This window comes from Micromonospora sp. NPDC005806 (assembly GCF_042871425.1).
GTDB lineage: Bacteria > Actinomycetota > Actinomycetes > Mycobacteriales > Micromonosporaceae > Micromonospora.
Window position 1 is genome coordinate 56,040 of record NZ_JBIAIL010000007.1, and the last position, 114,813, is coordinate 170,852.

Sequence of the window (114,813 nt, forward strand, 5' to 3'; positions counted from 1 at the left end):
GCCCGCGCCACCCCCGACGACGCCACCACTCCCGGCCGCAACCGGATCCACCTGGTCGTCGACGACCTGGACGCCGAGATCGACCGACTCCGGGGCGCGGGCCTGTCATTCCGCGGCGATCCGGTCTCCGGGCCCGGCGGGCGCCAGGTCCTCCTCGCGGACCCCGCCGGCAACCTGATCGAGCTGTTCCAACCCGCCCACTCCTAGGTTTGATCATGGCGCAGGATGGGTCGGGGGTGACGGCGCCTCGCCTGCCTGACCCATCGGCGTGCCGGCTCAGCCCTGGATCTTGACGCAGCAGAAGCCAGGCCGCGGCGCGAGCTCCACACTCAGACCCGTGAGGTCAAGTCCGTCGATGACGCCGCCGATGAGGGCGAGGTTCATGCCGCAGACCAGGTCGAGGTGCTTGGCCGCCAACTTGTCGAACGGGCAGTTCGCAAGGCGGATCTCCCGGTCGGAGATGCGCGGTTCGTAGCCATGACGAGCCAGCACTCGCGCCGCGCGTACCACGTTGTCGGGGTGATCATCACCGGCGCCCGCCGCCGAAGCGGCACCTGGCGCGGCAACCCTGCTGTCGTCTGCAGCCGCTGCGGCGATCCGCCGGCCCTCCTCCGCCGCCGCGTCTCGCACCGCGTCCGCGATCGGTATCGCGTCGCGCGACGACCGGTCGATGGCCGTCGCCAGCACATCGCCGGCCAGGTCATAGCGACGTTCGGGCAGGGACACCGAGAGCTGCAGGGATGATCGCCGATACAGCTTCGACGGGCGACCCGCGCCGGGGCCGGTCCGCCCCGACAGTCGACGGAACTCCACGTCGAGCAGGCCCTCTTCCACCAGCCGGTCGAGGTGGAATTTCACCGAGTGCAACGGCAGGTCAACGGCGGCCGCCGCCTGCTCGCGGCTGACCGCGTCGGGCTGCGCCGCCACGTACAGGTAGAGCGCGCGACGGGCAGGCTCCAACAACGCACCGACCCCGGCGACCTGCTCGGCAAGCTCGTCCGACACGACCAGTCCCTTCTAAAAGAGAGATCTATTGACGCAATCTCGACCCGACTCTAAAGTCGAGACTACTCTCTTTTAGAGCCAGGAGGTCACCATGACCCACACCCGTTCCTCTGCATCATCGTCCGTGACGCCGGTCGTCGCGAACGCCCCGGCCCATCAGGCATTCCTCCTCCTCCGCACGGTCTTCACGGTCGCCCCGATCCTCTTCGGCCTGGACAAGTTCTTCGGGTTGCTCACCGACTGGGAGCAGTACCTCGCTCCCTGGATCAACGACCTCGTGCCCGGTGACGCGCACCAGGCGATGCTCGCGGTGGGAGTCGTGGAGATCCTGGCCGGCATCCTCGTCGCGATCAGACCCGCGATCGGCGGCTACGTGGTCGCCGCCTGGCTGCTGGGCATCATCGTCAACCTCGTCACGATGGGTGACTACTTCGACGTCGCGCTCCGTGACTTCGGTCTGCTCGTCGCCGCGCTGGCGCTGGCGAGGCTGGCCTCGTCCACCACCGTCCCCGTGCGGACCAACGAGGACGCCCGGTGACGTGACCAGCGCGGATCGTCGCCATCCCGCGGGCGGAACCCCCGGGATGGCGGCGACCTCCGCGCGGCTGATCCGCTCACCGGCGGACCTCACGCGCCACGCGCTGCCAATGCGTCCAGGTCCCGCTCGGCGTAGCGCCGGTGCTCCCACTCCTCGTTGAGGATGATCAACAGGCATTCGCGCACCGGGTAGCTGCGGGACTCCGGCCAGCCGCGAGCGTCGACCGGCCGGGTGTGGCCGTCCAGCGACTCGTGGGTCAAGCCCTCGATGACGCGCCGCACGGTGGACATCCGATCGCGGCGCAGCTCGAGTACCGCGTCGAGCGAGGGCCGGGCGTCACGGTCTCGCGGCACGCCCGACAGGTCAGGCATCTCGTCCCACGGCAGGTCCAGGGGATGCCACGGCGACGGGTCGCCGAGCATCGCCCGCCCGATCCAGGAGTCGGTGGCGAACGCCAGGTGCCGCAGCGTCTCGATGAACGACCACTCGCCATCGACCGACTCGTGCAACAGCTCGGGTCGCAGCCGGCCGGCCCGATCGACGGTCTCCTCCCAGAGCCGCTCGAGAATGTCCCACGCCGCACGGAAGCCAGCCGGGTCTGTCGGGCGCATCTTGACCCGGTCCGGATACCGCCGGTCCAGCTCGGCGTTGACCAGGGGCCCGATATCGACGCCATTGATCGTCAGGTTCTCGATCTCGCCGTGGATGTCAACGTCAACCAGCTCCACGCCGTGCATCACGACCCTACCCAGGTGGACACCACGAAACCGGGCGCCGGCGAGGTCGACCGCGCGGAACTGCGCACCCCTGAGGTCGACCCGCTCGAACCGGGAGCCGCGCAGATCGGCAGCAATAAATTCGGGCATGTCAGCACGCTAACCGCAGGCGCCGACAACCGCGCGCCCCAGTAAACCCGGCCGTCGTACGCCATCGGCTTTTTGAGGTATTCAAGAAAAAAGTGGTGCATACTGCGCACTGTGGCCACGACGTCGGACTTCGAGCGCATGCTGCGCGGGGCCGCGCTCCGGGTGACCCGTCCGCGGCTGGCGGTGCTGGCCGCGGTGCACGCGCATCCGCACGCCGACACCGTCTCGCTGTTCGGCGCGGTGCGTAGGGAGCTTCCCGAGGTGTCCCACCAGGCCGTGTACGACGTGCTGCGTGCACTGACCGTCGCGGGGCTGGTGCGGCGCATCGAGCCTGCCGGCTCGGTGGCCCGCTACGAGTCGCGGGTCAGGGACAACCACCACCACGTCGTGTGCCGGTCGTGCGGTGCCATTGCCGACGTCGACTGCGCCGTCGGCGAGACTCCCTGCCTGACCGCGTCCGGCAACCAGGGATTCTTGATCGACGAGGCTGAGGTCACCTACTGGGGCGTCTGCCCCGAGTGTCTCGCGGCACCAGTAACCAGTTGACGGAAACGAGCCATCAAGACAGGAGAAGGACCGACGTGTCTGAGCGCGGCAGCGAGAGTGAAAACCCGGTAATCCCATCCCCCACTCCGACCCCGCACCGGCCCAGGACCAACCAGGACTGGTGGCCGAATCAGCTGAACCTCCAGGTGCTCCACCAGCACTCGCCGCGAGCCAATCCAATGGGCGAGGACTACGACTACGCCGAGGAGCTCGCCACCCTCGACGTCGACGCGCTGAAGCGGGACATCTTCGAGGTGATGACGGCGTCGCAGGACTGGTGGCCGGCCGACTACGGCCACTACGGGCCGCTCTTCATCCGGATGAGCTGGCACGCCGCCGGCACGTACCGCATCGAGGACGGCCGTGGCGGTGCCGGCGATGGCGCGCAGCGCTTCGCGCCCCTCAACAGCTGGCCCGACAACGCGAACCTCGACAAGGCGCGCAGACTGCTCTGGCCGGTCAAGCAGAAGTACGGCCGGAAGATCTCGTGGGCCGACCTCCTGGTCTTCACCGGCAACTGTGCCCTGGAGTCGATGGGCTTCAAGACCTTCGGCTTCGGCTTCGGACGCGAAGACGTCTGGGAGCCCGAGGAGATCTTCTGGGGGCCCGAGGACACCTGGCTCGGAGACGAGCGCTACAGCGGCGACCGGGAGCTCGCAGGTCCGCTCGGCGCCGTGCAGATGGGTCTCATCTACGTGAACCCGGAGGGGCCCAACGGCACCCCGGATCCGCTGGCCGCCGCCCGGGACATCCGCGAGACCTTCCGCCGGATGGCGATGAACGACGAGGAGACCGTCGCGCTCATCGCCGGCGGCCACACGTTCGGCAAGACCCATGGTGCCGCCTCCGCCGAGTACGTCGGTCCCGAGCCCGAGGGTGCTCCCCTCGAGAGCCAGGGCCTTGGCTGGAAGAACACCTTCGGCAGCGGCAAGGGCAAGGACACCATCACCAGCGGGCTCGAGGGTGCGTGGACCCCCACCCCGATCACCTGGGACAACAGCTTCTTCGAGACCCTCTTCGGTTACGAGTGGGAGCTGACCGGGAGCCCGGCCGGCGCCAAGCAGTGGAAGCCGAAGGACGGCGCCGGGGCGGACGCCGTGCCCGATGCGCACGACCCGTCGGTCAGGCACGCCCCGATGATGGCGACGACCGACGTCGCACTGCGGGTGGACCCGATCTACGAGCCGATCTCGCGGCGTTTCCTGGAGAACCCGGACCAGCTCGCGGAGGCGTTCGCCAAGGCGTGGTACAAGCTGCTGCACCGCGACATGGGTCCCGTCACGCGCTACCGCGGCCCGTGGGTTCCCGAGCCGCAGCTTTGGCAGGATCCCGTCCCGGCGGTCGACCACGAACTCATCGGGGACCGGGACATCGCTGCTCTCAAGGGCAGGATCCTGGAATCGGGACTGTCCATCTCCCAACTGGTCCGCGTCGCGTGGGCGTCGGCCGCGAGCTTCCGCGGCACCGACATGCGTGGCGGGGCCAACGGGGCGCGGATCCGCCTTGAGCCGCAGCGGAACTGGGCGGCCAACGACCCGGCCGAACTGGCCGTGGTGCTGCCGGCCCTGGAGCAGATCCAGCAGGACTTCACCAACTCACAGTCCGGCGGGAAGAAGGTCTCGCTCGCTGACCTGATCGTCCTCGGCGGATGCGCGGCCGTCGAGCACGCGGCGAAGAATGCCGGCCACGACATCACGGTGCCGTTCCTGCCGGGCCGTACGGACGCCGCGCAGGAGCAGACCGACGTGGAGTCGTTCACGGTGCTCGAGCCGAAGGCGGACGGGTTCCGCAACTACCTGCGGGCCGGGGCGAAGCTCCCGGCGGAGGTCCGGTTGTTGGACCGGGCCAACCTGTTGACGCTGACCGCTCCCGAGATGACGGTCCTGCTCGGCGGCATGCGGGCGCTGAACGCCAACGTGGGGCAAGTACGACACGGCGTCTTCACCGATCGGCCCGAGACGTTGACGAACGACTTCTTCGTGAACCTGCTCGACGTCGGCACGGAGTGGAAGGTGTCCACCTCGACCGAGAACGTGTTCGAGGGTCGGGATCACGCCACCGGTGAGGTCAAGTGGACCGCCACCGCCGTCGACCTCGTCTTCGGTTCGAACTCCCAGCTCCGCGCCATCGCGGAGGTCTACGCCGGTCGCGACGCGCAGGCGAAGTTCGTGCAGGACTTCGTCGCGGCGTGGGTCAAGGTCATGAACCTGGACCGGTACGACCGCGCCTGATGCGGCGGGGCCCCGGTCACCGAGGACGTGACCGGGGCCCGCCGCGGCGTCAACCGCTGCGGGGATCAGCCACCGTCGGCGCCACTGACCGTCTTCAGGAGCTCGGCACGCGCGGCCTCCAGGGCCACGAACAGCGCCCCGGTGAGGGAGGCCGCCTCACCGAGGGCGCTGGTCTCGATCCGTGGCGGAAACGGCACGTACGCGTTGACGGTCTCCCGAACGGTCGGCAGCAGCAACGGGTTGCGGCCCACGCCCCCGCCGAGGACAACGAGTTCGGGGTCGAAGACGGCAGACGCGCTGGCGATGGTGAGGCCGAGTTGACGGGCTTCCGCCTCCACCAGATCTCGTGCTGCCGGCATGCCCGTAGCAGCCTGGGCGAACAGTTCCTCCACGGAAGTCGGTCGCCTGCCCGGCCACGACGGGCGGGCGTCGAGCGCCGCGAGAACGCCGTACGCGCCGGCCTCGTCGGCCAACTGCTCCCGGCCGCGCCCACGCCGTTGTTCCGGCGGCACCGAGCCGGGCAGCGGCAGGTAGGCCACCTCGCCGGCCGCGCCGTGTGCCCCGCGGACGAGTTCGCCGTTGTGCACCAGCCCCATGCCGATGCCGGCGCCGACGGCCAGGAACGCGAACGTCGTGACGTCGCGTGCGTGTCCCCGCCAGCGCTCGCCGAGCGCCGCGAGGTTGACGTTGTTCTCCAGCACGATAGGCGCGTCAACGCGAGCCTGGAGGGGCGTGAGCAGGTCGAACAGGCCCTCCTCGCCGAGGTTCCGGGCAACCGACATGGTGCGGCCGTCGGCGTGGACGACCCCGGGCGCCGACACGCCGACCCGCCGAAGCGGCCCGAACTCCTCCCCCACCGCCCTGGTCGCGGCGGTGATCATTCGGCCGACCTGCGCGGCCACCCGGCTCGCGCCGGTCGCCTTCGTGGCCTGCCGCTGTTCGTAGCAGAGAGCGCCGCTCATGTCGGCCGCCGCGACTCGAAGATTGTCGCCGCCGACGTCGACCGCCATCACGTAGCCGGCCGTCGGGGACAGCCGGTAGTAGGTGGGCACCCGGCCAGGTCTGCCCCGTCGCACGCCGGCGTCGACGATCAGGCCACTGTCGACGAGCCGGCGTACGACCTCCGAGATGGTCGGTCGCGACAGGCTGGTGCGGCGGGCGAGTTCCGGCCGGGTCATGGGCACGCTGTCGAGCAGTGCGGCCAGCACCGCCCGACCGGACGGATCGACGGAGACCAAGGCGTATCCACTCCTTCGCCTGCGGGTCCGAAAGGCTGCGACGACGGTCTTGACCGGTGATCGCGAACCGAGTACAAGTTTTTGTTAAGCAGCCTACCTAATGCCCAGGGGGGCGATCATGTCAGAGCACATGAGTGAGCTGTCCAGGCGAAGACTTCTCCAACTGTCGGCTGTCACCGGCGCGGGCCTGCTTCTCGCGGCCTGCGACGTCGGCGGCGGCAGCGATACCGGCGCGGGCGCCGGCAGCGGCGCGGCAGGCACCGGCGAAGGGCACATCACCGCCCTGTTCATGAAACAGGCCGGCTACTCCGAGGACGACATCCGCGCGATGACCGCGGAGTTCCAGAAAAAGTATCCGAAGATCACCGTCGAGCCGTCCTTCGTCGCCTACGAGGCGCTGCACGACAAGATCGTCGCGGCGGCCCCGGCCAGCACCTTCGACGTGGTGCTCATCGACGTGATCTGGCCGGCCGAGTTCGGCAGCAAGCGCATCGTGACCGATGTGACCGACCAGTTCCCGGCGCAGTGGAAGAGCGACATGCTCGGTGGGGCGCTGGCGACCGCCGCCTACCGCAACCGTTACTACGGCGTTCCGTGGATCCTCGACACGAAGTACCTCTTCTACAACACCGACATGCTGACCAAGGCGGGCATCGACCCGGCGAGCCTGTCCACCTGGGACGGCGTCCTCACCGCCGCCCAGGCACTCAGGGCCAAGAAGGTCGTCGACCATCCCCTGATCTGGAGCTGGAAGCAGGCCGAGGCGCTGGTCTGCGACTACACGCAGCTCGTGGGCGCGTTCGGCGGCAAGTTCCTCTCGGACGACGGCCGGTCCATCGCCTTCAACACCGGTGGTGGCCTGCAGGCGCTGGAGTTCATGAAGCGGAGCCTCGACAGCAAGATCACCAACCCCAACTCGGTCGAATCGCTGGAGGAGGACGTTCGCAAGATCTTCTCCGACGGCCAGGCGGCCATGGCGCTCAACTGGACCTACATGTTCAACGCCGCCAACGACCCCCAACAGTCGAAGATCGCCGGCAAGGTCGGTGTGGCGGCGACCCCGTCCGGGACCGCCGGCGCCCCGGGCGTCAACGGCTCGATGGCCCTGTCGGTCAGCTCGGGAAGCAAGAACCAGAAGGCCGCCTGGACCTACATCAGCTATATCACCAGCGCCGAGGTGCAGAACAAGTACGCCAAGAGCTCGCTGCCGTGCTGGACGAAGTCGTACGACGATCCCGCGGTGACGTCCACCCTGCCGAAGGTGGTGCCGGTGGCGAAGAAGCAGCTCGCCGACCTCATCGCCCGCCCGCAGGTGCCCCGCTACAACGAGATCAGCCAGATCCTGCAGGCCGAGCTGCAGAACGCCCTGCTCAACAAGAAGCCGCCGAAGAAGGCCCTTGACGACGCCGCCGAACAGGCGCGTAACTTGCTCTCATGACGGCGGCGCCACCGGCGCGTGCGGCGCCCGCGCCACCGGCCGGCCGGCGAGTCCAGCCGGCGCGCCGGTGGCCGCTGGCGCGGCGCGCCGGCGGCGGCCAGCTGCGGCTGGCGTTGCTCCTGCTCCTGCCCGCGGCGCTCGTGGTCTTCGGCGTGGTGCTGTACCCGGCCGGACGCGCCCTGGTCATCTCCTTCTACGACGTCAACAGCCCCTTCCCCGGCCGCTACCCGTTCGTCGGCCTGCGCAATTACACCGAGATCCTCGCCGACCGTCGGCTGTGGGCGGCCGCCGGTCACACCGCCTACTTCACCCTCGTCTCCACCGCGCTCGAACTCGTTCTCGGTCTGGGGCTGGCGCAGCTGCTCGCCGCGCCGATGCGGCTGCGGTGGCTGTTCCGCGCGATCGTGATCCTGCCGTGGGCGCTGCCGACGATCGTCAACGGCGCGATGTGGCGCTGGATCCTCAACGCCCAGTACGGGGTCGCCAACGCGCTGCTCACCGACCTGCACCTGCAGGGTGACTACCGGTCCTGGCTCGGCAACGACCCGTTCCTCGCGCTGAACATGGTCATCGTGGCCGACGTCTGGAAGAACACCTCCCTCGTCGCGTTCTTCCTGCTAGCCGGGCTGCAGACCATCCCGAAGGGGCTGTACGAGGCGGCCCGGGTGGACGGGGCGGGCCCGATCCGCTCCTTCTTCCGCATCACCGTGCCCCTGCTGGTGCCCAATATCGCGTTGGTGCTCGTGCTGCGCACCATCGAGGCGTTCAAGGTCTTCGACATCGTCTACGTGATGACCGGCGGTGGTCCCGCCAGCGGCACCCAGACCGTCACCTTCTTCACCTATCTCCAGGCGTTCTCCGCGCAGCGGTTCAGCTCGGGGGCGTCGTTGGCCTATCTGACCGTCGTCGCCATCCTCCTGCTGGCCCTGATCTACCTCCGGTTGCTGCGGCAGAGCGAGCTGAGGTCGCCGTGAGGGCGAGCCGGCGGTATCGGATCTTCATCCACGTGGCCGCCCTCGCCACGTCCGTGGTGATCCTCGCGCCCTTCGCGTGGCTGCTCTACTCGTCGTTCGTGGATCAGACCGACCTCGTCTCGCGGCCGATGCGCTGGCTGCCCGAGCAGGTGACGCTCGACCGGTACCGCGAGATCTTCGCCGGCGGCGGGGCCAGCGCCGGAGCCGCGTTCCGCAGCGCGATGGTCAACAGCCTCCTGGTCGCGGCCGGCACCGTGGTGATTTCGCTCGCCGTCGGCGTGTTGGGCGGCTACGCCCTGGCCCGGCTGCGGTTTCCGCTGCGGCGGGTGACACTGCTGTCGTTCCTGGTTACCTACATGCTGCCGCCGATCACCCTGATCATCCCGCTGTACCTGCTCATGTCGCGCTTCGGGTTGCTCGACACCCGCACCGGACTGATCATCGTGTACTGCTCGCTGGCGACACCCTTCACGCTGTGGAACATGAGCACCTTCTTCGCGTCGCTGCCGGTGGAGCTCGAGGAGGCGGCCCGGGTCGACGGGTGCAGCCGCCTGGGCGCGCTCGTACGGGTGATGCTGCCGCTGTCGAAGCCCGGCATCCTGGCCACCGCCCTGTACGCGTTCCTGCTCTGCTGGGACGAGTTCCTCTACTCGCTGATCTTCACGTCCACCACGCAGGCCAAGACGGTTCCGGTGGCGATCGCCGAGTTCACCGGGCGCAACGCCGTGGACTTCGGGCTCATCGCCGCGGGCGGCGTGCTCGCCGCACTCCCGCCGGTGGTGCTGGCGGTGATGTTCCAGCGGTACCTCATCAGCGGTCTCGCCACCGGGGCGGTGAAGGGATGACACTCCCCTACCTCGACGGGGTGCGCGCGCAGCCGGACAACCTGCGGCGATCGGCCCAGGCGGTACGGGCGGCGCTGGCCGGACCGGCAGGCGCCCAGGCCGCCGCCGCGTCGCGCTGGGGCAGCCTGCTGGCATTCGGCATGGGTGCCAGCGCCCACGCCGCGGCGGCCTTCGCCGCCGTCCTGCGCGCCGATGGCCTGCCCGCGACCTCGGCGAGCGCCGCCGACCTGCACGACGGGATGCCGCAGGGGCTCGCCGCCGCGTTCCTCGGGATCAGCCAGTCCGGCCGAAGTCGGGAGACGGTGGAGGCGCTGGCCGCCGTGCCGGCCGGGCCCGCTGCGCGGCTCGCCCTGACCAACCATCCAGACAGCCCGCTCGGCGCGCTCGTGGACACCGTCGTGCCACTGGGCTGCGCCGAGGACACGGCGGTCTCCACGCTCAGCTACACCGCGACGCTGCAGGCGCTCGGCCTGCTCGCCGAGCGGATCAGCGGCCATGCCCGGACGGATTGGGACCGACTGCCGAACCTGGCGGCGGAGGTACTCGACACCGACATCGAGCCGCTGGCGGCGGCACTTGCCGACGCCGGGTGCGTCGACGTCGTGGCTTCGGGGGTACGCCTCGCGACGGCCGGCGCGGTCTCCCTGCTCTTGCGTGAGGCCGCGCACCTGCCCACCGCCGGCTTCACCACCCGCGAATACCTGCACGGCCCGTTGGAGACGGCGGGGCCGGGTCAGACGGCTCTGCTCTTCGGCACGGCCCGCGAGGTCCCGCTCGCCCTCGACCTCGCCCGGTACGGGGCGCACGTCGTCCTGGTGACCGACTCCCGCGACGAGCCGCCCACCCAGGACAACCTGCTCGTGGTGCGGCTACCGCGACTTGCCGGGCTCGGCGGCTGCGTGCTCGACATCCTTCCGGTGCAGCTCGCCGCGCACGCCCTGGCCCGGCGCGCGGGCCGGCCCATCGAGCTGCGGCACATGCCGGCCGACACCAAGCTGTAGGCAGGACGGGAGCGGGGGCGGCTGGTGGCCGCCCCCGCCACGGCCCCCGTCCAGGGCCCTACGGCACGGGTATCGAGGTGGTCGGGATGTTGTAGCCGCGGGTACGCAGGTAGGGAGCCTGCCCGCCGAGGTCGCTGGTCTCGTAGGTGGCCATGATGGTGGTCGACTCCCCCGGCCACAGCGAGACGTAGTTGTCGGTGTAGTTCACCGGCAGCACCTCGTTGCCCCCGTTGCCGGCCGTGATCTCCGGGCGCAGGAAGAAGGCGATGTTCGTCTGGCTGTTGTTGGTCAACCTGATGGTGGCGGTCTCCTGCCCGCCCGCGACGGTCCGCGTCACGGTCGTCGCAACGTCGGGGTTTGCCGGCAGGCTGTTGAGCCCGGTCAGGTTGGCGTACGTCTTGACCGCCGTCATGTACCAGTTCTTCTTGTTGCCCAGCGCGTCCGGCTGGGTGGAGTACCAGTACAGGTTGTTGCTGACCACCGCGCCGGCGGAGTCCTTGAGCTGCAGCCGGATGAAGTAGGTGCTGGACAGGCCGGTCAGTGCGGGCAGCGTGAGCACCTGGGTGGCGGCGTTGGCCGCCGCGGTGACCGGGACGCTGGTCGTGTAGGCCTGGCTCAGACTCGGCACGGTGTACACCGTGGCGGTGGCGGTCAGGCCGCTCCGCCCGCTCAGCGTCGAGTTGACCGCGTAGACGTTCCGGGTCTTGTAGTCGTAGGCGATGTGCACCGGCTCGTTGGCCTTCTTGCTGCCGAAGTAGCCGCCGCCGGGCTTGAGGTAGTAGTCGTACAGGTTCCAGTGCACGGACGGCCAGGCGTTGTTGAGCATCCAGAAGATGACCCCGAACGACTGGGTGTACTCGTGCGAGTTCCAGGCCTCGAAGAATGACCTGGCATTCTCGTAGTTCTGCAGCTCCGACCTACGGGAGTAGTCCGCGGCGCTGGTGGTGCTGCCGTAGCGCTTGTTCACGCCGTCGGTGAAGACCTGGATGTTGTCGAACACGCTGCGCGGCTTGCCGGCGTGGTAGTTCCAGGTGGCGGCGATGGGCCACAGGTCCGCGGCCGGGATGAACTTCTGCAGGCTCTCCAGCGGCGGCGGGGCCTCCGTGCCCTCCTCACCGGTGGTGCCGAACGCGCTGCCCGACTGGGCGGGGCTGTCCCACCACAGCACTGGCGGCTCCCACTTGTACGGGCCGTCCATCTTCATGCCGGCGTTGGCGTTCGACCAGGTCGCCACGTTGTCCACGGTCGGGTTCTGCCAGTGCAGCTTCGCGGCGGTGTTCTTGTACGCGGTCAGGTGGGCGGCGGTCGGCGGCTGGTCGCTGCCGTAGGTCCAGATGAACGGGCTGGCATGGGCGCGCAGCGCGCGCAGCTGGCTGTCCAGGGAGGCGTTGGCGACCTGCTCCTGCTCGACGGTCCAGGTGTTGTCGTTCTCCCAGGCGCTGCAGCAGACAAAGCCGGGCATGATCATGACACCGGCCTGGTCGGCCAGGTCGTACAGTTCCTCGTTGCCGAGTGTGCCCTCCAGCCGGATGGTGTTGAGACCCATGTCCTTGACGTACTGGACGTGGGTGGCGTTGGTCTTCGTGTCCCAGCGCTGCAACATGTCCCAGACGTAGCCGCCACCGCGGAAGAAGATGTTCTGCCCGTTGACCTGGTAGCCGACGAACGAGGTGCCGTTGACGGTGGTGCGGTAGTCGGTGAACTGACGGACGCCGAAGTTGATCGACTTCGTGTCCGACGTGGCACCGGCCACGGTCGCCGAGGTCACGAGCTGGTAGAGCTCCGGGCTGCCGTACTGGTAGGGCCACCACAGGGCCGGGCTGGTGACGTGCAGCTGCGGGTAGCTGGCCGGGGCGAAGGTGACCTCGCGGCGCTCGTTCGCGGCCAGGGTGACCGCCTGGCTGACGGAGATGGTGGGGTAGCCGGGCTTGGTGATGGTGGCGCTGACGGTCGTGGTGACCGGGGCGTTGGTGGCGTTGACCGCGTCGACGTAGACGGTGAGATCCGCCGCGTTGGTCGCCGGCAGGGGCAGCACCGTCTTGACGTACGGATCGCGCACGGCGACCGGGCCGGTCGTGTCGAGCAGCGTCCTGCCCCAGATCCCGGCGTTCATGTCGGGAGCCTCAGGGTTCCAGTCCACCGTGCAGAAGGAGAGGTCCTTGCAGTCGTGGGCCGGCGGGGTGACCAGGATCGCCAGCGCGTTGAGGGCGCCGGGTCTGATCAGGTTCGTCACGTTGTACTCGTGCACCACCATGGTGCCGACCGCGTTGGCGTCGAGCTGGGTGCCGTTCAGCCAGATCTGGGCGCGGTAGCTGATTCCCTTGAAGCGCAGCCAGTACGCCTGGTCGGCGGTGGTGGCCGAGGCGGTGAACTGGCCCCGGAACCACCAGTTCTGGCCGGTCAGGTCCGGCACGGACTGCAGGTTCGTGCCGACGTAGATGTTCTGGTAGACGTTGTTCGCGACCAGTCCGGCCAGCACGGTCGACGGCAGCGAGACCGGGCTCCAGCCCGCGGTGCCGTAGCCGACCTGGGAGATGGTCGTGCCCGGGTCCGTGACGTTGTTGGCTGATCGCAGCGCCCAGCCCGTCGTCAGCTCGGTCGAGCCGACGGTGGCGGCGCTCGCGGCCGGCACGTGCACGAGCCCGACGCTCGCCACGAGCGTCAGCGTCGCGAACAGCATCGTGATCAGTCGGCGGGTCAGCAGGCGAGGTCGGTCGATGATGAGGCGCGATGACATGGTGGCCTCCTCGATGTGATCAAGGCGGTGTGCGGGCATGCTGCGCGGCGGCTAGGAGGCGGTTGGCCAGGACACCTGCGTGGAGTGGTAGTAGTTGATGCCCATGACGCGCCAGCGCGGGCCCTGGGCGCCGAGCCGTTGGCTGAATGACGTCCAGTCGTGGGTGCTGGTCGGCGACCAGCCGAGCTCGGCGATCGCGGGCAGGCGCGGGAAGGCCATGTACTCGACATCGGCCACCGTCTCGATCGTCTCCGTCCACAGCGGCGCCTCGACCCCGAGCACCGACGCCTCGCCGACGCCCGTCAGGTACGCGCCCGGGTTCCAGCCGTAGGCGTCCTGGACGTCGATGAAGCCGGCCCAGCGTTGGCCCAGTCTCGTGCGGGAGTTGTACTTCATGTCCAGGTAGCTGCGGTTGGCCGGCGACATGACGATCTTGGTGCCGTGCTGGGCGGCGGTCGCCACCGCGGCGTTGGCGGTGCTGGTCCCCCAGTACTGGGCGACGGTCGACGGCAGGGTGGGGGCGTTGACGATGTCGTGCCAGCCGACGACGGTCTTGCCGTGCGCGGCGACGATCTGCTGGACGCGGTTCATGAACGTGGCGTAGTCCGAGGCGGTGGTGGAGCTGGCCTCGTCGCCGCCGAGGTGCAGGTACGGCCCGGGCGTGAGCGCCGCGATCTCGCCCAGGACCTGGTCGATGAAGGTGTAGGTGATCTCCTTGCTCACGCACAGCGAGCTGAACCCGACCTTGGTGCCGGTGTAGAGCTTCGGCGCCACGCCGTCGCAGTTCAGTTCGGCGTAGGAGGCGAGGGCGGCGTTGGTGTGACCCGGCATGTCGATCTCCGGGACGATCATGACGTACCGGGCGGCGGCGTACGCGACGATCTGCTGGTATTCGTCGTGGGTGTAGTAGCCGCCGGTGCCGCCACCGACCTGGGTGCTCCCGCCGTAGACGGCGAGGTTGGGCCAGGTGTTGACGGCGATGCGCCAACCCTGGTCGTCGGAGAGGTGCAGGTGCAGGCGGTTCACTTTGTAGAGGGCGATCTCGTCGATGTACCGCTTGACGACGGACACCGGTAGGAAGTGCCGTGCGACGTCGAGCATCGCGCCTCGGTGAGCGAAGCGGGGATAGTCGACGATCCGCCCGCCGGCCACCTCCCACGGCCCGGGCTGCGCCGTCGCGCTCTCCACGGCGGGAGGCAGCAGTTGCCGCAGGGTCTGGACGCCGGCGAACAGGCCGGCCGGCTGGTTCGCGCGCACGGCGATCGAGGTGCTGCTGGCGTCCAGCTGGTAGCCCTCGTTGCCGACGCCGGCCGGCGCCCCGGACAACAGCAGCGCGATGCCGTCCGCCGGCGTACCGCTCGGTGCGTCGACGATCGGCATCGGATAGCCGGTCGAGCGACGCAGTATGGCGCCGAGCTGCCCGGCGATCTCCGCCGCCGCTGGTGAGCCGGGCTCGGTGTAGATCGTCGTCGTCGCGGTGATCTGGTAGGTGACGCCGGTTGCCGGCGTGGCGAGGACCGGTGCGGGTACGACGGACGTCAAGGAGACGGCGGCCGTCTCGGTGGCGACGGCGACGGGGGCGACCGAGCTGCCGACAAGGGTGAGGATCACGGTGGTGAGCAGACGTACGCCGCCGATGGTCATGACTGCCTCCGGAGCCTGGCGGTGCGGCGGGAAGCGGACTTCGACGCTCACCCGCATCGACCTTCGTCGCTAGCAGCCAAGGTAGCCGCCTTCTTTTGGTAAGGCAAGCTACCTAACAAATCTCCGGGCCACTCGAGCTGCGCGATCCCAGGCCAGCTCTTGACCGCAGAACGTGATCGGCTTAGCTTCATCAATCAGAAAGGTATCTTTACTAATGCCGCCCCATCGCCGTGGGAGTGCCGATGCGACCGTTTCGTCACCGCCGCCTCACCGCCCTCGTCGCCCTGACGACCGTGTTGGTCACCGCCACCCCGCCGACGGCGGCCGGCGCGGCTGACAGCCCGGACCGCCGCGACGGTTACCACCGGGTCGGCTACTTCACCCAGTGGGGCATCTACGGCCGGGCCTTCCCGGTCAAGAAGCTCGACACCTCCGGGGCCGCGAGCCGCCTCACCCACGTCAACTACGCCTTCGGCAACGTGAGCGAGGACGGGCGCTGCTATGTGGACGGTGGGCCGGGCGAGGGTGACGCCTGGGCCGACTACCAGCGTCCCGTCCCGGCCGAGGAGAGCGTCGACGGCGTTGCCGACGTCTGGGGCGAACCGCTCAACGGCAACTTCGGCCAACTGGCCAAGCTCAAGGCCAAGCACCCCGACCTGAAGGTGCTGATCTCGCTGGGTGGCTGGAGCTGGTCGACGTACTTCTCGAACGCCGCCCGCACGGACGCCGCCCGCAGGGCGTTCGTCGCCTCCTGCATCGATCTCTATCTGAAGGGCAACGTCCCCGTCCTGGATGGTGGCAGTGGCGGCCCGGCCGTCGCCGCCGGCGTCTTCGACGGAGTCGACCTGGACTGGGAGTGGCCGAACTGGCCGGGTGAGCCGGGCAACGTGGTCCGCCCGGAGGACCGGGAGAACTTCACCAAGCTGCTCGCCGAGTTCCGCCGGCAACTCGACGCGTACGGCCGGCAGACCCGCAAGCACTATCCGCTGACCGCCTTCCTGCCGGCCAACCCGGCGACGATGGACGCCGGGTACGAGGGGCGCAAGATCTTCCAGAACCTGGACTTCGCCACGGTGCAGGGATACGACTTCCACGGCGCCTGGGACACGGTGACCAACCAGCAGTCGGCGCTGCGCGTGCCGGCGGGAGCCCCGGACAGTCCGGACTTCTCCGCCGAGGTGGCGATCGACGGCTGGATCGCCCGTGGCGCGCCGCGTGACAAGCTGGTCCTGGGCATCCCGTACTACGGCCGGGGCTGGACCGGCGTCAGCGGCGGCGGCAACGGCCTGTTCCAACCCGCGGCCGGGCCCGCGCCGGCCACCTTCGAGGCCGGGTCCGAGGACTACCGACGGCTCAAGACCCTGGCCGGCAACGGCTTCACCATTCACCGCGACCTTCGCGCCGGACACGCCTGGTTGTTCGACGGCACGACGTTCTGGACGTACGACGACCCGGCGGTCGTGCTGCAGAAGACGCTGTACATCCGGCGGGCCGGCCTGGCCGGAGCGATGGTCTGGTCCTTGGACGGCGACGACGACAACGCCACGTTGACCAGGACGATCAGCCTCGGGCTCGCGACGCCGTAGCGGCGACCCGGCCTTCCCGAACGCGCTGTCCAGCCGCCCACCAGTTGGCAGAGTGGGGCAGGTGGGTACGCGGCAACCGCGGGAGCGTCGCGCGCGCTTCTTCGGGCAGATTCACCTCTCGGCCGGGGACGTCGGGGTAAGCCGGTTGGAACTGTTCCTCGACCTGGTCTTCGTGTACGCCTTCCTGAGCGTGACGGACCTGATGGCAGAGACCTTCCGACTGGAGGGCGTGCTTCAGGGCGTGCTGGTGATCCTGCTGTTGTGGCGGTGCTGGACCTCGTACACGGTGCTCGGCAACGTCGTCAGGTTGGACCGAGGACTGCCGCGGCTGGTCATGTTCGGGGTGGCCGCGACCGTCCTGTTGATCGGTCTCGCCACGCCCGTGGCGTTCGCCGATCGGCCGGGGGGCCTGTTCGGGCCACTGATCTTCGTGGTCGCCTTCCTGCTGGCCCGGCTGGGCGCGCTGCTGTTCCTGACGTACGCCGTGTGGGGCAGGCACCGGACCGCTCTGCGCGCGTGGTTGCCGTTCTGCGGCGGGGCGGTGCTGCTGCTGTGCGGCGCGCTGCTCCCACGCCACCTGCCCGCCGACGTGAACGGTGAGTCCGTCCGACTGGCCCTGTACTTCGCCGCCGCCGCCGCTGATTTCCTCGGTGTGCGGGCGATCGGCGCGGGTACCTTGCGCATCGTCTCCGTGCCGCACTGGACGGAGCGGCACCGGCTGATCCTGCTCATCGCCCTCGGCGAGACGATCATCTCGATCGGCACGAGCCGCGGCCTGAGTGGGCATCCGGCGATCACCTGGTCGGTCCTGGCGGGATCGGCGTTGAGTCTCGTCGTCGTGGCCGTGCTCTGGTGGCGCTACTTCGACATCGCCGGATTCGCCGCCGAGCAGGCGTTGGCGCAGCGTTCGCCGGCTACCCGCTCAGTACTGGGCCGCGACGCCTACAGCCTGATCCACGTGCCCATGATCATCGGGCTCGTGCTGCTCGCGCTCGGGCTCAAACGCGCCTTGAGCTCGGTCGAGCCCGCCACCGCGTACCGGTGGGACGCGCTTGGTGTGCTGGTTCTCTACGGCGGAGTCCTGCTCTACCTGCTCGGCCTGGTGGCCCTCGAACGCGCCACCATCCGCCTACTGGGTCGAAGCCCGGTGCTCGGGATCGTCCTGGTGACCGTGACGGCCCCGGTCGCGGTGCACCTGCCGACGACAGGGGCGGTGGGACTGCTCGCCGCGGTCCTCACCAGCATGGTCCTGGCCGACCTCACCGTCTTCCGGCGGAGGCACCGCTCCCTGCACGCGCGGGTCGCGGCGACGGCAGCCCGGGCCGCCGGCGGCGGCGTCACGCCCAAGGAGCTCTTCCTCGACCTGGTGATCGTTTACACGTTCATCCAGGTCAGCGTGTTGATGACCCGACACCCGTCCCCGTTCGGGGTCGCCCAGGGACTCGCGGTGCTCACCCTGCTCTGGTGGGTCTGGTGCCTCTATGCGCAGGTCGGCAACGCGCTACGCAGCGAGTCCATCCCGGTCCGGTTGAGCGTCCTGCTGGTCGTGGCGCTGACCCTGATGATCGGTATCGCCATCCCGCAGGCGTTCGAGCGGGTGCCGGATGGCCTGCCCGGCCCAATGATCGTCGTGACCTGTTACATCGTGCTCCGCGTGCTGCATCTGGCCGCGCTCTGGCTCGTCGCCCACCGCGATCCGGCATCGCATCCGCACGTGCTGCGGACCTGCGTCCCAACCCTGGTGGCACTCGTCCTGCTGCTGTTCGGGGCGCTGGCGTCCTCGCGACCGGGCGCCCCCGAAGAATTGAGCCCGTTCGAGGCGAGCTTCTGGCTCGCGGCCGTCGTCGTCGACCTCGCTGGCGGGTACCTCGTCGGGCCAGGTTTCTGGTGGATCGGCTCGGCCAGACACCTGACCGACCGCTACGCGCTGATCATCCTCATCGCGCTGGGTGAGGCCGTCATCTCGACCGGGGTGGCGGTGTTCGGCCGTCCGATCTCATGGCCGGTCATCATCGCCATCGCGATCCTCATGGTGCTGCTGTCCACGCTCTGGTGGGCGTACTTCGACACGGACGCCGTCGTCGGACAGCAGATCATGCAAGCCCGCACCGGCGCCGACCGCGCGGCGTTGGCCCGCGACGCCTACGCGTACCTGCACCTACCCATGATCGCCGGGCTGGTGCTGATCGCCTTCGGCCAGCGGAAGATCCTCGACCATGTCGTCCACCCGTCGGGACCGACGCACACGCCGCTCGGGCACCTCACCCTCTTCACCGGAGTGATCGTCTATCTCCTCGCCAACCAGGCATTCTGGTGGCGCACCCGCCGGGAGGTGCGCTGGATCCGCGTCGCCGGGATCCTGCTCATCGCCGGCCTCGCGCCGGTGACCAGCCAGCTGCCTCCGCTGTGGGCACTGGCCGTCCTGGCCGGCGCCAGCACCGGCGTCATGGTGCTCGACTCCCGTCGCAGCATCGAGTTGCGGCGCCATCTGCGCCAGCCGCCACCGTCGGCCATCCTGGTCGATGCCCGGCCGGTCAGCCCGATCAAGTAGCTCTGCGGTCAGCTGTTCTGTGGGAAGCCGAGATTCACCCCGCCGTGGGACGGATCGAGCCACCTGCTGGTGACCACCTTGGCCCTGGTGAAGAAGTGCACGCCGTGCGGCCCGTACGCGTGCGAGTCACCGAACAGCGAGTCCTTCCACCCGCCGAACGAGTAGTACGACACCGGTACCGGGATCGCCACGTTGACCCCGACCATGCCGACCTCGATCTCATTCTGGTACCGCCGAGCGGCGCCGCCATCGTTGGTGAAGATGGCGGTGCCGTTGCCGTACGGGTTGGCGTTCACCAGTTCGACCGCGGCGTCGTAGCTGGGCACCCGCACGACCGAGAGCACCGGACCGAAGATCTCGTCCGTGTAGATGGACATGTCCGTGCCGACGTGGTCGAAAAGGGTCGGACCGAGCCAGAAGCCGGCGTCCGCACCGTCGATCGGATGACTGCGTCCGTCGACCACCAGCTTGGCGCCCGCGGCGCGGCCGGCGTCCAGATATGACCGCACCTTGTCGCGGTGCGCCCCGGTGATCAACGGTCCCATCTCGCAACCCGGGCGCCGGCCGTCGCCGACCCGCAGTCCGGCGATCCGCTCGCTGATCTTGCCGACGAGTTCGTCGCCGATCGGATCCACCGCCACGACGGCGGAGATCGCCATGCAGCGTTCGCCGGCCGAGCCGAATCCGGCTGAGACGGCGGCGTCGGCGGCGAGGTCGAGGTCGGCGTCGGGCAGGACGACCATGTGGTTCTTCGCCCCGCCGAGCGCCTGCACCCGCTTGCCGTTACGCGTCCCGGTCTCGTAGACGTATCGGGCGATCGGAGTGGAGCCGACGAACGAGACCGCCTTGACCGTCGGGTGCTCCAGGATCCGGTCGACCGCCTCCTTGTCGCCGTGCACCACGTTGCACGCCCCGTCCGGCAGCCCGGCCTCGGCGAACAGCTCCGCCAGGAAGTTCGCCGCGGACGGGTCCTTCTCGCTCGGCTTGAGCACCACGGTGTTGCCGCACGCGATGGCATTCGGCACGAACCACAGCGGCACCATGGCCGGGAAGTTGAACGGGGTGATCACGCCGACCACGCCGACGGGCTGCCGGATGGAGTACACGTCGACCTGGGTGGAGGCGTTCTCGCTGTACCCGCCCTTGAGCATCGGCGGGATCCCGCAGGCGAACTCGACGTTCTCCAACCCGCGCTGGATCTCCCCCGCCGCGTCGGCGAGCACCTTGCCGTGCTCGGCGGTGAGGATCTGCGCGAGGTCGGACCGGCGGGCGTTGAGCAGTTCCCGGAACGCGAACATCACGCTGGTCCGCTGCGCGAGGGACACGGTACGCCACCGGGTGAACGCCTCGCGGGCGGCGGCGACCGCCTCGTCGACCACGGCGGCACTCGCGAAGTCGACCTGGCCGGCGACCCGGCCGGTGGCGGGGTCGTAGATGTCCCCGGTGCGGTCGGCGACGCCGTTCCACGGCTTGCCGCCGATCCAGTGCGTGGTCCTCATCGCGGCTGCACCTCCTTGGCCACGACCTCGATCGACTGAGTGAGGATCTCGAGCGCCTCCTCCGCCTCGGCCTGGGTCAGCGTCATCGGCGGGGCCAATCGGATGACGTTGCCGTACAGGCCGCCCTTGCCGACGAGCAGGCCGCGTGCCCGCGTTTCCTCCAGCAGGGCGACGGCCGCCGCCGGGTTGGGTTCGCCGTCGGGCCCGACGAACTCCAGCGCGATCATCAGCCCCTTGCCGCGCACGTCGCCGACCACGGGATGCGCCGCGGCGACCGAGCGCAGCCCGTCGAGGAGGCGGGCACCGAGTTCTGCGGCGTTGGCCTGGAGGTCGTGCTCCAGCAGATAGGTCAGCGAGGCCCGCGCGCCGGCGGTGGCGAGCGGATTGCCGCCGAAGGTGGAGATCGAGTTGGCCCGCAGGCAGTCCATCAGCTCGGCCCGGGCGACGACCCCGCCGATCGCGAGGCCGTTGCCCAGTCCCTTGGCGAAGGTGATCGCGTCGGGTACGACGTCGTGCGCCTGGATGCCCCAGAAATGCTCGCCGGTGCGGCCCCAGCCGGTCTGCACCTCGTCGGAGACGAGGAGAATGCCGTACTCGTCGAGGACCTTCTTGAACTCGCCGAACAACCCGTCCGGTGGGGTGGTGAAGCCGCCGACCCCTTGGATCGGCTCGACGATCATGCAGGCGACGTCGCCCGCCGTCGTCGTTTCGATGACCTCGCGCAGGTCGGCGACGCAGGCCCTGATGTAGTCAGCGTCGGACAGGTGCCGGAACGGGCTGCGGTAGCGGTAGCCGCCGTGCACCCAGCTCACCTTGATCGGGCTGAGCGCGCTGGCCGACCAGCCGCGGATGCCGGTGATCGCGATGGTGGCGAAGGCGCGGCCATGGTACGAGTTGCGCAGCGCCAGCACCTGCTCGCTGCGACGGTGCTGGGTCGCGAGCATGAGGGCCGTCTCGTTGGCCTCGGTGCCCGAGTTGGTGAAGAACACCTTGGCGTCCGGGATGCCCGACAGGTGCGCGATCTTCTCCGCGAGCTCGACCTGTGACTTGATCAGGTAGAGCGTGGAGGAGTGCAGCACGCCGGTGTCGACCTGCGACCGGATGGCGTCGCTGATCTCGGCCACGTCGTAGCCGATGGCGTTGGTGAGGATGCCGGCGAAGAAGTCGAGGTAGGTCCGTCCCTCGCGATCGGTCACCCGGCGGCCGTGCGCGCTGGCGATCTCGATCGGCCGCTCGTAGTACAACGCCAGCCAGTTCGGCAGCACGGATCGGTGTCTGGCCAGCAGCTCGCGGTGCGCCATGGCGTCCTCCCGTATCTCGTTCCCAGGCCGAGTGTGGCGGCAATCGTTGTCCAACCGCTATGGACAACCTGTGCCGCCCTGGTGGCGACCGCATTACGTTGTGTGCATTCCCGCCGCAGGGGAGGCACTCATGTATCCCTCCGTCGCAGAAGCCATCGCCCTGCCGGTGATCCGGCGGGCGAAGCCGCAGGTCGTGGCCGGCTCGGCCGGCATGCAGGGCCGGGTGCGCTGGGTCCACGTGGCGGAGGTCGCCGACATCGCGCACCTGCTGCGCGGCGGCGAGCTGGTGCTGACCACCGGTATCGCACTGCCGGACGAGCCGGTGGCGCTGACCCGGTACGTGGACGACCTGGCCGCGGTCCGCGCGGCGGGACTGGTGATCGAGTTGGTCCGGCGGTGGAGTGACCACCTGCCGGAGGCGCTGGTGGTGGCGGCCAACCGCCACCGGCTCCCCCTGATCACGCTCGCGCAGGAGACGCCGTTCGTGTCGGTCACCGAGGCGGTGGTGGCGCTGATCGTCGACGCGCAGCTCGCCGAGCTACGGGCCGCCGAGCAGGTGCACGAGACGTTCACGTCGCTCACCGTGGCCGGAGCGGAGCCGGCCGAGGTGCTGCGCGAGGTGGCCCGGATCTCCGGGCTGCCGGTCGTGCTGGAGACGCTGGGGCACGAGGTGCTCGCGTACGACGCGGCCGGCAGGGACCCCACCGAGCTGCTGGCCGACTGGGGCCAGCGGTCCCGGTCGGTGGCCGCGCCCGAGCGGACCGCCTACGACGAGGAGGCCGGCTGGCTGGTCACGATGGTCGGCGCGCAGGGCGCCGACTGGGGGCGGCTGGTCCTGCTCTCGCCGGATCCTCCGCCGCACCGGCACGTGGTGGTCGCCGAGCGGGCCGCGTCGGCGCTGGCGGTGCATCGGCTCGTGGCGCGTGACCGGGAGAGTCTGGAGCGGCAGACGCACCGGATGCTGCTCGCGCAACTGCTCGGTCAGGCCGTACCGCCGCCGGATCTGGCCGCCCGGGCGGCGGCCCTGGGCGTCGGCCTGGAGCGGCGGCAGCTGGTCGGGATGGCGATCCGGTCGGCGACCGTGACGCCGCGCGCCCCCGCGCTGGCCACCCAGGAGGTGTTGCGCGACCTCGCGGAGGCGACCGCGTTGGCGGCGCGGCGGGTGGCCGTGCCCGCCCTGGTGGGCGTCGTGGACGACACGACCGTGCGCGTGTTGCTGTCGTTGCCCGCGCAGGCGGGGGTCGACGCGGTGCTGCGCCGGCTGGCCCGGGAGGTGCACCGCTCCGCGGCCGGTCCGGTGCTGGTGGCGGTCGGCACCACCGTGTCACACGTCGCCGAGGTGCGCCGCAGCCTGGGCGAGGCTGCCCATGTGGCGGGGGCGGCGCTGCGCTCCCCCGGCACGCAGCTCTACCACCGCCTGGACAATGTGCGCCTGCGCGGCCTGCTGCATCTGTTGCGCGACGACGAGCGGGTCCGGGCCTTCGCGGACCGCGAGCTGGGCCCGCTGCTGGCCCGGGACGCCAACCACCACAGCCGGCTGACGGAGTTGTTGCGCTGCTTCTGCGAGCAGGGCGGCAACAAGTCGGCCGCGGCGGCCGCCGCGCATGTGTCGCGTACGGCGTACTACCAGCAGCTGGCACGGATCGCGCAGGTGCTCGGGGTGTCGTTGGAGGACCCGGAGTCGATGCTGTCGCTCTACGTCGCGCTCCTGGTGCACGAGCTCGACGACGACGCATGACGGCCCAGGGAAGCCGGTAAGCGGCGGTAGTCCATCCGCCGCGCCGATTGACAGGTCGGTGCGGGCATGCCCGTGGACACAGTGTGCCCTGATCATGGCAAGCGTGGACACTCTGCCACTGCCCGTGGCGGGTCCGTGACACTCACCATTCCGAGATAAAGATCGTGCTGATCCGCCCCCACCCGCAGCACGCGCGCCGGTTGACCGGCCACTGTTGCGGCAGCGCAACAGGGAGGTGACACCGATGGCCGTTGAACCCCTGCCCTCCGAAACCACCGCCGTCGAGCCGGGCACACAGATCACCCATCCGGATGGCCGAGTGGAGCTGCGTGACTTCTCCACTATCGCCGGCAGCCCCTACTTCAATGTGGAACTCGCCCCGGTGCCCATCGAGAAGCGCACCTGGACCACGTACAACTTCGCGGCGCTGTGGATCGGCATGGCGCACAACATCCCCAGCTATCTGCTCGCCGCCGGGCTCATCCAGCTCGGCATGAACTGGGTGCAGGCGTTCCTCACGATCACGCTGGGCAACCTGATCGTCCTGATCCCGATGCTGCTCAACAGCCACGCGGGCACGAAGTACGGCATCCCCTTCCCGGTGTTCGCCCGAGCGTTCTACGGGGTGCGCGGCGCCAACCTGGCGGCCCTGCTACGGGCGTTCATCGCCTGCGGTTGGTTCGGCATCCAGACCTGGATCGGCGGCGAGGCCATCTACGCGATCGCCGGCAAACTGCTCGGCTCGTGGTGGGTCGACGCGGCTAAGGTCATGGACCAGCCATGGACGCTGTGGGCCTCGTTCCTCCTGTTCTGGGTGATCGAGATGGCGATCATCTGGCGGGGCATGGACACGCTGCGGCGCTTCGAGAACTGGGCCGCACCGTTCGTCCTCGTGGTCGCCATCGCGCTGCTGATCTGGGTCATGGCGCAGGCGGGCGGCCTCGGCCCGATCCTGTCCGAGCCGTCGAAGCTGGGCTGGGGCGCGGACTTCTGGAAGCTGTTCGCACCGTCACTGATGGCGATGGTCGCGTTCTGGTCCACGCTGTCGCTGAACATCCCCGACTTCACCCGGTTCGGCGGCAGCCAGCGGCAGCAGGCGTACGGCCAGATCCTCGGTCTGCCCACCACGATGTCGTTCTTCGCCATCCTGTCGATCCTGATCACCTCGGGTACGGCGGTGATCTACGGCGAGGCCATCTGGGACCCCATCCAACTCGCGGCGAAGTTCGAGAGCCCGCTGGTCGTCGCGCTCGGCCTGTTCACCGTCGTGGTGGCCACCCTGTCGGTGAACGTCGCGGCCAACACGGTCAGCCCCGCGTACGACTTCTCCAACGCCGCACCCCGACTGGTCAGCTTCCGGACCGGCGGCCTGATCACCGGGGTGCTCGGCATCCTGATCCAGCCCTGGCGCCTGGTGCAGGACCCCAACATCTACATCTTCGTCTGGCTCGGCTTCTACGGCGGCCTGCTCGGCGCGGTCGCCGGCGTCCTCATCGCCGGTTACTGGGTCCGCAGCCGCACCCGCCTCCAACTGCCCGCCCTCTACCGCCCCGAGGGCCGGTACTGGTTCTCGGGCGGCTGGAACGTGTCGGCGATCGTCGCCACCGTCGTCGGCGCACTCCTCGCGGTGGGCGGCGCCTACTCCGCACCCGGCAAGGGACCGTTCCCGGAGGACGGGTTGATCCCCTTCCTCAAGCCGCTCTACGACTACAGCTGGGCGGCCGGTCTGATCGGCGGGTTCCTCGTCTACCTGGTGCTGTCGATGCCGCGCGCCAGCCACGCCAAGGGGGAGAACTGATGAGCAACATCATCCGAGCCGGGCTGGTGCAGCAGAAGTGGACTGGTGACAAGGAGTCCATGATCGCGAACGCGGTCGAGGCCATCCGCAGCGCCGCCTCCCAGGGCGCGCAGGTGGTCTGCCTGCAGGAGCTGTTCTACGGCCCGTACTTCTGCCAGATCCAGGACGCCGACTACTACTCGTACACCGAAGCGATCCCGGACGGGCCGACGACCGCCCTCATGCAGGAGGTCGCCGAGCAGCACGCCGTGGTGCTCATCGTGCCGATGTACGAGCAGGAACAACCCGGCGTCTACTACAACACCGCCGCGGTGATCGACGCCGACGGCACCTACCTCGGCAAGCACCGGAAGAACCACATCCCGCAGGTGAAGGGGTTCTGGGAGAAGTTCTACTTCCGGCCCGGAAACCTCGGCTATCCGGTGTTCGACACCGCCGTGGGCCGTATCGGCGTCTACATCTGCTACGAGCGGCACTTCCCGGAGGGCTGGCGGGCGCTTGGGCTGGCCGGCGCGAAGATCGTGTTCAACCCCTCCGCCACCAGCCGCGGGCTGTCGGAGTACCTGTGGCGGCTGGAGCAGCCGGCCGCGGCCGTCGCCAACGAGTACTACATCGGGACGATCAACCGGGTCGGTGTGGAGCCGTTGGGCGACAACGACTTCTACGGCCAGTCCTACTTCGTCGACCCCCGGGGGCAGTTGGTCGGCGAGGCCGCGTCGGACACCGCGGAGGAGGTCGTCGTCCGCGACCTCGACATGGACAAGCTGGCCGAGGTCCGCGACCTCTGGGCCTTCTACCGCGACCGCCGGTCGGACACGTACGAATCGCTGGTGAAGCCATGAGCATCGTCATCCGCAATGGAACAGTCGTCAACGCCACCGGGGCGTACCCGGCGGATGTGCTGGTGGAGGGCGAGCGGATCGCGGCGCTCGCCGCGCCGGACTCGGGCCTGGCCGAGCAGTGGGCGTCCGGCGCCGATCGCGTGATCGACGCCGCCGGGAAGTACGTCGTGCCGGGCGGCATCGACGGCCACACCCACATGGAGATGCCGTTCGGCGGCACGTTCTCGGCGGACAACTTCGAGACCGGGACGATCGCGGCGGCCTGGGGTGGCACGACGACCATCGTCGACTTCGCCGTACAGGGCAAGGGCACGTCCGTGCTGTCCGCGCTCGACAAATGGCACAGCAAGGCGGACGGCAACTGCGCCGTCGACTACGCGTTCCACATGATCATCTCGGACGTCAACGACACGTCTCTCAAGGAGATGGAGGCCTGCATCGACGCGGGGGTCAACACGTTCAAGATGTTCATGGCCTATCCGGGGGTCTTCTACGCCACCGACGGGGAGATCCTGCGGGCGATGCAGAAGGCCCGGGACACCGGCTCGATGATCATGATGCACGCGGAGAACGGCATCGCCATCGACCAGCTCATCCTCCAGGCACTGGCCAACGGCCAGACGGACCCGGTGCAGCACGGGCTGACCCGGCCGCCCGAGCTGGAGGGCGAGGCCACCTCGCGGGCGATCACGCTGGCGAAGGTCACCGGCGCGCCGCTGTACATCGTGCACCTGTCCGCCGCGCACGCCCTCGACGCGGTCACCCAGGCCCGGGACACCGGCCAGAACGTGTTCGCGGAGACCTGCCCGCAGTACCTGTTCCTGTCGTTGGACGATCTGGCCAGGCCCGACTTCGAGGGTGCGAAGTACGTCGCCTCTCCCCCGCTGCGCCCGAAGGAGCATCAGGCGGAACTGTGGCGGGGTCTGCGCACCAACGACCTGTCGCTGGTGTCCACCGACCACTGCCCCTTCTGCTTCAAGGACCAGAAGGAGCTGGGCCGGGGAGACTTCTCCAAGATCCCGAACGGGATGCCGGGCGTCGAGCACCGGATGGACCTGCTCTATCAGGGCGTCGTGAAGGGCGAGATCACCCTGGCGCGCTGGGTGGAGATCAGCTCGACCACGCCCGCCCGAATGTTCGGCCTCTACCCGCGCAAGGGCGTCATCGCTCCCGGCGCGGACGCGGACATCACGGTGTACGACCCGACCGCCCGGCAGACGATCTCCGCCAGCACGCACCACATGAATGTGGACTACTCCGCGTACGAGGGCATGGAGCTGACCGGCAAGGTCTCCACCGTGCTGTCCCGTGGCCGGGTGGTCGTCGACGACAACGCCTTCCACGGCGCGGCCGGGCACGGCCGGTTCCTGAAGCGCGATCTCTGTCAGTACCTGGTCTGAGCGAAGGAGAAGCCGTGGACTTCGGTGTCGTACTCCAGACCGACCCGCCCGCCCGCGACGTCGTGGCGGGGCTCACCGCCGCCGAGGACAACGGGTTCCGCTACGGATGGACGTTCGACTCCTGCGTGCTGTGGCAGGAGCCGTTCGTCATCTACTCGCAGGTCCTCGCCGCGACCAAGCACCTGATGGTGGGGCCGATGGTGACCAACCCGAGCACCCGCGACTGGTCGGTCACCGCGTCACTGTTCGCCACCCTCAACGAGATGTTCGGCAACCGTACGGTATGCGGGATCGGCCGCGGCGACTCGGCCCGGCGGGTGATCGGCCAGCCGCCGGCGAGCCTGGCCACCCTGAAACAGGCCATGCACGTGATCAGGGAACTGGCCGAAGGCAGAGAGGTCGCCCACCACGGCACGCCGGTGCGCATCCCGTGGGTCCGGGACGGCAGGCTGGAGATCTGGATGGCCGCCTACGGCCCGAAAGCGCTGCGGCTCGTCGGCGAGCAGGCCGATGGCTTCATCCTGCAGACGGCCGATCCCGACATCGCCCGCTGGACCATCGGCTCGGTACGCGACGCGGCCTCCGCCGCCGGCCGAGATCCCGACGAGATCACGATGTGCGTGGCCGCGCCCGCCTACGTGGGCACCAACCTCGCACACCAACGGGATCAGCTGCGCTGGTTCGGTGGCATGGTCGGCAACCACGTGGCCGACCTGGTCGCCCGCTACGGCGACTCGGGAGTCGTACCCAAGGCGCTCACCGACTACATCAAGGGCCGCGAGGGCTACGACTATTCACACCACGGCCGGGCTGGCAACCCGTCCACGGCCTTCGTGCCCGATGCGATCGTCGACCGGTTCTGCCTCGTCGGCCCCGAGTCGGCCCACGTCGATCGGCTGCAGGAGCTCAAGGAGATCGGGGTGCACAACTTCGCCCTCTATCTCATGCATGACGACAAGGAGCGGACCCTCTCCTCCTATGGCAAGGACGTGATCACCCACATCTGATCCCGGTGCGGATGACCTACCAGGCCGCCGCGCGACCAGCCCTCGAACATGCGTGCGATCAACAGGTGGAGGGGTGGCCTCACTCACCCGCCGCAGTGGCGACACCACACCCCGTCGATGACGCTTACCCTGCGGCGATGTGCTCAAAATCGGCCACCGGTCGGCGTGGTGCGACGGTCGCCTTAAGTTTCGCTTATCGGGAGTACTGATCCACGAGGAAGGTCGGTAGGTTGCCGGGATGCGACACATCGGAACCTTGATCGCCGCAGTCGTCGTGGGTCCGCTGGCCTGGATCCTGTTCGCCCTGGGTCAGGATCGATCGGCGCGGGTGTTCGCGAACGCGCGGGACGGCGCCGCACTGGCCAGCGGTGATTTTGTGCGCCCCGCCCTGGTGCTGGTGGCGGCCGGCCTCATCCTCGGGCTCATCGCCACGCTCCGGTTCTCCCCACTGGGGGCGACGCTGACCGGGTCCATCTACTCGGCCAGTTACCTGGGCCTACTGATCAGCCCGACCTCGGTGATGAAACTGGTCGACCGCAAAATGACCCTGGGCGGCTACCAGGTCGACCTGGCGGCCCCCGTACGGACCGGGACAACGCTGCTGGTCGGCTCGCTGTTGCTGGTCGGTGTCGTGAGCGTTCGCCGTTGGCAGCGCTGGCCGCAGCCCGGGTCCGACGCAGACAGGGCGCTGCTGCCGGACGAGGTCATCCCGCCGGCAACGCGGCCAGTGGGTGTGGACGGCTTGGGCCTGGGCAGGCCGAGCACGACGGCGGAACCGGTGTCGGCCGGGGATCCGGGCTGGGCCGGCTTGTCCAGCACCCCGGGGGACAAGCTCGGGCGGTCGCCGGACTGGACGCGCCAGCCGTCGCGGTAGGCGCCCGGTATCGGCCCGACCGCCTTCTGAGCGCCCGGCCTGGATCGTGAGTCCCGGCCGGGCGCCGGGCTCAGCCCAGGCGTCCGTTACCGGAAGGGCGACCCGATGTGGTGTGATCTCAAGCCATGAAGGTCAGGGTCGTCGGCGCCGGTGTTGTGGGCTTGACCAGTGCTCTCCGTCTGACGCAGGCCGGTCATGAGGTCGACGTGGTTGCCGCGAAGACGGGAAACAGCACCACATCGTCGGTCGCCGCCGCTCTCTGGTATCCCTACCGCGCATACCCCGAGGCGGACGTGACCCGATGGTCGGCGACCACCTACGAGGTGCTGTGCGGCCTGACCTCCGATCCGTCCGCCGGCGTTCAGATGCGCTTCGGGCAGGAGTTGTTCCGCCAGCACACCGCAGACCCGTGGTGGCGGAACGCGGTTCCCGAGCTGGGCCGGGTTGCCGGCGAGCGGCTGCCGACCGGCTACCTGGACGGTTACGAACTGAGCGTTCCAGTGGTGGACATGGCGATGCATCTGCCCTGGCTGCTCGGTCAGTTGGAAACGGCCGGGGTCGCCGTCCGGACCCGGTACGTGGGTGATCTCGCCGACGCGTTCGAGGACGTGGACGCCGTGGTGAACTGCACCGGACTGGGATCCAGGGAGCTGATCAACGACGCGACCCTCATGCCGGTACGGGGGCAGGTCATCGTCGTCGCGCAGTTCGGCCTGACCGAATGGCTGCTCGATCAGACCGATCCCGAACAACTGGTCTACGTCGTACCCCGAAGCGACACCGTGCTGCTCGGCGGCACCGCAGAGGAGGGCGACGAGGATCTGGACGTCAGGCCGAAGACGACCGCGGAGATCCTGAAACGGTGTATCGAGCTCGTACCCGCGCTCGACAAGGCCCGCATCCTCAGCCATCGCGTGGGCCTACGGCCGGGGCGCCCGACCGTACGGCTGGAAACCGAGTTCATCGACCGCGGCCCGGTCGTGCACTGCTATGGCCACGGTGGCGCCGGGGTCACCCTGTCCTACGGCTGCGCCGAGGACGTCGCCGAACTCGTGTCAGGACTGTCCTGACGGCGTCAGTGCTGGGCGGGCGTCCGCCGGGCACCAGGGGGCCAGACGATGGTGATCGGGATGCCGAGTTGCCGGGCCCAGCCGACGGTGCGGTCGGTCGACGCGCCGTGGCACCCGGTCTCGCCGTCCCAGACCGCCAGGAGCCGCTGTACCCGTCGCAACAGTTCACGGTTGGCGGTGACGTAAGCCGCGGTGCCTGACCGGAGGTGGCCGGTGTGGATGACGGTTGCCGCGTGTGCGAGCAGTTCGTCGAATTCGGGCCGGCTCTCTGGTGGGATCGCCGCGGCCCGGTAGTCGAGGGCCGGCAGGATCACGTCGTAGGTGCCTCCGGCGGCCAGCACCGTGCGGGCGAAGATCTGGTCGGCGCCGGCGGCCAAGCAGGTGACGCCGTGCACCGGTCGAGGGCTGATGTGGCGCAGCTCGGCGCGGAACGCATCGGCGATGAGCTGCTCGGTGGCGGCGGTCAGGTTGATGTGCCCGGTGACGCCGACCCGCACCGGGGACGGGTCAGGCGTCACCGGTCGGCTCCCGTCGGCTGGGTGGGCACGGTGGGGGCCAGCCGGATCAGGGCGAATCCGCTGTCGGACAGCACGTCGGGCAGTGCCCGGATCTCCTGACGGTTCTTCTCCTGCACGTCGGGGGTCAGCTCGTCCCAGGGCCGGAGGGCGGGATGGCGCCGTCGAGTGTCGTCACGTGGCTCGCCATATGTCCAGCCTTCCCCTTGCCGCTCCCGGCACCAGCGTTCGTGTTCCAGTCTGGCCAGTTCGTCGATCCGGTCCTCGATGGCCTGCTCGGCCGATGCGTCACCGGCGCCACCGTGTCGGGGCGCCACGACGCAGCCCAGCTTCAGCAGCTTGGCGGCAATGTCCTGGACGTGGGCGCGATTCGCCTGCCGCAGCGACTCGGGCAGCCGTGACCAGTCCACCATCGCGGTGGCCGCACTGGGCTGTACCGCGGCGGGGCGGTGGGCCTGCAGGTAGCGGTCGTGGATCTGTCGGGCCAGCCGTTCGGTGAGGTCCTCGGCGATGAGCCGCGCGTCGCAGGCGCGGGTCAGCACGGGGTACAGGCGGAGCTTGCCGTGTACCTCGTCGAGCAGGTCGTGCCGTGAGTCGCCGTGGAACGCGGCGGCCAGCGCGGCCTGCCGGTAGACGGGTATGAACACCGCGCCGCGCGCGGCTTGCCACAGGGCGGGTGTGTCGAGGACGAACTGCAGTCCGACGCTTTCGTCGGGGGCGCAGATGTAGATGCGGTCGTAGCCCCCGCCGTGGATCCGGTCCAGGCCGGTCAGGCCGTCGAGGTCCATGTCGTGTGCGACGACGTGGCAGACCGTGCTGAGGAAGGGGTACCGGGAAGCGGCGAGGGCGAACTCTGTGCTGGCGTCGGGGGCGACCAGGTCCACCCGCAGGGGTGCGACGGTGCCCGTGCGGTGCGCCTGCCAGTGTCGGGCGGTCTCCACCAGCAGGGCACGGCGGAATGTGCCGGTGCCGGCGATGAGGACGCTTGTCGGGCGGCGGGGCGTGGTGGGCAGTGGATGGTGTCGGTGCAGTGCGCGTGCGGCGACGTCGTCGACGTGGAAGTAGTCGAGTCGCAGCCGGCTGGATCCCGCGGCGGCGAGGCGTCTGGCCTGTAGCGACAGGCACATCTCGGGGTCGTGGACCTGGACGTAGACGCGGGGCGGTCGTCGTCGGTCCTGGATGAGCCGGCTGGCCGTGTTGGCGATGGCGTGATTGCGGTCGTCGTCGTCGGTGCAGGCATAGATGGTGTGTGCGCGCGGCAGGCCGGCGCCGCGCAGTACCTCGGGGCTGGTCGGGTCGCCGATGACGCCGAGATATCGGCGCTGGCGGTATTCCAGCGGCCCGAACGGGGTGGAGCGCACGACGACCACTCGTTCGCCGTCGGTGAAGAGCCGGTCGGCAAGCATGTGGGCGAACTGCGAGTCGCCGCAGACCAGGACATGGTCACGGGATCGTCGGGCGCGGATGCGACGGATCTCGGCGGCCAGCAGGAGCCGGCCGGCCTCGGCGACGGCGAGCAGGGTGAACAGCGGGGCGGCGAAGCGGGCGACCTGGAGCTGCCACGGGTAGTGGCCGGCCTGCTGGAACGGCTCGGCACCGAGGACGAACAGTTGCAGGTCGTAGTAGATCACGTCGTAGGGGTCGTGGGCGGTGTCCGGGCGGGTCAGCAGCAGACGGTCGAAGCCGATGTGTCCGAGGACGAGTGCGACGATGCCGACTACTGCGAATACGGCTCGCAACCACCATTCGGTGGGTCGGGAGGAGCCGGCACCTGGCTCCGTCATCGAGCCGCCCTCATGCCGGGTGGGCGGTGGCGGTAGGGGCGGACCAGGCCGGGGATCACGGTTCGGCGTCGCGGCCACCAGGTTGCGACCATGAGCCTTATCGTATTGGACACAGTCGATCGGGCTGGTTCCGCCGCACCTGTCCGAACGACTCTTTTCGCAGGTGAGCCCGATCTGGTGGTCGGTGAGGGTCCGCTGCGGTCGCTACGGACGGCTACCATCTGAAGACGGGCCGGAGGTGGCACACGCGCGGGAGCCGGCCTCCGGTACCGGAGTGCCTGGCGCCCATACCGGAGCTACCGGAGGATCAGGGAGATGGACGCACACGCGACTCCACCGGCGGCCGGTGCGGTCAATCCGTTCTCGCCGACAGCCGTCGCGCGGGTGAGCGAGGACGGCGCGGACCCGACAACCGTGGTCACGGCGGCCATCCATGACGCGGTCGCGTACCTGGAGGACTACCTCCGGACGGGTGATGGTGGGACGGTCACCGTGGTGGGCGACTACGGCACCGGCAAGACTCACCTCGCGGTGGAACTGCTGGCCCGTGCGCGTGCGTCCGGCGGGTCTGGTGGGGCGATCTATCTCGATGCGCCGGCCGACACGTTCGTGTCGCTGAGCCGTCAGTTCCTCGGCCGGTTGTCCCGCGAGACGGTACGCGACCTCGTGGCGCAGGAGCGGACGGGGCGCGGCGGCGATCCGGCGGCCGCCGCCCTTGCCGACCGGCTACGCGAGGAGCTGGCCGACGTCAGCACTGACCCGTCGTTCAGCACGGCGCTGACGATGTTGCTGGACCCGGCCACCGAGGTGGTGGCCTGGGACTGGTTGATGGGCTACCCGCCGGGGCCGGCTCTGACCGCCGCCGGCGTGACGGCGCGGACGGATGTGGAGGCCGCCGCGGTCGAGACGATGGCCGTACTCGCCCTGCTGCACGGGCGCCGGCGCGATCGTTTCGTCCTGGTTCTCGACGAGCTGGACAAGATCCTGGCGGGACGGCCCGGGAACGAGACGATGGGGCGGCTGGCGCGGCTGATCGAGGCCTTCGCGTCGGCAGGAGCGCTCCTGGTGCTCGCCGGGCTGCCTGACCTGCTGCACATGCTGACCCCGGACGTGCGGCAGCGGATCGGGCCGATCGTGCGGATGTCCGCGCTCACCGCGCAGGACGTCGAGGAGTTCGTCCGGCAGAGCCAGCTCCGGGCGTTCGGGCAGGCGCGGCTGGCGCCGTTCACGGCGGAGACGGTCGACTACCTGACCAACCTGGCCGATGGGGTGCCGCGGCGGGTGATCCGGCTGTGCCACCACCTCTATCAGGATGCGGCGCAGGCCGGCACGGCGGTCACCCACGTGATGGTGCGTGAGGCGGTACGGGTCCAGTTCGACCTGGCCAGCCGGCAGGACGTCGCCGCGGGCGTGCGGCGGGTGCTGACCCAGGACGGCTGGTCGTATCAACGGGATCATCTTCTCGGGTCGATGCGGGACCTGCCGGTCGACTTCTGGATACCGCTGGACGATCAGGATGCCGGCTGTGGCGTGCTGTTGTCGGAATCGGTGCTCAAGTCCGAGGAGGTCGACGAGCTCCACCGGCGGGCGGTGGCGATCCGGGCGACGGTCACCGACAGTGAGGTGATCCTGGTCGTCGTCGGGCATCTGCCCGCAGAGCTGGCGGCGGAGCTGGCCGCGACGTTCAGCGTGGAGCCGATCGTCTACGACCCGCAGACGTTCGCCGAGGATCTGTCCGGCAGCGTCAAGGCCTCGATGCGTCGCCTGGAACAGGTGGTCGGGGCGGATGCGCTGACGTCGGTGCGCCAGCGGGTCGAGCGGATCCATCGCCAGCAGAGCAACACCCAGCGGTCCATCGAGCGGTTGTCGTATCAGCTGGACGAGCTGCGGGGTGAGCTCGACCTCGGCGGGTCGGGGCTGGTTGCCGGCGCCGCGGCCGCTGGACCGGCGACCGTGGGGGCGCCGGCGCTGCCGGGCCGGGTGGCCCGGGTGTTCGTCGAGGCGGTGGGGGCGCTGGATCAGCTCACCGGCGTCGACCGGCAGCTTCGCGACGCTTTCGCTCCACCGCGACCTGCGATGCCCGCTGAGGCGGGGGCGCCGCTGCGGGCACGGTTGCGCTCGCGGGATGTGCAGCGGGCGTTGGGGACGTCGATGGTGTTGCGGCGGCTGATCGAGGCGTTCCGCGACGGCGTCGAACAGTGGTACGACAGTCATCGCCGTGATCCGCAGGCCACGGACCTGGAACGGTTGGACCGACTCTGCGAGACCTACGACGGGCTTGCCGAGTACCTGCCGTTGTTCCAGCTCGATGTACTCGGCGACCTGGGTGAGGGCGACGGTGCGGCCGAGTCCGCGGACCGGTCACCGAGCTGGTTGGCGGCGCGGGCGCTGTTCGACGGGTTGAGCGGGCGGGTCCGGCAGCTGATGCTGGAAGGCTGATCTACGGCGCGGCGGAGCCGCCAGCCGCTACCGTTCCGCGTCGAGCGAACCCGAAGGGTTCTCCCGCATCCGGGGAAGCGCGACCGGGTCGGCCGGCAGTGGCCTGTCGGAGTGTCCGGGTGGTCTGCGCCGGTCGAGCAGCGCGGTGGCGAGTGCGTGCACAGAGTTGATCACGACGATCGCGGTGGCGACGACCCCGACCGTGCCGGGAAAGTCGCGCTGGAGCACCAGGGCGAGGATCACCGCCGTCAGTCCGTTCTGCTGCCCCGAGGCGAGATAGCGCCGATCGACCGCCGGCAGGCCGCGGGACAGGGGTAGGGACACCAGCATGTGGGCGGCGACCGCGGCCAGGCCGAGGACCACTCCTTGGAGCACCCGGACGCCCTGCACGAGCAGCATGCCGAGCAGGAAGGTGGCGATGAGGTAGGCCGCCTGCGTGGACCGGCCGACGACGGGGCCCAGGCGTGGTCGGAAGAAGAGCCCGGCGATCGCGAGGCCGAGCATGAGGAACTGCCAGGCGGCGACCAGCACGAGCAGGATCAGCAGGGCGACGGCGGTCCAGCGCACAGCGGCGCGCCGACGAGGGGTGACGGGTGCGTCCGGGCGGAGGCCGGCGACTTGCAGGACGTGCCACAGCAGCCAGGCGGCGGCGGCGAAGGCGAGGTTGGCGGCAAGGCCGAGGAGAAGGTCGACGGGATCGTGGCCGAGCATGCCGGGTGCGGTTCCGGCGACGTCACCGCGCAGCTGCAGAGCGAACGCGGAGAAGTAGACGGTGAGCAGAACGGTCACCGGATCATCGAAGGACGCCCAGATCGACAGGATCGCGCGGGCGCGGGGCGAGATACGGTCCGGGCGGCTCATGGCGGCCACGGCCAGGGGGTCGATCTGCGCCACGGCCACGCCGAGGACCAGCACCGCCGGATCGTCGAAGGCCAGGAACATGACGGCGGCGATGAGCGCCGCTTTGACGATGACTCCGACCGTGACGGCGAGCAGCACGGTGGACAGGTGCGCGCGGACATCGGCGAAGCTGATGTCGCGGGTACTGCCCACCAGCCCGACCGCCAGCAGGGTCGCCGCGAGCAGCAGGTAGCTCGGTGAGTTCTCCAGCCCGTGGAGGTGGCCGCCCCAGGCCAGCAGCAGACCGGCCAGTCCGGCGGCGACCACGGCCGCTGATCGTGCCAGGGGTTACCACCGTCCTACAGGCGAGTGCGACGCGGATTGATACACGGGGAACCTAACGCAGGACGGACGGTCCGGGAATCGATGTCAGGCGGTGGGCTCGACAAGCTGGCGGCCCACGGTCCACAGCGCGTGATCGGCCTGGCTGACCGAGTCCTGGTCGAGGGTGACCCCGAACAGATAGTCGTCCGCGGAGAGTCGGGTGTAGTAGACCGCTCCCATCTCCACGTCGAGCACCAGGCGGGCGACGTCGCCGGTGACGGCCCGGCGCAGGTCCCGGCTGACCTGCAGCACCAGCAGGGAAAGGTCGGCGGCGAGGCGCCGGTAGCGGCTGCGGCGGTCGGCCACGGTGATGCCCCGGTTGAAGAATGGCGCCAGCTCCGGATGCGCCAGGATGTCGACTGCCGCCACCTGCTCGCCCGTCCGGTGGTGGCTGAGGTAGTGCAGCCCGGCCGGTCGCAGCGCCGCGGCGAAGATGCCGCCCGGACCCGTTGACCCGCTCAAGTGGGGCTGGACCGTGTCGTCGGCGGGCGTCCGCGGCTCCGGGGGCGTCTCGGCGGTCAGCCAGCCGCCAGGATTCTGTGAGCGTTGCCGCATCAGCCGACGCAGCTCGGTGGCGAGCCCGGAGGCGGCGCGGTCGATCACGCTGACCTGCGCGGGGTCGGCCGGTGCGCCGGCACTGGTGGTCCCCGGCACCGCACCGAAGCCCACCACGTGCTCGCTGCCGACGACGGAATTGCAGAAGACGAGGCCGTCACCGGTCTGGGCGACCAACCGGATCAACGCGCCGCTCTGCAGTTCCCACAGCCGCCGGTTGAGTTCGGTCGCCCGGTACACGATCTGCGCGCCGACGCGGCGGTGGATGTCGCGGCGCTGCCGCAGATCGGCGCCGTCGACCGCCGGCGGGGCCGACTCGTGGGCCAGCAGGTCCACGGCGAAGTCGAGCACGCCGGAGGTGTAGTGCGCGACGTGGTAGACGCCGCTGCCGCCGAGCAGCATGTCGCGGCACAGGTCCCGCTTCTTGCGGAACCCTGGGACGTCCTGCTCGGCAGACTCCTCGTGCAGAGCGTCGAGCAGCTGCGGCTCCGTCACCTCGTCCTCCTCAGCTCTCCGGCACGTCGATGTCGGTGTCGGTCAGGGCGGAGGGGGCGGCGTCGACGGCGCCGTCGCGCAATGCGCGGATCGCGGCGAGGTTGGCGGCGGCATCGACGCTGCGCGGGTGGTGGCGCCCGAGGTAGTGCACGCAGTTCAGGTGTGCTTCCTCCTGGATGCGCACGGCGTCGTCCAGGTCTCCCCGCACGGCCAGGTGGCCGGCCTGGGCGTTGACCGCCGCCAGGGTCCAGGGATGCACGTCACCGAGTCGGGTCCGCAGGGCGCGCAGGCCGCGTTCCCCCTCGCGGACGGCCTGGTCGTACTCGCCGACGCCCCGCAGGAACAGTCCGAGGTTCACCGAGCAGGCCGCGGTGAACGGGTGTCCGGCCTCGAGTTGGCGCTCGTAGCCGCGCAGGCAGCGCATGGCGTGTTCGACGGCGATTCCGGCGTCGCCGGCCCGGTAGTAGTCCACGGCCATGCTCAACAGGCTCGCCCGGGTGAGCGGGTGGTCCTCGCCGAGGTGGCTGCGGTAACCGCGGTAGGTCCCGGTGCTGCGGTTCTTGGCCGCGACGGTGAGGCCGAGGCGCCGCTCGGTGACGGCGAGGGTGCGGTTGACGCGCAACTCTTCGAGCGGGCTGGCGGTCGGCAGTTGGTGGATCCGTTCCAGCGCCTCGCGCAGGGTGGCCAGCGACAGGTCGTATGCGCCGACCTCCCGCTCGAGCGTGCCGACCACGCACGCCGCCCGCCAGGCACGCGGGTCCTCGGGCCCGAACAGGGACATTCGGCGGTCGAGTTCCTGGCGGGCCAACCGCAGCGCCTCCCGCGCGTCGCCGGTGAGCAGGAAGGACAACGCGAGGTTGTTGACCGCCATCCGGGTGTTGGGGTGGTCGTCGCCGACCACCTTCCGGAATCCGACGAACGTGGCCTGGTCCTCGACCAGGGCGTCGTCGAAGCGGCCGAGGCCACGCAGGTCCCCGCCGCGGCCCCGGCCGGCGATCAGCGTGCGGAAGTGCCGCAGGCCGTAGCGGCGGCGTTGCTCGCCCAGCACCTTCTCGTCCAGGCGCAGGGCCTCGGCGTACTGGCCGAGCGCCCGGTGCAGGTTCGCGGTCTGCACGAGCAGGCGCATGGTCAGCTGGTCGAGCTCACCGCTGGCGGTCCACCGCTCGCACGTCTGCCGGGCCAGCTGCAGAGCGGATTGCCATGCGTCGCTGTCGTTGGTCAGGTACAGGTAGCGCATCTGCTTGACCACCCAGTGGCGGACGAGGCGGTGGTCCGCCGCCAGCGCGCCGGAGGGTACGAGGTGTCGTTGCAGTTCGTCGAAGATGTCGGTGTAGCGGCGGTCGTCGGCTTCCGGGTCGGTGGGCGCGTATCCGGCGAGGCCGTGCAGGACCTGGCGGTGGCGCTCGTGCCGTTGTGGGGTGGGGATCGCCTCCCGGAGCAGGACCTGGATGGCGCGGTGCATCCGCAGCGCGGCACCGCGTCCCCAGTCGACGTCGTACAGGCCGAAGCGCGCGCCGACGGTCAGGACGAGGTCGATCTCTTGAGCGTTGAGGAGCAGCTCCTCGGCGTCGGTGTCTGCCGCGGCGGCCAGCTGGGTCAGCATCGACGCCGAGCGCAGCAGCGGCAGGCCGATGCCTTCGGGGGAGAGGAACGCGGCAAGTTCGGCCAGCCGGATGGCCAGCAACCCGAACTCGGCCCGTTCGAGTGTGGTCAGGGTGATGTCCAGGACCCGGGCGACGGTGGAGGTGTGTGACCCGGGGATCCGTTCGTCCTCGTCCTGGTCGCTGCGCTGGTGCAGCTGGTCGAGCAGCTCGGTGACGCTGCGGCTGACCGCTTCGAGGTTGGGTACGCCGTCGCGTTCGAAGGCGCGGGTGCGCTCGCGGATCCAGGCGGTGGCCAGCCGCAGGGCCAGCGGCAGATGCTCCAGTGCGGCCGCGATCGTTCGCGCGTCGTCGGTGCTGATGCCCAGTACCCGCCGCAGCATGGCGATGCTCTCGTCGCCGGTGAACGCGGCGACTTCCAGCGGCGAGGGCAGGTCGGCGGAGCCGTCGTCGCGTGAGGTGATCAGGACGTGCCCGGTGCCGTCTCGGGGTTGGAGCCGGTCCAGCACGTCGGCGTTGTCGGCGTTGTCGTAGATCAGCAGCCACCGGGAGATGCCGCCGCGGGTCGACAGGGCGGTCAGGGCGGCCTCTGCCGCGCCGGTGCCGTCCACGGCGTTGATCTCGTCGGCCAGCTCACCGAGGCTGGTCTGGACCGTTTCCCGGTCCTGGGCGGGGATCCACCAGACCACGTCGTAGTCGTAGGCGAAGCGGTGGGCGAATTCCCGGGCGAGCTCGCTCTTTCCGACTCCGGCGCCGCCGGTGAGCGTCACCGGGCTGCCGTCCGCGCTCAGCCGGTCGCGCAACCGTTCCAGGTATTCCCCCCGGCCGACGAAGGATGGGTTGCGGGGCGGCAGGTTGCTACGCAGCCGACGGTCCGGCTCGGCCGGGTAGCGCGGCGCGGTGCGCAGGTCGGTGGCGGGCTGGGCGGGGGCGAGCAGGCCGAGCCGGCTCAGCAGCAGCGACTGTGCCCGGGCAGAATCGGCGTCCCGTAGGTCGATGATCCTGCGTGGGTCGATCTTCTGGACCGTGTCGCGCCCGGGGACCAGGACGGCAAGGACCTCGGCATCGTCGGTGTCGGCCGACAGCGCGGCGCCGATCGCCCGCCCGACGTCCGGGGAGACGACGGCCAGCACGGTGGCGCCCACGGCCACGGTGGGTGGCGTCCCGGGCCGCAGAGCGCGGGGATGGACCTGGACGCTGGCGCGGCGCAGCTGTCCGCCGAGCCAGTCCACCCAGGGCCGGTCGGCCGGGTCGTACAGCACGACGATGTCGTCGGCGCTCCCCGCCCGCTCCAGCAGGACACCGCGGCGGTAGCGGCGGCGGATCCGGTCCGGGACGGCCGCCGCGCGCTCGACGCTGCCGTGGGTGATCCACGACGCCATCCGCTCGTAGGCAGCCAGCAGGCTGGTGTCGTCGTCGGGCGGGTCGGCCAGCACGGCCAGCACGTCGTCGTACGTGTCGTACGTCTGCTCGGGCACCTCGAGAATCTCCACGACCGACGGTCCGGGTTCCCGGGCGGACTCGTCGAGCAGGGCGGCGAAGGCGCGGCGGGCCGTGTCGCGGGCTTCGCCGTACCAGGGGTGGTTGACGTCGCGCAGCGTCGGCGCGGCGAGGATCCGGATGCCGCCGGTGGCGCGCCGCTGCAGCTCGGCCGCGAGTTCGGCGGCCTGGTGCATGGCCTGTCGCCGGGGTGGCATGCCGACCACCGCGACGTCGCTGAGCACCGCGGTGTGGGTGATGCCGGGCAGGGTGAGGTCCACCGGGGTGTCGATGAGGACGTAGTCGTATCCCGCGTGAAGCAGCAGTTGCCGTACCCGCACCGCGTCGCCCTCGGGCCGGGTCTCGGCGTCGGCGCCGACGCCGACCATCGCGAACCCGAAGCTCGACCCGGGCATCGCGTACCGATAGAGGGTGCCCTGGTGCGGCGCGGTCGGGGAGATCAGCGCGGGGGCACGGTGCGACTGCCCGTCCGGGTGAGGAGTGATCAGGGTGGCCAGTTCCGGGCCGAGCACGCTGGCGGCCGGGGCGGCGTCCACCTGAAAGGAGCGGAGGTAGTCGTAGACCCGCGGAGTCCTGGCGCACCAGTCGACCGCCAGGACCCGTTTGCCGTTGCCGGCGAGGATCCAGGCGATGTTGGCCACGGCGCTGCTGCGCCCGGTGCCGTTGGTGGGTGACACGAAGGACACGATGGTGCAGGTGCCCGACGTGTCGTCGCCGCCGGCGCGCACGGGCGCGCCGCTCGGTGGGCGGTGGTGCGGGACCCCCGCGACGGTGGCGGAGCCGCCGGCGGGGTCAGTCGTCGTCATCGAGGGCGCTTTCGAAGCCCGCATACTGGTCACCGGGGTCTGCGCTGCGGCGTTCCAGCCGGCGCAGCGCGGCCACGAGCACCCCGCTGGGCAGCGCGTCGAGCGCCGCCGGATCCACATCGGTGAGATCGATCAGATCGGAGCGCAACATCTCCTCCCCCGCGTCCATCCCCCGATCACCGCCTGTCTTCTTCTGTCGCCACGGGTGCTGCCGCCACGAAGTCGGATATCGACCGGTGGCCAGATCCGCTGCGTGCGTTCATGATAACGGCGCGCTGCATCAGCGGTGGCCTGCATCACCGGCACGCCGCGGTGCGCTGCGCCGTCGGGCGCGGGAGAACTGAACAGCCCAGCGAGCACCAGCCAAGCGTTGTACATCGATGTATGCTGGTTGTCCCCCCTCGGCGGCCGCACCGGCCGCTCACCTGACGGCGGAGCGGCTGATGCCCGGACCGGATCACGGCCACCAGCCGGCTCTTCGTGCGCCGAGCCCCGCGACGTCGACCGTCGCGTTCCGACAGTTCGTGCTCAAACTGCACAGCCGATGCGACCTGGCCTGCGACCACTGCTACGTCTACACGATGGCCGACCAACGCTGGCGTAGCCAACCACGGGCCATGTCCCAGCGAGTGCTCGACTGGACCGCGCACCGGATCGGCGAACACGCTCACACGCACCGACTCAACAGGGTCGACGTCGTCCTGCACGGCGGGGAACCCCTGCTGGCCGGGGCCACCCGCCTCGAGGCGGCCGTCGCGGCGATCCGACAGGCGGCCGCGCCGGTGCCGGTGCGGATGACCGTGCAGACCAACGCCGTGCGGCTGGACGAGGCGTTCCTGCGCCTGTTCGACCGGCTCGGCGTGCGGATAAGCGTCAGCCTCGACGGTGACCGCGCCGCGCACGACCGGCACCGGCGGGGCCCGGACGGCCGCGGCAGTCACACCCGGGTCGAGACGGCGCTGCGTCGGCTGACCACGGGGTTCCCGCACCTGTTCCACGGTCTGCTGTGCACGGTCGACCTGGGCAACGACCCGATCACCACCTACCGGAGCCTGCTGGCGCACCAGCCGCCGGCGCTCGACTTCCTCCTGCCGCACGGCACCTGGAGCAATCCCCCGCCGGGCCGCCCACCCGACTCCCGGCCGGGGCCGTACGCGCAGTGGCTGATGGCCGTCTTCGACGAGTGGTACCACACGCCCGGGCAGCGCACCCGGATCCGCTTCTTCGACGAAATCATCCAGGTGCTGCTCGGCGGTACGTCCCGCCTGGCCGGAGTGGGCACCAGCCCCGTCGCCGTGGTCGTGGTCCAGACCGACGGGACGATCGAGATGGACGACACCCTCGCCGCCACCTACCCCGCGTCGGCCCGCACCGGGTTGCACGTCGCCCGGCACTCCTTCGACGCCGCGCTCGGGCTGCCGACCGTACGGGCGCAGCAAGCCGGCGCGGCCGGGTTGTGCGCGGCGTGCCGCGCCTGCGACCGGCACCGGGTGTGCGGCGGTGGGCTGCGCACCCACCGGTACCGCGCCAGCACCGGGTTCGACAACCCGTCGGTCTACTGCGCCGACCTCTACCGACTGATCGGCCACATCCACCGCGCCGTGCAGCGCGACGTCGCCGCGTTGCGGGCGGGCACGCCATGACACCCGCCCACCACCTCCTGCCGCGACGGGTCCTCGACGAACTCGCCGCCGGCCGCGGCAGCGCGGACGCCATCTCCCGCCTGCGGTCCGCACAACACAGCAAGACCCTCCTGCTCGTACGGGCCCTGATGCTGCTGCTCCGCGAGGCCGGACACCCGGACCTGACAGCGGTCGAGGCCGCGTACGACGTCCTGGCGCGGACCCGACCGCAGGTACGCGCGGCGGCACTGGGCCACCCTCCGGTCGCCGCGTGGGCGTTCGGTACCGCGTCGCTCCTGCGGCGAGGCGGCCACCCCGCGACGTACCCGGGGCTTCTCGCGGCCGTGGCGGTGGTCGCGGCTGTCGGCTCCGGCATCGACGCCGACCTCGACGTGCCGCTCTCCCCCGGCGCGCCGGGCCGGCTGGACCTGCCCGGTCTCGGCACCGTGGTCGTCCCGGCGGACGCGACTCGGGCGCGGGTGCGGTGCGTCGGCGGCCGGGTGCAGGTGCGCTGCGCGGGCGAGCGGGTCGACATCGGCGACGTCCGGTCGGCCGGCCGGCGATGGCTGCCCGCCCCTCGGATGGAGCTCAGGCACCGCGGGCTGCCGCTGTCACTGCTGGTGGACACCCCCGGGTGGCAGCACGTCCCCGGCATCCGGGCCGACGGCCCCGGCACCGATCACCGGTGGCGACACCGGCTCGACGGGGCATGGCGAATCCTGGTCGACAGTCACCGGCCGGTCGCCGAGGAGGTATCCGTGGCCCTGCGCGTGCTGATGCCGATCGCCGCCCCGCGGACCGGCGCCCGCAGTGGCACCTTCCACCACGCCTTCGGATCGGTGGCAATGTCGATACCACCGGACTCCCGGTCCGGGGCGGCCACCCTGGCGCACGAGATCCAACACCTCAAGCTGGCCGCCTTGACGGACATGTTCACGCTGGTCGAGCCGGGGCCCGCGGAGTTGTTCTACGCACCGTGGCGCACCGATCCTCGCCCGCTGGAAGGCCTGCTGCACGGAACGTACGCCCACCTCGGGGTGGCCCGCTTCTGGCGCCAACAGGCTCAGGCGGCCGGCAGCCGGGCGCAACGACACCACGCCGAGGTCGAGGCCGCGCGGTGGACCGGCGCCGTCGGTGACAGCCTTCTGGTCCTGGGCGCGCAGCGACGGTTGACCCCGGTGGGTCGGCACCTGGTCGACGGCATGGCCCAGGTTCTGCGGCGATGGGCCCTTGAGCCGACGACCACCGACGCGGCGGCCGAAGCCGCTCGACTCCTGACCGCGCACCGAGCCCGCTGGGACCGACAGCAGGCACCAACCGGTTGACAGCCGCTTGCCTGATCTCCACTACGCTGACTCCATGGGGGAGGGTAACCATCAGGCAACACCTCGGGAATGCTTCGTCATCGCGCCGATCGGCCCCGACGGCTCCGAGACCCGCCGACGCAGCGACCAGATCCTCAACTTCGTCATCCGCCCGGTGGTGGCCGAACGCGGCTACGTCGCCGTCCGAGGCGACGAGATCGAACGCGCCGGGCTCATCACCTCACAGGTGCTGGACCGCATCATCCAGAACGACCTCGTCATCGCCGACCTCACCGACCAGAACGCCAACGTCTTCTACGAACTGGCCGTGCGGCACGCGCTGCGCAAACCGTTCGTGCAGTTGATGGCAAAAGACCAGCAACTCCCCTTCGACGTGCAGGGGATGCGGACGATCCTGGTCGACCACACCGACCTCGACAGCGTGCACGCCGCCAAAGAACAACTGGGCCGGGCGATCGACGCGATCGGCAGCGAGGCTGACATCGTCACCCCGATGTCAGTCGCCCTGACCCTGCAGGAGCTGCGCGGCTCGTCCAGCCCACGCGAGACCGGCCTGTCGCAGATCATCGAGACGCTGCCGCAGATGATGGACATCCTCCAGGACCTGCACCGCCACCTGGGCATGGGTGGTTCCGCCGCAGCGTCGGACGACGACGACCATCGACGGCTACGCACGCTGGTCGAGTCGCTCGCCGCGCGAGGGGGCGTGACCGAGGAGGAACTGGGCGGCCTGCTCGGCGGGGGAAGCAGCAAGTTCGAGCGGTGGGTGGAGCACCTCATCCAGCGGGTTGGCGGCAACAACCACCGCCGGGTCTGAGGCTCAGGCCCATTCCCCGGTGAAGAGCGGAGCGACGGGGCGCTCCCGGCGCCCGATCCGCAGGTCCCCGAAGATCGTGCTCCGCTCCGCCCGCTCAACCTCCGCATCCAGGTCGATCCGCAACTCCTCGGAGGCGTCGTGAGCCGCCCCGATGAGCACGAGCTCGGTGCCGGGATGGTCGAGGAAGTCGGGCGGGTCGAGCGGGGCGAACCGGCGGCCGTGGAACTGTCCCTGCAGCTTGGCGGGCAGTCTGACCTTTCGGGCCGCACCGAGGCCGACTCCGGGCGGCGAGGGCGCCTGGGGATTCTTCACCGTGACGATGTAGCTTGCCTCCGGCTCTATGGACAGACCCCGCTGCGCTTCGCCGGGACGCGTCGGAAGTTCGAGTTCGTACGCGAGATGGGTGTGGTCGTCGTGCCTGGCGAGCACGTACGCCCCCTCGGCCGCCGGTCGGGCCGGCGGCTGCTCCCGCTCGCCGCGCGTCCCCGTCCGGTACCGGCGCGCCTGCAGGGTCTTGTGCAACTGCTCGGGCCGGTCCACCACCTCGTCGACAAACGCCCAGAAGCGGTCATGCTCGCTGATGTCGGGCATACGCTTGCGCCCTACGACAAGGAGCCGGAGATGCCGCCCGTGCCAGGGGTGCATCACGACCAGCAGCCGCTGCACCTCGTCCAGGGAGTCGACGTGCTCCTCCTGAACGCGGGGTCGGTAGAGGAAGTAGATGTCGCCGTCCTCGAGCAGCTCGGCCATTCGCCCCGCCTACCCGAACTGATCGCCGATGAACGTCGTCCGTCCGCCACGGCGGACCAATCGCGCGACCCGTTCGAAGCCCCGCCCCCGAGTCGGTCTGCCCAATCGAGCCGGGCAGCCCCGTGCCCGACAGGGCACAGCGCGCTTGCGGCTCTACCGCTAGGATCGGCCCCACGTGCCCACAATGGACCCGGAGGTCGCGATGGCGAACACGACGTCAGGCGTACGCCCTGTGCCGGAGCAGCCGTCGTCACGGATCGACCCGTCCGTGCCGCACGCCGCCCGTCGCTACGACTACTGGCTCGGCGGCAAGGACAACTTCGCCGCCGACCGGAAGTCCGGCGACGCGATCGCCGCCGCCTATCCGGCGATCCGGACCACGGTGATCGAGAACCGTCGGTTCATGCACCGGGCCACCCGCTACCTCGCCGGCCCGGCCGGCATCCGGCAGTTCCTCGACATCGGCACCGGCATCCCGACCAGCCCGAACATGCACGAGGTCGCCCAGGGGATCGCCCCCGACGCGCGGGTCGCGTACGTCGACAACGACCCGATCGTGCTCGCGCACGCGCGCGCCCTGCTGACCAGCACACCGGAAGGCGCCACCGCCTACGTCGACGCGGACCTGCGGGAACCGGAGCGCATCCTCGCCCACCCCGACGTCCGGGCCACGATCGACTTCGGCCGGCCGGTCGGGCTGATGCTGGTGGCGATCCTGCACTTCCTCACCGACGCCGACGACCCGTACGCGATCACGCGGCGGCTGGTGGAGGCGCTGCCGTCGGGCAGCTACCTGGTGATCTCCCACGCGACCCTCGACATGGTGCCCCAGGACCTCGCGGTGACCGCGGCGCCAGCAACCAAGGCCAGCCAGATCGACATGGCGTTCCGGAACCGGGACGAGTTCGGCGCGTTCTTCGACGGCCTGGAGTTCGTCGAGCCGAGCATCAGCCCGGTGACGGAGTGGCAGCCGGACGACGCCCCGGAGCAGCGGCCACCGGTGGCGCAGGCGGCCATGTACGCGGCGATCGCCCGCAAGCCCTGACCCGACCCGCCCGGACGCCGGCACCACGGCGCTGAGCAGCGGGTCAGGCGTCGACGGTCAGGCGGACCGTCACCGGGTCGCCGACGTCGAGCCCTTCGGCCTTCCGCACCGCCGCCTTCACCGGCACGATGTACCGGCCGTCCTTCGGCCACAACGACGTCTGCCAGCCGGTGTCACCGATCCGCGCCGTCACCGGGATCATGCCCCAGCCGTAGGTCACCAGCCCGGACGCCGCCTCCAGTGCACCGCACTGCTCGTCCGGGACGGTGACGAAGTGCCACGGCGCGGGCCCCCTCCAGAACCACATCTCGCCCGTGAACTCCAGCATCATCGGCCCAGGATAGAAGCCGGCCGGTGCACGCGCAGGACCCGCACCGCGACGACGCTGGCCCAGGCCAGCAGCGGGAAGACGGCCCTGGGCGCCCGCTCTACGACGTCCTGATCACCGGGTTGCGGAAATAAACGATCTTCGACGACACTTCCCTGACCGTCGCACGGGCGCTGGCGGGATTGAGTCGACCGGGATTCCGCATGCAGCTGTCAGACCCGGTCCCGACCCGACGGAACCACGTCTGGATGTGGGCGGGCGGCGCCGCCGGGCTCGGGCTCGCCATCCCGTCCTTCCTGGGAGCCCGGGGACCGCACACCGCCGCCGCGCCGCACCGACCGGCCGCGGAGAACTTCGTGGTCACCGGCGCGGTGGTGCTCGGCGCCGGGACGTCCTTCACCCGGGACGACCACGGCGGCTGCGCCGGGACGGGCGGGCACGGAAGCGTCCGGGACGGCGCCCCGGTGCTCCTCGCGGCCAATGGCGGGGCGGTCGCCACCGGGCAGCAGCCGCTGCGCCATCTCCACCACCTTGTCCTCGCCGACCTGCTCGGCCAGCCAGACGCTGACCGACGGCCGGGCGCTCACCGACGGCACGTGCCGGCTGAGGTAGGGCACGGTCAGAGGTTCAGCGGCTCAGGGTCGCTGGCCAGTTCCCGGAACCGCTCGCGCGGGTCGGGCACCAACCGCCGGGCGGACAGGTCGAGCAGGCCACCGACCCCGGTCACCGTGGCGACATCGGTGCCGTCCGAGCGGGTGAGGTGCTGAACGATCTGGAACGTCTTACCCTCACCCCAGCGGAACTCGCAGGTCACGTCCACCTCGTCGCCACCACGCAGCTCCCGCAGGTACCGGACGGTGACCTCCAGGGCGACCGGTCCCACACCGCTGCCGATGAGCCGGTCCTGCGAGATCCCGGCGGCGCGCAGGCACTCCCACCGGGCGTGCTCGCTGTACTGGAGGTACACGGCCTGGTTCAGGTGTCCCTGGGTGTCGAGCTCGTAACCGCGGACGGTGATGCGTACCCGAAATGGATCTCCCATGGCCGCGAGCCTAACGAGCGGCCCGACACCCAGGTCCCTGCTGGGTCCGATCGCCGAACCGATTCGCCGCGCGAGGTTTCCGCCGTCGCGTTCGGGGATTACCTGTGCGGTGGTGAGGGAGGGCGCGGGCGAGCCGCCCAGTCGGCGGGGCAGCTTCCTGCTGCGCCACGGTGCGGTCGACCAGGCGACGTTCGTGGAGTTGTTCTCCGACCTCGCCATGGTGTTCATCCTGAGCCGGCTCGTCGCACAGGCGTTCGACGTCTGATCCGGGCCGAGCCGGAACAGGCATTGATCGCGCTCGGACACACATTGCCGCTGTTTCTGCCCCTGATGCGGGTGTGGACCCTGACCACCTACATCACCGCACGGTTCGACCCGCGTCGGCCGGTGGTGCAGGTCGCCGTCATCGGCAGCGTGTTCGGTGTGCTCGTCTTCGGCACCAGCGTGCATTCCGCCTTCGACGGAAGGGCGCTGGCCTTCGCGCTGACCTACATCGTCCTGCAGGCCGGCCGGACGCTGGTGATCACCCTTCTCACGCACGTACCCGAGGTGCGGTCCGACTACCTGCGGGCGTTCTGCTGGTACGCGATCACCGCGGTGCCCTGGCTCCTCGGCGCGTCCGGTCACGGCGCGACCCGCGCCGCGCTGTGGGCGGTGGCGGTGCTCGTGGAGTACGTCGCAGCCTGGCGCGGCTGGCCTGTGCCCAGGCTCGGCAGGCACCCGTTGATGCTCTGGGCATCGGAATCGCCTTCACCGAGGTGCCCGCCAGCCCGTACCGAATCATGGCGCTGGTGGTGGCTTTCCTGACCACCGTCCTGCTGTGGCGCATCTACTTCCACCTCGCCGGCCAACTGGTCGCTCAGGCAGTGACCCGGGCCTCCGATCCCGCCCGAACCGGGCGGCTCGCCGGCGCCGCCCACCCGACCATGATCTTCGGCATCGTCACCACCAGCATCGGACACGACCTGGTCGAGAAGCACCCTGCCCGAGACACGCCCCTGGCCTGGTCGATGGTCATCACCGGAGGGGTCGCGATATTCCTGGTCGGCCGTTCCATCCTCGAATACGTGGTCTACGCCCGCGTCTCGGCTCCCCGCCCGGCCGGCGTCGTGGCGCTGCTCCTGCCCACGGCACCCCTGACCCGCGTTCCCCCGCTCGCGGCCTCGGGCGTCGCCGCCATGGTCCTGCTGCTCGTCGCGATCGCTCGACGGGCCCACCGCCACCCACGAGAGGCTCCCACCCCACCCTGAGCGCCGGCGGAGAAGGCGTTGACGAGCGGTGGCGGGAGCAGCATCGGCGGCAGGAGACAGGCGAGGGTGAGTAGCCCGATGACGCGGCTTCTGGAGAGCCCGGTGGGCAGCAGACCTGGCGCCGGCCGCGACATCTTGCGACGCTGACGGTTGTGTATGACTACGACCTGTTGGTGCTGGGCTCTGGGCCCAGCGGTCAGAAGGCCGCGATCGCCGCGGCCAAGCTCGGCAAGCGGGTCGGCATCGTGGACCGGCGCGACATGATCGGTGGGGTGTGCATCAACACCGGCACCGTCCCGTCCAAGACGCTGCGCGAGGCCGTGCTCTACCTGACCGGCCTGAGCCAGCGGGATCTGTACGGCAGCAGCTACCGGGTCAAGGAGGAGATCACGGTCAGCGACCTGGCCGCCCGGACCCAGCACGTGATCAGCCGGCAGACGGACGTCATCCGTAATCAGCTGGCCCGCAACCGGGTCGCAATGATCACCGGCACCGGACGGTTCGCGGACCCGCACGCGGTCTGGGTCGACGGTGGCTCCGGACGCGAGTCCAAGGTCACCTTCGACAAGATCATTATTGCCGCGGGTACGCGGCCGGCCCGTCCGGACAGCGTCGACTTCGACGACCGGACCATCGTGGACTCCGACGGCGTCATCAACCTCCAGGCCGTGCCCCGCAGCATGGTCGTGGTCGGCGCCGGCGTGATCGGCATGGAGTACGCATCCATGTTCGCCGCGCTCGGCACCAAGGTGACCGTGGTGGAACGCCGCGACCGGATGCTCGAGTTCTGCGACGAGGAGGTCGTCGAATCGCTCAAGTACCACCTGCGCGACCTGTCCGTGACGTTCCGCTTCGGCGAGGAGGTCGCCGCGGTGGAGAAGCACCAGACCGCGGCGCTGTGCATCCTGAAGAGCGGCAAGAAGATCGTCGCGGACACCGTCATGTACTCGGCCGGCCGCCAGGGCCAGACCGACGACCTGGCCCTGGAAGCGGCCGGGCTGGAGGCGGACAGGCGCGGCCGGATCGAGGTCGACGCGAACTACCGCACCGCGGTGGACAACATCTACGCGGTCGGTGACGTGATCGGCTTCCCGGCGCTGGCGTCCACCTCGATGGAGCAGGGCCGATTGGCCGCGCAGCACGCCTGCGGCGAGCCCGTCCGCGGAATGAACGAGCTGCAGCCGATCGGCATCTACACGATTCCGGAGATCAGCTTTGTCGGAAAGACCGAGGAGGAGCTGACCGACACCTCGACGCCGTTCGAGGTGGGCATCGCGCGCTACCGCGAGCTGGCCCGCGGCCAGATCGTCGGGGACTCCTACGGCATGCTGAAGCTGCTCGTGTCGCCGGACGACGGCCGGCTCCTCGGCGTGCACGTGTTCGGGACCGGCGCCACCGAGATCGTCCATATCGGACAGGCGGTGATGGGCTGCGGAGGTAACGTCGAATACCTGGTCGACACGGTGTTCAACTACCCCACCCTGGCTGAGGCGTACAAGGTGGCTGCGCTCGACGCTTCCAACAAGATCCGCAACATCACCCGGATCGACGGCTAGGCAGTGTCTCGAAGTGCGTGTAGCCACTCGTTGATGGCGGTGACGTAGATCGCCTGCCAGGAGCCGTAACACGCCGGCACGTCCCGCCACGGCGCACCGACCCGCACCCGCCACCGGATGCCGTCAATGAGCTGCCGCTTGCTCCACTGCGACGGCCGTCCCGGCCGCTTATCCGCAGGCAGCAGCGACTCCAACACCATCCACTGGGCGTCGGTCAGGTCGTGCCGCCTCGTCACCGCTATGGTGGCCACGAGGTCTCCGGTATTCAGGTTCTTCTTGGTCGATGAACCCTCCTACCGGAGACCTCGCTAACTATCGATCACCGACACGCCGCACCCGACTTCGAGACGCTGCCTAGCTCGTGCGGACGGCAGCGCTACTCGCTCTTGGGCCAGATGGGGCCCTGGTCGGTCCAAGTGACACCCTTGTTGTGGCAGAGGCAGAACGGGTGGCCGACGGGGTCGGTGTAGACGCGCCAGCCGTAGCCGTCGGGGCCGATGGAGTCCTGCTGCAGGGTCGCGCCGAGGGCCAGGACGCGGCTCTGTTCGGCCTCGATGTCGTCGACTTCGAAGTCGAGATGGAACTGCTTGGGGTGCTCGCTGTCGGGCCACTGCGGGGCGCGGTAGTCCTCCACCCGGATGAAGGCCAGCTCGATCTCGCCGAACCGGATACCGGCCCAGTTGCCGTGGCTGCCCTCCTTGACCGGGCGACCCGTCACGTCTGAATAGAAGGCTGCCAGCGCCATCGTGTCCGGGCAGTCGATGATGAAATCGGTGAGTCGCAGCATCCGGCGATCTTGCCACAAGATCAAATAAGCCGGAGTTTGAGACAGGCCCTAGCGGATATCCGCAGGTCGCCAAACTGAGTCAGCCCACCCGGTCGAGGAAGTCCCGCGAGCGCTGCACCACCAGCGCGGTCGCTTCCGCGTCGTAGGACGGCAGCGAGCTGTCGGTGAACAGGTGCCGGTCGCCCGGGTAGACGAACAGCTCGGCCCGGTCGGATCCGACAATCTTGACCAGCTCGCGGGCGGAATCGATGTCGCCCTCCAGTGCGAAGAACGGGTCCTTGTCCATGCCGTGGATCTGCACCGGGACGCGGTCGGGCCACGGTCCGATGGCCCACTCGCCGGTGACCGGGAGGCAGGCCTCGTAGAGCAGGGCGCCGCCGGCGCCGGGCCGGGTCTGGGCGAGCCGCTGCGCCGTGGCGGCGCCCCACGAGAAACCGGCATAGACCAGACCCTCGGGCAGGTCGGCCGCGGCCCGGTCGGCACGCCCGTTGAGCGCCTCGTCCCCGATGCGCTTGGTCAGGGCGAAGCCCTCGTCGACGGTCGCCGGGCGCTCGCCGTCGAACAGGTCCGGCGTGTGCACGGTGTGCCCGCCGGCGCGCAAGTGCTCCGCGAACGCGCGCACGCCATCGGTCAGTCCCTGGATGTGGTGGAACAGCACGACCTCGGCCATCTCTACACTCCTGTCATCGGACCACAGTGATCGAATGATCCAGAATTTTTGAACGGTCGAGAAATGTCGGTCAATGAGCAGATCCCGGACTACGACCTCGACGAGATGCTCGTGGTCGCCGCACCCGAGCAGCTCCGCGCGCTGGCCGACCCGCTGCGCGCCACCCTCCTGGAGCTGCTCCTCGAGCGGGCCGCCACGGTCACCGAGATGGCGCAGGCGGTCGACCGCCCCAAGAGCAGCGTCGCCTACCACGTGAACCTGCTCGTCGACGCCGGCCTCCTCCGCGTGGTGCGCACCCGACGGGTACGGGCGATCGAGGAGCGCTACTACGGCCGGGTCGCCCGCACCCTCTACGTCGGGGTGCTCCACCGACCCGAGGACAAGCAGGTCGTGACGGCCATCAACGGTCTCGCGGAGGCGGCCGCCGAGTCCGCCGCGGCGCACGCCGCGGACGAGCTGCGGTGCACCCTCGTGCACGCCCGCATCCCGATCGAGGAGGTGCGGAACTTCTGGGCGCAGGTCCAGGAGCTCGCCCGCCAGTTCGCGCAGATCCCCCGGGCCGGCGACCAGGTGTACGGCTTCGTCGCCGGCCTCTACCCCACCGACGCCCCCACCCTCCCCGACGCCGAGCGCGACCCGACCAACTGACGCGCGTCCCGTTCGGGCCGATCCGCTCGCTCATCTGCGCCGGATGGCACGGCCGGCTGCGGACATTCGACCCCCACCGTCCGCGCCATGCCTTCACCCTCTATTCATCGCGCAAGGGCCTCCCATCACCGCGCCCACGATCGTGCTCGACAGCGGTGCGGACGGCGTCGCTGGGCCGAGCGCGGCGGAGGACCGCGACCACTTCACGGGGCCTTATGAGCACCGGCTCCTGTCGGGGGTGGGACACAACGTTCCGCAAGAGGCTCCGGACGCGTTCGCGGATGGCGTGGCAAACCTTCTGACCTGACAAGCCGCTCAGCGTCTCCAGTTCTTTCGCCTGATGTCGGCCGATCGTCGGAGGCTAACTGGACCTTCGAGTCATTAGCATCGGCACGACTCACGGCCACGGAACGGAGAACGCGATGCAGCAGAAGCTTCAGACCCGTGCGTTCGAGCAGGTGACGCCGATCCTGCAGTCCGGTGAGCAACCGGTCGTGGCGACGCGGGCCATGGTCGGGAAGTTCTCGTCCGGTCGACTCGGGACGGTCGTCAGCCAGGCGATGGTCCTTGAGGGTGGCGGAGCGTTGTTGGGGGCGGCACTGGCGTCGACCCGTAAGCAGTTCGTCGTGCTCACCAACCGTCGACTGATCTTCCTGCCGCAGACGTTTCTGGGCGGCCCCGGAAAGAAGGTCCTGGGTGAGGTGCCCCGTGAACAGGTCTCGCTGGCCGAGGCCAAGATGGGTGTGGTGAGCCTGCTGCGCCTCGCGTTCGGCGCTCCGGGCGACGGCGTGGCTCTCACCTTCCCCCGGGTGGACAAGAAGAACGCCGAGTCGCTCGCGGACGCCCTGCGACAGGCTCCGGCCGCCTGATCACCGGCTCCCGAGTCCGGCTGGGGCGTGGGCTAGCCCCTGGGGATCAGCACGCTCAGGCAGGTGACGCAGCCCTCAAGCTTCTCGTACTCGCCGATGTCGACGACGACCGGCATGAAGCCGAGGTCCGCCACGAGCGCCGCGGTGCGCGGCGCCGACGCGGCCAGCAGCACGAGGTCATCGCCGAGCGGTACGACGTGGCAGCCGGCCTCCTCGTCGACCGCGCGCACCGGCTGCCGGAGCGCGGTCACGTCGAGCAGTTCCGGCAGCGCGACGAGGGTGCCGTCGGGCAGCGCGGTCACGGCCGACTTGAGATGCAGCACGTCGCGCAGCGGGACCGGGATCACGCTGCGCCCGCGGGTCGCCAGGTGGGCACGCAACTGGGCCACGCCCGCACCGTTGGTGCGGCCGCCTCGGCCCACGTACACGGTGGTGCCGACCTGCAGCACGTCGCCGCCGTCCAGCGTCCCGGGAGCCTCGATGCGCACGACTTCCAGCCCGGCCTCGCGTACCGCCTTCTCCGTGCCGGGGATCTCCGGGCGGCGCTGCGGCGCGCCCGGTCGGGTGATCACCGCCAGGCCCTCGCAGACCACCACGGTGTCCTCGATGAACACCGAGTCGGGACAGTGGTCGGCGGGAGCGACCTCGCGCACCTGCCAGCCGGCTTCGGCGAGCGCGGCCCGGTACGCCTCGTGCTGACGCCGGGCCTGTGCGACGTCCACGTCGCTGCGTTCGATGTGGGTCACCAGCCCTTCGGCCAGCCGCCCGCTGGGTCGCCGGACCAGGGCGATGCCTCGAGTCATGCAACCAGTCTGCCGTGCGGCGTCAGCCAAGCTCAAGCAGGGCAGGCGGCAATCATGTGGGAGCCCAGCCACGGCCGTTGATCGCACCGGCCTCCGATCGGCCCGCAGCTCACCGGAGGTCCCGGCGGGCGTCCGGCGCGCCGGACCTCCGGTGAGCTTTGGCCAGGCCCATGCACGGGTTGGCCGGGACCTCACTCGTTCCGGGCCGTCTCCGGACCGGTGATCCGCCGCAGCAGCGGCAGCGTCGAAGCGATGATGCCCAGCGATACCGCCAGGCCGCCGCCGACCATGAGGTAGAACGACCCGTCCGGCGGGAGCAGCGTGTAGTCCAGCTGCGCCCGCAGGAACAGGTACGAGGCCAGGAATCCCATCCCGATCGCGACCGCCGAGACGACCAGGAGCGGCACGACGGTCTCCAGCGCGACCACGCGGCGCAGGGTCCGTAGCTGCACTCCGGTGAGCCGGAGCATGCTGAACGGCCGCTTCCGGTCGCTGAGCCCGCCAGCCACGCTCACCGCCAGGCTGCATCCCGCGATCGGCAGGCTGGCCAGCATGATCACGTTGGCCAGTTGCTGGAACTGGATCAGCTGCTGCGCGTTGTTCGACTCCCACTCCCCCACGCTGCTCGGGAAGCGCCCTTGCGGGAACGCGTTGATCAGCATCGTGCGGGCCTGTTCGAACGCCGACCGGCTGGTCGTGTCGACGACCACCGACAGGACCGGCTGCCGGTCAACGTCCGCGGCGACGACGCCGACGGCGGCGCCCCAGACGTACGTGTCATTGGTCAGGTCGAACGCCCGCATGCCGATGAGGTCGGAGGGTACGACCGCGACCTGCCCGCCGGCCGGGCAGTTGCCGAACAGCTTGAGACGGTCCAGCTCGGCGCAGGTGACCAGGCCCGGCCAGTCGCGCGCGTCGCCGCGCTGCCCGCCGACGCCGAGTTTACGCCCGGAGTTGGCGTGCACCACCGTTACGCTGCGCACGCCGGGGATCGCGCTGAGTCCGGACGGAATCTGGTCGGCGGTCGGTGCCGGTCCTTCCTCGGGCCAGAACGTTTTCGACAGTGAGGTGGCGGCCACCGAGTCGGTGCGCGGTGCGCCGCGGTTGGCGACGAACGTGGTGATCGTGCCGGTCGCCACGCTGGTCACGAACAGGGCCACGATCAGCCCACTCACCGACCGGAACCCCGCCTGCGGGTTGTCCGACAGCCGCCGCCCGGCGATGAGCGTCGCGGGTCGGCTGGCCCGCCCCGCGAGGACCCGCGCGCCGGCGATGGTCAGCCAGGGCCCGGCCATCACCAACCCGACCAGGATCAGCACAAACCCCGAGATGTACGCGGTGATCTGGCCGTTGGTCGTCTCGGGGCGCCGGCCGATGAACCAGGTCAGCTCGGCGAGCCCGGCAGCTAGGGGGATGAGCCGCCAGGCGCGCGGCGGTTTCGGGGTGACGCGCCGGCTCACGCCCAGCGGGGAGATCTGCACCCGGCGCAGCGCCAGCGCGGCAGCCACGACGGCGCCGAGCGGGATGCCGAGCGCGACCGCCAGGATGTCGACGACGGTGAGCGACAGGTCGGCGGTGAAGAACGGGTCGCCGGTGAACGGGATCGCCGCGAGGCCCGGCCGGAAGGCGAAGAACAGCCCGAACCCGACGGCGGTACCCGCTGTCGCGGCGATCGCGGACTCCACGGCCGAGATAAGAGAGATCTGCCGTGGCGTGGCGCCGACCAGCCGCATCGCGGCGAAGCGCTGCTCCCGGCGGGTCGCGGCCAGCCGGGTCGCGGTGCCGATGAAGATGAGCACCGGGAAGAGCAGCGCGGCCGCGACGACGGACAGCACGATTGTCATGCCGTCGTGCCTGATCCCGACGTAGCAGCCGTGACTGCAGTCGCTCGGGGAGGTGGTCATGATCTGCGTGATCTGCCGCGCCCCCAGGTGTTCCAGGTCGGCCGGGGCCCGGCCGATGACGATCAGCAGCGACTCGGGAGAGGGCAGCGCCGCCCGCCCGACCGTGCCGATCTCATGGCCGGGGAAGCGGTCAGCGAGTTGCTCGGCCGGGGTGGCGCGCAGCAGCTTGCCGAGGGCGGGCGAGACGTAGTACTCCCCCGGCCCGGGCAGGTGCGGGATGCCCGGTGGCACCGGAGCGTCCGGGCCCAGCGGCGCGACCTCGACCCGGCCGATGGATTGGCCGTGGTAATGGTCCTCCCGGAGCAGCCACCACATCGGATCGGCTGACGCCCCGGCCGCGGCCGGGGCGGTGCCGGTGTTGAGCCACGCGTACCGCGTGTTCTGCTTACCGACCGCGTTCATGCCGGCGAGCGTGGTCAGGAGCATGCCGACGCCGAGCGCCACCGCGCCGGCGATGATGACGAGCCGGATGGCCGCCTCCCGGCCACCGGACAGGGACAGCCGCAGACCGAATCGGATCATGAGTGCACCAACGCGTTCACCTTGCCGTCACGCACGATGACCTGCCGGTCGGCGTACGCGGCGACGCGGGCCTCGTGGGTGACGAGCACGACCGTGGTGTCCTGCTCGCGGGCGCAGACGACGAGGAGGTCCATGACCTGCTCGCCGGTGAGGGAGTCGAGTGCGCCGGTCGGCTCGTCGGCGAACAGCACGCTGGGCCGGGCGACGAGGCCGCGGGCGAGCGCCACCCGCTGCGCTTGGCCGCCGGACAGCTCACCGGAACGGCGCCCCTCCAGCCCGGCCAGGCCGAGCCGTTCGAACCACGGCCGCGCCTCCCGAAGCGCGGCCGTGCGGCGGACTCCGCCGAGCAGCAAGGGCAACGCGACGTTCTCCTCCGCGGTCAACTCGGGTACGAGCTGTCCGAACTGGAACACGAACCCGAATCGATCCCGGCGCAGCACGCTGCGCTGCTGCTCGCTCATCGTGTCGACGCGGCGGCCGTCGAGGCGGATCTCGCCCGCGTCGGGCACCAGGATGCCGGCCAGGCAGTGCAGCAAGGTGGACTTGCCGGAGCCGCTCGGGCCCATCACGGCGACGATCTCGCCCGGGTCCACCGAGAGGCTGGCGCCCCGCAGCGCCGGTGTGCTGCCGAAGGACAAGGCGACGGCACGCGCTTCGATGGCCGTCATCGCCGCACCACCGTGCGGAGCGCGTCCAGCCGGGCGATCGTGGTGTCGATCCAGTGCAGGTCGGCCTCAAGATGGAACAGGCCATGGTCGGCCAGCAGCGTGTCCACCAGGTTGCCGTCGCGCTTGATCGCGGTCAGCTCCGTCATCCGCCGCAGGTGCGTGGCGCGCTGGGCGTCGAGGTATTCCGCGGCGGGCCGGTCCAACATCAGCGCCAGCACCACCTTCGTGAACAGCACCGTCTGCAGGTTGGGTTCGGCCTCCACCGGCTCGGCCAGCCAGTCGTCCACCTCGGTCGCGCCGCGCTCGGTGATGACGTACCGCTTGCGGTCCGGGCCGACGCCCGGCTCCACCTCGCCGATGACGATCTTGCCGTCCCGGGCCAGGCGGCCCAGCGTCGCATATACCTGCCCGAACGGCAGCGGCTTGCCGCGGCTGAAGAAGGTGTCGTAGTCGCGTTTGAGGTCGTAGCCATGACTGGGCTCGCGCTCCAGCAGGCCGAGGAGGGTCAACGGCACACTCATGCCCGTGACCATACCCCGAGCGTATACTCCGCGTATATACCCTGAGCGTTTATCGCGGCCGCTTCTCGTGACGGCGCTGGATCGTCGCGGATGTACGAAGACGTGGTGCTCGAGCCGGGAGGAAGCGACCTGTCCCGGGCGTTGAGCAGGGGTGCAATGGGGTGGAAATTGCGGTCATGCAACTAGGATCCGGGGGGTGGTTCGCGCGGAGAGTCACCAGGACGAGCAGCGGTTGCGCCGCATCGAGGCGATGACCGACGCCACGCTGTCCCGCCTCGACGCCGCCGACCTCTTCGACGAGGTCCTCGACCGGGTCCGCGACCTGCTCCAGGTCGACACCGCCGCCATCCTCCTGCTCGACGTTCACGCCCGGCACCTGGTCGCCACCGCCGCCAAAGGGCTGGAGGAGGAGGTCCGGCACGGGTTCCGCGTCTCGATCGGGCGGGGGTTCGCCGGCCGCATCGCGGCGACCGAGCAACCGGTGATCATCGAGGACGTCACCCCGGACAAGGTCGTCAATCCCATCCTGCTGCAAACCGGTGTCCGATCCCTGCTGGGCGTCCCGATCATGACGAGGGGTCACCTCGTCGGCGTGCTGCACGTCGGTTCCCTCACCCCGCGCCGGTTCACCGCCGACGAGGTCCGCCTGCTGGAACTGGTCGCCAACCATGTCGGGCTGGCCAGCCGGGTGCGTGAGAGCACCCTGGACCACACCGCTGCCCTGGCGCTGCAACGGAGCCTGATCCCCGCCGAGTTCCCGCACGTACCGAATCTGGAGATGGCCGGCCGGTACGTGCCGGGTCATGCCGCCGGGGTCGGCGGCGACTGGTACGACGTCTTCACCCTCCCCTCCGGTTGGCTGGGCGTGGTCATGGGTGACGTGTCGGGCCACGGGCTGCGGTCGGCGGTGGTGATGGGGCGGATCCGCAGTGCCCTGCGCGCGTACGCCCTCGTCTGCGAGGAACCGGCGGAAGCCCTCACCCTGCTCGACCGGAAGGTCGTCCACTTCGAGGCCGGCAGCCTGACCACCGCCTTGTACGCGCTGATCTCCCCCGACGGCTCCCGCATCCACCTCTCCCTGGCCGGGCACCCCTGCCCGGTGCTGGCCGCGCCCGGCCGGCCGGCGACCGTGCTTGCCGCGCACATCGACCCACCGCTCGGCACCGGCCGCAGAAGCCCCGAGCGGCACACCACCACGGTCGACTTCCCGCCCGGCGCGGTCCTCGTCGCCTACACCGACGGACTCGTCGAACGCCGCGGCGAACTGTTCGACTCCGGCGTCGCCCGTCTCACGGCCGCGATCCCGGTGGCTCCCGTCGAGACCGTGTGCGACACCATCATGGCGACCCTCGACGCCGAACATCCCGCGGACGACATCGCCCTGCTGGCCGTCCGCCGGGCCACCATCTGACGGCGCCGCCAGCCGCGGGCGACGACCGGCCGGCGGCCTACCCGGAGATGGCTCGCCGGGCCGCGCGGTGGCAGCCTCCGATCACCACTTGTTCCACGGCACGGTCCAGTCGCCCACCCCGTCGGTGAGTGCCATCGATCGAGGGGTGTTGCGGACGTCGACCACGTCACCGAGCCGGAACGTCTCGTAGAACCAGCGGGCGTCGGCCGGCCCGACGTTGATGCAGCCGTGCGAGGTGTTCTGGTTGCCCTGCTGGCCGATGTTCCAGTCGGCCAGGTGGACGAACTCGCCCGAGTACGAGATCCGCAGACAGAGCTTGATGACCTCGTCGTAGAAGTTGGGGTCCTTGGGATCGACGACCCCGTAGCTGGCCGAGGTCATCCGGTGCGAGGGCTCGCGGGTCATCACCACGTGCGGGCCGGAACGCGTCCAGTAGCTGATGACCTCCCCGTTCGCGCCCGTGGTGGTGCCACCCTTGCCCATGCTGATCGGGCAGTCCCGCACCATCCTCCCGTCGATGTAGACCTTCATCCGGTGGGTCCTCGCGTCGGCGATGGCGATGCGGGACGGGCCGATGGTGAAGTTCGTGCCGGCGTTGGCGCCGCCGTAGACGCCCTTGCCGAGGTCCTGGCCGAAGAGGTTGACCTTCACCGAGATCTTCGTGCCCGGCGTCCAGTACTTCGCCGGCCGCCAGTGGGCGTTCTGCCCGTCGATCCAGCGCCACCGTCCCTCGACGGCCGGCGTGGTCTCCACCAGCATCGCCTTCTCGGCCTCGTCGCGGTTCTTGACGGGCCGGCTGAAGTTGACCATGACCGGCTGGCCGACCCCGTACGTGCCGCCGGCCCGCAGGGCGGTCAGCGCGTTGGCCTGGAACGTGACGGAGGCGACCCCGGACGGCTTGACGGTGCTGAAACTGCTCTTGTGCTGGGTCAGCGCGCCGGCGGCGTCAGCCACGGACACGGTGACCGTGTAGGTCCGGCCATAGGCCAGCTTGCCGGTCGACTGCCACGTGCGGTCGTCGCTGCCCACCTCGCCGGCGACGGTCTTGCCCCCGGCCGCCACAGACACGTCCTTGAGCGTGCCGCCCTCCACCGCCACGACGACCTGCTCGACCGGCGACACCTTCTTCGTGTCGGCGGCCGGCGTAACGGTCACTCGTACCTCGCTCGGCGGCGCACTCGCCGCCGCCAGACCCGGCTGGGACCACGCGGCTCCGGACGACGAGCCATCGCTGCACCCTGCCGTCACCAGGCCGGCCGTGACACCCAGGCCGGTACCGATCAACTTTCGCCGACTGATCATCCCGTTCCCCTCCGCCGGGAGAGTACTTGCTGACGGCGGGTCATGGGAGACCCGGTGCCCAGTTCCGGAACGTCGGTCATGAATCCGACCGGCGGGGCAGCCCGGCCAGCCACCGGTCCAGGGCGGCCGGCGACCGGAACAGCAGCACCAGCGGCCCCGACGGGTCGGTCTGCCAGGCCCGCATCCGCCGCCGGGCCCGGCCGAACGCGGCGACGTGCCAGACCAGGATCGAGTCCCGGGACAGCACGCTGCCCAGCGACTCGCGGTTGCCGTTGCAGATCTCCTCCCGCGTCACCAGCCGGCGCGCGGTGCGGCGCAGCAGCCGCCCGAACGAGCACCACCGCGGGTAGTCCAGGCCGACCACCAGGTCGGCGCGGGCCAGCGGTACGTCCCGCCACCCGTGGTACGCCCCGTCGAGGATCCAGCGGTCCCGCCGGCAGATCTGCTCGATCCGGCTGCGCTGCAGCGCGACCGGCACCTCGACCCAGCCGGGCTGCCAGAGCAGGTCGTCGACCGGATACCACGGCATCCCCAGGCGCTCGGCCAGCCGTGCCGCGAGAGTGGACTTGCCGGCGCCGTACACCCCGTAGATCAGGATGCGGGAGGGCGCGCTCACCCGCCGCAGCGTATGTCGCCGAAGCAACCCGCGTCGGGTGACCTGTCCGTGACGTTGACGGCGGACGATGAGTGACATGTTGTTCACGCGACGGAGTCTGCTCGGCGTGACCGCGGCAGCCGGCATGACCGGCCTGGCTACCGGCTGCGAGCCGGACCGGCGGGGATCCGCCGCCGGTGACCCGGCGAGCGCACCGGCCTTCGACCCGGCGAGTTGGGAGAGTGTGCGGGCCCAGTTCGCGCTCGACCCCGACCGGGCGCACCTGGCCACCTTCGTCTTCGCGGCCCACCCCGCGCCGGTCCGCGCCGCCATCGCCGCGCACCGGGACGGGCTCGACCGGGACGCGATGGGCTACCTGGGCGCCAACGAGAAACGGCTCGACGACGCCGTGCTCGCGGCGGCGGCCAGCCGCCTCGACACCCGCCCGGAGCAGATCGCCCTGACCGACTCGACCACGATGGGCCTCGGCCTGCTCTACACCGCGGTACGGCTGCGGCCCGGCGACGAGGTGCTGACCACCGAGCACGACTTCTACGCCACGCACGAGTCGTTGCGGCTGCGCGCCGAGCGGGACGGGACGACCGTTCGTCGGGTACGCCTCTACCGGGACGCGGCGGCGACCACCGTCGACGAGATGGTCGGCAACCTGGCGGGGGCGGTCACCAGCCGAACCCGGGTCGTCGCGCTCACCTGGGTGCACTCCAGCACCGGGGTGAAGCTGCCGGTCCGGCAGCTGGCCGAGGCGGTTCGCACCCGCAGCCCGGAGGCACTGATCTGCGTCGACGGGGTGCACGGCTTCGGCGCCGAGGCGGTGACGCCGGCTCAGCTCGGCTGCGACGTCCTGGTCTCCGGCTGCCACAAGTGGCTGCTCGGGCCGCGTGGCACGGGACTGGTCTGGGGCAGTGAGCGGGCGTGGGGTCGGCTGACGCCGGTGATCCCCACCTTCGACGGGCCCAGCATCGGCCGCTGGTTGTTCGGCGGCATGGGCGGGGCGGCGAGCGCTGGGGGGCCCGCGCACACGCCGGGCGGCTACCACAGCTTCGAGCACCGGTGGGCGCTGGCCGAGGCGTTCGAGTTCCACCGGCGGATCGGTCCGGAGCGGGTCGCGGCGCGGACCCGCGAGCTGGCCGACCGGCTCAAGGAGGGCCTGGCCGGCATGCGGGGGCTGCGGCTGGTCACCCCACGCTCGGCCGAACTCTCCGCCGGCATCGTCTGCTGCGCCGTACCCGATGTACCGGTGGGTGAGGCGGTGGGCCGGCTGACCGCCGCCGGCGTGATCGCCAGCAGCACGCCGTACAACCCCTCCCACCTGCGATTCGGGGCGACCATCGCGAACAGCGAGGCGGATGTCGACGCGGCCCTCCGGGCGGTGCGCGGCCTGCTCTGAACACCGATGTGGCAGCTCCACCGGCAGGGCGTCACGCGACGGGTGGTCGCGCGAATATGACGTGCGGGGGGGGGCCGACGCCTCTACGGTCTCCGCCGTGACCATCGACATCGTGAGCCTGGCGGACCGCCCCGAACTCGCCCCGTTACTGAGCAACGACGACTTCGACGCGGCGTGGCCAGAGTTCATGCGCTGGGACCCGATGGGCGGGGTGTACTACAACGTCGCCGACGACCTCTACCCCGAGTTCGTGTTCGCCGCCGTCGACCCCGCCGAGCCGGAGCGTGCCGTCGCCCGGGCGTATGCCGTGCCGGTGCGCTGGACGGAGGCCGAGCTTCCCGACGGTGGCTGGGACCGGATGATCCAGCGGTCGACCATCGACCGGCTCACCGGGGCCGCCCCGACCATGGTGTCGGCGTTGGAGATCTGCATCCGACCGGACCAACGGGGAACGGGGCTTTCGGGGCTGATGCTCGCCGCGATGCGGGCAGCCGCCGCGAAGCGCGGCTTCGACACCCTCGTCGCGCCGGTCCGCCCCAACGGCAAGCACACCCGGCCCGACCTGCCGATGACCGAGTACGCGGCACAGGTCCGCGAGGACGGCCTGCCGGTCGACCCGTGGCTGCGGGTGCATGTCCGCGCCGGTGGGCGCATCGAGCGGGTGGCGCCCCGGTCGATGGTCATCAGCGGCACGCTCGCCGACTGGCGCCGCTGGACCGGGCTGCCGTTCGACGCCAGCGGACCGGTGCACGTGCCGGGCGCGCTGGTGCCGGTGCTCTGCGACGTGGCGCACGATCACGCCGTCTACGTCGAGCCCAACGTCTGGGTCCGGCACCCGCTGTAGCGGTTGCCGACCCGCCGGGGACGCCGGGCCGGTCAGCGGCGCGGTCGGCGTGCGCCTGATCATCGCGGACCGAGCCACCGGTGGAGGTAGGCCAGCAGCCCGCTCATCTCGCCGCCGCCGGCCCGGTATCCGACGTGCCCGTCCGGGCGAACGAGGTACAGGGCTGCGGCTCCGCTGGTGACACCGAGTCGACGCAGCGCCGGTACGGGGGTGCGTCCCGCCCCGACGTCGGGTGTGGTCAGCCTGTGCACCGTTATCCCGTACCGATCGAGTGCGGTGGTCGCGGCCGCCGGCCAAGCGCCCGGTGGCCCGCACAGCAGCACATGCCATCCGGGCTCGCCGGTGAGCTGGTGCAGGGTCGGACCGTCCCCATCGGACCACAGTGGGGTGTCGGGCAGCCGGTCGCCAGGTCGCGGACCCTTGCGCGGGGCGCCTGGGCCCTCCACCGACAGCGGGCTGTCCCGGTAACCGATGCTCAGCTCAGACACCATTCGGAAGGCGATGGACCGGACGAACCTCGGAGCGAGCACGACGGGAAGCAGCGCGGGGGCGAGCCGGGAACGGGCGAAGCGTACGAGCGGATTGGTGGCGGTGGCGACGGTGAACGCCCGGTCGGTGAAGCGCAGCACCATCCGGCCGACCGGCGCCCGCTCGGCCTCGTAGCTGTCCAGCAGCAGCGGGTCGGAGTGCCCTTGCAGCGCGCGGGCGAGCTTCCACCCGAGGTTGACCGCGTCCTGGATGCCGGTGTTCATGCCCTGCCCCCCGGCCGGGCTGTGGATGTGCGCGGCGTCGCCGGCCAAAAACATCGGCCCGGACCGGTAGCGGGTGGCGGCGCGGTGGTGCAGCCGGAAGGTGGTCATCCAGACCGGGTCGCGCAGCCGTACCGTCGCGCCGGTGTAGCGATCGGCGAGGGCCTGCACCAGGTCGAGGGTGACCGGGGCGTCCGGCGCGGTCTGGTCGGTGCGTGGCCGCATGGCCAGCACCCTCCAGGTGGCCGGGTGGCCGAGCGGGAAGAGGAGGAACATCCCCTGCTCGGAGAGGAACGCGTGCGCGGCGCCGACGTCCACGCCGTCGGCCTCGAGGTCGGCCAGGACGAACGTCTGCGGGTACGCTGCCCCCTCGAACCCGATCCCGGCCAGGTGCCGGACCGTGCTGTGCGCGCCGTCGCAGCCCACCACATACCGGGCTGGCACCCGTTCTGTACGGCCGTCCGGACGCCGCAGCATCGCCACCGCCCCGTCGCCGACGCGGTCCAGCCCGACCAACTCGACACCGCGCTCGATGGTGATCCCTGCCGCCGTCAGGTGCCCGCCAAGGATCCGTTCGGTCTCGGCCTGCGACAGCAACAGCAGATACGGGTACGCGGTGTCGCGCAGACCGAGGTCGAACAGTGGCACCATCCGCTGCCGGCCCCGCGTGTGCAGGCACAGGTGCACCGCCGGGTTCCCCCGGGAGACCAACTCGTCGGTCACGCCGAGACCGGCGAGGACCTCCAGGGTGCGCGGCTGGACAGCCAGCGCACGCGACTCGTGCACCCGATCCAACGCCCGGTCGACCACGCGGGTGCGCACACCGAACGCGGCCAACTGCCCCGCCATGGCGAGTCCGGTCGGCCCCGCCCCGACCACCAACACCTCGACCGCGTCCATCGCGCCCCCTGGCCTTGACCGGGTTGCTGCCCGCCGCTGGGCTTGACGATACCGAGGTGTGCTGACCGCGGCTCATGCTTTCGGCGGGGGCGGTGCGGTGATGAGCCGCGCGAACAGGTCGGCGGCGAGGTCGACAATCTCGTGGTCACCGGTGATCAGCAGGTCCAGCAGTAGGCCGCGGGTCGCGGCGAGGGCCAACCGGGCCCGTTGGGGGGCTTCGGTCGGGTCGAACCCGAGTTGGCCGAACATCTCCTCGACGGGTCCCACCCACGCGGCGATGACCGAGGCGCGGAACGTCTCGGTCCAGGATCGACCGAACAGCGCGTGCGCGTAGATCTCGAAGAACAGCCGTTCCGCCGGAGCCAGCTCCGGGTCGGCCAGGCGCCGCCAGTAGCGTCGGCTCACCTCGACCGGATCATCGCTCTCCGTGGCGAGCGCGGCGAGCGCGGCCCGCTGCTCGGTCTCGATCCGCCGGACGACCTCCGCGAGAAGGCCTTCCCGGCTGCCGAAGTGGTAGATGAGCATGCGGTGGCTGGTGCCCGTACCGGAGGCGATCTCGCGGAGGCTGAGCTGGCTGAACCCGCCTTCCTTCAAGAAGCTGACGCACCGGTCGAGCAGCGCCTCGCGGGCGTCAGCGGCCACCGGTGGACGCCGCGCCGTCGCCCGCCGCCGCGGCGGCACCCGCCTCGGCGGCCGCCTTCAGCCCGGCCGCCTCCATCCGCAGGTACCGTCGGGTCCGTGCGGCGGTCAGCAGCGCGACCAGCCAGGCAAGGGCGCCGGTCTGCCGGATGCCGATGCTGATCCGGGTCGTCCCGTCCGGCTGACGGTCGACCCGGTGGTGGGCGACCGTGTGCACCCCGGGTGCGTGTGAGTCCCAGGCGAAGGACGCGCCGTGCTTCACCTCGCAGACCCGCCACACCACCGGCGGCAGGCCGGGCTGCCGGACTCGGAACCGGTTGCCGAGTTGCAGCGCTGGGCCGTCGAGCGGTTCCACCGTCGACATCGAGGCCGTCCACTCGGGATAGGTCGTCACGTTCTCCAGTGCCGCCCAGGAGGGATCGAGACCCGCCGTGGTGGTGATCGTCTCCGCATAATCCATGTACCAGATGGTACACAACGATCACGATCGTCAGTAGGTGGCACTGTGGTCCAGTTGCGCCCTCACCCGGTCATGCAGCGCCGCCAGCGACGGGCTGACCGTGACGGTGAGCGGCGTCGGATCGGCCAACCGCTGGGCCCCCTCCGGCAGCCAGGCGAGGTCGGCGTCGAACCGGCGACGCGCGGCTCGCACCGCGCCGGCGGGATCGGCGCTGTCGAGGCGCCGGCCGCCGCGCATGACCGGCACCAGCAACCGCTCGCGATCCGTCGGGGGCGGCTCGTCGCGCAACCCCACCACATCCCCCTCGGCGCCGGTGGGCGCACGGAAGACCTGCTTGGGGCCGGGCAGGGTCGCCTTGCCGGGCGACAGCTTCAGCACGGGCCGGTCGCCGTAGGCGACGAGTTTGTAGGCGCTGTCCAGCGACGGCGCGTCGTAGGAGACGCCCATCTTGGTGCCCACGCCGTACCCGTCGATCGGTGCGCCCTGGGCGACCAGCGCCGCGATGATGTCCTCGTCGAGGCTGCCGCTGGCCACGATCTTGGCCTGCCGCAGCCCGGCCTCGTCCAGGATCGCGCGGGCCTGCCGGGCCAGGGTCGCCAGGTCTCCGGAGTCGAGCCGCACGGCCACCGAACCGGTCAGCTCGAGTTCGGTGATGACGTCGACGGCGGCCCGCACTCCGGCGGGCGTGTCGTAGGTGTCGACAAGAAAGATCGGGTTCGTCGGGAAGTCGGCGGCGAACGCGCGGAAGGCCGACCGCTCGTCGGGAACGCCTCGACGTAAGAGTGGGCCATCGTCCCCGACGGGGTGAGCCCGTACCGCCGGGCGGCCTCGACGTGGCTGGTCGCGGCGAAGCCGGCGATGGCCGACGCCCGCGCCACGCCGGCCCCCGCTTCGATGCCGTGCGTGCGACGGAACGCGAAGTCGATCAGCTGCGCGTCGCTTGCGGCGAGCCGGCAGCGGGCGGCCTTGCTGGCCACCGTGGTGTGAAAGGTGATCAGGTTCAGCACCCCGGTCTCCACCAGCTGCGCCTCCGCGACGGGGGCGGTCACCTCCAGCAACGGCTCGTCGGCGAAGACCACCCGCCCCTCCGGTACGGCCCACACGTCGCCGGTGAACCGCAGCCCGGCGAGCGTGTCGAGGGTGGGCTGGTCCAGCCCGACGACGTCGCGCAGGTAGCCCAGCTCGTCGTCGTCGAACGCGAAGCTCTCCAGGAAGGCCAACACCTCGGCCAGGCCGGCCGCGACCAGGAAGCCTCGCCGGTGCGGCAGGCGGCGGACGAAGAGGCTGAACGTGGCGGGTTCGGTCATGTCGCGGCGCAGGTAGCTGGCCGCCATCCGCAGCTCGTACAGGTCCGTACGCAGTCCGGTCACGCCCGCTCCTCAGCCACGCCACCACTGTGGTCGACCGGGGAGCGGAATGTCCGGCAAATGGCGGATCCGAGCGGGCGGGGCCGGGTACCGTGACGCGCTCCGGGTGCCACCACCCGCTCAGGCGAAGCGTCGATGAAGGCCGTGGGAGCGCGCTCTCCGGCAGTGCCCAGCGAACCCCAGGCGGTGGGCCTACAGTGTGGGCATGTGGGAGTCGGTTGCCGGGCCGATGGTGAGCATGACCGCCGCCGCGATGTTGATCGCCCCGACACCGGCACCGGCGCTTCCGGTCGACGCGACACCGGTGTTGACCACGGCCCCGTTCGGCGCGCTGCCCGGGCAGCAGGTCACGCACACCGTCACGATCTCCGGTATGGCGACGTTGACCGCGGCGTCGATCACCTTCACCACCACGGCCGACCTGGACAGCGTCATCGCCCGCGCCGAACCCGGCCAGTGCACCGTGTCCGCCCGCACCGTGGTCTGCGACCTGGGTGACGTGCGGCTGGCCGCCGGCGGGGCGGCGCCCCGCGTCACGATCACCGGCCGCATCAGCCCGGACGAGCCGCGCGGCGCGCTGGTCCGCAACCGGGTCACCCTCACCGCCACCGAGCTCCCCAGCGACAACGCCCAGGTCGCCAGCAACGCGTACCTGATCCCCGGGGCGGACCCGACGATCGCGGAGCCACCGGGTCAAACCGAAGCCGCGGCGACGAGCGAACCGCCGCACCGGCGGTCAATGGCGGCCCCGGCCGTGGCGGTGCTGGTGGCTGGCGCCCTCGCGGTCGGCGTGGCGCTGCTGGCACGTCGGCGCAGAAGGCCGGGTGCCGCCTGACCGCCGCGATCCCACCGACTGTTGCGTCGAGGCGACGAGTTCCGATGTAGAACTGACGGGATCGGCGCGGGAGGCTGCGGCATGAACCACGCGAGGCGGCGGGTGACGCTGGTGGCGGCCGCTGGAGCGGCGGCCCTGACGGTGACGTCGCTGATCCTGCCGGCCGGGGCGGACCGCGCGAGGGCCGGGCCGACCGGGCCGCTTCCCCTGCCCAGCCTGTCGCTGCCCGGCTCGCCGCCGCCGGTGAAGCCGCCGTCGATCACGCTGCCTCCCGTCAAGCCCTCGTCGCTCAAGCCGCCAATCGTGACGCGCCCCTCGCCCACGCCGACCGGCTCGCACGGCGCGTCCCGCCCCAGCACCCCGTCGACCCCCGACGCGCCCCGGTCCACCGCCCCGGGCTCCCCCGGCGGCCCGACGATCAACCAGGACGCCGTCGCGACGATCATCGCCGCCGACCCGGGTGCCGACCTGTACCCGCAACCGCCGGTGGACGCCGCCGTCACCCCCCAGGCCCGGCAGGTCGCCGCACTGACCGACGTCCAGCACCGGATCCAGTACCTGCAGAACATCCTCGCCCGCACCCGCGACGACCTGGCCCGGGTGCAGCGCGAACCGGACCCGGTGCTGCAGCTGCTGACCACGCTGACGGCGGGCGGGGACCCGGCCGGCGCACCGCCCATCGCCGTGGCGGACACCGCGGACCTGGTGGACACGCCCACCGGTCGCGCCGCCGCCCTGTCCGCCGCGATCACCTCCGGCCAGGCCGAACTCGCCCGCCGGCAGCGGGACGAGACCACGATCCGGCAGGAGATCGACCGCCGGGCTCGCGCCGCGACGCTCCCGGCGCCGGCCAGCGAGGCCACCACTCGTGGCGGAGGCCGGCTGGGCCGGCCGCTGGCGGGACGGCTCACCAGCAGGTTCGGTGTCCGGTTCGACCCCTACTACCACGTCTGGCAGCTGCATCCGGGCGTGGACCTCGCCGCCCCCGCGGGCACCCCGATCGTCGCGGCGATGGACGGCCGGGTCAGCCGGGCCGGCTGGTACGGCGGCTACGGCAACTACACGTGCGTCGACCACGGCCGGGCGGAGGGTCAGCGGCTGTCCACCTGCTACGGCCACCAGTCCCGCCTGCTGGTGTCGCCCGGTCAGCGGGTCCGCGCCGGGCAGGTGATCGGCCTCGTCGGCTCCACCGGCGCCGCCACGGGTCCGCACCTGCATTTCGAGGTGCGGCTCGGCGGCCGGCCCGTGAACCCGCTGCCCTGGCTCTGACCGGCTCCTTCCATGGTCTTGAGCCGCGGAGTGCCGGCCGAGTGGAACGCGCACCTGGTCTGTGCCAACTACGGCACCGGGACCTGCCCACCGATCGGGGAGCTGTCCGCCCGGGAAGGTCGTCGCTGGTGGTCCACGGGCGCGGGCAGGGTGATGGCGAAGGTCGAGCCCGCGCCCAGCTGGCTGGTCGCGGTGATCGTCCCGCCATGGTCGGCCACGATCTGTTTGGCGATGGCCAGACCCAGGCCACTGCCGCCGTTGCGCCGGCCGCGCGCCGAGTCGGCCCGCCAGAACCGGTCGAACACGTGCGGCAGCGCATCCGACGCGATCCCCGAGCCCGTGTCGGCGACCAGGACGACCGCGCTGTCGCTGGCCTGGCTGGCGCTGAGCGTCACGCTCCCGCCGGCCGGTGTCGCGCGCAGCGCGTTGGTGATGAGGTTTCCGATCACCTGGCGCAGCCGGTCCGGGTCGGCCCGCACCTGGACCGGCTCGGCCTGAACGGTCAAGGCGACAGCGGCGGCTTCGGCGACCGCCAGATGCGCCGTGCGGCAGGTCTCCAGCAACTCGGCCAGATCGACGGCGGCGCGGTGGTACGCGAGCTTCCCCGCCTCGGCCAGCGCCAGATCCTGCAGGTCGTCGACGACGCGTTGCTGCAGCACCGCCTCCTCGTGCAGTGAGGCGAACAGTTCCGCGTCCGGCGTGATCACACCGTCCTTGAGCGCCTCGAGATAGCCACGCAGGTTCGCCAACGGGGTCCGCAACTCGTGCGCCACGTCTGCCACCAGCCGGCGCTGGCGCTCTTCCCCGCGCTGCAACGATTCAGCCATCCGGTTGAAGGAGCGGGCCAGCTCGGCGAGTTCGTCGTTGCCGATCACCGGGACGCGCCCGCCGAGGTCGCCCTGCCCAAGTCGCCGCGAGGCGGCGGTGAGCGTGCCGATCGGGCGCAGCACCCGGCGACTGAGCAGCACGGTGCCGGCGACGGCCACTGCCGCCACACCCGCCGCGGCGGCGACCAGCGGCCCCGCGGCCAGCGGGGACGCCGGGTTGTCGCGGGCACCGAGGTAGACCCGCGCCGGCACCGGCGCCACGTCGCTGATCTGGTCGGTGAAGGCTTGGGCCAGGCAGGCATCGGTGGGTTCGCCGGGATCCTGGTCGGTGCAGACGGCCACTCGGGTGAGGTCGGCCCTCCGGTCGCGGCCCTGTTCGGCCCTCGTCTGGACACACTCGGCGATCAGTGCGTCGGCATCCGGACGTTCGCCGGGGTGTGCGGCGAAGACCGGCAGCCCCAGACCGCCGGGCGCCGCGGCCACGTCGACCCCGTTGCGGGTGAGGCAGGCCGCGAACAGCACCCCGGACCGGTAACTGGCGATCGCCTTGACGGTGATGGCCGCCCGGTCGGCTGCCGGCTGCCGTGACAGGTCGAGCAGCGGCCTGGGGTTGACGAAGGAGGTGGTGTCGCCCAGCGGCCGGGCGGTACGCCCGTCCAGCTGATCCGTGTCCACGATCACCGTGCCCGACTCGGCGACCAGCTGGATCCGGTGCCCGGTCCGGGCGCGCAAGTTGCTGACGAGACCCACGACGCCTTCCCAGGTGCCGTGCCGCGCTCCGTACTCGGTGAGCCGTGCGGTGACGTCCTCGACCTGTGCGCGGTCGGCGGTGGCGGAGGCGGTGATCTGCTGCGACGCCTCGCGGAGAGTCAGCCAGGCAGTCGCGGCCGTCGCGCTGACCGCGACCAGCATGACCAGCCCGAGCACCCGGATCCGGAAACTCATGCCGACGAGCCCTCGGACGCCGTTGTCGGGTCGGCCAGCCGGTAGCCGCGGCCGAACACGGTCTGCACGTACCGCGGCTCGGCAGCATCGGCTTCGATCTTGCGGCGCAGGTTCATCACATGCGCGTCCACCGTGCGTTCCAGCACATAGCGGTCGAAGCCGAACGCCCGGTCGATGATCTGCGTCCGAGTGAACGCGCGCCCTGGCTCACCGGCGAGCACCTCGAGAATGCCGAACTCCTTCGCGGTCAGGTTGACCGGCCGTCCGGCCACCCGGACCTCGAACCGCCCCGCGTCGATCTCCAGGTCGCCCACCCGCAACACCGTCTGATTCCCCGCGCTCACGGCGCCGGCTCGGCGCAGCAGCGCCCGCACCCGTGCGGTCAGCTCCCGCGGGCTGTACGGCTTGGTGATGTAGTCGTCGGCGCCGATGTCGAGGCCCAAGAGCACGTCGTCCTCGGTGGTGCGGGCGGTCAGGAGCAGGATCGGGATCGCTGACTCGGCGCGCAGGATCCGGCACACGTCGAGACCGTCGACGACCGGCATCATCACGTCGAGGACCACCAGATCTGGCCGGCGGGTCCGGCACTGGTCCAGCGCTGCCCGACCGTCGCCCACCAGCAGCACGCTGTGCCCGTCGCGCTCAAGGTATACCCGGATGAGATTGGCCTGCTTGGGGTCGTCCTCGGCGACCAGGATCCGCGCGCTCATGACTCCCTATCCTGGGTGACGTGCCGGCGACCGGCTGGACCGGGTCCGCCGGGCAAGGCTCCGGGGGACTCGGCCGGGCGGACCCGAACCGCCTCGTGCCAGTCCGGCCGCCGGCAGGGACGAATCAAACGGTGACCGGATGAAGAACCGGTGAAGCTGAGGTGCAGAAGCCGTGCGATGGGCGCTCGCACGGCGGCCTCATCACTTCTTCGTCGGTTCTTCACACCTGTATCCATACCGTGCCGGCATGCTTGCACGAATACGAGGGCAACTCGCGGTATCACCACGCAGCACCGAGCAGCAATGGCGGGCCGCGCGCCGGCGCATCCGGGAGACCCTCGCGATCCGGCGTGCCAGCGCGGCTGCCGGGCAGCGACCGCCGGCCGGGTACCCGGTCGTTGGCGCGACCGAGCAGCGTAGCGTTCGCGCCGGTAGCGACCGTGAGGCTGCCGCATGACGGGGCGCGGGAAACGGACCGGCGCGCCAAACGGGGAGGTACTGGCATGCTCGACTCCGCGACGACCCAGGTGATTGCGCCGGTCGCGCCACCGCCGCGGAGCCGCCGTCGCGCACGGGGCGCGCGGGCGCTGATCAGCGGGCTGCTGGCCCTGCTCCTGGCCGGAACGGCGCTGGTCGCGATCGAGACGCTGGTTCGCCCGCTGCCCGCGCCGACCGTCACCCGGACGCTGGCGGCGTCGACGATCATTCCCGGCAAGGTCCCGGCTGTGCCGTGGCCAGAGTCCGGGCAGGCCGCCCTCTCGGTCGAGGGGGTGGGCTCGCTCGGCAGGTCGGGCGGAAGCAAGCCGGTGCCGATCGCGAGCGTGACCAAGGTGATGACGGCGTACGTCATCCTGACCGAGCACCCCCTGGACCGGGGCGAGCAGGGACCGAAGCTCACCGTCAGCGCGGAACAGGCCGCCGCGTACCCCGCGGAGCAGGCACGCGGCGAGTCCCTCGTGCCGGTCGTCACGGGCGCGGTCTTCACCGAGCGCCAGGCGCTGCAGGCGGTGCTGCTCCCGTCAGCCAACAACATGGCGCGGATCCTCGCCGCCTGGGACGCCGGCAGCATCGAGGCGTTCGTCGCCAAGATGAACGACACCGCCGCCGCGCTCGGCATGACCAACACCCACTACACCGATCCGTCCGGATACGATCCGGGCACCGTGAGCACCGCGGTCGACCAGGTGATCCTGGCTCGCAAGGCGATGAAGCTGCCGGCGTTCGCGGAGATCGTGGCGCAGAAGAAGGCCACCCTGCCGGTGGCCGGCACCGTGCGGAACTACAACTCCCTGGTCGGCCGCGACGGCGTCGTGGGAATCAAGACCGGGTCCACCGACGAGGCCGGCGGCTGCCTGGTCTTCGCCGCCGTCGTCAAGGTGGGTGGCCGCAAAATGACCATCGTCGGCGCGGTCCTGGGGCAGCCCGGCGCCAACACCCCGGTGCAGCTGGACCGGGTGTTCCGGGCGACCCGTCCGCTGCTCCGCGCTGCCGCCGCCGCGATCGCGGTGCACCGGGTCGTCCGGGCCGGCGATCAGGTCGCCACCGTGCGGGGGCCGCTCCGCACCGGCACAACGATCAGCGCCGCGCAGGACCTGACCGTGGTGGGCTGGCCCGGCATGCCGGTACGGCTGGACGTCGACATCCCGGCCGTACCCGCACAGCTGCCGGCCGGGGCCGAACACGGCCGGATCAGTGCGGTCGCCGGCAACGGCGCCCGCGTCGTCACCCCGCTACGCACCGGCGTACGGCTGGATCCGCCGAGCACCTGGGATCGGATCCGGCAGTACCTATGAGTGCACGAGAGTCCCGACGTCGTGGGGGCGACGTGGGAGCTGCGGTCAGCGGCGGCGCCAGGCCAGCGCGCCGATCGCGGCCGCGGTGAGGCCGGCGGCGGTGACCAGGCGGTGCCGGGACAGCCAGGCCTGGGCGCTGTGGTCGTGCGACCGGCCGGTGAAGTCGCCGCGCTCGCCGTAGTCCCGGCCGCCCGGCCCGTCGGCCGGCTCCCACAGGTTGGTGGGCCGCTGCGGGTCGGCCGGCTGGTCGGTCTGTTGGGAGTCGTAGCAGGTGCGGGCGAGGTAGCGGTCGACCAGGCCGGGCGCGATGCGGTTGCCGAGGATGGTCAAGGCGGTGGCGGCGCCCACCCAGTACTCGCGGCGGCCGGGCCGGTCGGCGGCGGCCACGATGGCCCGGGCGGCGACGACCGGCTCGTAGATCGGCGGCACCGGCTGGGCGTGCCGGGGCAGCCGGGACACCACCCAGTCGAACTGGGGGGTGTTGAGCGCGGGCAGATGCACCATGGTCACCTTCACGTTGCTGCCGTCGTGCATCAGCTCGCAGCGCAGCGACTCGGTGAACCCGACGACGGCGTGCTTGGCGCCGCAGTACGCGGCCTGCAACGGGATGCCCCGGTAGGCCAGGGCCGAGCCGACCTGCACGATCGTCCCCCGGTCGCGCGCCGTCATGTGGTGCAGCGCCACCCGGGTGCCGTGCACGTAACCGAGGTAGGTGACCTGCGTGGCCCGCCAGAACTCCTCCGGCCGGGTCTGCTGGAACGGCGCGAAGACGGAGCTGAAGGCGTTGTTGATCCACAGGTCGATCGGCCCGAGTTCGTCCTCGATCCGCTGCCCGGCGGCGACGACCTGGTCGTGTTCGGCCATGTCCACCTCGACGGGCAGGGCCTGGCTGCCGGCCGCGCGGACCTCGTCGGCGACGGCGTCGAGTCCGGTGCGGCCCCGAGCCAGCAGGGCGATGGCGATGCCACGTCGGGCGAGCAGTCGAGCGGTGGCCCGGCCGACCCCGGCGCTCGCGCCGGTGACAACGGCCACCTGTGCGTTCCGTCGGTTCCGGCCCATCTCTCCCCTCCCGAGGTCGTCTGTCCTGTCCGACGTACCCCCTATTGGGCGGGCTACTCGGGCCGGCTCGACCGGACTCCTCGGCAGATGCGGTCCTTAGGAGCCCGAGATCAGCGCCAGGCCGGTCTCCGGGTCGACCTGTTTGGCCAGCTCCGGCGCCACCTCCGAGATGATCACCTCCAGCGTCGGCCAGACCTGCCCGCGCAAAAGGTGCCCGCCGACGGTGCCACCGTCCGAGCGGCCCAGCACCGCGTGCACGTGCAGGACCGGATCGCCGTCGCGCTCGGCGACGTCACCGAGCAGCGAGAGCACCTCGACCTGCTCGGCCACCGGGATACGCCGGTAGTCGCCGGTGTCACGGTCGAACCAGCCGACCTCCGCCTCGGCGAACCCGCCCACGGCGGTCACCCGGGCGGCGCGGAACCCCTGCTCGCGCAGCGCCGCGCCGACGGCGGTGACGGCCTCCTCCCCCTTGTCGCAGACCACCACCAGCACCCGTCCGGTCTGGTGGCGCACCTCGCGCGCTCTCATCGTGGGCCTCCTCTCCCGGCCGTCCAGCGGCGTGGACGCCGGGCGGCTCGCAGGTCCAGCACGCTCCAGCCGCCGGCGATCGCGCTGTCGAGCAGCGCCACGCGCCGCTGCCGCCGGTCGACGGCCGCGAGGGCCACCGCGCTCAGCGCGTGCAGTCCGTCGGCCGCGGCACCGACGGTGAGCACGGCGGGGGTCGGCCGGCGCAGTGTCACGACCGCCTGGACCAGGTGTCGGACCCCGAGCACCCGCAGCGTCTCCACGGCGAGCCCACTCGGCTGGCCCAGCCGGCGCAGCACCCGCCCGGGTACGAGGGTCAGGGTGCCGCCCCACACCAGCCGAGCCAGTGCGCTGGTGTGCCACACGGGCACCGCCGTGGTCGCGTCCATCCGTACCCCTCGCTCTCAGCCGATCCGGTACCGGTCCGCCTCGGCGGCCCGCAGGTCCAGCCCGTTGCCGGGCCGGTCGAGCGGGACGGCGGCGGCGCCGCCGGTGGCCGGCACCGTCCCGTCGAAGAACATCGACTCGATCCGGACGTGGTCGTGGAACCACTCGACGTGCCGCAGGTTCGGGGTGGCGGCGGCCACCGCCAGGTGCTGGTGCGGCGCGCAGTGCCCGGACACCTCCAGGCCGGCGGCGGCGGCCACCGCCGCGGCCCGCAGAAACTCGGTGATCCCGCCGCAACGGGTGACGTCGATCTGGAGGCAGTCGACGTACGGGGCCATCCGGTGGAAGTAGACGAGGTCGAAGCCGTACTCACCGGCTGCCACGTCGGGCAGGACCTGGTCGCGGACCAGGCCGAGGCCGGCCAGGTCGTCGGAGCTGACCGGCTCCTCGTACCAACGGACGTCGAGGTCGGCGGCGGCCCGGATCACCCGGACGGCCTGCTTGCGCTGGTACCCGCCGTTGGCGTCCACGTACAGCTCGGCGTCGTCGCCGATGGTGCGCCGGGCGGCGGCCATCCGGGCCAGGTCGCGGGGCGCCTGGGTGCCACAGGACTCCCCGATCTTGATCTTCACACGCGGGATGCCCTGCTCGTGCACCCAGCCGGCGAGCTGGCGGTGCTGGCGGTCGGCGTCGTAGGTGGTGAAGCCGCCGCTGCCGTACACCGGGACCTGATGGCGGACGGTGCCGAGCAGCCGGGCCAGCGGCAGGCCGTGCCGGCGGGCCTTGAGGTCCCACACCGCGCAGTCGGCGGCGGAGAGCGCCAGCCCGGCCACGCCGGGTCGGCCGGCGTTGCGCAGCTGCCGGCGCATGGCCGTCCAGGCGGCCGGCACGTCGTCCGGGTCCAGGTCGGTCACCGCCGGGGCGAGCAGGTCGCTCACCGCCGGCGCGACGGCCGGGGGGCCGTAGGTCCAGCCGAGGCCGGTGTGCCCGTCGGCCTCGGCCCGGACCAGCACCATCGTGGTGGCGTCCCAGGCGAGGGTGCCGTCGCCCTCGGGGGCGTCGGTCGGCACCCGGTACGCGGCGGCGGTCAGCCGCACCTCGTCACCGCTTCCACCGGCGGGCGGCGAGCGCGGCGAGCACGGCCACCGGGGCCACCGCGGCCAGGCCGGCCAGCCCGGCGGTGGCCCAGCGGACCGCCTGCGGTGGCCGGGCCGGCCGGTGGGTCCACGCCTGCTCGGGGCGGGGCGGCACGGCCGCGCCGTGCATGCCGGCGCGGAGCAGCTCGGCCAAGTGGATCGCCTGGCGGCCGTCGGCGGCGCTGTGGGCCACCTGGGTACGGCAGCTGAAGCCGTCGGCGAGGATGACGTCGGTGTCGGCGGCGTCGCGGACGGCGGGCAGCAGCACCCGCTCGGCGCACGCCTCGGAGACCTCGTAGTGCCCCTGCTCGAAGCCGAAGTTGCCGGCCAGCCCGCAGCAGCCGGAGTCCAGGAAGTCGGCGCGTACCCCAGCGTCGGCGAGTACCGCCTGGTCGGCGGTGGTGCCAAGGATGGCGTGCTGGTGGCAGTGGGTCTGGATCAGGGCGTGCGCCGGCAGGGACGGCGGCCGCCAGCCGGGGCTGTGTTCGTGCAGCAGCTCGGCCAGCGTCACGGTCTGCTGCCGCAGCTTGGTGACGTCCTCGTCGGCGGGGAACAGCTCGTGGGCGTCGCTGCGGAACACCGCCGTGCAGCTCGGTTCCAGGCCGACCACCCGGGTGCCGGCCCGCAGGTGCGGGCGCAGCACCTCCACGGTCCGCCGCAGCACCCGCTTGGCGACGCCGAGCTGGCCGGTGGAGATCCAGCTCAACCCGCAGCACACCGGCTGCTCGGGGACGCGGACCCGCCAGCCGGCCGCCTCCAGCACCTCGACCGCGGCCTGGGGGATGCCGGGCTGGAAGTGGTTGGTGAAGGTGTCCGGCCAGAGCAGCACCTCGCCCCGCGCCCCGTCCCCGCCGGGGGTCCGGCGGGCGAACCAGCGCTGGAACGACTCCGGGGCGAAGACGGGAATGTCGCGGCGCTGCTCGATGCCGGCGGCCGCCTTGGCCACCCGGCCCAGTCCGGGGGCCTGCGCCAGCGCGTTCACCACGCCGGGCGCGAGTCCGGCCACGGCGGCCGCCACCGGCAGCCAACCCATCGAGTAGTGTGCCCGCGGGCGCAGCCGGCCCGCGTAGTGGTGGGACAGGAACTCGGCCTTGTAGGTGGCCATGTCCACGTTGACCGGGCAGTCCGCCTTGCAGCCCTTGCAGCCCAGGCAGAGGTCGAGGGCGTCGCGGACCTCGGTGGAGCGCCAGCCGTCGCCGATGGTGCCACCCCGCGCGGTCCCGTCGAGCATCTCGAAGAGCAGCCTCGCCCGGCCCCGGGTGGAGTGCTCCTCCTCCCGCGTGACCATGTACGACGGGCACATCACCCCGCCGTGCTCCTGGCGGCACTGACCGACGCCCACGCAGCGCAGCACGGCCCGGCTGAAGCTGCCGGAGTCGTCGGGGTAGCGGAACTGCGTGTCCACGTCGCCGTGGTTGAAGTCCACGCCGAGCCGCAGGTAGCTGTCCAGCGGGTAGGGCGCGACGACCTTGCCGGGGTTCATCCGGTCGTCCGGGTCGAAGACCGCCTTGAGCTGGCCGAACGCGCGGATCACCCGGGGGCCGAACATCTTAACGAGCAGTTCGGCGCGGGCCTGCCCGTCGCCGTGCTCGCCGGAGAAGGAGCCATCGTACGAGACCACCAGGTCGGCGGCACGCTCGAGGAACGAGCGGAACTGGCGGATCCCGTCCGCCGTCCTCAGCTCGAACGGGATCCGGGTGTGGACGCAACCCTGCCCGAAGTGCCCGTACAGCGACGCCTGACCGAAGCCGTACTCCTGGAAGAGGCGGTCCAGGTCCCGCAGGTAGTCGCCCAGCCGTTCTGGGGGGACCGCGGAGTCCTCCCAGCCCTCCCAGGTGTCCGGCTCGCCCGGCACGCGGGCGGTGGCGCCGAGCCCCGCCTCACGGACCGCCCACATCTGCTCCTCGTCGGCCTCGTCGTCGAACCGGTGCACGCCCGGCCCGCCGTCGCGGCACAGGGCGTCGACCAGGCGCGCGGCGGCGGCCTCCGCCTCCTCGATGGTGTCGGCGCCCAGCTGCACCATCAGCCAGCCGCCACCGTCGGGCAGCTTGTGCAGCGCCTCCGGGTGCAGGTGCTTGCGCTTCACGAAGTTGATCAGTTTGTCGTCGAGGCCCTCGAGCGCGATCGGGTGGTGCGGCAGGATCCGCGGTACCTCGTCACCCGCCGCCGCGATGTCCGGGTAGGACAGGAGCACCATCGACTTGGCGCGCACCACCGGCAGCAGCTTCAGCCGGGCCCGCAGCACGGTGACCAGGGTGCCCTCGGAGCCCACGAGGGCCTGCGCGACGTGGAAGCTCTGCTCCGGCAGCAGGCTGTCGAGGTTGTAGCCGGACACCCGGCGGGGGATGCGCGGGTACCGGGTGCGGATCTCGGTCAGGTACTCGTCCCGCAGCGTGCGCAGCTGGCGGTAGATCTCGGCCTGGCGGCCGCCCCGACGTTGGATCTCGGCGTACTGCGCGTCGGTGGTCTCCCCCACCCACATCCGGGTGCCGTCATAGAGCAGCACCTCCAACTCGACGACGTTGTCGGCCGTCTTGCCGCTGTGCTGCGCGGACGAGCCGCACGAGTTGTTGCCGATCATCCCGCCGATGGTGCAGTGGCTGTGGGTGGAGGGGCGCGGACCGAACTCCAGCCGGTCCGGCGCCAGCAACTCGTTCAGCGTGTCGAGCACGATGCCCGGCTCGACCAGGCAGGTCCGCGCCCGGCGGTCGACCTCCAGCAGCCGGTTGCAGTACTTCGACCAGTCGATGGTCACCGCCACGTTGGTGACCTGGCCGCCCAGGCTGGTGCCGCCGCCGCGGGAGAGCACGGGCACGCCGTGCCGCCGGCAGGTGGCGACGGCGGCCACGGCCGCCTCGACCGTGCGGGGCACCACCAGGCCGAGCGGCACCTGCCGGTAGTTGGAACCGCCGGTGGCGTACGCCGCCCGCGACCCGGCGTCGAACCGGACCTCCCCGTCGACCTCGGCGCGCAGGTCGGCGGCGACGGCGGCCAGATCGACGTCGTGGGCCGGTGCGGGCGCTCGCAGGACGGGGTCGGGCAGGGGCTCGACGCCGGCGCTCGGTGCCCTCCTGGCAGCCGTGCCGCTGATCCGGCGGCTCATGACCGCAGCTCGTTGATCTTGTCGCGGGCGACGGTGGCGAGGGTGGCCATCTTGTTGGGCTGGCCGCGCAGGAACGCCTCGGTGAAATGTTTCGCCTGGTCGTACTTGACCTTGCCGGGCATCGGCGGCTCGTTGGGGTTGACGTCGCAGTCGACCAGGGCCGGGCCCGGGTGGGCCAGCGCCTCGCGGATCGCCCCGGGCAGCGCCCTGGGGTCGCTGACCTTCGCGCCGTGCCCGCCGCAGGCGCGCGCCCAGGCGGCGAAGTCCGCCTCCGGCTGCCGGTGCCGCACCGCGTACTCGGGATAGCCGAGGACGATCTGCTCCCAGAGGATCTGCCCGAACGAGTTGTTGTTGTTGACCACGACCTTGATCGGCAGCTCGTGCCGGACGGCGGTGAGGAACTCAGCCATCAGCATGGCGAACCCGCCGTCCCCGACGAACGCGATCACCTGCCGCCCCGGGTAGGCGTGCTGCATGGCGACCGCGTACGGCAGGCCCGGCGCCATGGTGGCCAGGTTGCCGGACAGGTAGAACTCCCGCCCGCCGCGGATGGTCCAGTGCCGGGCCGCCCAGGTGGCGATGGTGCCGGAGTCGCAGGTGAGGATCGCGTCGGAGCTCGCCGCCTCGTCGACGCAGCTCATCAGGTACTGCGGCGCGATCGGGTTCCGGGACGGGTCCTGCAGGGCGATCATGTCGGACCGCCAGGCGTCCCGCTCGCGCTGGTACTTCGTCAGGAAGGACCGGTCGCCGCCCTGGAGCAGGGGCAGGAGCTGCCGCAACGCGACCTTCGCGTCGGCGGTGACCGCGGCGTGCACCGGCAGCCGCATGCCGATCAGGCTGGCGTCGATGTCGATCTGCACCACCCGGGCCTGCCCCGGCGACGGCAGGTACTTCCCGTACGGGAAGGAGGTGCCCACCATCAGCAGGGTGTCGCACTCCTCCATCAGCTCCTCGCTCGGCCGGGTGCCGAGCAGGCCGAGCCCGCCGGTGGTGAGTGGGTGGTCGTCGGGGACCACCATCTTGGCGGGCAGCGTCTTGACGATCGGGCTGCCCAGCTTCTCCGCCACGGCGATGACCTCGTCGCGGGCGTGCCGGGCGCCGACGCCGACCAGCATGGCGATCTTCCGGCCGGCGTTGAGCACCTCGGCGGCCCGCGCCAGGTCGGCCTGCTCCGCCGGCACGGCCGGCTGCGACACCACCGGGCTGCTCATCGGTGGCTCCCCCGGGCTGACGTGCCGGTACGGGTCCTCCCCCGCCGCGGCGACCTGCACGTCGTTCGGGAAGGTCAGGTGCGCGACGCTGCGCCGGGCCAGGGCGTGCCGGATGGCGATGTCGAGCACCCCCGGCACCTGCTGAGGGTTGGTGACCATCACGTTGTAGGCCTCGGCCACGTCCTGGTACAGCAGCTCGGTGTGCACCTCCTGCTGGTAGTGCGCGCCGACCACGGAGGTCTCCTGCATGCCGGTGATGGCCAGCACCGGCACGTGGTCGAGCTTGGCGTCGTACAGGCCGTTGAGCAGGTGGATGGCCCCGGGACCGGAGGTGGCGGCGCAGACGCCGATCCGCCCGGTGGCCTTGGCGTACCCGGTGGCCATGAAGGCGGCCGCCTCCTCGTGGTGCACCAGGACGAAGTTCAGCTTCTCCCGCTGCCGGCGGAAGCCCTCCATCAGGCCGTTGATGCCGTCGCCGGGCAGTCCGAAGACGGTGTCGACGCCCCATTCCACCAGTCGCCGGGCCAGGGTCTCGCCCACGATCTCCTGCACGTCACGCCTCCCGATCTGGAGTTCCGCGTCCTCGACCCCGCTGGTGCCGCAACGTGCGTCGACGGCGGGTGCACGGGCCGGCCACCCGTGGCAGGCCCGTGCGGGCAACGGCGGGAGCGGACGGTCGCCGCCCGTCCCGGACGCCCGCCGGCGCGTCCCGGTGGTTTGGCAGCTACCCGTGCCGTTTGCCGGCAAACATCACGATCCAGCGGGATTTCCGGCAGCAGACGACGGCGCACCGGTGCCACTACCTCGGTCGGCCCGGTCGCGCGGTGCCCGCTCACCAGGGCGGGGTCGGATCCGGGTGGCGCGGCCCATCCGAAGCGGCTACGGCCGGGCGTAGTGCGACAGCGTCGTGACCCGGTGCAGAGCGCCCAGCCCGGTGTCGCAGCAGTGCCCCGGTGCCAACCGCCGGGTCAGGCCCGGCGGCGGGAGCGGGCCAGGAGGAAGCCGGCGACCAGGCCCGCCGCCACCGTGGCGAGGGTGCGGGCGGTGAGCGCCGCCCGGAGCCGGGCGAGTCCCTGACGGGGGTCGACGACCGTTCCAGCGGCCGCGCCGGCCGCGCCGACCACCACGTCACTCAGCCGATCCGCCTTCATCGCCCGCCACCTTCCGTCCGCTCGACCCCGCGCCGGTACCCGCCACGGCCGGACGCAAACGCCCCCGAGCTGGCGGCCGGTGCGGCCGGGGTCGATCACCGGCCGCACCGGCGGCGAGTGGGCACGCCGGTGGAAGGCGGCTCAGAGGCTCTGGTCGAGGTGGTCGTTCCAGACGGCCGCCGCCTGCTCGTGCGACTCGACCCCGGCGAAGAAGGCCTCGGCCACGGCCCGCTGGTCCAGCTCCGCGACGTCGGCGACCTCGATGAACTTGGGCCGGTACACGGCGAAGCCGGCCGGGCTCTGCCGCGGACGGTACGGGACGGCGAGGGTCAGCGACCGGCCACCGGCATGGTCGACGGCCTCGACGATCAGGGCGTCGGTCCGACCCGTGTCCAGGTGAAGGTAGCCGTCGACCACCAGCACGGCCCGGTCCGCGCCGTGCTGGTTGCTCCGCAGCGCGTGCTGGCCGGCTCGCGCGCCGTCGGCGAGGTCGTCGGCGACGAAGCGTTCCATGCCCCGGCTGCCGTCGGGCTGCTCGTAACCGAGCAGCGGCGTCAGCGTCTCGCCGTCGGAGACGCACCAGATGCCGTGCGCGGCGACGAACCCGGCCAGTTGAGCGGTCTCATGCATGGCAGCGAGGATGCCAGCTCCGGGGTGTCGACGCTGCCCCGCCGGGGGTCGGGCCGCCAGGATGTGCCCGGCGGCCCGGCCGGCGGGTCAGTGCATGCCGACGGGCACCGGCAGCTGCTCGCCCTGCTGGTCGTCGGGCAGCTGCGACGGCTCACTCCGGCGGGGCAGGAACGCCGCCGGGATAAACGTGAGCAGCACCAGCGCGAAGCCCACCCAGAAGGTGGTGCCGAACGAGTGGGCCGCGAAGTCCAGCCCCCGCTCGATCAGCGACGGCGGCACCGGGAACTGCTGGGTGAGCTCCGGGCGCTGCTGCGTGGCGATGGCCAGGTACGCCTCGGTGACCGGCTTGCCGCTCGGGTCCGTCACTCCCGGGATGGGCTGTGAGCCGTTCAGCTCGCTGGTGAGGATCACCGACATCATGGCGGCGCCGACCGAACCGCCGATCTGCTGGAGGATGTTGACCAGCGTGGAACCCCGGGCCACCTCCTGGGCGTGCAGAGTCTTCAGCGCCGACGTCATGATCGGCATCATCGTGGCGCCCATCCCCAGGCCCATCACGAACAGCGAACCGCAGAGCAGCCAGTACGAGGTGTGCGGGTCGACCTGGGTGAAGCCGAAGAAACCGGCGGCGATGAACACCAGCGCGAACGGCACCGTCCGACCGATCGGCACCCGGTCGGCGAGCATGCCGGCGACCGGCATGGTGAGCATGGCGCCGATGCCCTGCGGCGCCATCAGCAGGCCGGCGGTCAGCGTCGACTCACCGCGGATCTGCAGGAAGTAGCTCGGGAACAGCAGACCGGCGCCCATGAACGCGATGATGAACACGAACAGGGTGACCGAGGCGATGGTCAGGCGGCGGTTGGCGAACAGCCGCAGGTCCACCAGCGGGTGCTTGGGCTTGAACGAGTAGAGCACGAAGCCCACCACCAGCGCGGCGCCGACCAGCATGGGCAGCCACACCTTGGTCTCGGCGATCGTGCCGGCCTCGGGCAGCGACGAGACGCCGTAGAGGAACAGGGCCAGGCCCGGCGAGAGCATCAGCATCCCGAGGAAGTCGAACGACTCCGACGGCTCGGGATTGTCCTTCGGCAGGGCCAGCATCGTGTAGACGAGCGCGATGGCGCCGATCGGCAGGTTGATCAGGAAGATCCAGTGCCAGCTGGCCGTGTCGATCAGCCAGCCGCCGAGGATCGGGCCGCCGATCGGGCCGAGCAGCATCGGGATGCCGAGCACGGCCATCAGCCGGCCGATCCGGTGCGGGCCGGCGGCCCGGGTCATGATCGTCATGCCGAGCGGCATGAGCATGCCACCGCCGAGCCCCTGCAGGACCCGGTAGGCGATCAACTCGGTGATGCTGTCCGCGGTGGCGCACAGCGCGGACCCAATGGTGAACAGGGCCAACGCGGCCATGTAGAGCCGTTTGGTGCCGAACCGGTCCGCGGCCCACCCGGTGAGGGGAATCACCGTCGCCAGGGCGAGGGTGTAGCCGGTCATCGTCCACGCCACCCGGGCGTACGAGGCGCCGAACTCCGTCTGGAACGTCGGCAGCGCGACGCTGACGACCGTCACGTCGAGGATCGACATGATCGCGCCGAGAACGACGACGCCCGCCACCTTGAGCACCGCGGCGTCGAGCTTGTCTGATGTCGCGACAGGTTGCTGGGTCACAAAAAGTCTCCTGAACTTCGATCCGGCTGGGGTGGTGGCGGCACCGCCAAGGCGCGGGTGGTGGACGCACGCTGAGTGACGCCCGCAGGAAGACTAGTCACTGCCCCCGACAGTCGGCCTGGGGATTACCGGACTCGGTGCCTGCGTGGGAGGGGTTCAGGCCGTTGCGCGGTAGTCGCGCGGGCTGACTCCGCGCAGCCGTTTGAAGGCGGCGCTGAGCGCGAACGGGCTGCCGTAGCCGACCCGGCGCGCCACCGTCGTGAGGGTCAGGTCGGTGTCCCGCAGCAGGTCAGCGGCGACCGCGAGACGCCAGCCGGTGACGAAGGCCATCGGCGGCTCACCGACCAGCGCCGTGAAGCGGCGGGCGAAGGCGGCCCGGGAGACGCCGGTGGCGGCGGCGAGTCCCGCCACCGTCCAGGAGTGGGCGGGATCACCCTGGATCAACCGCACCGCGACGCCCACCACCGGGTCGGCGTACGCGCGGTACCAACCGGGCGGCTCCGCGCCGGGACCGGCGAACCAGGTGCGCAGCACCGCGATGACGAGCAGGTCGAGCAGGCGGTCCAGCACCACCTCCTGCCCGGGCTCCGGCCGGTGCAGCTCCGCCGCGAGCAGGGCGACGACCGGCAGCTCGGCGTCGGCGGCGGCGAGCACCAGCAGGGGCGGCAGGGCCGCGAGCAGGCCGGCGCCCACCGCACCGCTGCTGTCGTACGTGCCGGTGAGCAGGGCCGCTGCGGCGTCCGGCCGGGTGCCCCAGGTCCGCAGCCCGAGGGTCATGGAGTCGGTGAGGTCCTGCCCGCCGAGGGTGGTGCAGCGCTGGCCCGGGTGGATCACCACCTGCGGCGGCGTGTCCGGGTGGTCGGCCATGGTGTACGGGTCGGGCCCGCGCAGCACAGCGACGTCCCCGGGGTGCAGCGGCACCGGCTCGCCGGCGTCGGGCACCACCCACGCGGTGCCGCGGACCACCGTGGTGACGCTCAGCGGGGCGGCGTCGCAGACGCGGATCGACCAGGGCGGGTCCATCACGGTACGCAGCAGGAAGGCGTCGCGGGCCCGCAGTCCCCGGAGCACGTCGGCGAGGACGTCCATCCGGTGAGCCTAGACGCACGCGTATGGTCCGGGGCGTCCTGACCATGGCCCGCCCGGGCGGTCCCGCGCTGGAATGGGCACATGATCGAAATGAACGGCCGGGGCGGTGCCCGGTGAACGCACTGCGCACGGTCAGCCTGCTGCTGGCGACGGTGACCACGGGTCTGATGGCGGGGCTGTTCGCCGGCTTCGCGTACGCGGTGCTGCCGGGACTGTCCCGGGTCGACGACAGCTCCTTCGTGACCAGCATGCGCGCCATCAACGCGGCCATCCTGAACGGCTGGTTCGCGCTCTGCTTCGGCGGCGCCCTGGTCTGCACAATGGCGGCCGTACTGCTGCACCTGCCCGCCGACCGACGCGCGCCGCTGCCCTGGCTGGTCGCCGCCCTGGTGCTCTACGGCCTGGTGCTCGCGGTGACGGCCGCGGTGAACGTGCCGCTCAACGACCGTCTCGCGGCCGGCGCCAAGCTGGCGGACCCGGGCGAGCTGCGGGCGATGTTCGAAGGCACCTGGGTGCGCTGGAACGTGGTGCGGGCCGTGCTGAACACCGCGGCGCTCGGCTGCCTCGGCTGGGCCCTGCTGATCGCCCGGTCCGTCGCCGGCTGACCGAGGGGCAGCGGGTGTCCACCGAGCTGGCTCATTCTTCCGTCATGCCGAGGGGTTCGCGGAGCAGATCCTCACCGTCGACCGCCGCCCACGGAGCTCGCCCGGCTCGGCGGGCGGCGGGGACGCGGGGGGCGACGCTGCTCGTAGCGCCGCTTACCGACCAGGTGCGGGCGGACCCGCCCGGCCGGTGCCGGTACGACGGGCGGCCGGCGGATGGCGAGAGGTCGGGGTAGGACGGTCAGGATCAGGACGAGGAGGACGGTGGCGACGATGGCGTCGAGCCAGTAGTGGTTGCCGGTGGTGACGACCACCAGCAGGGTGACGAGCGGGTGGGCCAGCCACAGCCACCGCAGCCGCCCGGAGGTGACCACGATGAGCGCGACGGCGACGGCCAGCGCCCAACCGACGTGCAGGGACGGCATCGCGGCATACTGGTTGCTCAGCGTGTCGACCTCGGGTGATCCGTAGACGGCGGGGCCGTACCGGCTGCCGGTGTCCACCAGGCCGGTCAGCCCGGTCATCCGCGGCGGGGCGAGCGGGACGAGGACGTGCAGGGCCAACGCCGCGGCGGTGAGCGCGGCGAGTGCCCGGCGGATCCAGCGGTAGTGCACCGGGTGGCGCACGTACAGCCACACCAGGCAGATGGCCGTGGCGGGGAAGTGCACCCAGGCGTAGTAGCAGTTGGCCAGCCGGACCAGCAGGTCGTGGGCGAGCAGCGGCTGCTGGAAGGCGGCTTCGCTGGGCAGGTGGAGCAGGCGCTCCAGCCGCCACACCCGCTCCCCGTCGGCCAGCGCGGTGGACGCCCGGCCGGCCGCGACGACCCTACCCGCCTTGTACGCCAGGAACAGCGCGGCGACGAGCGCGAGCTCGCGCGCCGCCCGGCGTACCGCCCCGGCCGGCCGCTGGTTGGCGGCTGCCCGGGGGGACGCGGCCTCCGTCGTGTCCACAGGTCCTCGATTCGGTCACGGCCGGCGGGCACCGGCCCGCGCGGGCAGGGCCAGGGCCGCCGCCGGTGACGGCGACGGCCCTGGGATGACGCTCCGGCGTCAGCGGCGTACCGGATCCTTCGTCCCGGAGTCGACGGTGACCTCGTCGAAGGCGGGCGCTCCGTCCACCGCGTCGGCCGCCACGGCGACCGAGCGGGCGGTGTCCGGCAGGTCCAGGCTGGACCGCAGCGTGACCGGCTTGAGCAGCAGTGCGGCGATGATGCCGACCACCGCGATGGCCGCCGAGATGAGGAAGATGTGCCCGGTGGCGTCGCCGTACGCGGCGCGGACGATGTGCTGCACCGGCGCCGGCAGGGCGGCCAGGTTCAGGCTGCTGCTGCCTCCCCCACCGGAGGTGGGGAACCCGGCGGCGGCGAGGTCGTGCGTGATCCGGTCGGTGACCCGGCGGGCCAGCACGGCGCCGAGCACGGAGACGCCGATGGTGCCGCCGAGGGAGCGGAAGAACGCGACGCTGGAGCTGGCCGCGCCGATGTCCTTGAGCGCGACGGTGTTCTGCACCGCGAGCACGAGGTTCTGCATGGTCATGCCGACGCCGACCCCGACGACGAACATGGCCGCGCCGACCAGGACCAGCGACGTCTCGTGGTCGATGGTGCCGAGTAGGGCGAACCCGGCGACCAGGATGATCGATCCGGCGACGATGTACGGCTTGATCTTCCCGGTGGCGGTGATCAGGCGGCCGGCGACGATCGACGACAGCAGCACACCGGCCATCATCGGGATGGTGAGCAGACCCGCCTCGGTGGGGCTGTAGCCGCGGCCGATCTGGAAGTACTGGCCGAGGAAGACGGCGCCGCCGAACATGGCCATGCCGACCGCGAGGCTGCCGAGGATGGCCAGGGCGGTGGTGCGCTCGCGGATGATGCCCAGCGGGACGACCGGCTCGGCCGCCCGGGACTCGACCCGGACAGCCAGGGCGAGCAGGAGCAGCGAGCCGCCGACCATCGCCGCGGTCTGCCAGGAGAGCCAGGCGAAGGAGTTGTCGACGAAGGAGATCCAGATCAGCAGCACGCTGACGCCGGCCGCGATCAGGGTCGCGCCCAGGTAGTCGATTTTGACATTCTCCCGGCGCACGGTGGGCAGGTTCAGGGTGACCTGCAGCAGGATCAGCGCCACCACGGCGACCGGTACGCCGACGAAGAAGCACCAGCGCCAGCCGAGCCACGAGGTGTCGACGATGAGGCCGCCGAGCAGCGGGCCGCCGACCGTGGCCAGGGCCATGACACCGCCGAGGTAGCCGTTGTAGCGGCCGCGCTCCCGCGGCGAGATCATGGCCGCGATGGCGACCTGGACCAGCGCCTGCAGTCCGCCGACGCCGATTCCCTGGAACGCGCGGGCGGCGATGAGCTGACCGGCGCTCTGGGCGAACCCGGCGACCACCGAGCCGACCAGGAAGACCACGATGGCGACCTGGATCAGGAGCTTCTTGTTGAACAGGTCGGCCAGCTTGCCCCAGATCGGGGTGGTCGCCGTCGCCGTGAGCAGGGTGGCGGTGACCACCCAGGTGTACTGCATCTGCGAGCCGTTCAGGGCTCCGATGATCTTCGGCAGGGCGGTCGAGACCACCGTGCCGCTGAGCATCGCGACGAAGAGCACCAGCAGCAGGCCGCTGAGTGCTTCGAGCGTCCGGCGCCGGCCCATGGGCGCGGCTTCGGCCGTTGCGGTGGTTGCGCTCATCGCGCGTCCTCCAGGTTGTCGTGGTGTGCGAGGGCGACCTCGAGGTCGCGGATGAACCGGCCGAGCGCGGCGGCCAGCGCCGCCACCTCGCCGGGGGTCCAGTCGACGAGCGCCCGGGCGAGCACGAGGCCGTACCAGTCCTGGGTGTCGGTCAGGGCGGCCCGGCCCGCCTCGGTGAGAGTGAGGTGGCTGGCCCGCCGGTCGGACGGGTCGGCGTGCCGCGCCACCAGGCCGTCCGCCACGAGGGCGGCGACGGCCCGGCTGACCGTGGACGGATCGAGCCGGGTGCGGTCGGCCAGTTCCCGGGCGTGGCAGCCGGCGGCGCAGCGGTCGATGTGCCGGAGCATGCCGAACAGCCCGGGCGGGACGGCCGGCCGGTGGTGGGCGCGACGCTGTTTGAGCAGCCGTACGCCGGTCAGCAGGTCGTACAGCCGTGTGCCGAGTTCGCGGGTGGCGGTGTCCACGATCGTCCTCCAGGCCAGCGTTGGTTGCCCCAAGCAATCATCAACGAATCTTGCGCACTGCGCAACTTTGCTCATTGAGAAACGGATCACGTATGCTGGTGGCATGCGGGAGACGACCGGGCTGCGGGAACGCAAGAAGGCGGCCACCCTCCTGGCCTTGCACGAGGCGGCCCTGCGCCTCGCCGCCGAGCAGGGACCGGAGCGGATCACCGTCGAGGCCATCGCCGACGCCGCCAACGTCTCCCGCCGGACCTTCTCCAACTACTTCTCCAGCAAGGAGGAGGCCCTCTTCCACGGCGACACCCTGCGGCTGCGCCGGATGCTCGACCTGCTCCACGACCGGCCCGCCGACGAGCCGCCGTGGACCGCGCTGTGCCAGGCCGCCCTGCACCTGGCCGCCGAGGTGTACGACGACCTCGCCATGTCCTGGCTGACCCGACGCCGCCGGCTGCACGGTCACCCGGGGCTGCTCGCACACCAGGTCGCCGCCTACACCGCGATCGAACGGGAGCTGGCCGGCGAACTCGCCCGCCGCCTCACCGGGCCGGACGCGGCGCTGCGCGCCCGAATCCTGGCCGCGACCTTCCTGGCCACGCTGCGCATCGCCGTCCAGCACTGGATCGAACACCCCGACCGCCCACTGGTCGACACCCTCCGGGCCGCGCTCACCGCGGGTGCAGAATGGCGGGGATGGCCCGACCACGCGTGACCAGGGCGGCGAGAGCCGTCGGCCTGGCCGCGTCCGGGACGGCCCTCATCCTCACCGTGGCCTCCCCGCTCGGACCGGCCACCGCCACCGGATCCCCCACCAGCACCGTCGTCGCGCTCGGCGACTCGGTGCCCGCCGGCGCGGCGTGCGGCTGCATTCCCTTCCCCGACCTGTACGCGCGGATGATCACGCCTGCCACCACCTCGGTGAACCTCGCGCTCGGCGGGTCCACCTCGGCGGACCTGGACGGGCAGCTCCGGTCGTCCGCCGCCCGCCATGCGCTGCGGCAGGTCGACGCGGTACTGATCATGTCCGGCGCCAACGACATGGTGCCGCTGGTCGAGGACCGCTCCGGCGAGGCGGCGTACCGGGCCACCGCCGAGCAGGTGGGCGAGAACGTGGCAGCCGCGGTCGCCGCGCTACGCGACCTGCACGGCGGGCCGCTGCCGGTGCTGGTGCTGGTGCTCGGCTACTGGAACGTCAGCCGGGACGGGCAGGCCGCCCGGGACAGCACCGACCCGGACGGACTGGCCGAGGCGGACGCAGCCACCGCGTACGTGAATGACGCGCTGCGGGCAGCGGCGCGGCGCAGCGGGGCGATCTACGTGGCGACGTACCCGGCGTTTCGCGGGCCGACCGGGGAGGCCGACCCGACCGACCTGCTCGCCGACGACGGCGACCACCCCAACGCCCGCGGGCACGAGTTGATCGCCCGCGCCGCGTACGCGTCGTCCGAGCGCGCCCTGCGGGCCGCGCCGCGCTGACTGTCGGAGGGGCCGGTTACGGTCGGTTCCGTGGTCACCGTCGACGACGTCCGCGCCCTCGCCCGGACGCTCCCCCGCACCACCGAGCACCTGATCCACGACCGGATCAAGTTCCGGGTCGGCCGGATCGTCTACGTCGCCTTCTCCCGCGACGAGCGGACCATGGGCTTCGGCTACCCGAAGGAGCAGCGGGACGGCCTGATCGCCGCCGAGCCGGAGCTGTTCTTCCTCCCCCGCCCCTCGGACCTGCGGTTCCACTGGGTGTGCTGCCACCTCGACCGCCTCGACCACGAGCAGATGACCGAGCTCGTCACCGAGGCTTGGCGGATGGTGGTGCCGAAGTTCCTCGCCCGCGAGCGGCTGGGCAGTTGAGCCCGTGGTCCGTGGGATGCTGTCAGTCGAAGTCGAAAATGCTGTGCCGGTCATAGAAGTGCAACACGTACCGGCAACGACGACAGATCATCAAGGTCATGCGATGGCTGGTGACCCCCACCTACTGTCCTGACGTGCCGTCTCCTGCTGGAACTCGGTGCCTCGACAGAGCGGGCACGAAAGCTGGGGCTCGATCATGACGCGAGTGTAGGGACCCACCGCCAGCGAACCGCCCTCCTGGACGTCAGGGCTGGCGTCGTTGGATGACACGCCGCTCGGCTTCGCGTGCACCGGCCCCGGGTGCCTGACGCTTGGACGGTGACAGAACCAGTTCGCGGACCAGGAAGGTCAACGCCGTTCGGAATGGAGCGCGATCCTTCGCGGGTCGTCGCGCTCAGCGATGCGGTCATCGCCATCGCCGTCACGCTGCTCGTCCTGGAGATCCGCCCGCCGCAGGACACCCGGCATCTGATCCACGGCCTCGCCTCGCTCTGGCCGTCCTACCTGGCTTACGTCGTCACCTTCATGTTGATCGGGCAGGTGTGGGCCAATCATCACGTCATGTTCGACCAGATCCGTACCGCCGACCGGGTGGTGCTGTTCCTGAACACCGTGCTGCTGATGGACATTGCGTTCCTGCCGTTCGCCGCCGCCGTGCTGGCCGACGCGTTCCGTGACGGACATGGGCAGCGCGTCGCCGTCGTCTTCCACGGGTTCGCGTTCGAACTGGCAGCCATCCTTTTCAACGCCATCTGGGAGTACGCACGTCGTCACCACCGGCTGCTCGTGGCTACCCTCGATTCCGCCGGCGCAAGAGCCATCAGCCGGCGCTTCCGGCTCGCCCTTACCTGGATCGCCGTCGGAACCCTGCTGGGCGCCCTGCTTCCCCCTCTTGGCGTGGCGGTGATCGCCGCATTCATTCCCTTCTACTGGCTGCCCATCCGGGGGGGAGATCGCCAGGGCGAAGCCTCGGCGCGACGGAGACCGTCGGGCGTGACCGCGGATGGCCCAGACAGCAGCAGGGACAGCGCGCGACCGGTTCCCCCAGCCGCTGAGATGGTGGTTAGTCAACCGCAGGTCGGGTACGCGTTCGACCGGACCTGGTCGACCACCTATCCCGGAGGACCAACTGTGTTACGTGAGTATCGCAAGAACCCCGACGCAGTTTCTCGGCTCTCGCCGGAGCAATACCGAGTCACCCAGGAGTCCCTGACAGAACCAGCCTTCGACAACGCCTACTGGGACAACAAGGAGCCGGGCATCTACGTCGACATCGTGTCCGGTGAACCCCTGTTCGCTTCGATCAACAAATACGACAGCGGTACCGGCTGGCCGACTTTCACCAGGCCGATCGAACGGGAGAACGTGGTTGAAATCCCGGACTCGAGCCTCGGAATGGTCCGCACCGAGGTCCGGTCGGCGCACGGCGACAGTCACCTGGGCCATGTGTTTGACGATGGTCCACCAGAGGCGGGCGGGCTGCGTTACTGCATGAACTCGGCGGCACTTCGGTTCATTCGGCACGAGGACCTCGAGAAGGAAGGCTACGGCGAGTACCGCAGGTTGTTCGACCACTAGACGGGGAGCGACAATGACCGACAAGACTGAGAAGGCCGTCCTGGCCGGCGGCTGCTTCTGGGGAATGCAAGACCTCATCCGCAAGCGCGCCGGCGTGGTCACCACCCGGGTCGGATACACCGGTGGTGACGTGCCGAACGCGACCTACCAGAACCACGGTTCCCACGCCGAGGCCATCGAGATCGTTTTCGACCCCGATAAACTGTCCTACAGAGAGCTGCTCGAGTTCTTCTTCCAGGTTCACGACCCCACCACGAAGAATCGTCAAGGCAACGATGTAGGAACCAGCTACCGGTCGGCCATCTTCTACGAGGACGACCAGCAACGGCAGGTAGCGGAAGAGACGATCGCCGACGTCGACGCCTCCGGTCTGTGGCCCGGCAAGGTGGTCACGGAGGTGAGCGCCGCCGGGCCCTTCTGGGAAGCTGAACCTGAACACCAGGACTACCTGGAACGGTATCCCGCGGGTTACACGTGTCACTACGTCCGGCCGGACTGGAAGCTTCCCCATTCCAAGGCGAAGGCCAGTTAGTATCCCGGCCCGATCTCGCCTCACCAATACTGCCGGCGCCCGGGCGTCGAGCTTGCACCGTCACGCCCGCCCGAGTTGTTGACCTGCGGGCCCGACTGAGGGCGAATCCGCCCCGCGCCCGGTCCGGCGCTGGGAGACTCGTCCGGTGGATGGCGAGGGGCGGCGCGGGAAGCTGGGGCCGGCCGTTCCGATCGCGCCGGCCGCCCGGGTGGACAAGTTCGAGGTCTTCTTCGACCTCGTCTTCGTCGTGTCGTTCTTCATCATCACCCGGGCCACCGCCGCCAACGTGACCGGGCGGGAGCTGCTGCACGCGATGCTGGTGCTCGCCGTGCTCTGGTGGTGCTGGATCATGCACAGCGTGGTCGCCAGCCGGCTGCGGCTCGGCGAGGGCTTCGTCCCGGTGCTGATGGTGGTCGGCATGACGGCGCTGTTCACGTTCGCGCTGGCCCTGCCGCAGACCTTCGGCGGTCTACACGAAGGCGCCGCCGGACCCATCCTGGTCACGGTCAGCTACGTGGTGATCCGGGCCGTGCACATCGCGCTGTACGCGCACGCCACCAGGGGCCGTCCGGAGGCCCGCCGCAAGCTGTACGAGTTCGTCCCCGAGGTCGTGATCACGACGGCGTTGCTGCTGGTCGCGGCTCTGCTCCCGCCGGCGGTCGAGAATCAGGACCTCGGGCTGTGGCTGCGGGACGGGCTGTGGATCGCGGTCGTCCTCGTGCAGTACGGCAGCAGCCTGGTGACCGGCACGGCGGGTTGGGAGATCACCTCCGCCGAGCACTGGACGGAGCGCTACGACCTGATCCTCATCATCGCGCTGGGCGAGTCGGTGATCTCGGTCGGCGTCGGCGGCAACCTGCTCGGCAAGCCGGTGACCTGGCCCGCCATCCCAGCGGCCATGTTCGGCATCCTGTTCACGGCGGCGCTGTGGTGGGCGCACTTCGACATGATCGGTCCGGCCGCCCGGATCGCGCTGCACGCCGCCCAGAACGGCCCACGGGTGGCGATGGCCCGCGACGCGTACGCCTTCCTCTACCTGCCCATGATCGCCGGCATCATCCTGTTCGCCATCGGTGCCGAGGAGTTGGTCCGCATGACCACCGACCCGACGGGCGGAGTGGGCGAGCGGGCGCAGGGGCCGGCCGTACCGTTGCTCTTCGGCGGCGTGATGCTCTACCTGGCCGCGGACCTGGCGTTCCAGTGGCGCACGCTGCGCACCGTGACGTGGACCCGGATCGGTGTGCTCGTGGCACTGGCGGTCGGGCTGCCCGTCGCCCGCTACCTGGCCGCGCTGGCGGCGCTGGGCCTGCTCACCGCCATCTGCGTGGCGCTGGTGGCGACCGAACTGATGGTGCTGGCGGATTCCCGGCACGCGCTGCGCCGGGCGGTGTTCGAGGAGAAGGTCACCCACGAGGCCAACGAGGCCGCCTTCCGCGCCCGCTGGCACGACGACGGCCAGGAGAGCCCGGCGGAGTAGTCTCCCGCGACGACCGCCCGTCCGTGTGGCGGGACGCCCCGACCCGTAGAGTCTCCGCGTGATCGAGATCGACACCGACGTCGAGCTGTTCCATCCCTGCGGTCTTGTCTGGCGGGCACTGACCGATCGGACGTTGCTCGCGAAGTGGTTCGCCGAGGCCACGCCGGCACCGGAGCGGCTGGTGCTGCGCACGGCGGAGCTGCCCGGTTTCGACGCCGACCTCGAGGTGGAGGTGCTCGAGTCGCGGACACCGGAGCGGCTCGTACTGCGCTGCCGGGAGGGTGAGCAGCGGACCGGGGTGACCGTCACCCTGTTGCCCACCGCCCACGGCTGCCGGCTGTCCGTGCACGAGGCGCTGGAGCAGGGCGACTGGGACGCCGCACAGCGTGATCGCCGCGAGGAGCACCACCAGCAGGCGCTGGCCGTACGACTGCCGGCGATCCTGGACTGGCTGGCGTTCCAGCAGATCGACCTGCGGCGCGCCGAGGCCGGGCTGACCGCCGAGCTGCCGATCGTCGGAATGCGGGCGCGGTCCGGACGGCGACGGGCCGTGCTGATCGGCGCGCTGACGTTCGTGGTCCTGGCCGGCGGGGTGACCGCGTGGGCGGCGCGCCCGGAGCCGACGATGGCCGACCCGCTGCCGGAGTCGGCGCCGCTGGTGATGCCGAGCGCCAGGAACAGCACGATCCGCGCCACCCCGTCACGCGCCACGCCGGCCGCCAGCCGCAGCAGCGCCAGGCCGAACCCGACTCCGACCGCGTCGCCGACCCCGACATCGAGCCCCAGCCCGTCACCGGCGGGCGCGCTGACCGCCCGCTACGAAACCGTCTCCGACCGGATCTTCGGCTACCGGGGCCAGGTGGTGGTCACCAACCCCGGCAACGCCGAGAAGCCGGGCTGGACAGTGACGGTGACCCTGGCCTCGGGCGCCACCGTCAGCAGCGTCAACGGCGCCGGGTGGAAGCAGGCCGGGAACGTGGTCACCTTCACCGGCGCGGCCCTGCCGGCCGGGGAGTCGGCGACCGTCCGGTTCGACGTGCGCGACCCGGACGTACGCGCCAAGGCCCCCGACGCCTGCACCGTCGACGGCAACCCCTGCGCCGGGCTGTAGCCCGGGGGGGTCCGGCGGACATGGTGGCGGGACACCTGGCGCTGCCGGGTGCCGGCGGCCCGGACGGTCCGCCGGCACCAGACGGATCAGCGGGTGCGCAGCCAGACGGCGGTGTCCGGCGGCAGCCGGTCGTCGTCGAGCGGCCCGCTGGCCAGCAGCAGCCGGTCGTGGTCGGGCAGCGGCACAGCCGCGCCGGAGAGGTTCACCAGGCAGGTGAAGCGGGGGTCGCGGCCGAAGGCGAGCACCCGGTCGGGGGCGGGCAGCCAGGTCAGCGGGCCGTCGCCGAGGGCCGGTTCGCTCCGGCGGATGGCGATGGCCGTCCGGTAGAGCTCCAGCATCGAGAGCGGGTCGCCGGTCTGGGCGCGGACCGTGCGGTCCTTCCAGTCGGTCGGCTGGGGCAGCCAGGGTGCGGCCGTCACCCCGTCCGGAATGAACCCGAACGGCGGGGCGTCGCCGGTCCACGGCAGCGGCACCCGGCAGCCGTCCCGCCCCGGGTTGACCCGCCCCGAGCGTTCCCACATCGGGTCCTGGCGCAGCTCGTACGGAATGTCCTCGACTTCCCAGAGCCCGAGTTCCTCGCCCTGGTAGACGTAGGCGGCCCCGGGCAGCGCGAGGGAGAGCAGCGCGGCGGCCCGGGCCCGGCGGGTGCCGAGCTCCAGGTCGGTGGGGACGCCCTCGCGCTTGGCGGCGAAGCTGAACGTGGTGTCCGTCCGGCCGTAGCGGGTGACGTGCCGGGTGACGTCGTGGTTGGAGAGCACCCAGGTGGCCGGCGCGCCGACCGGCGCGTGCGCGTTCAGCGTCCCGTCGATGCTCTCGCGCAGCGCGGAGGCGTCCCAGGCGCAGCCGAGGAAGTCGAAGTTGAACGCCGCGTGCAGCTCGTCCGGGCGCAGGTAGTTGGCGAACCGCTGCCGGTCCGGCAGCCACACCTCACCGATCAGCGCCCGGTCGCCGGGGTACTCGTCGGCGATCCGCCGCCAGTCGCGATAGATGTCGTGCACCCCGTCGAGGTCGCGGAAGGGGTGCGGCCGGCCCGGCAGGGTCTCGGGCAGCATCCCGTCCTTGACCAGCAGCCCGGCCGAGTCGATCCGGATGCCGTCCACCCCCCGGTCGAACCAGAACCGCAGGATGTCCTCGAACTCGGCCCGCACCCGAGGGTGGTCCCAGTTGAAGTCGGGCTGCTCAGGGGCGAACAGGTGCAGGTACCAGTCGCCCGGGGTGCCGTCCGGGTTGATGGTCCGGGTCCAGGTCTGGCCGCCGAACTCGCCGACCCAGTCGGTGGGCCGCTGGTCGCCGTTCGGCCCGTGGCCGGGGCGGAACCAGAACAGATCCCGCTCGGGCGCGTCCGGTCCGCCGGCGAGTGCCGCCTGGAACCAGGGGTGCGCGTCAGAGCAGTGGTTCGGCACCACGTCGACGATCGTCCGGATGCCGAGGGCGTGTGCCTCCGCGATCAGCGCCTCCGCCTCGGCCCGGGTGCCGAAGACCGGGTCGATGTCGCGGTAGTCGGCCACGTCGTAGCCGGCGTCGGCCATCGGGGAGGGGTACCAGGGGCTGAACCAGATCGCGTCGATGCCGAGCGCGGCCAGGTAATTCAGCCGGGACCTGATGCCGCCGATGTCGCCGATGCCGTCGCCACTGCCGTCGGCGAAGCTACGCGGGTACACCTGGTAGATCACCGCTGCACGCCACCACGGACCACTGTCTGCTGCGGACACGAGCACCTGCTTTCTGCGTCGGTACGTCGGCGGGCTCGCCGGACCTGAATGTGTCGGGCTGACGGTCGTTGTTCGCCGCGGAAGGTCTCGCTGGTGGCGCGCCGGCGCGGTCCGCCCCTCATCGCGCCCGCCCGAAGGCTGCGATGGTCAACGCCAGCCTCTTAGGGCTATCCCTTCAGGCTGCCAGTGGTCAGGCCGGACATGATGTTCCGCTGGAAGATCAGAAAGATGATGACGGTCGGGATCGCGGCGATGACCGAGGCGGCGATCACCACGTTCATGGGCGTACCGCCGGAGAAGGCGTAGATGCCGACGCTGACCGTCCGGGTCTCCGGCGACGGCATGACCAGCTTCGGCCAGAGGAAGTCCTTCCAGACCGCCGTTACGGCGAAGATCGAAACTACGCCGAGGATGGGGCGCGACATCGGCAGGATGATCGACCAGAGCGTGCGTAGCGGGGTCGCCCCGTCCACGAGGGCCGCCGCCATCAGGTCCTCCGGGATCGAGTCGAAGAACCGTTTCAGCAGGAAGATGTTGAACGCGTTCGCGACCAGGGGCAGCCAGATCGCGAACGGCGAGTCGAGCAGGTTGAGGTGCAGGATCGGCAGATCGATCACGGTCACGTACTGCGGGACGATGAGGACCATCGCCGGGATCATCAGCGTCGCCAGCATCAGGCCGAGGATCACGTTGCCGAAGATCGGTCGAAGCTTCGACAGGGAGTACGCCGCGGCGGTATCGAAGACGAGTTGGAACAGCACCGCGCCGGTCGCGTAGTAGAACGTGTTGAACAGCAGTTTGGCGAGGTTCAGGTTGGTCCACGCGTCGACGTAGTTCTGCACCTCGGGATCCTTCGGATACAGCGACGGCGGGGTCTGCGCGATCTCCTGGCCGGACTTGAGCGCGCCGGTGACCATCCAGTAGAGCGGCCCGATGAAGACGAGCGTGAACCCCACGACGACAACGGCGAGCAGCGTCCAGTAGATCGCCCTGCCGCGCCCCCGCTTGAGCTGGGCAGGGGAGATGAGGGTGCGGGTCCCTGAGTCCGGTGCCATGGGTCGTCCGTCCTAGTCCTGTTTCGCGGTCAGCCGCACGTAGACGGCGGAGAAGCCGGCCAGCACCACGAGCATGATCACGCCGAGCGCCGCGGCGCCGTTCAGGTCGTTCTGGAAGAATCCGTGCTGGTAGATGAGGTACGCGACCGAGGTCGCCGAGTCCTCCGTACCCGCGCCGTTGGCGAGGATCAGCGGCTCGATGAAGAGTTGCATGGTGGCGACGATCTGCAGCATCGCCAGGAGCGCGAGGATCAGCCTGGTCTGCGGGATGGTCACGTGCACGATCCGCCGCCAGATCCCGGCGCCGTCGAGTTCGGCCGCTTCGTAGAGTTCGCCGGGGATGTTCTGCAGCGCCGCCAGATAGATCAGTACCGCGCTGCCCATGTTCATCCAGGTCGACGCGAGCACCATCGCCGGCATCGTCATCTCGGGTGACTGCATCCACTCCGACGTCGGCAGGTGCAGGGTCTTGAGGATCGCGTTGAAGAGTCCCGCCTCGCTCGGGTCGTACGCGTAGAACTTGAAGAGGAAGAGGGCCGAGGCGGGCGGCAGCATCACCGGCAGGTAGACCAGAATCCGCAGGTACCCCTTGGCGTGGCGGAACTCGTTGAGCAGGATCGCCACGAAGAACGGCACCGCGTACCCGAGGACGAGCGCGAGAACCGTGAAGTAGAACGTGTTCTTCCAGGCGGTCCAGAAGCTGGGCTCGCCGATGATGCGGACGTAGTTGTCCCAGCCCACCCAGGTGGTCTCGCCCCGCCGGGTGCGCTGGAAGCTCATGACGATGCCGCGGATCATCGGGTACCAGGAGAAGAAGGCGAAGCAGAGCACCGCCCCGAACAGGAATGCGTGCCCGGTGAGGCTGTCCCGTACCTTGCGGCCGAGGCTGGTACGCCGGGGCCCTACCGGATACGGCCGCGCGGGGCGACCCGGTTTTCTGGTGGCACCCGGGGCGGTGGTGATCGCCAAGGCAACTCCTGCGGAAATCGGTGACCGGACGGTGCGGTGCGGAGGGTGGGGGCCGGTTGCGCCGGCCCCCACCCCATCGGCTCAGCTTCCGGCGGCCAGGAGCTGGTTGACCTTGCCCTCAGCCGTCTTGAGCAGCGCGTCGATGTTCGCGTTCGGGTTCGTCAGCACCGCGGACATCGCCGCGTCGAGCACCGCGTAGATCGCCTGCGCGTTCTTCGGCTCACCCTTGATCGCGACCGGGGTCGCCTCGAAGAGCGCGAAGTTCGCGGTGTCGACGTTCGCGTTCGCCTTGCGCAGCTCCAGCTCCTTCTTCTGCGCGTCGCTGCCGTTGGCGAACAGGAGCGGCTGGGGCAGGCCCACCGGGTAGTTCTGCGGCTTGGCCCGGACGTAGTCGAACTGGCCCTTGCCCGGGGTCAGCTTCTGGTACGCGACCCACTTCAGGCCGGCCTTGACCTGCTCGGGGGTGAGGCCCTTCTTGAAGAAGTAGCCCTCGCCACCGCCGAGCGTCCCCTTCGCCGGGCCGTCCTGGCCGGGCAGCGGGGCCATCGCCCAGTCCTGGAACTTGCCCCGGAACTGGCTGACGATCGCCTGGGTGGCGTCCGGCGCGCCGATGAACATGCCGACCTTGCCGGCGCCGGCGTTGGTCAGCAGGTCACCCCACTGCAGCAGCTGGCGGGAGCCCATGCTGTTGTCGCCGTAGCGCATGTCCTTGATGTTCTGCAGGACCTGCTTGCCCATCGGGTTGTTGAAGTCGGCCTTCTTGCCGTCCGCGGAGAGGATCTGGCCGCCCTGGGAGTAGAGCAGGGAGGTGAAGTGCCAGCCGCCGGTGTTGCCGGCGCTGTACTCCGAGTAGCCGGCGATGCCGTTGCCGAGCGCGGAGATCTTCTTGGCGGCCTCCCGGACCTCTGCCCAGGTCTTCGGCGGGTTGTTCACGTCGAGCCCGGCCTGCTGGAAGAGGACCTTGTTGTAGACCAGGCCCATCGAGTAGTTCTTCACCGGGACGGCGTAGAGCTTGCCGTTGTCGGTGAAGACCTCCTTGAGCGCCGGGTCGACGCTCTCCCAGGTGGCGATGGTGTCCTTGTTGACGTACTGGGTGACGTCCATCGCCTGACCGGAGTCGAGCACCTGCTGGAGATCGGTCATGTAGCCGTAGAACACGTCCGTCATGGTGCCGCCGGCCAGGCGGGCGGTGAAGTCCGGCGGGTTGTTGCACTGCTCGCCGACGCTGACGCTCTTGATGACGATGTTCGAGTTCTGCCGCTGGAACTCGGCGACGTCGTCGTTCCAGTTCTTCAACAGCTCTTTCTGGGCGCCGACCGGCTGGCAGTCGACGGTGATGGTGACCTTGCCGCTGGCATCGCTCTTCGCGTCGTCGCTCTTCGTGGAGCAAGCCGCAAGGCTGAGCCCCAGGCCGGCCACGAGCGCTAGCGCCGCAGCTTTCCGGTACTGCGGTACGGACATCTGTCCATCCCTTCGGGAACGGGTGTCTCCATGGCCTTCGCTGATCTGCGGTGATCGCCACCGCAGGGATGCCCTGCTGTTGATCTGCATCCGCCACGCGACCTGCCCCCTGTCGCTGCACCGGGGCCAGGTGTGAGTGGGGTCACTGTAGCGAGGCGAACTGGATCCAGCAAGGTTCCGACCGTCCGCTGAAAGGATGCGACTGTAAGTCGTCAGATGTAGACAGGATCATGCACCTTCGCGGGCGTACGGCTTTCGCCCCTGTTGATGCCGATACTCACCGACCCGGTGGGCTGCCGGCCGGCGCTGCTCGGCGCCGGCAACGACGAAAGGGCCGCCGACCGCGAGCAGCGGTCGACGGCCGGAGCGTTGTTCGGCGGCCAGGGAGGCGGTCCGGGCCGGATGGTCAGCAGTGTTCGGCGCGATGGTCAGCGGCGGAAACGGTGGCCGGCGGCCGACCCCTGACCGGCGCGGACCCGGGTCAGCGGCCGGGGGCGGGCGCGGTGGAGCCGCGTACCACCAGTTCGGGCTCGAACAGCAACTCGTCGTGCAGCACGCCGGCCCCCTCGATCTGGGTGACCAGCAGGTCCACCGCGGCCTGCCCCATCATCTCGATCGGCTGCCGCACCGTGGTCAACGGCGGGTCGGTGCAGGTCATGAACGCGGAGTCGTCGAAGCCCACCACCGACACGTCGGTCGGCACCGCACGACCCAGCCGGCGGGCGGCGCGGATGGTGCCCAGGGCCAGCACATCGCTGGCGCAGATGATGCCGGTCGCGCCACGCTCGACCAGCTTGGTCGCCGCGACCCGCGCCCCTTCCATGGAGAAGCTGGACCGCTCGACGTACTCCGTGTCGTCGGCCCAGCTCGCGACCTGGACCATCGCGTCCAGCTTGCGCCGGGACGGCACGTGCCCCTCGGGGCCGAGCACCATGCCGATCCGCTCGTGCCCGAGCGAGCGCAGGTGCCCGTACGCCTGCTCGACGGCGACCGCGTCGTCGGTGGACACCCGGGGGAACCCGAGCTCGTCGACGCCGGCGTTGACCAGCACCACGGGCAGCCCGCGGTCGGTGAGCCGCCGGTAGTGCTCGTGCGAGGCGTCGGCGAGGGCGTACGACCCACCGGCGAAGATGACCCCGGAGACCTGGTGGTCGAGAAGCATCTCGACGTAGTCGGACTCGGGCACGCCGCCGATGGTGCGGGCACAGAGCGCGGGGGTGAACCCCCGTTGGGCCAGCGAACCGGTGACCACCTCGGCGAGCGCCGGGAAGATCGGGTTCTGCAGCTCCGGCAGGACGAGGCCGACCAGCCGGGCCCGCTCGCCCCGCAGCTTGGTCGGGCGCTCGTAGCCCAGCACGTCCAGCGCCGTCAGCACGGCGGTCCGGGTCGCCTCCGACACGCCGCCGCGCCCGTTGAGCACGCGGCTCACGGTCGCCTCACTGACGCCCGCCTTGCGGGCCACCTCCGTCAACCGCTTCGTCACGGCCGCAATCGTACGTCGCCTTCTTGCAAGAAATGAACCGTCGACTGCCCGGTCACGGCAGCACCTGGCGGCTCCCCCAGCCGTGGCCGGGCCGAGGGCCGGCCGGGACGGGCGTATTCACTTCTGAAAAATGCGGACAGAGAGCCGCTTGAATATCGACAATTGACGGGAATAACATGAGGCACCCCGGAGCCGGATGCCGGCGTCCGGGCCTCCGGCGGGCGCGCCCACCCGCGCCGACGCCACCACCGTCTCCCCCGTCCCCCAGAGAGTGGGTAGTCCGATGCAGCGGAGCGTGGACGAAGGCGCGGCGGGCCGGTGCCCGCACGTGCCGATCGCCAGGATCATCGCGGTGTCCACCGCCGTCGCCCTCACCGTCCCGGCCGGGAGCGCCGCGGCGGCGAGTGTTCCAGGCCCCACCGGTCCGGCGCCCGCGGTGACCCGGGCCGCACTCGACCCGGCGCTGGTCGCCGGCCGCGGCGCCACCGTGGACTTCGTCGAGCAGGAGGCCGAACACGCCCGGACGACGGGCACCGTCATCGGTCCGGACCGCGCCGCCTACACCCTCGCTGGCGAAGCCTCCGGCCGCCGGGCCGTCCGGCTCACCCCCCGGCCAGCGCGTCGAGTTCACCCTGCCGGCGGCAGCCAACGCGATAACCGTCCGGTACAGCATCCCCGACTCCCCCGACGGCGGCGGCATCACCGCGCCGCTGCAGGTCACCGTCGGCCGTGGACCCACCCGGACCATGACCCTCACCTCGCAGTACGCCTGGCTCTACAACCAGTACCCGTTCTCCAACGACCCCGACGCCGGGCTGCTCCACCCTGACTGGTGGATCACCGAGTGCTCCTGCGTGCCGGCCGCCACCAACCCGCCACCGACCATCGTCAAGCCCTTCCGGCCCCACCACTTCTATGACGAGCAGCGCCTGTTGCTGGGCCGGACGTACCAGGCGGGCGAGGTGGTCCGGCTGACGGCCCCGAGCGGCAGCGGCGCCGCCTGGACCGTCATCGACCTGCTGGACACCCAGCTCGTCGGGCCGCCGCGGGTGGTGCCCGGCGCGGTGAACGTGCTGGCCTTCGGCGCCGACCCGACCGGGCGACGGGAGTCCGCCGACGCGTTCGACCGGGCCGTCGCGTACGCCCGCCGGGTGCACCGCACGCTCTACCTGCCGCCCGGGACATACCGGGTGAGCCGGCACATCATCGTCGACGACGTGACGATCGCCGGCCCCGGCAGTTGGTACACGGTCGTCAAGGGCCGCGAGGTCGCCCTGGACACGCCGGCGCCCGACGGTTCGGTGCACACCGGCGTCGGCTTCTACGGCCGCGACGCTGCCGACGGCGGCAGCAGCGACGTGCACCTGTCCGGCTTCACCATCGAGGGTGACGTCCGGGAGCGGATCGACAAAGACCAGGTCAACGCCATCGGCGGGGCGCTGAACCACTCCACCGTCGACGGCCTCTACCTGCACCGGACCAAGGTCGGGATGTGGTTCGACGGCCCGATGACCGACCTGCGGGTCACCAACACCGTCATCGCCGACCAGATCGCCGACGGGGTCAACTTCCACACCGGCGTCACCCACTCCTCCGTCTCGCACACCTTCGTCCGCAACACCGGGGACGACGGCCTGGCCATGTGGTCGGAGCAGACCGGCAACGCACACAACACCTTCGACCACAACACCGTGCAGTCGCCGGTCCTGGCCAACGGCATCGCCCTGTACGGCGGCACCGACAACACGATCTGGCGCAACCTGGTCGCCGACCCGGTGCGCGAGGGCAGCGCCATCCAGGTCGGCTCGCGGTTCGGCGCCGAGCCGTTCACCGGGCACCTCTGGATCACGGACAACACCACCGTCCGCGCCGGCAGCTACGAGCTGAACTGGAACATCGGCCTCGGCGCCATCTGGTTCTACGCGCTGGACCACAGCATCGACGCGGACATCCAGGTCGTCGGCGACGCCTTCCTCGACAACACCTACAACGCGATCATGCTGGTCAGCGACTGGCCGGTGAAGGACACGGTCTCGATCAGCAACGTGCACTTCCGCGACATCCGGGTCGACGGGACGGGCACCTCGGTGGTGAGCGCCCGCACCGCGGGTTCGGCGTCCTTCGCCGACGTCGACGCGCGCAACGTCGGCGCGGTCGGGGTGAACAACTGCGGCTCGTTCCACTTCACCCCAGCCGGCTCGGAGTTCGCCCTCGCCGACCTCGGCGGCAACGACGGCGGGTGGCTCGCCCCCTGGCTGCTGCCCAACACCATCACCTGCGACGACCGTCCGCCGGTGGTGCCGCCGCCGGCTCCGGCGCCCTGGTGAGCTGACCGGCCTCCCGACCTCCGTACGGCCGGCGGAGGACGGGGGGCCGCGAGTCGGTGGGCTCAGGCCCCCGGCAGGCCCTGATGGTTGAGGTAGAGCACGACACGGAGCCGTTCACCGTCGTCGTGCAGCAGGTACGACGCGGAGGGTCCCGCCTCGTCCATCCGGCCGAATGCCGCGACCGGCAGCGCCCAGCCGGGGTCAACTTCGCCACCGATCTGTGCCACCCGGCCCCGGAAGCGCGCACACCTCAATACGCTTTACTGGTGCGAAGCTCGCCAAACGCCCGGAGCGCGAGCGACGCTGTGATCGTCGGCGGACTGACACGCCGCTATCCGGCGGTCGTGCGGTGAGACCGGATCAGCAGAACCCGGATCCCGGGTGCGAGCTCTGCACCGGCGAGCTGCCCGCGGCGTGGGCGCTCGGCTATCAGGACGGTGACCCGGCGGGGGAAGGCACCCGGGAAACCATGTTGACCCTGGGCAACGGCTACCTCGCCACCCGCGGGGCGGCCCCGGAGGCGGCGGCCGACGGCGTCCACTACCCGGGCAGCTACCTGGCGGGATTCCACAACCGGCTGGTGGACGGCAAAGGCCGGCTGGACGGCGAGGAGACCATCGTCAACCTGCCGAACTGGCTGCCGTTGACCTTCCGTCCCGCCGGCGGCGACTGGTACGCGCCGGGCCGCGCGCGGGTGGTCCACGAACACCGGCTGCTGGACCTGCGTCGCGGCCTCTACCTCCGGGAGCTCCTGGTCGTCGACCGCGACCTGCGGCGGACCCGGCTCCGCCAGCGGCGGCTGGTGTCGATGGCGAACCCCCACCTCGCCGCGCTCGGGACGCGCATCGTCGCGGAGAACTGGTCGGGACGGTTGGAGATCAGGTCGGGCATCGACGGCGGGGTGGTCAACGCGGCCACGGCGGACGTGGGCGGGGCCGGCGGCCGGCACCTCACCGACGTCGCCGGGGACGCCGACGGTCCGGCGCTCTGGCTGACGGCCCTGACGACCAGCTCGCGGCAACAGGTCGCGGTCGCCGCCCGTACCACGGCCAAGGTCGCCGGCGCCGACGCCGGCACCCCCCGCAGCGTGGTCCGCGGCGCGGACGACGTGGCCGAGGTGCTGGGCGTCGACGTGACGGCCGGGGAGCCAGTGTCGGTGGACAAGACGGTCGCGGTGTACTGCGGACGGGACCGGGCGGTGCACGACCCGCTGACCGCGGCGTGCGCGGAGCTGCGCTGGGCGGGGACGTTCGACGTGCTGCTGGCCGAGCACGTCACGGCGTGGGCCCGGTTGTGGGCGCGGTTCCGGCTCGACGTCGGCGAGGAGCACGTGTGGCAGCTGCCGCTACGCGTGCAGACCTTCCATCTGCTCCAGACGCTGTCGCCACACACGGTCGACCTGGACGCCGGGGTGCCGGCCCGGGGGTTGCACGGCGAGGGCTACCACGGGCACGTGTTCTGGGACGAGCTGTTCGTCTACCCGTACCTGAACCTGCGCCTGCCGGAGCTGACCCGGGCGCTGCTGGAGTACCGGTACCGACGGTTGCCGGCGGCCCGGCGGCAGGCGGCCGCCACGGGGATGGCCGGAGCCCTGTTCCCCTGGCAGAGCGCCACCAGCGGCCGGGACGAGAGCCCGTCCCGGTCCCGCTCCCCCGTCACCGGCGAGTGGCAGGACGACTGGACCGGCCGGCAGCACCACGTCAACCTCGCGGTGTCCTACTCGGTCTGGCGGTACTGGGAGACGACCGGCGACCTGTCCTTCCTCACCGAGAGTGGGGTGGAGCTGCTGGTCGAGACCGCCCGCTTCTGGGCCGGCCTGGCCACCTACGACCCGTCGGATGACCGCTACGACATCCGGGGCGTGCTGGGGCCCGACGAGTACCACGACGGCTACCCCGGCCGCGCCGGCCAGGGGCTGGACAACTGCGCGTACCTCAACGTGATGGTCGCGTGGGTGCTCGCCCGGGCGGACGAGGCGTGCGCGATCCGGGACCGGCACCCGGGTGCGGCGCCGTGGCGGACCGCGGAGGTTCCGGCCGGGGAGCGCGGACGGTGGCGGCACATCGCCCGCCGGCTCCGCCTCACCTTCCTGCCCGACGGGATCCTCGCGCAGTTCGAGGGGTACGGCGACCTGGCGGAACTGGACTGGGACCGGTACCGGCAGCGCTACGGCGATCTGCGGCTGCTCGGACAGCTGTTGCAGGCCGAAGGCGACGACCCGAACCGGTACAAGATCTCCAAGCAGGCCGACCTGCTGATGCTGCTGTACCTGTTCAGCGCAGAGGAGCTCACCGGACTGGTGACCGAGATGGGCTACGACTTCGACCCGGCGCGGATCCCCGCCACCGTCGACCACTACCTCTACCGCACCACGCACGGCTCGACGCTGAGCCGCATCGCGCACGCCTGGGTGCTGGCCCGCACCGACCGTCGCCGCTCCTTCGACATGTTGCTGGACGCGCTCGGCACCGACCTGGCCGACCCGGCGCACAGCTCGACCCGGGCCGGCATCCACCTCGGCGCCACCGCCGGCACGTTGGACATCCTGCAGCGCTGCTACACCGGTCTGGAGGTGCGCGGCGACGTGCTGCGGCTCAACCCGCAGTTGCCGAAGCGGATCGACCAGCTCGACTGCGTGGTCCGGTACCGGAACCGGTTGCTCATGCTGCACGTCGACCACGAGCAGGTGCGTATCTCGGCGAGTCCGGGCGGGGACCAGCCCGTCCGGGTGGCCGTCCGGGACCGGTCGATGCTGCTCTCCCCCGGCACCACCGTCACCGTCGACCTGGGCCCCGGCGCCCGGACCTCGGACGCCCCTGTTCGCCAGTTCCCGCGACCGGAGCGAACCTGACAACGCACCGCCACCGAGGGGAGCCGGTGGCGGTGCGCGGGTCGGTGAGCCGGGCGGATCAGGCCTCGGCGAGCTGGCCGCGCAGCTTGGTCAGCGCGCGGGCGAGCAGGCGGGAGACGTGCATCTGGGACACGCCGACCCGGGCGGCGATCTCGCTCTGGGTCAGGTTGCCGTAGAAGCGCAGGGTGAGGATCTTCTGCTCCCGCTCGTCGAGCGTGGCCAGCGCCGGGCCGAGCGAGGCGCGCAGCTCCGCCAGCTGGTACTCGTTGTCCTCGGCGCCGATGGTGTCGCCCAGCTCGGTGGCGCTGTCGCCAGCGCCGATCGGGGTGGAGAGCGAGACGGCGTTGTAGGCGCGGGCGCCTTCCAGTCCCTCGAGGACCTCTTCCTCGGTGAGGTCGAGGTGGGCGGCGATGTCGGCGACGGTCGGCGCCCGGTTGAGGGTCTGGGTGAGGGTGCTGTTCGCCTCGGAGATGCGCAGCCGCAGCTCCTGGAGGCGACGCGGCACCCGGATGTTCCAGGTGCGGTCGCGGAAGTGCCGCTTGATCTCGCCGAGGATGGTCGGGATGGCGAAGCCGGCGAAGTCCACGCCCCGGGAGGCGTCGAACCGGTCCACCGCCTTGATCAGGCCGAGGGCCGCCGTCTGGGCCAGGTCGCCGGCCGGCTCACCGCGCCCGCTGTAGCGGGCGGCGAGGTGGTTGGCCAGCGGCAGCCACGCCTCGATGACCTGGTTGCGCAGCGCAGCCCGCTCCGGGTGCCCGTCCGGCAGCGCGGCCAGAGCCCCGATCAGCTCGCTGGCGCGGGTCTCCTCGCCGGTCACCGCCGCGCGGTGCACCTCGGTGGTCGTCGGCGCGATGGTCGTCGTGGTCATGCTGCCCTTCCTGTCCTGAGGAGATCGGGTGCCTCCCAGCACCGGTCGTGCCAGTCACCCTAGACCAACAGATGCCGCCGCATCAACCGAAAGGACGATGGATATACCGCCCATATCATTGCATTCTCTCTTCATTCGACCCGCCCTGAGGGCGACGCGGACCACACCATGGCGGCGTACAGGGCATCCCCACCGGGCGACGACCGCATACCCTCCACCCGTGGACCGCTGCGACGAGTGTCACTTCGTCTACCCCGGCGTGGCGGGCGAAGCACTGCCGGGACTGCTGCGCGGACTGGGCGCCCGGTACGCGGCCGCGCTGGGCGCGGTTCCGGAGCTGCGCCGGCGACCGGCCGAGGGCGTGTGGTCGCCGCTGGAGTACACCTGCCACGTCCGGGACGTGCTCCGCGTCCAGGCCGAACGGCTGGCCCTGGCGCTGCGCGTCGTCGGACCGGAGTTCGTCCCCATGGGCCGCGACGAACGCGCCGTCGCGGATCGGTACAACGAGCAGGAGCCGGCGGCGGTCCTTGCCGAACTGACCGCGGCCGCCGACGACCTGGCGGCCCGGTTCGCGCCGCTCGGCACGGTGGAGCTCGCCCGCACCGGCGTCTACCCGTGGCCGCAGCGGCAGGTCCGGACGCTGCTCTGGCTCGGGCAGCACACCATGCACGAGGGTGAGCACCACCTGCTCGACATCCGCCGCGCGACCGGGTCGGGGCCGCCCGCGAGACCCGGCCCTGAGCGGGGCCGACGGTCACGACCCGGCCCGTACGGACTCCGGCGCGACCGGCAGTAGCACCCGGAACGTCGTGGCGCCTGGGCGGCTGTCCACCCGGATGTCACCGTGGTGCTTGTTCACCACGATCCGGTACGAGATGTCGAGGCCGAGCCCGGTGCCCTCCCCCACCGGCTTGGTGGTGAAGAACGGCTCGAAGATCCGCGGTCGGACCTCCGCCGGGATGCCCGGACCGGTGTCGCTGATCGCGACCGTCACCTGGTTCCCGTCCCGCCCGGTGCGGATGGCGAGGGTGCCAGTGGCGCCCATGGCACCCAGGGCGTTGTCGATCAGGTTGGTCCAGACCTGATTCAGCTCGGCCGCGTACGCGGCGATCGGCGGGAGCGACCGGTCGTACTCCTTCACCACGCGCACCCCGGCCGGGATCTTCGCCTTGACCATGACCAGCGTGGCGTCGAGCAACTCGTGCACGTCCACCACCTGATAGGGGGCGCGGTCGAGCTGCGAGTACTGCTTGGCGGCACCGACCAGTCCGGAGATCCGCCCGACCGCCTCGTCGATCTCCCGCATCAGCAGCTCGGTGTCGATGGTGTACGTGAGCCACCGGACCGCGGTCTCCAGGTACCCCGTCCCGACCACCGCCTCGACCCGGGCCAGCCACTCCGGGTCGGCGCCGCCGGCCACCAGGGTGGGGGCCAGGTCCCACCCGGCCACCACGCCCCGCTCGTCCAACCAGTCGGCCAGTTCGTCCTCGGCGTCGCTGGCCGCCAGCGGTGCCAACGGCGTCGCGTCGGCGGCCCGCTTCACCGCGTCCTCCTGCAACGCGACCAGGGTGGGCAACTGTCGGCCGTCCAGCCGGCCGTCGGCGATCATCGCGAGCTTGTGCCGCATGCCGGCGACCCGGTCGCGCAGCACGGACGTCGCACGGACCGCCGCCGCAGCCGGGTTGTTCAGCTCGTGGGTCAGTCCCGCCGACAGGGCGCCTAGGGCGAGCAGCCGCTCCCGCTCGCCCACCACGGTCTGGGTATTGCGCATCCCGACGAAGAGCCCCTCCAGCAGGTGCATCGCCATCGGGAACCAGGACCGCACGGCGTGCGCGATCGTCTCGGCCGGCAGCACGAAGAACTCGGCGTCGGTGAGCGCGCGCATGCTGTTGCGGTAGACCTGCGGGATCCGGTCCCCCAGGTACGCGTGCGTCGCCCCGCCGTACGCGCCCCGCTGTTCGGTCCGATTGATCTCCACCTCGTCGCCCTGGACCCGCGTGCTCAGCGCGACCGACCCGTGGAGCAGCACGAAGAAGCAGGAGGCCGGCTCGCCCTCGACGTAGGCGAACTCGCCCGCGGCGTGGTGTTCCACCCAGCCGTGCTCGGCGAGCCAGGCGAGCTGTCCGGCGTCGAGCGACTCGAACAGGAACAGGGTGCGCAGCTCGGCGACGTCGAGCCGCGGTCCGTGGTCGGTCATTGCGCCTCCAGGTAACGGTGCACGAGTGACACTGCCATCGCGCCCTCGCCGACGGCCGAGGCGACCCGTTTCACCGACTCCGCCCGGACGTCACCGGCCGCGAAGACGCCCGGCAGGCTCGACTCCAGGTGGTACGGGTCGCGGTCCAGGGTCCAGCCGGGTGGACGCCGGCCCGCCGACACCAGGTCGGGTCCGGTCACGATGAAGCCCCGCCCGTCGCGGGCCACCACCCCGTCCAGCCAGTCGGTCCGCGGCTCGGCGCCGATGAAGATGAACAGCCAGGACGCGTCGACGTCGCGGGTGTCGCCGGTCCGGGTGTCGCGCAGGGTCAGCCGTTGGAGGTGATCGTCGCCGGCGCCGCCGGCCACCACCGTGTGGGGATGGACGGTGATCCGGTCGATGCGGTCGAGCTGGTCGATCAGGTACCGCGACATCGACGCGGTGAGGTCGGCGCCGCGGATCAGCAGGTGGACCCGGGACGCGTACCGGGAGAAGTGCACCGCCGCCTGGCCGGCGGAGTTCGCCCCGCCGACGATGTACACGTCCTGGTCGACGCAGCTCGGCGCCTCGGTGGCCGTCGAGCCGTAGAAGACGCCGCGACCGGTGAAGTCGGCCAGGCCGGGCGCGTCGAGTACGCGGTAGGTGACCCCGGTCGCCAGCACCACGCTGTGCGCGGCGAGGCTGGTGCCGTCGCCGAAGCGGAGCAGTCGGGCCGCCCCGGCGCCCTCGAGGCCGACGACCTCCCGGGTGCTCAGCAGTTCGGCCCCGAACTTCAGCGCTTGGCGGCGGGCGCGGTCGGCGAGCTGGGCGCCGGAGACCCCGTCCGGGAAGCCCAGGTAGTTCTCGATCCGGCTGCTCTGCCCGGCCTGCCCGCCGGCCGCCCGCCGTTCCACCAGGACGGTGCGGAGCCCCTCCGACGCGCCGTAGACGGCCGCACCCAGCCCCGCCGGTCCGCCGCCGACGATGACCAGGTCGTAGAGGTCGGCCGTCGGTGCCACCCGCAGCCCGACCAGGCCGGCCAGCTCCGCCTCGGCCGGCGCGACCAGGGCCTTGCCCTCGGTGGTGACGACGAGCGGGACCTCCGCCGCGCTCACCCCGGCGGCCGCGAGCAACCGGGCGCCCTCCGGCTCGTCGGCGAGCAGCCAGCGGAACGGCACCAGGTTGCGCGCCAGGAAGTCCCGCACCGCGAAGGACGGCGCCGACCAGCGGTGGCCCACCACCCGCACCTCCGCGGTGGCCGCCTCCGGGCTGGCCGACCACGCGTCGAGAAGGGTGTCCAGCATCGGATACAGCTTCTCCTCCGGCGGGTGCCACGGCTTGAGCAGGTAGTGGTCCAGGTCGACCAGATTGATCGCGTCGATCGCCGCCTCGGTGTCGGCGTACGCGGTCAGCAGCACCCGGCGGGCGGCGGGGAACAGGTCCATCGCCGCCTCGAGGAACTCGATGCCGGTCATCGCCGGCATCCGGTGGTCGGCCAGCAGCACCGCCACCTGCTCGCCTCGCAGCTTGATCTCCCGCAACGTGTCGAGCGCCTCCGCGCCGGACCCGGCCCGCACGACGCGGTACCGGTCGCCGTACCGGCGGCGGACGTCGCGCGCCACGGCGCGGGACACCACAGGGTCGTCGTCGACGGTCACGATCGCCGGGTTCGCCATGCCGGAATGCAAGCACCTCGCCGGGACGGGAATCAACCGGGTTGCCGGCCGACCGCCAGCTGGGCGCCCGGGCCGCCGTCACCGCCGCAGCAGCGGCCGGTAGTCGGCGGCGGTGAGCGGCAGCGACGACAGCGAACCGTCGGCCCGGGGCACCTCCAGCGGTTGCCCGTCGCGCTGGAACGCGACACTGTCCACATCGGAGCGCTGGGTCAGCGTGCAGACGATCTGCCCGAAGGCGAGGACCTCGTCGTTGCGGCCGGTCTCCTCGCCTGCCTGCCGGACGTCGACGGTCGCGACGGTGCCGGTCGCCGTGGCCCCGGCGACCGTGATGGTCCCGGGCAGGGCGCTGGCCAGGCCGCGTTCCCGCTCCGCGCCGTCCGGTCCGGCCAGCAGGTGTTGGAGGTGGGCGTCCACGCCCGGCAGCCCGTCGACCCGGCGGGTGACCGCCTCCAGCCGGTCGTCGCGGACGAAGCAGAGCGTCTCGTCCACCCGCCCGTCCGGGTCGGCAGTGGCCGTGCCGGCCGGGCTGGGGAACCTGCCGGGCGGGGCCTGCACCGGACGCGGCTGGTCGTCGACCGGCACCCCGCACCCGCCGACAAGCACGGCGACGGCCAGCACCGGCAGCAGGCGGGCCCGCCTCATCCGCGTACCCCCGGCAGCTCGACCCGGAACCGGGCACCCCGGTGCCGGTCGACGACCGCCGCGTGCCCGCCGTGCGCGGCGGCGTGCTGTGCCACCAGGGCGAGCCCGAGGCCGGTGCCGTCGGTCCCGGCGCGGGCGTGCGCGGCGCGGCCACGGACGAAACGGTCGAAGATCGCTTCCCGGTCGGCCGCCGGCACGCCCGGGCCGTCGTCGTCGACGTCGATCACGCCGACCGCACCGTCGCGCAGCGACAGCCGGACCGCGACCGGCCCGCCGCCGTAGCGGACGGCGTTGTCGAGCAGATTCAGCAGGATCTGCCCGACCCGCCGCCGGTCGACGTGCCAGTCGCTCGGCGCGTCCTCGGCCACCTCGACCAGGCTCTCCGGCAGCGACCGGGCCCGGCAGACCTCCCGGGCCAGCGCGGCCATGTCGACCGCCTCACGATGCGCCGGCTGCTCGGTACGCGCCAGCTGGATCAGGTCGTCCACCAGCCGTTGGAACCG

At 71.0% G+C, this 114,813-nt stretch carries 96 protein-coding genes and 4 pseudogenes (2 of these 100 running past the window's edge); 44 read left to right on the plus strand and 56 right to left on the minus strand.

What is annotated here, in order from left to right; genetic code table 11:
- Positions 1-207, plus strand: partial view of a VOC family protein gene (locus tag ACFYOS_RS10375; RefSeq protein ID WP_387138107.1) — the 3' portion only. It extends 177 nt beyond the left edge of the window; 207 of the gene's 384 nt are visible here — the last part of the coding sequence; its start codon lies off the left edge, out of view; its stop codon occupies positions 205-207.
- 69 nt (positions 208-276) lie between these two features.
- Here ACFYOS_RS10375 and ACFYOS_RS10380 read toward each other — a convergent pair whose 3' ends face one another.
- On the minus strand, positions 277-1,005 hold the full coding sequence (locus tag ACFYOS_RS10380; protein ID WP_387138110.1) for a helix-turn-helix transcriptional regulator: 729 nt from the start codon (positions 1,003-1,005) through the stop codon (positions 277-279).
- Between the two features lie 91 nt (positions 1,006-1,096).
- Between ACFYOS_RS10380 and ACFYOS_RS10385 the strand changes: the two genes are divergently transcribed.
- Entirely contained in the window at positions 1,097-1,543 is a 447-nt protein-coding gene (locus tag ACFYOS_RS10385; protein WP_387138112.1) for a hypothetical protein, read from the plus strand.
- Positions 1,544-1,632: 89 nt separating this feature from the next.
- Here ACFYOS_RS10385 and ACFYOS_RS10390 read toward each other — a convergent pair whose 3' ends face one another.
- Positions 1,633-2,409 (minus strand): DinB family protein, encoded by a 777-nt coding sequence (locus ACFYOS_RS10390; RefSeq protein ID WP_387138115.1) that lies wholly within the window; start codon positions 2,407-2,409, stop codon positions 1,633-1,635.
- A 138-nt stretch (positions 2,410-2,547) separates the two neighbouring features.
- Between ACFYOS_RS10390 and ACFYOS_RS10395 the strand changes: the two genes are divergently transcribed.
- Both ACFYOS_RS10395 and katG read left to right on the plus strand, forming a co-directional pair.
- Positions 2,548-2,955: a Fur family transcriptional regulator gene (locus ACFYOS_RS10395; RefSeq protein ID WP_387138567.1), complete on the plus strand. Its 408-nt coding sequence runs from the start codon at positions 2,548-2,550 to the stop codon at positions 2,953-2,955.
- On the plus strand, positions 2,952-5,186 hold the full coding sequence (gene katG, locus ACFYOS_RS10400; RefSeq protein WP_387138118.1) for a catalase/peroxidase HPI: 2,235 nt from the start codon (positions 2,952-2,954) through the stop codon (positions 5,184-5,186). The genes ACFYOS_RS10395 and katG overlap by 4 nt, the downstream gene beginning before the upstream one ends.
- Positions 5,187-5,251: 65 nt before the next feature.
- On the opposite strand, the gene ACFYOS_RS10405 is transcribed toward katG, so the two are convergent.
- Positions 5,252-6,424 carry an ROK family protein gene (locus tag ACFYOS_RS10405; protein WP_387138121.1) on the minus strand — a complete coding sequence of 391 codons (1,173 nt, stop codon included), beginning with the start codon at positions 6,422-6,424 and terminating at the stop codon, positions 5,252-5,254.
- Positions 6,425-6,542: 118 nt separating this feature from the next.
- Between ACFYOS_RS10405 and ACFYOS_RS10410 the strand changes: the two genes are divergently transcribed.
- Genes ACFYOS_RS10410 through ACFYOS_RS10425 form a run of 4 tightly spaced genes read left to right on the plus strand, consistent with a single transcriptional unit; the run spans position 6,543 to position 10,682 of the window.
- Complete coding sequence (locus ACFYOS_RS10410; RefSeq protein WP_387138124.1) at positions 6,543-7,862, plus strand: extracellular solute-binding protein; 1,320 nt, start codon at positions 6,543-6,545, stop codon at positions 7,860-7,862.
- Positions 7,859-8,836 carry a carbohydrate ABC transporter permease gene (locus ACFYOS_RS10415; RefSeq protein ID WP_387138127.1) on the plus strand — a complete coding sequence of 326 codons (978 nt, stop codon included), beginning with the start codon at positions 7,859-7,861 and terminating at the stop codon, positions 8,834-8,836. Before ACFYOS_RS10410 ends, ACFYOS_RS10415 begins: the two co-directional genes overlap by 4 nt.
- On the plus strand, positions 8,833-9,681 hold the full coding sequence (locus ACFYOS_RS10420; protein WP_387138129.1) for a carbohydrate ABC transporter permease: 849 nt from the start codon (positions 8,833-8,835) through the stop codon (positions 9,679-9,681). The genes ACFYOS_RS10415 and ACFYOS_RS10420 overlap by 4 nt, the downstream gene beginning before the upstream one ends.
- A complete protein-coding gene (locus ACFYOS_RS10425; RefSeq protein WP_387138132.1) occupies positions 9,678-10,682 on the plus strand; it encodes an SIS domain-containing protein in 1,005 nt (334 codons plus the stop codon). The genes ACFYOS_RS10420 and ACFYOS_RS10425 overlap by 4 nt, the downstream gene beginning before the upstream one ends.
- Before the next feature lie 58 nt (positions 10,683-10,740).
- Here ACFYOS_RS10425 and ACFYOS_RS10430 read toward each other — a convergent pair whose 3' ends face one another.
- Together ACFYOS_RS10430 and ACFYOS_RS10435 are read right to left on the minus strand one after the other, a co-directional pair.
- Complete coding sequence (locus ACFYOS_RS10430; protein WP_387138134.1) at positions 10,741-13,419, minus strand: hypothetical protein; 2,679 nt, start codon at positions 13,417-13,419, stop codon at positions 10,741-10,743.
- 51 nt (positions 13,420-13,470) lie between these two features.
- Positions 13,471-15,114, minus strand: coding sequence for a beta-N-acetylhexosaminidase (locus tag ACFYOS_RS10435; RefSeq protein ID WP_387138137.1), 1,644 nt, complete (start codon positions 15,112-15,114; stop codon positions 13,471-13,473).
- Positions 15,115-15,305: 191 nt separating this feature from the next.
- Between ACFYOS_RS10435 and ACFYOS_RS10440 the strand changes: the two genes are divergently transcribed.
- Entirely contained in the window at positions 15,306-16,649 is a 1,344-nt protein-coding gene (locus tag ACFYOS_RS10440) for a glycoside hydrolase family 18 protein (protein WP_387138139.1), read from the plus strand.
- Positions 16,650-16,710: 61 nt separating this feature from the next.
- Positions 16,711-19,200: a low temperature requirement protein A gene (locus ACFYOS_RS10445; RefSeq protein WP_387138142.1), complete on the plus strand. Its 2,490-nt coding sequence runs from the start codon at positions 16,711-16,713 to the stop codon at positions 19,198-19,200.
- Between the two features lie 8 nt (positions 19,201-19,208).
- Here the strand turns inward: ACFYOS_RS10445 and ACFYOS_RS10450 are convergent, their stop codons facing one another.
- Together ACFYOS_RS10450 and ACFYOS_RS10455 are read right to left on the minus strand one after the other, a co-directional pair.
- Positions 19,209-20,699 (minus strand): CoA-acylating methylmalonate-semialdehyde dehydrogenase, encoded by a 1,491-nt coding sequence (locus tag ACFYOS_RS10450; protein WP_387138145.1) that lies wholly within the window; start codon positions 20,697-20,699, stop codon positions 19,209-19,211.
- Complete coding sequence (locus ACFYOS_RS10455) at positions 20,696-22,000, minus strand: aspartate aminotransferase family protein (protein WP_387138148.1); 1,305 nt, start codon at positions 21,998-22,000, stop codon at positions 20,696-20,698. Before ACFYOS_RS10455 ends, ACFYOS_RS10450 begins: the two co-directional genes overlap by 4 nt.
- Before the next feature lie 130 nt (positions 22,001-22,130).
- Here ACFYOS_RS10455 and ACFYOS_RS10460 point away from each other — a divergent pair, with 130 nt between their 5' ends.
- The 7 genes from ACFYOS_RS10460 (at position 22,131) to ACFYOS_RS10490 (ending at position 30,729) form a co-directional block, all read left to right on the plus strand.
- Positions 22,131-23,738 (plus strand): PucR family transcriptional regulator, encoded by a 1,608-nt coding sequence (locus ACFYOS_RS10460; RefSeq protein ID WP_387138151.1) that lies wholly within the window; start codon positions 22,131-22,133, stop codon positions 23,736-23,738.
- A 244-nt stretch (positions 23,739-23,982) separates the two neighbouring features.
- Positions 23,983-25,536 carry an NCS1 family nucleobase:cation symporter-1 gene (locus tag ACFYOS_RS10465; protein ID WP_387138154.1) on the plus strand — a complete coding sequence of 518 codons (1,554 nt, stop codon included), beginning with the start codon at positions 23,983-23,985 and terminating at the stop codon, positions 25,534-25,536.
- Positions 25,536-26,378 carry a nitrilase-related carbon-nitrogen hydrolase gene (locus ACFYOS_RS10470; RefSeq protein ID WP_387138158.1) on the plus strand — a complete coding sequence of 281 codons (843 nt, stop codon included), beginning with the start codon at positions 25,536-25,538 and terminating at the stop codon, positions 26,376-26,378. The genes ACFYOS_RS10465 and ACFYOS_RS10470 overlap by 1 nt, the downstream gene beginning before the upstream one ends.
- Complete coding sequence (gene hydA / locus ACFYOS_RS10475; RefSeq protein WP_387138161.1) at positions 26,375-27,778, plus strand: dihydropyrimidinase; 1,404 nt, start codon at positions 26,375-26,377, stop codon at positions 27,776-27,778. The genes ACFYOS_RS10470 and hydA overlap by 4 nt, the downstream gene beginning before the upstream one ends.
- Before the next feature lie 14 nt (positions 27,779-27,792).
- A complete protein-coding gene (locus ACFYOS_RS10480) occupies positions 27,793-28,785 on the plus strand; it encodes a TIGR03842 family LLM class F420-dependent oxidoreductase (RefSeq protein WP_387138164.1) in 993 nt (330 codons plus the stop codon).
- 238 nt (positions 28,786-29,023) lie between these two features.
- On the plus strand, positions 29,024-29,659 hold the full coding sequence (locus tag ACFYOS_RS10485; protein WP_387138167.1) for a hypothetical protein: 636 nt from the start codon (positions 29,024-29,026) through the stop codon (positions 29,657-29,659).
- 125 nt (positions 29,660-29,784) lie between these two features.
- Positions 29,785-30,729 (plus strand): FAD-dependent oxidoreductase, encoded by a 945-nt coding sequence (locus ACFYOS_RS10490; protein WP_387138169.1) that lies wholly within the window; start codon positions 29,785-29,787, stop codon positions 30,727-30,729.
- Between the two features lie 5 nt (positions 30,730-30,734).
- Here ACFYOS_RS10490 and ACFYOS_RS10495 read toward each other — a convergent pair whose 3' ends face one another.
- Together ACFYOS_RS10495 and ACFYOS_RS10500 are read right to left on the minus strand one after the other, a co-directional pair.
- Positions 30,735-31,247, minus strand: coding sequence for a hypothetical protein (locus ACFYOS_RS10495; protein WP_387138172.1), 513 nt, complete (start codon positions 31,245-31,247; stop codon positions 30,735-30,737).
- Positions 31,244-33,028 (minus strand): RyR domain-containing protein, encoded by a 1,785-nt coding sequence (locus tag ACFYOS_RS10500; protein WP_387138174.1) that lies wholly within the window; start codon positions 33,026-33,028, stop codon positions 31,244-31,246. The genes ACFYOS_RS10495 and ACFYOS_RS10500 overlap by 4 nt, the downstream gene beginning before the upstream one ends.
- A gap of 315 nt (positions 33,029-33,343) precedes the next feature.
- Between ACFYOS_RS10500 and ACFYOS_RS10505 the strand changes: the two genes are divergently transcribed.
- A complete protein-coding gene (locus tag ACFYOS_RS10505; RefSeq protein ID WP_387138178.1) occupies positions 33,344-35,467 on the plus strand; it encodes an AAA family ATPase in 2,124 nt (707 codons plus the stop codon).
- 27 nt (positions 35,468-35,494) lie between these two features.
- Here ACFYOS_RS10505 and ACFYOS_RS10510 read toward each other — a convergent pair whose 3' ends face one another.
- The 4 genes from ACFYOS_RS10510 to fxsA all read right to left on the minus strand — a co-directional run bounded on the left by ACFYOS_RS10510 (position 35,495) and on the right by fxsA (position 41,817).
- Entirely contained in the window at positions 35,495-36,634 is a 1,140-nt protein-coding gene (locus ACFYOS_RS10510; protein ID WP_387138181.1) for a hypothetical protein, read from the minus strand.
- Positions 36,635-36,736: 102 nt separating this feature from the next.
- A complete protein-coding gene (locus ACFYOS_RS10515; protein WP_387138184.1) occupies positions 36,737-37,741 on the minus strand; it encodes a hypothetical protein in 1,005 nt (334 codons plus the stop codon).
- Between the two features lie 10 nt (positions 37,742-37,751).
- A complete protein-coding gene (gene fxsT / locus ACFYOS_RS10520) occupies positions 37,752-41,648 on the minus strand; it encodes an FxSxx-COOH system tetratricopeptide repeat protein (protein WP_387138187.1) in 3,897 nt (1,298 codons plus the stop codon).
- Positions 41,635-41,817 (minus strand): FxSxx-COOH cyclophane-containing RiPP peptide, encoded by a 183-nt coding sequence (gene fxsA, locus ACFYOS_RS10525; RefSeq protein ID WP_387138189.1) that lies wholly within the window; start codon positions 41,815-41,817, stop codon positions 41,635-41,637. Before fxsA ends, fxsT begins: the two co-directional genes overlap by 14 nt.
- A 274-nt stretch (positions 41,818-42,091) precedes the next feature.
- Between fxsA and ACFYOS_RS10530 the strand changes: the two genes are divergently transcribed.
- The 3 genes from ACFYOS_RS10530 to ACFYOS_RS10540 are packed head-to-tail and all read left to right on the plus strand — an operon-like array spanning position 42,092 to position 45,412.
- Complete coding sequence (locus ACFYOS_RS10530; protein ID WP_387138191.1) at positions 42,092-43,291, plus strand: FxsB family cyclophane-forming radical SAM/SPASM peptide maturase; 1,200 nt, start codon at positions 42,092-42,094, stop codon at positions 43,289-43,291.
- Positions 43,288-44,595, plus strand: coding sequence for an HEXXH motif domain-containing protein (locus ACFYOS_RS10535; protein WP_387138194.1), 1,308 nt, complete (start codon positions 43,288-43,290; stop codon positions 44,593-44,595). Before ACFYOS_RS10530 ends, ACFYOS_RS10535 begins: the two co-directional genes overlap by 4 nt.
- 34 nt (positions 44,596-44,629) lie before the next feature.
- On the plus strand, positions 44,630-45,412 hold the full coding sequence (locus tag ACFYOS_RS10540) for a hypothetical protein (protein ID WP_387138196.1): 783 nt from the start codon (positions 44,630-44,632) through the stop codon (positions 45,410-45,412).
- A 3-nt stretch (positions 45,413-45,415) separates the two neighbouring features.
- On the opposite strand, the gene ACFYOS_RS10545 is transcribed toward ACFYOS_RS10540, so the two are convergent.
- Positions 45,416-46,162 carry a hypothetical protein gene (locus ACFYOS_RS10545; RefSeq protein WP_387138199.1) on the minus strand — a complete coding sequence of 249 codons (747 nt, stop codon included), beginning with the start codon at positions 46,160-46,162 and terminating at the stop codon, positions 45,416-45,418.
- A gap of 202 nt (positions 46,163-46,364) precedes the next feature.
- On the opposite strand from ACFYOS_RS10545, the gene ACFYOS_RS10550 reads away from it, so the two are divergent.
- Positions 46,365-47,207: an SAM-dependent methyltransferase gene (locus ACFYOS_RS10550; RefSeq protein ID WP_387138570.1), complete on the plus strand. Its 843-nt coding sequence runs from the start codon at positions 46,365-46,367 to the stop codon at positions 47,205-47,207.
- Between the two features lie 43 nt (positions 47,208-47,250).
- Here ACFYOS_RS10550 and ACFYOS_RS10555 read toward each other — a convergent pair whose 3' ends face one another.
- From ACFYOS_RS10555 to ACFYOS_RS10565, 3 genes are all read right to left on the minus strand, one after another.
- Positions 47,251-47,538, minus strand: a complete 288-nt coding sequence (locus ACFYOS_RS10555) for a DUF1905 domain-containing protein (RefSeq protein WP_387138202.1) — start codon at positions 47,536-47,538, stop codon at positions 47,251-47,253.
- A gap of 209 nt (positions 47,539-47,747) precedes the next feature.
- Entirely contained in the window at positions 47,748-48,152 is a 405-nt protein-coding gene (locus ACFYOS_RS10560; protein ID WP_387138205.1) for a hypothetical protein, read from the minus strand.
- Positions 48,153-48,154: 2 nt separating this feature from the next.
- Positions 48,155-48,577, minus strand: coding sequence for an acyl-CoA thioesterase (locus tag ACFYOS_RS10565; RefSeq protein ID WP_387138208.1), 423 nt, complete (start codon positions 48,575-48,577; stop codon positions 48,155-48,157).
- Between the two features lie 112 nt (positions 48,578-48,689).
- Here ACFYOS_RS10565 and ACFYOS_RS10570 point away from each other — a divergent pair, with 112 nt between their 5' ends.
- From ACFYOS_RS10570 to sthA, 3 genes and pseudogenes are all read left to right on the plus strand, one after another.
- Positions 48,690-48,842, plus strand: a complete 153-nt coding sequence (locus ACFYOS_RS10570; protein ID WP_387138211.1) for a hypothetical protein — start codon at positions 48,690-48,692, stop codon at positions 48,840-48,842.
- 65 nt (positions 48,843-48,907) lie between these two features.
- Positions 48,908-49,827: pseudogene (locus tag ACFYOS_RS10575) on the plus strand (low temperature requirement protein A).
- A gap of 152 nt (positions 49,828-49,979) precedes the next feature.
- Positions 49,980-51,383: a Si-specific NAD(P)(+) transhydrogenase gene (gene sthA, locus ACFYOS_RS10580; RefSeq protein WP_387138214.1), complete on the plus strand. Its 1,404-nt coding sequence runs from the start codon at positions 49,980-49,982 to the stop codon at positions 51,381-51,383.
- Positions 51,384-51,427: 44 nt separating this feature from the next.
- Here the strand turns inward: sthA and ACFYOS_RS10585 are convergent.
- The 3 genes and pseudogenes from ACFYOS_RS10585 to ACFYOS_RS10595 form a co-directional block, all read right to left on the minus strand.
- Positions 51,428-51,634: pseudogene (locus ACFYOS_RS10585) on the minus strand (transposase); the annotation flags it as partial.
- 125 nt (positions 51,635-51,759) lie between these two features.
- Positions 51,760-52,170 (minus strand): VOC family protein, encoded by a 411-nt coding sequence (locus ACFYOS_RS10590; RefSeq protein ID WP_387138217.1) that lies wholly within the window; start codon positions 52,168-52,170, stop codon positions 51,760-51,762.
- Positions 52,171-52,249: 79 nt separating this feature from the next.
- On the minus strand, positions 52,250-52,840 hold the full coding sequence (locus ACFYOS_RS10595; RefSeq protein ID WP_387138219.1) for a dienelactone hydrolase family protein: 591 nt from the start codon (positions 52,838-52,840) through the stop codon (positions 52,250-52,252).
- 63 nt (positions 52,841-52,903) lie between these two features.
- Here ACFYOS_RS10595 and ACFYOS_RS10600 point away from each other — a divergent pair, with 63 nt between their 5' ends.
- Both ACFYOS_RS10600 and ACFYOS_RS10605 read left to right on the plus strand, forming a co-directional pair.
- The gene (locus tag ACFYOS_RS10600; protein WP_387138221.1) at positions 52,904-53,488 is read left to right on the plus strand and encodes a helix-turn-helix domain-containing protein; all 585 of its coding nucleotides are present in this window, start codon (positions 52,904-52,906) and stop codon (positions 53,486-53,488) included.
- Between the two features lie 422 nt (positions 53,489-53,910).
- Entirely contained in the window at positions 53,911-54,357 is a 447-nt protein-coding gene (locus tag ACFYOS_RS10605) for a hypothetical protein (protein WP_387138223.1), read from the plus strand.
- A 32-nt stretch (positions 54,358-54,389) separates the two neighbouring features.
- Here ACFYOS_RS10605 and ddaH read toward each other — a convergent pair whose 3' ends face one another.
- The 4 genes from ddaH to ACFYOS_RS10625 all read right to left on the minus strand — a co-directional run bounded on the left by ddaH (position 54,390) and on the right by ACFYOS_RS10625 (position 58,775).
- Complete coding sequence (gene ddaH / locus ACFYOS_RS10610; RefSeq protein ID WP_387138226.1) at positions 54,390-55,160, minus strand: dimethylargininase; 771 nt, start codon at positions 55,158-55,160, stop codon at positions 54,390-54,392.
- Between the two features lie 191 nt (positions 55,161-55,351).
- Entirely contained in the window at positions 55,352-57,586 is a 2,235-nt protein-coding gene (locus tag ACFYOS_RS10615) for an FtsX-like permease family protein (RefSeq protein ID WP_387138228.1), read from the minus strand.
- Positions 57,583-58,254, minus strand: a complete 672-nt coding sequence (locus ACFYOS_RS10620; RefSeq protein ID WP_387138231.1) for an ABC transporter ATP-binding protein — start codon at positions 58,252-58,254, stop codon at positions 57,583-57,585. The genes ACFYOS_RS10615 and ACFYOS_RS10620 overlap by 4 nt, the downstream gene beginning before the upstream one ends.
- Complete coding sequence (locus ACFYOS_RS10625) at positions 58,251-58,775, minus strand: PadR family transcriptional regulator (protein WP_387138234.1); 525 nt, start codon at positions 58,773-58,775, stop codon at positions 58,251-58,253. The genes ACFYOS_RS10620 and ACFYOS_RS10625 overlap by 4 nt, the downstream gene beginning before the upstream one ends.
- Before the next feature lie 196 nt (positions 58,776-58,971).
- On the opposite strand from ACFYOS_RS10625, the gene ACFYOS_RS10630 reads away from it, so the two are divergent.
- Positions 58,972-60,186 carry a PP2C family protein-serine/threonine phosphatase gene (locus ACFYOS_RS10630; RefSeq protein ID WP_387138237.1) on the plus strand — a complete coding sequence of 405 codons (1,215 nt, stop codon included), beginning with the start codon at positions 58,972-58,974 and terminating at the stop codon, positions 60,184-60,186.
- Positions 60,187-60,267: 81 nt separating this feature from the next.
- Here the strand turns inward: ACFYOS_RS10630 and ACFYOS_RS10635 are convergent, their stop codons facing one another.
- The gene (locus tag ACFYOS_RS10635) at positions 60,268-61,341 is read right to left on the minus strand and encodes an Ig-like domain-containing protein (protein WP_387138241.1); all 1,074 of its coding nucleotides are present in this window, start codon (positions 61,339-61,341) and stop codon (positions 60,268-60,270) included.
- A 223-nt stretch (positions 61,342-61,564) separates the two neighbouring features.
- Complete coding sequence (locus tag ACFYOS_RS10640) at positions 61,565-62,104, minus strand: adenylate kinase (protein ID WP_387138244.1); 540 nt, start codon at positions 62,102-62,104, stop codon at positions 61,565-61,567.
- A gap of 76 nt (positions 62,105-62,180) precedes the next feature.
- Here ACFYOS_RS10640 and ACFYOS_RS10645 point away from each other — a divergent pair, with 76 nt between their 5' ends.
- Together ACFYOS_RS10645 and ACFYOS_RS10650 are read left to right on the plus strand one after the other, a co-directional pair.
- Positions 62,181-63,491, plus strand: coding sequence for an aminotransferase class V-fold PLP-dependent enzyme (locus tag ACFYOS_RS10645; protein ID WP_387138247.1), 1,311 nt, complete (start codon positions 62,181-62,183; stop codon positions 63,489-63,491).
- 97 nt (positions 63,492-63,588) lie between these two features.
- Positions 63,589-64,335, plus strand: coding sequence for an N-acetyltransferase (locus tag ACFYOS_RS10650; RefSeq protein ID WP_387138250.1), 747 nt, complete (start codon positions 63,589-63,591; stop codon positions 64,333-64,335).
- A 59-nt stretch (positions 64,336-64,394) separates the two neighbouring features.
- On the opposite strand, the gene ACFYOS_RS10655 is transcribed toward ACFYOS_RS10650, so the two are convergent.
- The 4 genes and pseudogenes from ACFYOS_RS10655 to ACFYOS_RS10670 all read right to left on the minus strand — a co-directional run bounded on the left by ACFYOS_RS10655 (position 64,395) and on the right by ACFYOS_RS10670 (position 68,453).
- A complete protein-coding gene (locus ACFYOS_RS10655) occupies positions 64,395-65,984 on the minus strand; it encodes an FAD-dependent monooxygenase (protein WP_387138253.1) in 1,590 nt (529 codons plus the stop codon).
- Positions 65,985-66,056: 72 nt separating this feature from the next.
- Complete coding sequence (locus ACFYOS_RS10660) at positions 66,057-66,626, minus strand: TetR/AcrR family transcriptional regulator (RefSeq protein ID WP_387138256.1); 570 nt, start codon at positions 66,624-66,626, stop codon at positions 66,057-66,059.
- Entirely contained in the window at positions 66,616-67,083 is a 468-nt protein-coding gene (locus tag ACFYOS_RS10665) for an SRPBCC family protein (protein ID WP_387138259.1), read from the minus strand. The genes ACFYOS_RS10660 and ACFYOS_RS10665 overlap by 11 nt, the downstream gene beginning before the upstream one ends.
- A gap of 30 nt (positions 67,084-67,113) precedes the next feature.
- Positions 67,114-68,453: pseudogene (locus ACFYOS_RS10670) on the minus strand (nicotinate phosphoribosyltransferase).
- Positions 68,454-68,655: 202 nt separating this feature from the next.
- On the opposite strand from ACFYOS_RS10670, the gene ACFYOS_RS10675 reads away from it, so the two are divergent.
- Positions 68,656-69,285 carry a hypothetical protein gene (locus ACFYOS_RS10675; protein ID WP_387138262.1) on the plus strand — a complete coding sequence of 210 codons (630 nt, stop codon included), beginning with the start codon at positions 68,656-68,658 and terminating at the stop codon, positions 69,283-69,285.
- Between the two features lie 81 nt (positions 69,286-69,366).
- On the plus strand, positions 69,367-70,554 hold the full coding sequence (locus ACFYOS_RS10680; protein WP_387138265.1) for a peptidoglycan DD-metalloendopeptidase family protein: 1,188 nt from the start codon (positions 69,367-69,369) through the stop codon (positions 70,552-70,554).
- A 68-nt stretch (positions 70,555-70,622) separates the two neighbouring features.
- On the opposite strand, the gene ACFYOS_RS10685 is transcribed toward ACFYOS_RS10680, so the two are convergent.
- Together ACFYOS_RS10685 and ACFYOS_RS10690 are read right to left on the minus strand one after the other, a co-directional pair.
- Positions 70,623-72,326: a sensor histidine kinase gene (locus tag ACFYOS_RS10685; protein ID WP_387138268.1), complete on the minus strand. Its 1,704-nt coding sequence runs from the start codon at positions 72,324-72,326 to the stop codon at positions 70,623-70,625.
- Positions 72,323-73,036 carry a response regulator transcription factor gene (locus tag ACFYOS_RS10690; RefSeq protein WP_387138271.1) on the minus strand — a complete coding sequence of 238 codons (714 nt, stop codon included), beginning with the start codon at positions 73,034-73,036 and terminating at the stop codon, positions 72,323-72,325. The genes ACFYOS_RS10685 and ACFYOS_RS10690 overlap by 4 nt, the downstream gene beginning before the upstream one ends.
- A gap of 503 nt (positions 73,037-73,539) precedes the next feature.
- On the opposite strand from ACFYOS_RS10690, the gene ACFYOS_RS10695 reads away from it, so the two are divergent.
- Positions 73,540-74,829 carry a D-alanyl-D-alanine carboxypeptidase family protein gene (locus ACFYOS_RS10695; RefSeq protein ID WP_387138274.1) on the plus strand — a complete coding sequence of 430 codons (1,290 nt, stop codon included), beginning with the start codon at positions 73,540-73,542 and terminating at the stop codon, positions 74,827-74,829.
- Between the two features lie 45 nt (positions 74,830-74,874).
- Here the strand turns inward: ACFYOS_RS10695 and ACFYOS_RS10700 are convergent, their stop codons facing one another.
- The 10 genes from ACFYOS_RS10700 to ACFYOS_RS10745 form a co-directional block, all read right to left on the minus strand.
- Entirely contained in the window at positions 74,875-75,888 is a 1,014-nt protein-coding gene (locus tag ACFYOS_RS10700) for an SDR family oxidoreductase (protein ID WP_387138277.1), read from the minus strand.
- Positions 75,889-75,984: 96 nt separating this feature from the next.
- The gene (locus ACFYOS_RS10705; protein WP_387138280.1) at positions 75,985-76,419 is read right to left on the minus strand and encodes a PPC domain-containing DNA-binding protein; all 435 of its coding nucleotides are present in this window, start codon (positions 76,417-76,419) and stop codon (positions 75,985-75,987) included.
- Entirely contained in the window at positions 76,416-76,805 is a 390-nt protein-coding gene (locus ACFYOS_RS10710) for a hypothetical protein (RefSeq protein WP_387138283.1), read from the minus strand. The genes ACFYOS_RS10705 and ACFYOS_RS10710 overlap by 4 nt, the downstream gene beginning before the upstream one ends.
- A gap of 15 nt (positions 76,806-76,820) precedes the next feature.
- Positions 76,821-77,900, minus strand: a complete 1,080-nt coding sequence (locus ACFYOS_RS10715; protein ID WP_387138286.1) for an enolase C-terminal domain-like protein — start codon at positions 77,898-77,900, stop codon at positions 76,821-76,823.
- Between the two features lie 4 nt (positions 77,901-77,904).
- Positions 77,905-81,042, minus strand: a complete 3,138-nt coding sequence (locus ACFYOS_RS10720) for an FAD-binding and (Fe-S)-binding domain-containing protein (RefSeq protein ID WP_387138288.1) — start codon at positions 81,040-81,042, stop codon at positions 77,905-77,907.
- On the minus strand, positions 81,039-82,805 hold the full coding sequence (locus ACFYOS_RS10725) for a thiamine pyrophosphate-dependent enzyme (RefSeq protein WP_387138291.1): 1,767 nt from the start codon (positions 82,803-82,805) through the stop codon (positions 81,039-81,041). The genes ACFYOS_RS10720 and ACFYOS_RS10725 overlap by 4 nt, the downstream gene beginning before the upstream one ends.
- Before the next feature lie 416 nt (positions 82,806-83,221).
- Entirely contained in the window at positions 83,222-83,404 is a 183-nt protein-coding gene (locus ACFYOS_RS10730) for a hypothetical protein (RefSeq protein ID WP_387138294.1), read from the minus strand.
- Between the two features lie 141 nt (positions 83,405-83,545).
- Positions 83,546-84,034 carry a hypothetical protein gene (locus tag ACFYOS_RS10735; protein ID WP_387138297.1) on the minus strand — a complete coding sequence of 163 codons (489 nt, stop codon included), beginning with the start codon at positions 84,032-84,034 and terminating at the stop codon, positions 83,546-83,548.
- An 87-nt stretch (positions 84,035-84,121) separates the two neighbouring features.
- Complete coding sequence (locus ACFYOS_RS10740; RefSeq protein ID WP_387138298.1) at positions 84,122-85,705, minus strand: DHA2 family efflux MFS transporter permease subunit; 1,584 nt, start codon at positions 85,703-85,705, stop codon at positions 84,122-84,124.
- A gap of 156 nt (positions 85,706-85,861) precedes the next feature.
- On the minus strand, positions 85,862-86,794 hold the full coding sequence (locus ACFYOS_RS10745; RefSeq protein WP_387138300.1) for an AraC family transcriptional regulator: 933 nt from the start codon (positions 86,792-86,794) through the stop codon (positions 85,862-85,864).
- Between the two features lie 113 nt (positions 86,795-86,907).
- Here ACFYOS_RS10745 and ACFYOS_RS10750 point away from each other — a divergent pair, with 113 nt between their 5' ends.
- Positions 86,908-87,399, plus strand: a complete 492-nt coding sequence (locus ACFYOS_RS10750; RefSeq protein ID WP_387138303.1) for a DUF1772 domain-containing protein — start codon at positions 86,908-86,910, stop codon at positions 87,397-87,399.
- 71 nt (positions 87,400-87,470) lie between these two features.
- Here the strand turns inward: ACFYOS_RS10750 and ACFYOS_RS10755 are convergent, their stop codons facing one another.
- The 3 genes from ACFYOS_RS10755 to ACFYOS_RS10765 form a co-directional block, all read right to left on the minus strand.
- Positions 87,471-88,346 (minus strand): phosphatase PAP2 family protein, encoded by an 876-nt coding sequence (locus ACFYOS_RS10755; protein WP_387138305.1) that lies wholly within the window; start codon positions 88,344-88,346, stop codon positions 87,471-87,473.
- A gap of 99 nt (positions 88,347-88,445) precedes the next feature.
- Entirely contained in the window at positions 88,446-90,083 is a 1,638-nt protein-coding gene (locus ACFYOS_RS10760; RefSeq protein ID WP_387138308.1) for an MDR family MFS transporter, read from the minus strand.
- Positions 90,080-90,547 carry a MarR family winged helix-turn-helix transcriptional regulator gene (locus ACFYOS_RS10765; RefSeq protein ID WP_387138311.1) on the minus strand — a complete coding sequence of 156 codons (468 nt, stop codon included), beginning with the start codon at positions 90,545-90,547 and terminating at the stop codon, positions 90,080-90,082. The genes ACFYOS_RS10760 and ACFYOS_RS10765 overlap by 4 nt, the downstream gene beginning before the upstream one ends.
- 103 nt (positions 90,548-90,650) lie before the next feature.
- On the opposite strand from ACFYOS_RS10765, the gene ACFYOS_RS10770 reads away from it, so the two are divergent.
- The 7 genes from ACFYOS_RS10770 (at position 90,651) to ACFYOS_RS10800 (ending at position 97,090) form a co-directional block, all read left to right on the plus strand.
- Positions 90,651-91,256: a TetR/AcrR family transcriptional regulator gene (locus ACFYOS_RS10770; protein WP_387138313.1), complete on the plus strand. Its 606-nt coding sequence runs from the start codon at positions 90,651-90,653 to the stop codon at positions 91,254-91,256.
- Positions 91,238-92,020, plus strand: a complete 783-nt coding sequence (locus tag ACFYOS_RS10775) for an SGNH/GDSL hydrolase family protein (protein WP_387138316.1) — start codon at positions 91,238-91,240, stop codon at positions 92,018-92,020. Before ACFYOS_RS10770 ends, ACFYOS_RS10775 begins: the two co-directional genes overlap by 19 nt.
- A gap of 30 nt (positions 92,021-92,050) precedes the next feature.
- The gene (locus ACFYOS_RS10780; RefSeq protein WP_387138319.1) at positions 92,051-92,392 is read left to right on the plus strand and encodes an MmcQ/YjbR family DNA-binding protein; all 342 of its coding nucleotides are present in this window, start codon (positions 92,051-92,053) and stop codon (positions 92,390-92,392) included.
- Positions 92,393-92,755: 363 nt separating this feature from the next.
- A complete protein-coding gene (gene msrB, locus ACFYOS_RS10785) occupies positions 92,756-93,970 on the plus strand; it encodes a peptide-methionine (R)-S-oxide reductase MsrB (RefSeq protein ID WP_387138322.1) in 1,215 nt (404 codons plus the stop codon).
- Between the two features lie 13 nt (positions 93,971-93,983).
- Positions 93,984-94,502: a peptide-methionine (S)-S-oxide reductase MsrA gene (gene msrA / locus ACFYOS_RS10790; RefSeq protein ID WP_387138325.1), complete on the plus strand. Its 519-nt coding sequence runs from the start codon at positions 93,984-93,986 to the stop codon at positions 94,500-94,502.
- Positions 94,503-94,647: 145 nt separating this feature from the next.
- Complete coding sequence (locus tag ACFYOS_RS10795; protein ID WP_387138327.1) at positions 94,648-95,979, plus strand: low temperature requirement protein A; 1,332 nt, start codon at positions 94,648-94,650, stop codon at positions 95,977-95,979.
- Between the two features lie 58 nt (positions 95,980-96,037).
- A complete protein-coding gene (locus ACFYOS_RS10800) occupies positions 96,038-97,090 on the plus strand; it encodes an SRPBCC domain-containing protein (protein WP_387138330.1) in 1,053 nt (350 codons plus the stop codon).
- Between the two features lie 86 nt (positions 97,091-97,176).
- Here the strand turns inward: ACFYOS_RS10800 and ACFYOS_RS10805 are convergent, their stop codons facing one another.
- The 5 genes from ACFYOS_RS10805 to ACFYOS_RS10825 form a co-directional block, all read right to left on the minus strand.
- Positions 97,177-98,763 carry a glycoside hydrolase family 13 protein gene (locus ACFYOS_RS10805; RefSeq protein WP_387138333.1) on the minus strand — a complete coding sequence of 529 codons (1,587 nt, stop codon included), beginning with the start codon at positions 98,761-98,763 and terminating at the stop codon, positions 97,177-97,179.
- A 206-nt stretch (positions 98,764-98,969) separates the two neighbouring features.
- On the minus strand, positions 98,970-99,857 hold the full coding sequence (locus tag ACFYOS_RS10810; protein ID WP_387138335.1) for a carbohydrate ABC transporter permease: 888 nt from the start codon (positions 99,855-99,857) through the stop codon (positions 98,970-98,972).
- Positions 99,858-99,869: 12 nt separating this feature from the next.
- A complete protein-coding gene (locus ACFYOS_RS10815) occupies positions 99,870-100,826 on the minus strand; it encodes a carbohydrate ABC transporter permease (protein WP_387138338.1) in 957 nt (318 codons plus the stop codon).
- 81 nt (positions 100,827-100,907) lie between these two features.
- Complete coding sequence (locus ACFYOS_RS10820) at positions 100,908-102,287, minus strand: ABC transporter substrate-binding protein (protein ID WP_387138341.1); 1,380 nt, start codon at positions 102,285-102,287, stop codon at positions 100,908-100,910.
- 481 nt (positions 102,288-102,768) lie between these two features.
- Entirely contained in the window at positions 102,769-103,770 is a 1,002-nt protein-coding gene (locus ACFYOS_RS10825) for a LacI family DNA-binding transcriptional regulator (RefSeq protein WP_387138344.1), read from the minus strand.
- Between the two features lie 196 nt (positions 103,771-103,966).
- Here ACFYOS_RS10825 and ACFYOS_RS10830 point away from each other — a divergent pair.
- Positions 103,967-106,097: pseudogene (locus ACFYOS_RS10830) on the plus strand (glycosyl hydrolase family 28-related protein).
- 62 nt (positions 106,098-106,159) lie between these two features.
- Here ACFYOS_RS10830 and ACFYOS_RS10835 read toward each other — a convergent pair.
- Entirely contained in the window at positions 106,160-106,324 is a 165-nt protein-coding gene (locus tag ACFYOS_RS10835) for a hypothetical protein (RefSeq protein WP_387138348.1), read from the minus strand.
- 122 nt (positions 106,325-106,446) lie between these two features.
- On the opposite strand from ACFYOS_RS10835, the gene ACFYOS_RS10840 reads away from it, so the two are divergent.
- The gene (locus ACFYOS_RS10840) at positions 106,447-108,948 is read left to right on the plus strand and encodes a glycoside hydrolase family 65 protein (protein WP_387138351.1); all 2,502 of its coding nucleotides are present in this window, start codon (positions 106,447-106,449) and stop codon (positions 108,946-108,948) included.
- A gap of 58 nt (positions 108,949-109,006) precedes the next feature.
- Here the strand turns inward: ACFYOS_RS10840 and ACFYOS_RS10845 are convergent, their stop codons facing one another.
- Entirely contained in the window at positions 109,007-109,816 is an 810-nt protein-coding gene (locus tag ACFYOS_RS10845) for a SigB/SigF/SigG family RNA polymerase sigma factor (protein WP_387138354.1), read from the minus strand.
- A 220-nt stretch (positions 109,817-110,036) separates the two neighbouring features.
- Here ACFYOS_RS10845 and ACFYOS_RS10850 point away from each other — a divergent pair, with 220 nt between their 5' ends.
- On the plus strand, positions 110,037-110,612 hold the full coding sequence (locus ACFYOS_RS10850) for a DinB family protein (protein ID WP_387138357.1): 576 nt from the start codon (positions 110,037-110,039) through the stop codon (positions 110,610-110,612).
- Here the strand turns inward: ACFYOS_RS10850 and ACFYOS_RS10855 are convergent.
- From ACFYOS_RS10855 to ACFYOS_RS10870, 4 genes are all read right to left on the minus strand, one after another.
- Positions 110,571-112,013, minus strand: a complete 1,443-nt coding sequence (locus tag ACFYOS_RS10855; RefSeq protein ID WP_387138360.1) for an ATP-binding protein — start codon at positions 112,011-112,013, stop codon at positions 110,571-110,573. The two genes, ACFYOS_RS10850 and ACFYOS_RS10855, sit on opposite strands and share 42 nt — an antisense overlap.
- On the minus strand, positions 112,010-113,668 hold the full coding sequence (locus ACFYOS_RS10860) for an FAD-dependent oxidoreductase (RefSeq protein WP_387138363.1): 1,659 nt from the start codon (positions 113,666-113,668) through the stop codon (positions 112,010-112,012). Before ACFYOS_RS10860 ends, ACFYOS_RS10855 begins: the two co-directional genes overlap by 4 nt.
- A 78-nt stretch (positions 113,669-113,746) precedes the next feature.
- Positions 113,747-114,310, minus strand: coding sequence for a GerMN domain-containing protein (locus ACFYOS_RS10865; protein ID WP_387138365.1), 564 nt, complete (start codon positions 114,308-114,310; stop codon positions 113,747-113,749).
- Positions 114,307-114,813 carry the 3' portion of a sensor histidine kinase gene (locus ACFYOS_RS10870; protein WP_387138368.1) on the minus strand. It continues 846 nt past the right edge of the window, so 507 of the gene's 1,353 nt are visible here — the last part of the coding sequence; its start codon lies beyond the right edge, outside the window — the gene reads right to left on this strand; the stop codon is at positions 114,307-114,309. Before ACFYOS_RS10870 ends, ACFYOS_RS10865 begins: the two co-directional genes overlap by 4 nt.

Bases quoted from the DNA above. Each gene is read 5' to 3' on its own strand.
- ACFYOS_RS10385 (WP_387138112.1), top strand. From the start codon at position 1,097: ATGACCCACACCCGTTCCTCTGCATCATCGTCCGTGACGCCGGTCGTC.
- ACFYOS_RS10390 (WP_387138115.1), bottom strand. From the start codon at position 2,409: ATGCCCGAATTTATTGCTGCCGATCTGCGCGGCTCCCGGTTCGAGCGG.
- ACFYOS_RS10395 (WP_387138567.1), top strand. From the start codon at position 2,548: ATGCTGCGCGGGGCCGCGCTCCGGGTGACCCGTCCGCGGCTGGCGGTG.
- ACFYOS_RS10410 (WP_387138124.1), top strand. From the start codon at position 6,543: ATGTCAGAGCACATGAGTGAGCTGTCCAGGCGAAGACTTCTCCAACTG.
- ACFYOS_RS10415 (WP_387138127.1), top strand. From the start codon at position 7,859: ATGACGGCGGCGCCACCGGCGCGTGCGGCGCCCGCGCCACCGGCCGGC.
- ACFYOS_RS10425 (WP_387138132.1), top strand. From the start codon at position 9,678: ATGACACTCCCCTACCTCGACGGGGTGCGCGCGCAGCCGGACAACCTG.
- ACFYOS_RS10430 (WP_387138134.1), bottom strand. From the start codon at position 13,419: ATGTCATCGCGCCTCATCATCGACCGACCTCGCCTGCTGACCCGCCGA.
- ACFYOS_RS10440 (WP_387138139.1), top strand. From the start codon at position 15,306: ATGCGACCGTTTCGTCACCGCCGCCTCACCGCCCTCGTCGCCCTGACG.
- ACFYOS_RS10450 (WP_387138145.1), bottom strand. From the start codon at position 20,699: ATGAGGACCACGCACTGGATCGGCGGCAAGCCGTGGAACGGCGTCGCC.
- ACFYOS_RS10455 (WP_387138148.1), bottom strand. From the start codon at position 22,000: ATGGCGCACCGCGAGCTGCTGGCCAGACACCGATCCGTGCTGCCGAAC.
- ACFYOS_RS10460 (WP_387138151.1), top strand. From the start codon at position 22,131: ATGTATCCCTCCGTCGCAGAAGCCATCGCCCTGCCGGTGATCCGGCGG.
- ACFYOS_RS10465 (WP_387138154.1), top strand. From the start codon at position 23,983: ATGGCCGTTGAACCCCTGCCCTCCGAAACCACCGCCGTCGAGCCGGGC.
- ACFYOS_RS10470 (WP_387138158.1), top strand. From the start codon at position 25,536: ATGAGCAACATCATCCGAGCCGGGCTGGTGCAGCAGAAGTGGACTGGT.
- hydA (WP_387138161.1), top strand. From the start codon at position 26,375: ATGAGCATCGTCATCCGCAATGGAACAGTCGTCAACGCCACCGGGGCG.
- ACFYOS_RS10485 (WP_387138167.1), top strand. From the start codon at position 29,024: ATGCGACACATCGGAACCTTGATCGCCGCAGTCGTCGTGGGTCCGCTG.
- ACFYOS_RS10490 (WP_387138169.1), top strand. From the start codon at position 29,785: ATGAAGGTCAGGGTCGTCGGCGCCGGTGTTGTGGGCTTGACCAGTGCT.
- ACFYOS_RS10500 (WP_387138174.1), bottom strand. From the start codon at position 33,028: ATGACGGAGCCAGGTGCCGGCTCCTCCCGACCCACCGAATGGTGGTTG.
- ACFYOS_RS10505 (WP_387138178.1), top strand. From the start codon at position 33,344: ATGGACGCACACGCGACTCCACCGGCGGCCGGTGCGGTCAATCCGTTC.
- fxsT (WP_387138187.1), bottom strand. From the start codon at position 41,648: ATGACGACGACTGACCCCGCCGGCGGCTCCGCCACCGTCGCGGGGGTC.
- fxsA (WP_387138189.1), bottom strand. From the start codon at position 41,817: ATGGACGCGGGGGAGGAGATGTTGCGCTCCGATCTGATCGATCTCACC.
- ACFYOS_RS10530 (WP_387138191.1), top strand. From the start codon at position 42,092: ATGCCCGGACCGGATCACGGCCACCAGCCGGCTCTTCGTGCGCCGAGC.
- ACFYOS_RS10535 (WP_387138194.1), top strand. From the start codon at position 43,288: ATGACACCCGCCCACCACCTCCTGCCGCGACGGGTCCTCGACGAACTC.
- ACFYOS_RS10540 (WP_387138196.1), top strand. From the start codon at position 44,630: ATGGGGGAGGGTAACCATCAGGCAACACCTCGGGAATGCTTCGTCATC.
- ACFYOS_RS10545 (WP_387138199.1), bottom strand. From the start codon at position 46,162: ATGGCCGAGCTGCTCGAGGACGGCGACATCTACTTCCTCTACCGACCC.
- ACFYOS_RS10550 (WP_387138570.1), top strand. From the start codon at position 46,365: ATGGCGAACACGACGTCAGGCGTACGCCCTGTGCCGGAGCAGCCGTCG.
- ACFYOS_RS10555 (WP_387138202.1), bottom strand. From the start codon at position 47,538: ATGATGCTGGAGTTCACGGGCGAGATGTGGTTCTGGAGGGGGCCCGCG.
- ACFYOS_RS10565 (WP_387138208.1), bottom strand. From the start codon at position 48,577: ATGGGAGATCCATTTCGGGTACGCATCACCGTCCGCGGTTACGAGCTC.
- ACFYOS_RS10590 (WP_387138217.1), bottom strand. From the start codon at position 52,170: ATGCTGCGACTCACCGATTTCATCATCGACTGCCCGGACACGATGGCG.
- ACFYOS_RS10595 (WP_387138219.1), bottom strand. From the start codon at position 52,840: ATGGCCGAGGTCGTGCTGTTCCACCACATCCAGGGACTGACCGATGGC.
- ACFYOS_RS10600 (WP_387138221.1), top strand. From the start codon at position 52,904: ATGTCGGTCAATGAGCAGATCCCGGACTACGACCTCGACGAGATGCTC.
- ACFYOS_RS10605 (WP_387138223.1), top strand. From the start codon at position 53,911: ATGCAGCAGAAGCTTCAGACCCGTGCGTTCGAGCAGGTGACGCCGATC.
- ddaH (WP_387138226.1), bottom strand. From the start codon at position 55,160: ATGACTCGAGGCATCGCCCTGGTCCGGCGACCCAGCGGGCGGCTGGCC.
- ACFYOS_RS10615 (WP_387138228.1), bottom strand. From the start codon at position 57,586: ATGATCCGATTCGGTCTGCGGCTGTCCCTGTCCGGTGGCCGGGAGGCG.
- ACFYOS_RS10620 (WP_387138231.1), bottom strand. From the start codon at position 58,254: ATGACGGCCATCGAAGCGCGTGCCGTCGCCTTGTCCTTCGGCAGCACA.
- ACFYOS_RS10625 (WP_387138234.1), bottom strand. From the start codon at position 58,775: ATGAGTGTGCCGTTGACCCTCCTCGGCCTGCTGGAGCGCGAGCCCAGT.
- ACFYOS_RS10645 (WP_387138247.1), top strand. From the start codon at position 62,181: ATGTTGTTCACGCGACGGAGTCTGCTCGGCGTGACCGCGGCAGCCGGC.
- ACFYOS_RS10655 (WP_387138253.1), bottom strand. From the start codon at position 65,984: ATGGACGCGGTCGAGGTGTTGGTGGTCGGGGCGGGGCCGACCGGACTC.
- ACFYOS_RS10665 (WP_387138259.1), bottom strand. From the start codon at position 67,083: ATGGATTATGCGGAGACGATCACCACCACGGCGGGTCTCGATCCCTCC.
- ACFYOS_RS10675 (WP_387138262.1), top strand. From the start codon at position 68,656: ATGTGGGAGTCGGTTGCCGGGCCGATGGTGAGCATGACCGCCGCCGCG.
- ACFYOS_RS10680 (WP_387138265.1), top strand. From the start codon at position 69,367: ATGAACCACGCGAGGCGGCGGGTGACGCTGGTGGCGGCCGCTGGAGCG.
- ACFYOS_RS10685 (WP_387138268.1), bottom strand. From the start codon at position 72,326: ATGAGTTTCCGGATCCGGGTGCTCGGGCTGGTCATGCTGGTCGCGGTC.
- ACFYOS_RS10690 (WP_387138271.1), bottom strand. From the start codon at position 73,036: ATGAGCGCGCGGATCCTGGTCGCCGAGGACGACCCCAAGCAGGCCAAT.
- ACFYOS_RS10695 (WP_387138274.1), top strand. From the start codon at position 73,540: ATGCTCGACTCCGCGACGACCCAGGTGATTGCGCCGGTCGCGCCACCG.
- ACFYOS_RS10700 (WP_387138277.1), bottom strand. From the start codon at position 75,888: ATGGGCCGGAACCGACGGAACGCACAGGTGGCCGTTGTCACCGGCGCG.
- ACFYOS_RS10705 (WP_387138280.1), bottom strand. From the start codon at position 76,419: ATGAGAGCGCGCGAGGTGCGCCACCAGACCGGACGGGTGCTGGTGGTG.
- ACFYOS_RS10710 (WP_387138283.1), bottom strand. From the start codon at position 76,805: ATGGACGCGACCACGGCGGTGCCCGTGTGGCACACCAGCGCACTGGCT.
- ACFYOS_RS10720 (WP_387138288.1), bottom strand. From the start codon at position 81,042: ATGAGCCGCCGGATCAGCGGCACGGCTGCCAGGAGGGCACCGAGCGCC.
- ACFYOS_RS10730 (WP_387138294.1), bottom strand. From the start codon at position 83,404: ATGAAGGCGGATCGGCTGAGTGACGTGGTGGTCGGCGCGGCCGGCGCG.
- ACFYOS_RS10735 (WP_387138297.1), bottom strand. From the start codon at position 84,034: ATGCATGAGACCGCTCAACTGGCCGGGTTCGTCGCCGCGCACGGCATC.
- ACFYOS_RS10745 (WP_387138300.1), bottom strand. From the start codon at position 86,794: ATGGACGTCCTCGCCGACGTGCTCCGGGGACTGCGGGCCCGCGACGCC.
- ACFYOS_RS10760 (WP_387138308.1), bottom strand. From the start codon at position 90,083: ATGAGCGCAACCACCGCAACGGCCGAAGCCGCGCCCATGGGCCGGCGC.
- ACFYOS_RS10770 (WP_387138313.1), top strand. From the start codon at position 90,651: ATGCGGGAGACGACCGGGCTGCGGGAACGCAAGAAGGCGGCCACCCTC.
- ACFYOS_RS10775 (WP_387138316.1), top strand. From the start codon at position 91,238: ATGGCCCGACCACGCGTGACCAGGGCGGCGAGAGCCGTCGGCCTGGCC.
- msrB (WP_387138322.1), top strand. From the start codon at position 92,756: ATGGAGCGCGATCCTTCGCGGGTCGTCGCGCTCAGCGATGCGGTCATC.
- msrA (WP_387138325.1), top strand. From the start codon at position 93,984: ATGACCGACAAGACTGAGAAGGCCGTCCTGGCCGGCGGCTGCTTCTGG.
- ACFYOS_RS10810 (WP_387138335.1), bottom strand. From the start codon at position 99,857: ATGGCACCGGACTCAGGGACCCGCACCCTCATCTCCCCTGCCCAGCTC.
- ACFYOS_RS10820 (WP_387138341.1), bottom strand. From the start codon at position 102,287: ATGTCCGTACCGCAGTACCGGAAAGCTGCGGCGCTAGCGCTCGTGGCC.
- ACFYOS_RS10845 (WP_387138354.1), bottom strand. From the start codon at position 109,816: ATGACCACGACGACCATCGCGCCGACGACCACCGAGGTGCACCGCGCG.
- ACFYOS_RS10855 (WP_387138360.1), bottom strand. From the start codon at position 112,013: ATGACCGACCACGGACCGCGGCTCGACGTCGCCGAGCTGCGCACCCTG.
- ACFYOS_RS10860 (WP_387138363.1), bottom strand. From the start codon at position 113,668: ATGGCGAACCCGGCGATCGTGACCGTCGACGACGACCCTGTGGTGTCC.
- ACFYOS_RS10865 (WP_387138365.1), bottom strand. From the start codon at position 114,310: ATGAGGCGGGCCCGCCTGCTGCCGGTGCTGGCCGTCGCCGTGCTTGTC.